At 42.0% G+C, this 115,343-nt stretch carries 115 protein-coding genes and 1 riboswitch (1 of these 116 running past the window's edge); of the genes, 80 read left to right on the forward strand and 35 right to left on the reverse strand.

Annotated elements, in window-relative coordinates; translation table 11 throughout:
- Window positions 1-115 precede the first annotated feature (115 nt).
- Together BAA9072_RS14065 and BAA9072_RS14070 are read left to right on the forward strand one after the other, a co-directional pair.
- Window positions 116-652, forward strand: a complete 537-nt coding sequence (locus tag BAA9072_RS14065; RefSeq protein ID WP_201715320.1) for a GNAT family N-acetyltransferase — start codon at window positions 116-118, stop codon at window positions 650-652.
- 232 nt (window positions 653-884) lie between these two features.
- The gene (locus BAA9072_RS14070; RefSeq protein ID WP_201715321.1) at window positions 885-1,442 is read left to right on the forward strand and encodes a histidine phosphatase family protein; all 558 of its coding nucleotides are present in this window, start codon (window positions 885-887) and stop codon (window positions 1,440-1,442) included.
- A gap of 60 nt (window positions 1,443-1,502) precedes the next feature.
- Here the strand turns inward: BAA9072_RS14070 and BAA9072_RS14075 are convergent, their stop codons facing one another.
- Window positions 1,503-2,804, reverse strand: a complete 1,302-nt coding sequence (locus BAA9072_RS14075; RefSeq protein ID WP_201715322.1) for an NCS2 family permease — start codon at window positions 2,802-2,804, stop codon at window positions 1,503-1,505.
- A gap of 244 nt (window positions 2,805-3,048) precedes the next feature.
- On the opposite strand from BAA9072_RS14075, the gene BAA9072_RS14080 reads away from it, so the two are divergent.
- The 3 genes from BAA9072_RS14080 to cydC all read left to right on the forward strand — a co-directional run bounded on the left by BAA9072_RS14080 (window position 3,049) and on the right by cydC (window position 8,479).
- The gene (locus tag BAA9072_RS14080; protein ID WP_201715323.1) at window positions 3,049-4,692 is read left to right on the forward strand and encodes a M20/M25/M40 family metallo-hydrolase; all 1,644 of its coding nucleotides are present in this window, start codon (window positions 3,049-3,051) and stop codon (window positions 4,690-4,692) included.
- A gap of 337 nt (window positions 4,693-5,029) precedes the next feature.
- Window positions 5,030-6,760 (forward strand): thiol reductant ABC exporter subunit CydD, encoded by a 1,731-nt coding sequence (gene cydD / locus BAA9072_RS14085; protein WP_201715324.1) that lies wholly within the window; start codon window positions 5,030-5,032, stop codon window positions 6,758-6,760.
- Window positions 6,761-8,479: a thiol reductant ABC exporter subunit CydC gene (gene cydC / locus BAA9072_RS14090; protein ID WP_201715325.1), complete on the forward strand. Its 1,719-nt coding sequence runs from the start codon at window positions 6,761-6,763 to the stop codon at window positions 8,477-8,479.
- 47 nt (window positions 8,480-8,526) lie between these two features.
- Here cydC and BAA9072_RS14095 read toward each other — a convergent pair whose 3' ends face one another.
- Window positions 8,527-9,141, reverse strand: a complete 615-nt coding sequence (locus tag BAA9072_RS14095; protein WP_201715326.1) for a nitroreductase family protein — start codon at window positions 9,139-9,141, stop codon at window positions 8,527-8,529.
- 150 nt (window positions 9,142-9,291) lie between these two features.
- On the opposite strand from BAA9072_RS14095, the gene BAA9072_RS14100 reads away from it, so the two are divergent.
- Entirely contained in the window at window positions 9,292-9,600 is a 309-nt protein-coding gene (locus BAA9072_RS14100) for a winged helix-turn-helix transcriptional regulator (protein ID WP_201715327.1), read from the forward strand.
- 34 nt (window positions 9,601-9,634) lie between these two features.
- Here the strand turns inward: BAA9072_RS14100 and BAA9072_RS14105 are convergent, their stop codons facing one another.
- Window positions 9,635-9,775, reverse strand: coding sequence for a hypothetical protein (locus BAA9072_RS14105; RefSeq protein ID WP_201715328.1), 141 nt, complete (start codon window positions 9,773-9,775; stop codon window positions 9,635-9,637).
- A gap of 157 nt (window positions 9,776-9,932) precedes the next feature.
- Between BAA9072_RS14105 and BAA9072_RS14110 the strand changes: the two genes are divergently transcribed.
- The 8 genes from BAA9072_RS14110 (at window position 9,933) to wrbA (ending at window position 19,169) form a co-directional block, all read left to right on the forward strand.
- Window positions 9,933-10,892: a LacI family DNA-binding transcriptional regulator gene (locus BAA9072_RS14110; RefSeq protein WP_201715329.1), complete on the forward strand. Its 960-nt coding sequence runs from the start codon at window positions 9,933-9,935 to the stop codon at window positions 10,890-10,892.
- 208 nt (window positions 10,893-11,100) lie between these two features.
- Window positions 11,101-11,562, forward strand: coding sequence for a large conductance mechanosensitive channel protein MscL (gene mscL, locus BAA9072_RS14115; RefSeq protein WP_201715330.1), 462 nt, complete (start codon window positions 11,101-11,103; stop codon window positions 11,560-11,562).
- Between the two features lie 96 nt (window positions 11,563-11,658).
- Entirely contained in the window at window positions 11,659-12,591 is a 933-nt protein-coding gene (locus tag BAA9072_RS14120; RefSeq protein ID WP_201715331.1) for an ATP-grasp domain-containing protein, read from the forward strand.
- Between the two features lie 227 nt (window positions 12,592-12,818).
- The gene (locus BAA9072_RS14125; RefSeq protein WP_201715332.1) at window positions 12,819-14,000 is read left to right on the forward strand and encodes a sensor histidine kinase; all 1,182 of its coding nucleotides are present in this window, start codon (window positions 12,819-12,821) and stop codon (window positions 13,998-14,000) included.
- Between the two features lie 576 nt (window positions 14,001-14,576).
- Window positions 14,577-16,844, forward strand: a complete 2,268-nt coding sequence (helD, locus tag BAA9072_RS14130) for an RNA polymerase recycling motor HelD (protein WP_201715333.1) — start codon at window positions 14,577-14,579, stop codon at window positions 16,842-16,844.
- A gap of 132 nt (window positions 16,845-16,976) precedes the next feature.
- Window positions 16,977-17,807, forward strand: coding sequence for an aldo/keto reductase (locus BAA9072_RS14135; protein WP_201715334.1), 831 nt, complete (start codon window positions 16,977-16,979; stop codon window positions 17,805-17,807).
- Between the two features lie 262 nt (window positions 17,808-18,069).
- On the forward strand, window positions 18,070-18,477 hold the full coding sequence (locus tag BAA9072_RS14140) for a DoxX family protein (protein ID WP_201715335.1): 408 nt from the start codon (window positions 18,070-18,072) through the stop codon (window positions 18,475-18,477).
- Window positions 18,478-18,554: 77 nt separating this feature from the next.
- Entirely contained in the window at window positions 18,555-19,169 is a 615-nt protein-coding gene (gene wrbA, locus BAA9072_RS14145) for an NAD(P)H:quinone oxidoreductase (RefSeq protein ID WP_201715336.1), read from the forward strand.
- A 148-nt stretch (window positions 19,170-19,317) separates the two neighbouring features.
- On the opposite strand, the gene BAA9072_RS14150 is transcribed toward wrbA, so the two are convergent.
- Complete coding sequence (locus BAA9072_RS14150) at window positions 19,318-20,202, reverse strand: RluA family pseudouridine synthase (RefSeq protein WP_201715337.1); 885 nt, start codon at window positions 20,200-20,202, stop codon at window positions 19,318-19,320.
- Window positions 20,203-20,373: 171 nt separating this feature from the next.
- Between BAA9072_RS14150 and BAA9072_RS14155 the strand changes: the two genes are divergently transcribed.
- Entirely contained in the window at window positions 20,374-20,775 is a 402-nt protein-coding gene (locus tag BAA9072_RS14155) for a DUF5365 family protein (protein WP_230980872.1), read from the forward strand.
- Between the two features lie 179 nt (window positions 20,776-20,954).
- On the opposite strand, the gene BAA9072_RS14160 is transcribed toward BAA9072_RS14155, so the two are convergent.
- Complete coding sequence (locus tag BAA9072_RS14160; protein ID WP_201715338.1) at window positions 20,955-21,428, reverse strand: thioredoxin family protein; 474 nt, start codon at window positions 21,426-21,428, stop codon at window positions 20,955-20,957.
- A 1-nt stretch (window position 21,429) separates the two neighbouring features.
- Window positions 21,430-21,855: a disulfide oxidoreductase gene (locus BAA9072_RS14165; protein ID WP_201715339.1), complete on the reverse strand. Its 426-nt coding sequence runs from the start codon at window positions 21,853-21,855 to the stop codon at window positions 21,430-21,432.
- 168 nt (window positions 21,856-22,023) lie between these two features.
- Between BAA9072_RS14165 and BAA9072_RS14170 the strand changes: the two genes are divergently transcribed.
- The 6 genes from BAA9072_RS14170 (at window position 22,024) to BAA9072_RS14195 (ending at window position 30,122) form a co-directional block, all read left to right on the forward strand.
- Window positions 22,024-23,697 (forward strand): glycoside hydrolase family 13 protein, encoded by a 1,674-nt coding sequence (locus BAA9072_RS14170; RefSeq protein WP_201715340.1) that lies wholly within the window; start codon window positions 22,024-22,026, stop codon window positions 23,695-23,697.
- Between the two features lie 317 nt (window positions 23,698-24,014).
- Window positions 24,015-25,556, forward strand: coding sequence for a bifunctional GNAT family N-acetyltransferase/carbon-nitrogen hydrolase family protein (locus BAA9072_RS14175; RefSeq protein WP_201715341.1), 1,542 nt, complete (start codon window positions 24,015-24,017; stop codon window positions 25,554-25,556).
- A 309-nt stretch (window positions 25,557-25,865) separates the two neighbouring features.
- The gene (locus tag BAA9072_RS14180; RefSeq protein ID WP_201715342.1) at window positions 25,866-27,617 is read left to right on the forward strand and encodes a phospho-sugar mutase; all 1,752 of its coding nucleotides are present in this window, start codon (window positions 25,866-25,868) and stop codon (window positions 27,615-27,617) included.
- A gap of 179 nt (window positions 27,618-27,796) precedes the next feature.
- Window positions 27,797-28,912: a GAF domain-containing sensor histidine kinase gene (locus tag BAA9072_RS14185; protein WP_201715343.1), complete on the forward strand. Its 1,116-nt coding sequence runs from the start codon at window positions 27,797-27,799 to the stop codon at window positions 28,910-28,912.
- Between the two features lie 13 nt (window positions 28,913-28,925).
- Entirely contained in the window at window positions 28,926-29,561 is a 636-nt protein-coding gene (locus BAA9072_RS14190) for a response regulator (RefSeq protein ID WP_201715344.1), read from the forward strand.
- A gap of 21 nt (window positions 29,562-29,582) precedes the next feature.
- Window positions 29,583-30,122 (forward strand): NADPH-dependent FMN reductase, encoded by a 540-nt coding sequence (locus BAA9072_RS14195; RefSeq protein ID WP_201715345.1) that lies wholly within the window; start codon window positions 29,583-29,585, stop codon window positions 30,120-30,122.
- A 233-nt stretch (window positions 30,123-30,355) separates the two neighbouring features.
- Here the strand turns inward: BAA9072_RS14195 and BAA9072_RS14200 are convergent, their stop codons facing one another.
- Window positions 30,356-30,610 carry a YhdB family protein gene (locus tag BAA9072_RS14200; RefSeq protein ID WP_201715346.1) on the reverse strand — a complete coding sequence of 85 codons (255 nt, stop codon included), beginning with the start codon at window positions 30,608-30,610 and terminating at the stop codon, window positions 30,356-30,358.
- Between the two features lie 167 nt (window positions 30,611-30,777).
- On the opposite strand from BAA9072_RS14200, the gene BAA9072_RS14205 reads away from it, so the two are divergent.
- From BAA9072_RS14205 to BAA9072_RS14220, 4 genes are all read left to right on the forward strand, one after another.
- Window positions 30,778-31,077 carry a DUF3889 domain-containing protein gene (locus tag BAA9072_RS14205; protein WP_201715347.1) on the forward strand — a complete coding sequence of 100 codons (300 nt, stop codon included), beginning with the start codon at window positions 30,778-30,780 and terminating at the stop codon, window positions 31,075-31,077.
- A gap of 256 nt (window positions 31,078-31,333) precedes the next feature.
- A complete protein-coding gene (locus tag BAA9072_RS14210; RefSeq protein ID WP_201715348.1) occupies window positions 31,334-32,518 on the forward strand; it encodes an MFS transporter in 1,185 nt (394 codons plus the stop codon).
- Between the two features lie 726 nt (window positions 32,519-33,244).
- Window positions 33,245-34,657: a SpoVR family protein gene (locus BAA9072_RS14215; RefSeq protein WP_201715349.1), complete on the forward strand. Its 1,413-nt coding sequence runs from the start codon at window positions 33,245-33,247 to the stop codon at window positions 34,655-34,657.
- A 126-nt stretch (window positions 34,658-34,783) separates the two neighbouring features.
- Complete coding sequence (locus BAA9072_RS14220) at window positions 34,784-35,128, forward strand: hypothetical protein (RefSeq protein WP_201715350.1); 345 nt, start codon at window positions 34,784-34,786, stop codon at window positions 35,126-35,128.
- A 94-nt stretch (window positions 35,129-35,222) separates the two neighbouring features.
- Here the strand turns inward: BAA9072_RS14220 and BAA9072_RS14225 are convergent, their stop codons facing one another.
- The 4 genes from BAA9072_RS14225 to BAA9072_RS14240 form a co-directional block, all read right to left on the reverse strand.
- Window positions 35,223-35,852 (reverse strand): YczE/YyaS/YitT family protein, encoded by a 630-nt coding sequence (locus BAA9072_RS14225; protein WP_201715351.1) that lies wholly within the window; start codon window positions 35,850-35,852, stop codon window positions 35,223-35,225.
- Window positions 35,853-36,574: 722 nt separating this feature from the next.
- The gene (locus BAA9072_RS14230) at window positions 36,575-37,276 is read right to left on the reverse strand and encodes an ABC transporter ATP-binding protein (RefSeq protein WP_201715352.1); all 702 of its coding nucleotides are present in this window, start codon (window positions 37,274-37,276) and stop codon (window positions 36,575-36,577) included.
- Window positions 37,277-37,288: 12 nt separating this feature from the next.
- Window positions 37,289-38,710, reverse strand: a complete 1,422-nt coding sequence (locus BAA9072_RS14235; protein WP_201715353.1) for an ABC transporter permease — start codon at window positions 38,708-38,710, stop codon at window positions 37,289-37,291.
- Window positions 38,711-39,310: 600 nt separating this feature from the next.
- On the reverse strand, window positions 39,311-40,627 hold the full coding sequence (locus tag BAA9072_RS14240; RefSeq protein WP_408015241.1) for a hemolysin family protein: 1,317 nt from the start codon (window positions 40,625-40,627) through the stop codon (window positions 39,311-39,313).
- A gap of 310 nt (window positions 40,628-40,937) precedes the next feature.
- Between BAA9072_RS14240 and BAA9072_RS14245 the strand changes: the two genes are divergently transcribed.
- From BAA9072_RS14245 to BAA9072_RS14265, 5 genes are all read left to right on the forward strand, one after another.
- Window positions 40,938-41,267, forward strand: a complete 330-nt coding sequence (locus tag BAA9072_RS14245; protein WP_201715355.1) for a hypothetical protein — start codon at window positions 40,938-40,940, stop codon at window positions 41,265-41,267.
- A 278-nt stretch (window positions 41,268-41,545) separates the two neighbouring features.
- Entirely contained in the window at window positions 41,546-41,917 is a 372-nt protein-coding gene (locus BAA9072_RS14250) for an ArsR/SmtB family transcription factor (protein ID WP_201715356.1), read from the forward strand.
- Window positions 41,907-44,018 carry a heavy metal translocating P-type ATPase gene (locus BAA9072_RS14255; RefSeq protein WP_201715357.1) on the forward strand — a complete coding sequence of 704 codons (2,112 nt, stop codon included), beginning with the start codon at window positions 41,907-41,909 and terminating at the stop codon, window positions 44,016-44,018. The genes BAA9072_RS14250 and BAA9072_RS14255 overlap by 11 nt, the downstream gene beginning before the upstream one ends.
- Before the next feature lie 10 nt (window positions 44,019-44,028).
- Window positions 44,029-44,922: a cation diffusion facilitator family transporter gene (locus tag BAA9072_RS14260; protein WP_201715358.1), complete on the forward strand. Its 894-nt coding sequence runs from the start codon at window positions 44,029-44,031 to the stop codon at window positions 44,920-44,922.
- A gap of 112 nt (window positions 44,923-45,034) precedes the next feature.
- A complete protein-coding gene (locus BAA9072_RS14265) occupies window positions 45,035-45,220 on the forward strand; it encodes a Fur-regulated basic protein FbpA (protein ID WP_201715359.1) in 186 nt (61 codons plus the stop codon).
- Between the two features lie 54 nt (window positions 45,221-45,274).
- Here the strand turns inward: BAA9072_RS14265 and BAA9072_RS14270 are convergent, their stop codons facing one another.
- Window positions 45,275-46,177, reverse strand: coding sequence for an aldo/keto reductase (locus BAA9072_RS14270; RefSeq protein WP_201715360.1), 903 nt, complete (start codon window positions 46,175-46,177; stop codon window positions 45,275-45,277).
- A gap of 86 nt (window positions 46,178-46,263) precedes the next feature.
- Between BAA9072_RS14270 and BAA9072_RS14275 the strand changes: the two genes are divergently transcribed.
- The 8 genes from BAA9072_RS14275 (at window position 46,264) to splB (ending at window position 52,471) form a co-directional block, all read left to right on the forward strand.
- Window positions 46,264-47,175: a phosphotransferase enzyme family protein gene (locus BAA9072_RS14275; protein ID WP_201715361.1), complete on the forward strand. Its 912-nt coding sequence runs from the start codon at window positions 46,264-46,266 to the stop codon at window positions 47,173-47,175.
- A gap of 64 nt (window positions 47,176-47,239) precedes the next feature.
- Window positions 47,240-47,350: riboswitch (TPP riboswitch) on the forward strand.
- A gap of 133 nt (window positions 47,351-47,483) precedes the next feature.
- Entirely contained in the window at window positions 47,484-48,473 is a 990-nt protein-coding gene (locus BAA9072_RS14280; protein WP_201715362.1) for an ABC transporter substrate-binding protein, read from the forward strand.
- Window positions 48,474-48,485: 12 nt separating this feature from the next.
- Window positions 48,486-48,776 carry a thiamine-binding protein gene (locus tag BAA9072_RS14285; protein ID WP_201715363.1) on the forward strand — a complete coding sequence of 97 codons (291 nt, stop codon included), beginning with the start codon at window positions 48,486-48,488 and terminating at the stop codon, window positions 48,774-48,776.
- Entirely contained in the window at window positions 48,776-49,537 is a 762-nt protein-coding gene (locus BAA9072_RS14290) for an ABC transporter permease (RefSeq protein WP_201715453.1), read from the forward strand. Before BAA9072_RS14285 ends, BAA9072_RS14290 begins: the two co-directional genes overlap by 1 nt.
- 1 nt (window position 49,538) lies before the next feature.
- Complete coding sequence (locus BAA9072_RS14295) at window positions 49,539-50,276, forward strand: ABC transporter ATP-binding protein (RefSeq protein WP_201715364.1); 738 nt, start codon at window positions 49,539-49,541, stop codon at window positions 50,274-50,276.
- The gene (locus BAA9072_RS14300; RefSeq protein WP_201715365.1) at window positions 50,269-51,048 is read left to right on the forward strand and encodes a TatD family hydrolase; all 780 of its coding nucleotides are present in this window, start codon (window positions 50,269-50,271) and stop codon (window positions 51,046-51,048) included. Before BAA9072_RS14295 ends, BAA9072_RS14300 begins: the two co-directional genes overlap by 8 nt.
- 137 nt (window positions 51,049-51,185) lie before the next feature.
- Entirely contained in the window at window positions 51,186-51,431 is a 246-nt protein-coding gene (locus BAA9072_RS14305) for a transcriptional regulator SplA domain-containing protein (protein ID WP_201715366.1), read from the forward strand.
- An 11-nt stretch (window positions 51,432-51,442) separates the two neighbouring features.
- The gene (gene splB / locus BAA9072_RS14310) at window positions 51,443-52,471 is read left to right on the forward strand and encodes a spore photoproduct lyase (RefSeq protein ID WP_201715367.1); all 1,029 of its coding nucleotides are present in this window, start codon (window positions 51,443-51,445) and stop codon (window positions 52,469-52,471) included.
- Window positions 52,472-52,515: 44 nt separating this feature from the next.
- On the opposite strand, the gene BAA9072_RS14315 is transcribed toward splB, so the two are convergent.
- Window positions 52,516-52,950 carry a low molecular weight phosphatase family protein gene (locus BAA9072_RS14315; protein WP_201715368.1) on the reverse strand — a complete coding sequence of 145 codons (435 nt, stop codon included), beginning with the start codon at window positions 52,948-52,950 and terminating at the stop codon, window positions 52,516-52,518.
- 367 nt (window positions 52,951-53,317) lie between these two features.
- Between BAA9072_RS14315 and BAA9072_RS14320 the strand changes: the two genes are divergently transcribed.
- The 4 genes from BAA9072_RS14320 to BAA9072_RS14335 all read left to right on the forward strand — a co-directional run bounded on the left by BAA9072_RS14320 (window position 53,318) and on the right by BAA9072_RS14335 (window position 58,052).
- Window positions 53,318-54,562, forward strand: coding sequence for a dicarboxylate/amino acid:cation symporter (locus BAA9072_RS14320; RefSeq protein ID WP_201715369.1), 1,245 nt, complete (start codon window positions 53,318-53,320; stop codon window positions 54,560-54,562).
- A gap of 336 nt (window positions 54,563-54,898) precedes the next feature.
- The gene (locus BAA9072_RS14325; protein WP_201715370.1) at window positions 54,899-55,462 is read left to right on the forward strand and encodes an NAD(P)H oxidoreductase; all 564 of its coding nucleotides are present in this window, start codon (window positions 54,899-54,901) and stop codon (window positions 55,460-55,462) included.
- 375 nt (window positions 55,463-55,837) lie between these two features.
- Window positions 55,838-57,307, forward strand: coding sequence for a sodium/proline symporter PutP (gene putP, locus BAA9072_RS14330; protein ID WP_330999294.1), 1,470 nt, complete (start codon window positions 55,838-55,840; stop codon window positions 57,305-57,307).
- A 292-nt stretch (window positions 57,308-57,599) separates the two neighbouring features.
- Window positions 57,600-58,052 carry a helix-turn-helix transcriptional regulator gene (locus BAA9072_RS14335; protein WP_201715371.1) on the forward strand — a complete coding sequence of 151 codons (453 nt, stop codon included), beginning with the start codon at window positions 57,600-57,602 and terminating at the stop codon, window positions 58,050-58,052.
- Window positions 58,053-58,114: 62 nt separating this feature from the next.
- On the opposite strand, the gene BAA9072_RS14340 is transcribed toward BAA9072_RS14335, so the two are convergent.
- Window positions 58,115-58,639 carry a universal stress protein gene (locus tag BAA9072_RS14340; protein ID WP_201715372.1) on the reverse strand — a complete coding sequence of 175 codons (525 nt, stop codon included), beginning with the start codon at window positions 58,637-58,639 and terminating at the stop codon, window positions 58,115-58,117.
- Window positions 58,640-59,004: 365 nt separating this feature from the next.
- Window positions 59,005-59,427, reverse strand: a complete 423-nt coding sequence (locus BAA9072_RS14345; RefSeq protein ID WP_201715373.1) for a hypothetical protein — start codon at window positions 59,425-59,427, stop codon at window positions 59,005-59,007.
- A gap of 73 nt (window positions 59,428-59,500) precedes the next feature.
- Between BAA9072_RS14345 and BAA9072_RS14350 the strand changes: the two genes are divergently transcribed.
- From BAA9072_RS14350 to BAA9072_RS14380, 7 genes are all read left to right on the forward strand, one after another.
- Window positions 59,501-60,772 (forward strand): MFS transporter, encoded by a 1,272-nt coding sequence (locus BAA9072_RS14350; RefSeq protein ID WP_201715374.1) that lies wholly within the window; start codon window positions 59,501-59,503, stop codon window positions 60,770-60,772.
- A gap of 175 nt (window positions 60,773-60,947) precedes the next feature.
- Window positions 60,948-61,481 carry an RNA polymerase sigma factor SigY gene (sigY, locus tag BAA9072_RS14355; RefSeq protein WP_201715375.1) on the forward strand — a complete coding sequence of 178 codons (534 nt, stop codon included), beginning with the start codon at window positions 60,948-60,950 and terminating at the stop codon, window positions 61,479-61,481.
- Complete coding sequence (locus BAA9072_RS14360) at window positions 61,465-61,782, forward strand: YxlC family protein (protein ID WP_201715376.1); 318 nt, start codon at window positions 61,465-61,467, stop codon at window positions 61,780-61,782. Before sigY ends, BAA9072_RS14360 begins: the two co-directional genes overlap by 17 nt.
- A gap of 732 nt (window positions 61,783-62,514) precedes the next feature.
- Window positions 62,515-64,272, forward strand: a complete 1,758-nt coding sequence (locus BAA9072_RS14365) for an ABC transporter ATP-binding protein (RefSeq protein WP_201715377.1) — start codon at window positions 62,515-62,517, stop codon at window positions 64,270-64,272.
- Window positions 64,269-66,287, forward strand: coding sequence for an ABC transporter ATP-binding protein (locus BAA9072_RS14370; protein WP_201715378.1), 2,019 nt, complete (start codon window positions 64,269-64,271; stop codon window positions 66,285-66,287). The genes BAA9072_RS14365 and BAA9072_RS14370 overlap by 4 nt, the downstream gene beginning before the upstream one ends.
- Before the next feature lie 244 nt (window positions 66,288-66,531).
- Complete coding sequence (locus BAA9072_RS14375) at window positions 66,532-66,912, forward strand: hypothetical protein (RefSeq protein WP_230980874.1); 381 nt, start codon at window positions 66,532-66,534, stop codon at window positions 66,910-66,912.
- A complete protein-coding gene (locus tag BAA9072_RS14380) occupies window positions 66,909-67,403 on the forward strand; it encodes a hypothetical protein (RefSeq protein ID WP_230980875.1) in 495 nt (164 codons plus the stop codon). Before BAA9072_RS14375 ends, BAA9072_RS14380 begins: the two co-directional genes overlap by 4 nt.
- 49 nt (window positions 67,404-67,452) lie before the next feature.
- Here BAA9072_RS14380 and BAA9072_RS14385 read toward each other — a convergent pair whose 3' ends face one another.
- Window positions 67,453-68,061, reverse strand: coding sequence for an NAD(P)-dependent oxidoreductase (locus BAA9072_RS14385; RefSeq protein WP_201715379.1), 609 nt, complete (start codon window positions 68,059-68,061; stop codon window positions 67,453-67,455).
- Window positions 68,062-68,264: 203 nt separating this feature from the next.
- On the opposite strand from BAA9072_RS14385, the gene BAA9072_RS14390 reads away from it, so the two are divergent.
- From BAA9072_RS14390 to fumC, 4 genes are all read left to right on the forward strand, one after another.
- Window positions 68,265-69,080, forward strand: coding sequence for an amino acid ABC transporter substrate-binding protein (locus tag BAA9072_RS14390; protein ID WP_201715380.1), 816 nt, complete (start codon window positions 68,265-68,267; stop codon window positions 69,078-69,080).
- Entirely contained in the window at window positions 69,064-69,768 is a 705-nt protein-coding gene (locus BAA9072_RS14395; protein WP_201715381.1) for an amino acid ABC transporter permease, read from the forward strand. The genes BAA9072_RS14390 and BAA9072_RS14395 overlap by 17 nt, the downstream gene beginning before the upstream one ends.
- An 18-nt stretch (window positions 69,769-69,786) precedes the next feature.
- On the forward strand, window positions 69,787-70,521 hold the full coding sequence (locus BAA9072_RS14400) for an amino acid ABC transporter ATP-binding protein (RefSeq protein ID WP_201715382.1): 735 nt from the start codon (window positions 69,787-69,789) through the stop codon (window positions 70,519-70,521).
- 269 nt (window positions 70,522-70,790) lie between these two features.
- A complete protein-coding gene (fumC, locus tag BAA9072_RS14405) occupies window positions 70,791-72,176 on the forward strand; it encodes a class II fumarate hydratase (protein WP_201715383.1) in 1,386 nt (461 codons plus the stop codon).
- Between the two features lie 93 nt (window positions 72,177-72,269).
- Here fumC and BAA9072_RS14410 read toward each other — a convergent pair whose 3' ends face one another.
- Window positions 72,270-72,488, reverse strand: a complete 219-nt coding sequence (locus tag BAA9072_RS14410) for an alpha/beta-type small acid-soluble spore protein (protein WP_201715384.1) — start codon at window positions 72,486-72,488, stop codon at window positions 72,270-72,272.
- A gap of 295 nt (window positions 72,489-72,783) precedes the next feature.
- Between BAA9072_RS14410 and BAA9072_RS14415 the strand changes: the two genes are divergently transcribed.
- A complete protein-coding gene (locus BAA9072_RS14415) occupies window positions 72,784-73,035 on the forward strand; it encodes a hypothetical protein (protein ID WP_201715385.1) in 252 nt (83 codons plus the stop codon).
- 50 nt (window positions 73,036-73,085) lie between these two features.
- Here BAA9072_RS14415 and BAA9072_RS14420 read toward each other — a convergent pair whose 3' ends face one another.
- Entirely contained in the window at window positions 73,086-74,183 is a 1,098-nt protein-coding gene (locus BAA9072_RS14420; RefSeq protein ID WP_201715386.1) for an ABC transporter ATP-binding protein, read from the reverse strand.
- 96 nt (window positions 74,184-74,279) lie between these two features.
- Complete coding sequence (locus tag BAA9072_RS14425) at window positions 74,280-75,197, reverse strand: PucR family transcriptional regulator (protein WP_201715387.1); 918 nt, start codon at window positions 75,195-75,197, stop codon at window positions 74,280-74,282.
- A 148-nt stretch (window positions 75,198-75,345) separates the two neighbouring features.
- Here BAA9072_RS14425 and BAA9072_RS14430 point away from each other — a divergent pair, with 148 nt between their 5' ends.
- The gene (locus BAA9072_RS14430) at window positions 75,346-75,606 is read left to right on the forward strand and encodes a metal-sensitive transcriptional regulator (RefSeq protein WP_201715388.1); all 261 of its coding nucleotides are present in this window, start codon (window positions 75,346-75,348) and stop codon (window positions 75,604-75,606) included.
- A 289-nt stretch (window positions 75,607-75,895) separates the two neighbouring features.
- On the opposite strand, the gene BAA9072_RS14435 is transcribed toward BAA9072_RS14430, so the two are convergent.
- Complete coding sequence (locus BAA9072_RS14435) at window positions 75,896-76,081, reverse strand: hypothetical protein (RefSeq protein WP_201715389.1); 186 nt, start codon at window positions 76,079-76,081, stop codon at window positions 75,896-75,898.
- A gap of 97 nt (window positions 76,082-76,178) precedes the next feature.
- A complete protein-coding gene (locus BAA9072_RS14440; RefSeq protein ID WP_201715390.1) occupies window positions 76,179-76,388 on the reverse strand; it encodes a YheE family protein in 210 nt (69 codons plus the stop codon).
- Between the two features lie 125 nt (window positions 76,389-76,513).
- Here BAA9072_RS14440 and BAA9072_RS14445 point away from each other — a divergent pair, with 125 nt between their 5' ends.
- Entirely contained in the window at window positions 76,514-76,912 is a 399-nt protein-coding gene (locus BAA9072_RS14445) for a ferritin family protein (protein ID WP_201715391.1), read from the forward strand.
- Between the two features lie 42 nt (window positions 76,913-76,954).
- Here BAA9072_RS14445 and BAA9072_RS14450 read toward each other — a convergent pair whose 3' ends face one another.
- From BAA9072_RS14450 to BAA9072_RS14465, 4 genes are read right to left on the reverse strand one after another with little or no spacing between them, the layout of a single operon-like run.
- Window positions 76,955-78,145: a YheC/YheD family endospore coat-associated protein gene (locus BAA9072_RS14450; RefSeq protein WP_201715392.1), complete on the reverse strand. Its 1,191-nt coding sequence runs from the start codon at window positions 78,143-78,145 to the stop codon at window positions 76,955-76,957.
- On the reverse strand, window positions 78,142-79,515 hold the full coding sequence (locus tag BAA9072_RS14455; protein WP_201715393.1) for a YheC/YheD family endospore coat-associated protein: 1,374 nt from the start codon (window positions 79,513-79,515) through the stop codon (window positions 78,142-78,144). Before BAA9072_RS14455 ends, BAA9072_RS14450 begins: the two co-directional genes overlap by 4 nt.
- Window positions 79,515-80,606 carry a YheC/YheD family protein gene (locus BAA9072_RS14460; protein WP_201715394.1) on the reverse strand — a complete coding sequence of 364 codons (1,092 nt, stop codon included), beginning with the start codon at window positions 80,604-80,606 and terminating at the stop codon, window positions 79,515-79,517. Before BAA9072_RS14460 ends, BAA9072_RS14455 begins: the two co-directional genes overlap by 1 nt.
- Before the next feature lie 14 nt (window positions 80,607-80,620).
- Window positions 80,621-81,949, reverse strand: coding sequence for a YheC/YheD family endospore coat-associated protein (locus BAA9072_RS14465; RefSeq protein WP_201715395.1), 1,329 nt, complete (start codon window positions 81,947-81,949; stop codon window positions 80,621-80,623).
- Between the two features lie 131 nt (window positions 81,950-82,080).
- On the opposite strand from BAA9072_RS14465, the gene BAA9072_RS14470 reads away from it, so the two are divergent.
- From BAA9072_RS14470 to BAA9072_RS14495, 6 genes are all read left to right on the forward strand, one after another.
- A complete protein-coding gene (locus BAA9072_RS14470; protein ID WP_201715396.1) occupies window positions 82,081-83,220 on the forward strand; it encodes a DUF445 domain-containing protein in 1,140 nt (379 codons plus the stop codon).
- A gap of 85 nt (window positions 83,221-83,305) precedes the next feature.
- Window positions 83,306-83,659 (forward strand): YlbF family regulator, encoded by a 354-nt coding sequence (locus BAA9072_RS14475; RefSeq protein WP_201715397.1) that lies wholly within the window; start codon window positions 83,306-83,308, stop codon window positions 83,657-83,659.
- Between the two features lie 406 nt (window positions 83,660-84,065).
- A complete protein-coding gene (locus BAA9072_RS14480) occupies window positions 84,066-84,938 on the forward strand; it encodes a Cof-type HAD-IIB family hydrolase (protein WP_330999295.1) in 873 nt (290 codons plus the stop codon).
- A gap of 135 nt (window positions 84,939-85,073) precedes the next feature.
- A complete protein-coding gene (locus BAA9072_RS14485; RefSeq protein ID WP_201715398.1) occupies window positions 85,074-86,570 on the forward strand; it encodes a coproporphyrinogen III oxidase in 1,497 nt (498 codons plus the stop codon).
- 811 nt (window positions 86,571-87,381) lie between these two features.
- Window positions 87,382-88,995 (forward strand): long-chain fatty acid--CoA ligase, encoded by a 1,614-nt coding sequence (locus BAA9072_RS14490; RefSeq protein ID WP_201715399.1) that lies wholly within the window; start codon window positions 87,382-87,384, stop codon window positions 88,993-88,995.
- A gap of 99 nt (window positions 88,996-89,094) precedes the next feature.
- Window positions 89,095-89,889 (forward strand): enoyl-CoA hydratase, encoded by a 795-nt coding sequence (locus BAA9072_RS14495; protein ID WP_201715400.1) that lies wholly within the window; start codon window positions 89,095-89,097, stop codon window positions 89,887-89,889.
- 100 nt (window positions 89,890-89,989) lie between these two features.
- Here the strand turns inward: BAA9072_RS14495 and BAA9072_RS14500 are convergent, their stop codons facing one another.
- Window positions 89,990-90,175, reverse strand: a complete 186-nt coding sequence (locus BAA9072_RS14500; RefSeq protein ID WP_201715401.1) for a YhzD family protein — start codon at window positions 90,173-90,175, stop codon at window positions 89,990-89,992.
- Between the two features lie 183 nt (window positions 90,176-90,358).
- Between BAA9072_RS14500 and BAA9072_RS14505 the strand changes: the two genes are divergently transcribed.
- From BAA9072_RS14505 to BAA9072_RS14535, 7 genes are all read left to right on the forward strand, one after another.
- Window positions 90,359-91,258 carry an ABC transporter ATP-binding protein gene (locus tag BAA9072_RS14505; RefSeq protein ID WP_201715402.1) on the forward strand — a complete coding sequence of 300 codons (900 nt, stop codon included), beginning with the start codon at window positions 90,359-90,361 and terminating at the stop codon, window positions 91,256-91,258.
- On the forward strand, window positions 91,251-92,501 hold the full coding sequence (locus BAA9072_RS14510; RefSeq protein ID WP_201715403.1) for an ABC transporter permease: 1,251 nt from the start codon (window positions 91,251-91,253) through the stop codon (window positions 92,499-92,501). Before BAA9072_RS14505 ends, BAA9072_RS14510 begins: the two co-directional genes overlap by 8 nt.
- A gap of 144 nt (window positions 92,502-92,645) precedes the next feature.
- Window positions 92,646-93,848: a metallophosphoesterase family protein gene (locus tag BAA9072_RS14515; protein WP_201715404.1), complete on the forward strand. Its 1,203-nt coding sequence runs from the start codon at window positions 92,646-92,648 to the stop codon at window positions 93,846-93,848.
- Between the two features lie 18 nt (window positions 93,849-93,866).
- Complete coding sequence (locus BAA9072_RS14520) at window positions 93,867-96,833, forward strand: ATP-binding protein (protein WP_201715405.1); 2,967 nt, start codon at window positions 93,867-93,869, stop codon at window positions 96,831-96,833.
- A gap of 35 nt (window positions 96,834-96,868) precedes the next feature.
- The gene (locus BAA9072_RS14525) at window positions 96,869-98,164 is read left to right on the forward strand and encodes an MFS transporter (RefSeq protein ID WP_269139963.1); all 1,296 of its coding nucleotides are present in this window, start codon (window positions 96,869-96,871) and stop codon (window positions 98,162-98,164) included.
- A gap of 220 nt (window positions 98,165-98,384) precedes the next feature.
- Window positions 98,385-99,326, forward strand: coding sequence for a 3'-5' exoribonuclease YhaM (yhaM, locus tag BAA9072_RS14530; protein WP_201715407.1), 942 nt, complete (start codon window positions 98,385-98,387; stop codon window positions 99,324-99,326).
- Window positions 99,327-99,439: 113 nt separating this feature from the next.
- The gene (locus BAA9072_RS14535) at window positions 99,440-99,619 is read left to right on the forward strand and encodes a sporulation YhaL family protein (RefSeq protein ID WP_034763298.1); all 180 of its coding nucleotides are present in this window, start codon (window positions 99,440-99,442) and stop codon (window positions 99,617-99,619) included.
- 51 nt (window positions 99,620-99,670) lie between these two features.
- Here BAA9072_RS14535 and BAA9072_RS14540 read toward each other — a convergent pair whose 3' ends face one another.
- A complete protein-coding gene (locus BAA9072_RS14540) occupies window positions 99,671-100,603 on the reverse strand; it encodes a peptidylprolyl isomerase (RefSeq protein ID WP_201715408.1) in 933 nt (310 codons plus the stop codon).
- 187 nt (window positions 100,604-100,790) lie between these two features.
- On the opposite strand from BAA9072_RS14540, the gene BAA9072_RS14545 reads away from it, so the two are divergent.
- The 3 genes from BAA9072_RS14545 to BAA9072_RS14555 all read left to right on the forward strand — a co-directional run bounded on the left by BAA9072_RS14545 (window position 100,791) and on the right by BAA9072_RS14555 (window position 101,279).
- A complete protein-coding gene (locus BAA9072_RS14545; protein WP_034763301.1) occupies window positions 100,791-100,877 on the forward strand; it encodes a YjcZ family sporulation protein in 87 nt (28 codons plus the stop codon).
- An 86-nt stretch (window positions 100,878-100,963) separates the two neighbouring features.
- Window positions 100,964-101,047: a YjcZ family sporulation protein gene (locus BAA9072_RS14550; protein WP_032089274.1), complete on the forward strand. Its 84-nt coding sequence runs from the start codon at window positions 100,964-100,966 to the stop codon at window positions 101,045-101,047.
- 136 nt (window positions 101,048-101,183) lie between these two features.
- Complete coding sequence (locus BAA9072_RS14555; RefSeq protein WP_079534381.1) at window positions 101,184-101,279, forward strand: YjcZ family sporulation protein; 96 nt, start codon at window positions 101,184-101,186, stop codon at window positions 101,277-101,279.
- Window positions 101,280-101,659: 380 nt separating this feature from the next.
- On the opposite strand, the gene BAA9072_RS24275 is transcribed toward BAA9072_RS14555, so the two are convergent.
- Entirely contained in the window at window positions 101,660-101,839 is a 180-nt protein-coding gene (locus BAA9072_RS24275; protein WP_034763303.1) for a hypothetical protein, read from the reverse strand.
- Between the two features lie 206 nt (window positions 101,840-102,045).
- Window positions 102,046-102,582, reverse strand: a complete 537-nt coding sequence (locus tag BAA9072_RS14560) for a DUF3267 domain-containing protein (protein ID WP_201715409.1) — start codon at window positions 102,580-102,582, stop codon at window positions 102,046-102,048.
- Window positions 102,583-102,757: 175 nt separating this feature from the next.
- On the opposite strand from BAA9072_RS14560, the gene BAA9072_RS14565 reads away from it, so the two are divergent.
- Window positions 102,758-103,096 carry a DUF1878 family protein gene (locus BAA9072_RS14565; protein ID WP_230980881.1) on the forward strand — a complete coding sequence of 113 codons (339 nt, stop codon included), beginning with the start codon at window positions 102,758-102,760 and terminating at the stop codon, window positions 103,094-103,096.
- A 1-nt stretch (window position 103,097) separates the two neighbouring features.
- On the opposite strand, the gene BAA9072_RS14570 is transcribed toward BAA9072_RS14565, so the two are convergent.
- Both BAA9072_RS14570 and BAA9072_RS14575 read right to left on the reverse strand, forming a co-directional pair.
- Entirely contained in the window at window positions 103,098-103,673 is a 576-nt protein-coding gene (locus BAA9072_RS14570) for an HTH-type transcriptional regulator Hpr (protein WP_201715411.1), read from the reverse strand.
- 366 nt (window positions 103,674-104,039) lie between these two features.
- Window positions 104,040-104,411 carry a YtxH domain-containing protein gene (locus tag BAA9072_RS14575; protein ID WP_179885005.1) on the reverse strand — a complete coding sequence of 124 codons (372 nt, stop codon included), beginning with the start codon at window positions 104,409-104,411 and terminating at the stop codon, window positions 104,040-104,042.
- A gap of 167 nt (window positions 104,412-104,578) precedes the next feature.
- Between BAA9072_RS14575 and BAA9072_RS14580 the strand changes: the two genes are divergently transcribed.
- Window positions 104,579-104,773, forward strand: coding sequence for a hypothetical protein (locus tag BAA9072_RS14580; protein ID WP_201715412.1), 195 nt, complete (start codon window positions 104,579-104,581; stop codon window positions 104,771-104,773).
- 60 nt (window positions 104,774-104,833) lie between these two features.
- Here BAA9072_RS14580 and BAA9072_RS14585 read toward each other — a convergent pair whose 3' ends face one another.
- A complete protein-coding gene (locus tag BAA9072_RS14585; protein ID WP_201715413.1) occupies window positions 104,834-105,370 on the reverse strand; it encodes a tryptophan transporter in 537 nt (178 codons plus the stop codon).
- Window positions 105,371-105,992: 622 nt separating this feature from the next.
- A complete protein-coding gene (locus BAA9072_RS14590; RefSeq protein ID WP_201715414.1) occupies window positions 105,993-106,415 on the reverse strand; it encodes an HIT family protein in 423 nt (140 codons plus the stop codon).
- Between the two features lie 1,225 nt (window positions 106,416-107,640).
- On the opposite strand from BAA9072_RS14590, the gene BAA9072_RS14595 reads away from it, so the two are divergent.
- From BAA9072_RS14595 to BAA9072_RS14610, 4 genes are all read left to right on the forward strand, one after another.
- The gene (locus BAA9072_RS14595) at window positions 107,641-108,384 is read left to right on the forward strand and encodes an ABC transporter ATP-binding protein (RefSeq protein WP_201715415.1); all 744 of its coding nucleotides are present in this window, start codon (window positions 107,641-107,643) and stop codon (window positions 108,382-108,384) included.
- Window positions 108,374-109,603 carry an ABC transporter permease gene (locus BAA9072_RS14600; RefSeq protein ID WP_230980876.1) on the forward strand — a complete coding sequence of 410 codons (1,230 nt, stop codon included), beginning with the start codon at window positions 108,374-108,376 and terminating at the stop codon, window positions 109,601-109,603. The genes BAA9072_RS14595 and BAA9072_RS14600 overlap by 11 nt, the downstream gene beginning before the upstream one ends.
- Window positions 109,604-109,670: 67 nt before the next feature.
- Window positions 109,671-110,375, forward strand: coding sequence for an EcsC family protein (locus BAA9072_RS14605; protein WP_201715416.1), 705 nt, complete (start codon window positions 109,671-109,673; stop codon window positions 110,373-110,375).
- Between the two features lie 136 nt (window positions 110,376-110,511).
- Window positions 110,512-110,919 (forward strand): DoxX family protein, encoded by a 408-nt coding sequence (locus BAA9072_RS14610; RefSeq protein WP_201715417.1) that lies wholly within the window; start codon window positions 110,512-110,514, stop codon window positions 110,917-110,919.
- A 41-nt stretch (window positions 110,920-110,960) separates the two neighbouring features.
- On the opposite strand, the gene BAA9072_RS14615 is transcribed toward BAA9072_RS14610, so the two are convergent.
- A complete protein-coding gene (locus tag BAA9072_RS14615) occupies window positions 110,961-112,118 on the reverse strand; it encodes an amidohydrolase (RefSeq protein WP_201715459.1) in 1,158 nt (385 codons plus the stop codon).
- A gap of 142 nt (window positions 112,119-112,260) precedes the next feature.
- On the opposite strand from BAA9072_RS14615, the gene BAA9072_RS14620 reads away from it, so the two are divergent.
- Window positions 112,261-112,848, forward strand: a complete 588-nt coding sequence (locus BAA9072_RS14620; RefSeq protein WP_201715418.1) for a phosphatase PAP2 family protein — start codon at window positions 112,261-112,263, stop codon at window positions 112,846-112,848.
- A gap of 47 nt (window positions 112,849-112,895) precedes the next feature.
- On the opposite strand, the gene BAA9072_RS14625 is transcribed toward BAA9072_RS14620, so the two are convergent.
- Window positions 112,896-114,293: a hypothetical protein gene (locus tag BAA9072_RS14625; protein ID WP_201715419.1), complete on the reverse strand. Its 1,398-nt coding sequence runs from the start codon at window positions 114,291-114,293 to the stop codon at window positions 112,896-112,898.
- Between the two features lie 241 nt (window positions 114,294-114,534).
- Here BAA9072_RS14625 and liaF point away from each other — a divergent pair, with 241 nt between their 5' ends.
- Window positions 114,535-115,343, forward strand: partial view of a cell wall-active antibiotics response protein LiaF gene (gene liaF, locus BAA9072_RS14630; protein WP_201715420.1) — the 5' portion only. It continues 4 nt past the right edge of the window; 809 of the gene's 813 nt are visible here — the first part of the coding sequence; the start codon lies at window positions 114,535-114,537; the stop codon falls past the right edge of the window.

Consider the following 115,343-nt stretch of genomic DNA (forward strand, 5'->3'; position numbering starts at 1 on the left):
CCTTGATTCCTAGGACCTGGTCCTAGGAATCAAGGTCCGTCCCTCCAAAAAGAAGGATTTTTTCTTGTTAGTGATGAATGTATAGAGGAAGATGTGTGTTTATGGAGGTGTGTGTATGAATGTCAGGAATGGGGATATGAATGTACGTCCGTTGGAGGATAGGGATAAGTACGCGCTCTTAAGGTGGTTATCGAATCCGGAGGTATTGGAATTTTATGAAGGCAGGGACCGTCCCTTCAACCTTCAGATGGTGGAGGAAAAATTCTTCTCAGAAAGGGGTGTCATGAGCTGTCTCGTTGAGTATGAAGGGAATGAAGTCGGTTATCTTCAATATTATCAGCTCGATCATGAAACGATGATCCGTTACGGGTACACGAATGTAGATGAAGTGATTTATGGTACGGATCAATTCATCGGGGAGACGGCGTATTGGAACAAGGGAATCGGTACACAGTTCATTCGTGCTGTGGTGGAGTATTTGCTTCAAAAGGAAGGAGTTCACCGTCTCGTGATGGATCCGATGACGTGGAACAAGAGAGCGATTCGCTGTTATGAGAAATGTGGTTATAGTAAAGCAAGAATTCTGCGGGAGCATGAGCTTCATGAAGGGGAGTATTATGATTCCTGGTTGATGGAGTTCATTCCCGAGTAAGTGGGAGATTCATAGACGAATAACCCAATAGAAGGTACCTTTGCATTCAGGGAGTCAGGAAAACATGAAGCTTCCATTGAGAGATGGAAGAAACTGATGCAACAAGCTCATGAAGATGGTTTTCTGCATTGCCAATATGAGCTGATTTTGATAGGGAAGTTACATATCGCACATTTAGTGGCTGTTCGAAAGGGCGGCTCTTTATAATGTCAACAAAGATAAAGGAGGGTGAATGAATGTGGCATTAACTAAACTGTATCTGGTCAGGCATGCCCACTCGGTTTATACCCCGGAAGAGTTAACGAGGCCCCTGTCTGCAAAAGGGAAACAGGATGCTCTGCAGGTTACTGAACGATTGAAGAATGAAAGAATCGATGTGGTTTGTTCCAGTCCCTACAAAAGAGCGGTGGAGACTGTTGAAGGAATAGCCGGACTTATCAATCAGGAGATTATACTAGTGGAAGAGATGAGAGAACGTACACTATCCGCTGGACCTGTTGAGAACTTTCATGAAGCTATTTCCTCGGTATGGGCTGATCCCGCTTTCTCATTAGAGGGCGGAGAGTCCAATCTTACTGCGCAAAATAGGGGAGTACACGCGATATTTAACATAATGGAAGAATATAATGGGGAAAACGTGGTCATTGGGACCCACGGCAATATCATGGTGCTAATCATGAATTATTTTGATGAAACGTATGATGTTGAGTTCTGGAGAGAGCTTGAAATGCCGGATATATACTGTTTAACATTCGATGGAGTAATTCTGCAGAATGTATCAAGAATATAGACACAGCTTATATAAAAAAGACCGTTCAATGGTGAACGGTCTTTCATGTATCTATATATATCAATGAGGCAGGAATGCCAGCTGATAAAAGAACAGGACGGCAAAGACATATACGAGTGGATGTACCTGTTTCCATTGTCCCTTCACAACTTTAAGTAATGGATAAGAAATGAATCCCAGTGCGATTCCCGTTGCGATGCTGGATGTTAACGGCATGCTCAGGATAATTAGGAATGCAGGGAATGCTTCATCCAACTGGTCCCATTTTATCTGTGAGATACTTCCCATCATCAGGCTTCCAACAATGATCAGTGCAGGGGCCGTGATGGCAGAAATCCCGGACACGGCACTGACGAGGGGTCCGAAGAAAGCTGAAGCGATAAATAGGATCGATACGGTTAAAGTTGTTAATCCCGTTCTCCCCCCGGCAGAAACACCAGCTGAAGATTCGATGTATGCGGATGTCGGGCTTGTACCGAACATCGCACCAATTGTTGTGGCAATGGAGTCGGCGAGAAGTGCCTGACGGGCTTTCGGAAGGGTATTTCCCTTCATAAGACCCGCTTGCTGGGCGACTCCAATCATTGTTCCTGTCGTGTCAAAAATGGTGACAAGCAAGAAAGAGAATACAACCGCATATAATCCATATTGGAAGACATCTGCAAAAGCCGTTACCGGATTTGCCACCATCAGCCCTTCAGGAAGATGGGGGATAGCCACAAATCCTTCTTTAAATGAGAGATCTCCCGTAAAATAGGCAATCAATCCCGTGACGATCATCCCGATGAATAGGGCACCATGAACATTCAGGACCATGAGGATCAGGGTTACAGCCAATCCTGTCAATGCAAGGAGAGCTGAATGGGAATGAAGGTCACCTAACTGCACTAAATTCGTCGGATGAGCCTGGATCAAACCTGTGAGTCGCAATCCAATAAACGCAATGAATAAACCGATTCCTGCTGTTATTCCGTGCTTAAGGTTTTGAGGAATGGCTTCAATCAATTTTTTTCGTAAAGGTGTTAAAGAGAGAAGGATGAAGACAATACCTGCTACAAAAACGGCAGAGAATGCAACGATATACGAAATATCATCATGTGCACCGACCACTGAGTAAGTAAAATAAGCATTCAATCCCATTCCAGGTGCGATGGCAATCGGATAATTTGCGAACAGGGCCATCCATAACGTTCCGGCTACAGCTGATATAATGGTTGCTAAGAATACCTGGTCAAACGGGACACCCGCATCGGATAAAATGATGGGATTCACAATCACAATGTACACCATTGTCAAGAAAGTTGTGACCCCGGCAAGTATTTCCGTCTTTGGATTCGTGCCGTGTTCCTTTAATTTAAACATCGTAAAACCTCCAATAAAAACGAACATTAAAAACACACAACTTATATAATATTCGGTAATAGAATGGATTTCAATAGAAAAGACCGAAAAAATTTTAAGAAAATATCTTGAAACCCCTTCCAAACCCCATCTATTTTCGATAAGATGTTATCAATTATAGAAGAATCAGTTTCTATCATGCCCTTGCACAATACGATTTACCACGCATAGGCTTATATTTCTAAAAGAAAGGGGCGGTACTAACGTGTATTCTCAACTTGAAAATAAGTCAACTTCTGAGCAGATCGAACTCATCACACGATCTTTAGTCGCTCTGAAAAGCTATAACGGAACAACCGGCGAAAGTGAAAAAGCCCGATTTATATATGAGCTGATTTCATCGTTTCCTTATTTTAAGGATCATCCCGCTCAAGTCTGGCTCCAATCAGTCCCGAATGATCCGATCGGGAGGAAAAATGTATTCGCCCTTGTGAAAGGAAACTCTTCTAAAACCGTCTTATTTCATGCTCACTACGATACGGTAGGCACCGATGATTATGGTGCGCTTCAAGATATGGCACATGACCCGGATTTCCTGCAGAAGTTCTTCATGGATTATGAAGGGGAGGAAAAGGTGAAAGAGGATGCCCTTTCCGGGAACTGGTTGTTCGGAAGAGGGGCTTTGGATATGCAAAGCGGAATCGCCGTCCATTTAGCCAATCTTTTGCATCACTCGGGTGAAAAAGCGCCGGATGGACATTTATTATTCCTGTTCAATGGAGACGAAGAAAGTGAGCATGCAGGTATGATTGCGGCTTTAAGTGATCTCTACCGCATGAAAAAAGAAGGCTTGGACTACTTGGCAGCCGTCAATACAGATTTCATTTCCCCTATTTATGACGGGGATTGTAAACGTTATATATACACAGGAGCAGCAGGAAAGCTCCTGCCAAGTTTCTATATATATGGAAGAGAAGCGCATGTTGGAGATGTACTGACATCGATTGACCCGACTGTAATCGCCTCCAGGATCAATCTCGAAGTCAACCAGAATCTCGATTATCTTGAGGAGATTCCAGGTGAGTTCACCCTTCCTCCTTCATGCCTCTATTTTAAAGACGATAAACATACGTATAATGTACAGACCCCTCTTAGCGCTTCTCTTTATTTCAACTATTTTGTTTATGAAAGAACCGCAAGGGAAGTGTTATATGATATGAAAAAAGTGGCTCTGAAGGTGGCAGGTGAAATTGAAGAGAGAAGCAAAAAACAATTTGAGATCTATCGGAACTATCACGGCTTCCCTGAAAGGGAATTTTCATGGGAAGTAGAAGTCCTTACATTAAGGGAGTATATGTTCTGGCTGAAAGAAAGAGGTATAGATCCGGACCCCGTCATGAAAAAAATCTTTCATGATATGGATGGAGAAGACAGACGTACAATTGCTTATGCCATGGTGGAAGCACTCCAGCATCTTGATCCAGACCGGACTCCACGAATCATCCTATTCTTCGCTCCGCCCTTTTTACCGCATAATTTCGTGAACGAAGAAAATGAGTATGGAAAAAAGGTGAGAGAGGTACTGGGGACGTGTCTAACGGAGATATCGAAAGAAACAGGGGAAGAGTTCGTGGTCAAACGTTTTTTCCCTTATCTCGCAGATGGCAGCTTTCTTTCTCTCCACGAAGAAGATGAAGATATCGAGGTCTTTAAGAAGAACCTTCCTTTGATCGACGAGCTGTATCCGGTACCCATCGACATGATCAGAAAGCTGAACATTCCCTCCATTAACATTGGAGTATATGGAAAAGATGGGCATCAATGGACCGAGAGAGTGTATAAACCTTACACGTTCTCAGTACTGCCCGAGGTCATAAGGAGCGTCACGAGGGATTTATTGAAAATATGAGGGCTGGAATAAAGGCACAAGTAGAGAGGTCTTTCGCTATGCGATCCCTCTCTATTTTTATTGATTAACATCTAGCTAGTGTTTTTTGAGAGTATATAAAAAGGCTGGATTTATTTTTGACATCAAGAAAGCCTACTTTCATACTCTTTAAACATCAAAACTCTAAAGTGAAAAGTACGAATATCCTCTTACTAAACATACAAAATGGTATATTTTCTGGAATTGTCACAAAAAGGTCAATCCTAAAGGATGCACGATATGAACAAGTTTACTATAATGTAGATATTAATTTGTGAAATGTTTCACTAACTTTTACCTTTTGGAGTTGAGAGCTGCAATGAAAGTGCTTAATCAATTAGCTAAAGAGCAGAGAGTATCAACCATGACGCTTTACGGAACGTCCCTGTTGATGGGGGGAGTCGTTGTTGGACAGGCTTACTTGCTCGTTAGCATTGTTAATAAAATGTTTGTTGAGAAGCTTTCGTTTCAGGAAATTATCCCGATGCTTGGGGCTTTGCTTCTTACTCTTGCAGGGAGAACTTTCCTTTCCTATATCAATGGACGAACAGGTATCAGGATAGCGTCGAAGGTGAAGGAGGATTTGAGAAAGAGACTCTTAATAAAATGGGCCAAAAACCCGCTTCAAGCATCGATTCAAGGTCAATCAGGCCAAAAGGTCAGTACGATGATGGATGCGGTAGACGGGATGGATGGTTATTACAGTCAGTATATCCCTCAAAGAATCCAAACGACTATTGTTCCATTGATTATTCTGATCGCAATTTTCACCGAGCATATCTATTCAGGTTTGATTATGGTAATAACGGCTCCATTCATTCCGTTATTCATGGCCATCATTGGCGTCATGACCAAGAAGAAGTCTGAGCAGCAGGTGGATAAGCTGACGGCTTTTTCAGGGAGATTCCTCGATACCCTGCAAGGGTTGACTACTTTGAAGCTGCTGGGAAGGGGCACTCAACAAAAACAGGTGATCCGATCCAGTAGTCTAGACTTCCGGAATGCTACCATGGAAGTCTTGAAGACGGCTTTCTTATCTTCATTGATGCTGGAATTCATCTCCATGTTAAGTATCGGTCTGATTGCACTGGAGGTGGGTCTAAGGTTAGTGGTCTTTGAGAGTATCTCATTCTTCACCGCTTTCTTTGTACTTGTCCTGGCACCGGAATTCTATCTTGCGTTAAAAGAGCTTGGGAATGCTTTTCATACTGGGCGTGGAAGCATGGGTTCAGCTAAGAAGGTTATGGATGAGCTGCAGCAAAAGGATCAGCCGGTCAAATGGGGAGAAAATGAAAACTTATTAAATGGAAGTCCTCCCACAATCGAATTGCGTAACCTTGAATTTTCCTACGGTGAAAAAGGATATACCCTTCAAGGGATCACGGCTTCCATTCCTTCAGGGAGTCAAGTGGCAATCGTCGGTCAGAGTGGAGCTGGGAAGACAACGCTCCTACATCTGATAGCCGGCCTTCTTGAACCATCTGAAGGAGAGATCTTCATTAACGGTCTGGCAAGAAGTGAATACAGAGAAAAAGTCTGGTTTGATCAATTGAGTTACATTTCTCAGAACCCATATTTATTCTCAGGTACGATAGCAGAGAATATTGCAGTAGGGGGAAGAGACGGGGTGACCCGTGAAGAAATGGAATTCGCTGCTGAAAAAGCAGGGATTTCTGAAATGATAGCAGAACTTCAGAATGGATATGATACTCCGATTGGGGAAGCCGGGAGAGGCCTTTCTGGTGGAGAAAAACAACGAATTGCTATTGCAAGGGCGTTTCTCAAAGGTCCGTCCCTCATCTTGTTTGATGAACCGACAACAGGACTGGATCTGGGGACTGAGCAGTTCCTTCAGTCTTCAATTGAGGAGTTAGCCAAGACTTCAACTGTCATTACGGTGGCTCATCGTCTTCATACGATACGAAAAGCAGATCATATTTTGTTGTTGGAGAATGGGAGAGTAGCGGGTATAGGTAATCATGAAGAACTCATGAATTCTGCCACTCATTATCGTGATATGGTGACTGTACAACAAGGGGTGAAACATTAGATGAAAGAACTAGGAAATGTCGTAAAGCTGATGATGAAGGAAAAGAAGGACATCGTTTATTCCATTCTTTTGGGCTTTCTGGCCGGGATAACCTCAGTCGGCCTATTTGCTTCGAGTGGTTATTTAATCTCTAAAGCGGCTTTGGAAGTCCCCCTTTATGCCCTTACCGTCATGATTGCCCTCTTGAAGTTGTTTGGATTTATGAAGGCGTTAAGCCGGTATGGGGAACGTTATTTTTCCCATCGGGCTACGTTTACTATTTTGGCGAACCTGAGGGTTTCAATCTATGCAAGAATAGAGCCCCTTGCACCGGGGATATTCGGACGATATCGAAGTGGAGATCTTCTTTCAAGAATTGTAGGAGACGTTGAGAGCTTACAGAATTTTTTTCTTCGTGTCTTGTACCCGCCAATCATCCTGGTAGCGGTATTCTTAAGTACGATTCTGTTTACGATGTTCTATTCTGTTTCTATTGCATTGATTCTTTTGGGGGGGCTTCTGTTGACAGGCTTTATTGTCCCAGCTTATTTCGCTTATAAACAGAAAAAAGTGAAATCTTCCTTACGGGATAGCAGAGGTGATTTATCCACAGAGGTGACGGAATTTCTTTATGGGTTCAGGGACTTGAAAATCTATCAAAGACTGGAGGGGAAAGAGAGAATTCTCAGCGATGCAGCTACAGAATATGTGAAAGAGCAAGAAAAGGAGAGCAGCTATTCTCTCTTTAGTCATTCGGCGAACATTCTGGTTTCCTTACTCATTTCCTGGGGTGTATTAGCTTTAGGGGCTTATTCAGTGGCCACAGGTCAATTGGATGGGGTATACCTTGCGATGCTGGTCATGATTTCACTAACCGTATTTGAAAATGCCTCACCAATGGCAATCCTCCCTACACATTATGAAGATTCCCGAAGAGCGGCAACCAGGCTTTCTTCAATTAATCCAGAAGAGGACATGAGGAGGGACGGACCTTCATTAGGCACGGCTCTTGATGGGAATGTTCCTTCCTTTTGCATGAAGGATGTGAGCTTTTCCTTTGAAGGAGAGGAAAGAAAAACATTAGACAGGGTGAATCTTGAACTGTCTGCAGGATCTAAAACAGCAATTGTAGGACCTTCGGGATCAGGGAAGTCAACATTGCTTCAATTGTTATTAAACTTTTATTCAACGGATCAAGGGTCGATTCTCATCAACGGTGCATCAATTAAAGATATTGGTAAAGAGTCGTTGTGGAAGAGTGCCAATGTGATTCTTCAAGAAAACCATTTCTTCTACGGCACAATAAAAGATAATCTTTTGCTGGTGCGTGACGATCTCACAGATGGAGAAATGGAAGCGGTCTTAGAATCGGTGAAGCTGGAACACTTTGCATTAGAGGATGCAGTGTTAGAAAAAGGAGAGAATCTTTCTGGTGGAGAGAAACAGCGATTAGCGGTTGCAAGGGCACTTTTGAAAGACTCATCCTTATGGATGCTCGATGAACCGACATCTTCTGTTGATGCTTTGATGGAAAAAGAGATCTTTAAGCATCTGTTTACAGCAGCGGATGGTGACACCTTGATTCTGATCAGTCACCGTTTGACTGGTCTTGAGAAAATGGATCAAATTGTCGTTATGGATCAGGGGGAGATTGTAGAAACAGGAAGCTATGATGAGCTAATGAAGAAAAAAGGGTACTTCTATGAAATGAAACAGATAGAAAAGAGCGTTCTCTTCTAACATACCGAAAAAGCCACACCCATATTGGGTGTGGCTTTTTAAGAGACTTATTCGGCCCAATCAATCAAGTTACGGATATCTAAACGATCTGACTTGCGCGCTTTTTGAAGCGGCTTTCCAATCGTAATCAGCATAATTGGGATAAAACGCCCGGAAACATTGAATTCCGATACGAGAGCTGCCGGATTGAAGCCTCCGATAGGGCAGGTATCCCAGCCCTTTGCCTTGGCGGCAAGCATGAACTGCATGGCAGCCAGTGAAGCATTACTAAATGCAGCATCCCTTGGGTATTCGTCTCGGCTGTAAGCTCCGTCGATTTGTTTCTTAAGAACCTCTTTGATTTCTGGTGTCATTTCTCCTTTTTCAATGGCAGGGTCAAAGACAGGATCAATGTTCTTATTGGCTTCCAGGTCACCTAGTATAGCCACAACAGCAGACGCATCATGTACTTGCTGTTGGTGATAAGCAATCGGAAGTAAGCGCTCTTGAACTTCTTTTTGATCAAATACAAGGAATTTCCACTGCTGAAGATTCCAGGCTGATGGAGCTTTACCTGCGGTTTCGAGCAGGCTGACTAATTCCTCACGGGGGATCTCCACCTGAGGGTCGTACACTTTCGTTGATCGGCGTTCGTCAACGATTTGGAAGAAATTATTATCCATGGTAATGCCTCCTTGATGTTTAAAAAAGTGTTATAATATGGTATATTTTTGTATGTTACTTACTTTTTGTAAGTTTGTAAACAATATGAACAATATAACCGACGTTGTATGTTGCGTCAAGGGAAATTGATTTAGGATGTGTGGACGAAAATGGAAATGAAACTATGTCCGAAATACGCCTCTGCCTTTGAATTATTAGGTAAACGTTGGATCGGGATGATCATAAAGGTATTATTTGATGGAACGTGCCGTTTTAAAGAAATAAATGAAAGAATACCAAATATCAGTCAAAAGGTACTGACGGGAAGATTGAAGGAATTGGAGGAGCATGGTATCGTGTCTCGGGTAGTGCTTGGTAAAAAGCCTGTGAGAGTCCTATACAGCTTAACTGAAAAAGGAAAAGAACTGGAAGATGTGATGAATGCGGTTGGGGCATGGGCAGTGAAATGGGTGGAATAAAAAGCCTGCTTCATTAAAAGCAGGCATATATGGACTAGAGGAGTTTATTATTGTAAATGTGCTCAAATGGATCTTCTTGATCATAGGGAGTATAGAAGTGGATGGGCTTTAATGCAGCATAGCTTCCTCCGATAATGATGGTACAGAGAACGGGTAAGTATAAAATGCCGAGCATAATATGGCCTCCTTATCATATTTTTGGGATTGAGATGCCATTTAGGCACCTTGCATGTTTCACTCTAAAGTGTGAAACGCGTTTCAGAGCAAGCATTTTTCCCAAGGGAATTTTCTGAATGAATTCTGGGACATTTTGTTATTTGAGGGGTATATATATGACAAATATTAGAAGTATTGCAAAGCTTGCCGGGGTTTCTGTTTCAACGGTTTCGAGGGTGTTGAATGATCATCCATATGTGAAAGAAGAGAAGCGGAGAAAGGTCCTTGATGCTGTGGAGCAGTTGAATTATATAAAGAACGCGAATGCCGTACATTTATCGAAGGGGAAAACCTATAGTATTGGAGTGATTCTGCCCTATTTGAATCTCCCTTACTTCGGAGAGATTCTTCAAGGCATAGCAGGGGAGGCGTTAAACCATGGGTACCACCTTCAACTATTCCAGACGGACTATGACAGGAGAGCAGAACTTGATGCCTTTCATCGCCTGCAAATGAAGGAAGTGGATGGATTAATCCTGACGTCACGCTCCAATTCTCTGGATGTTCTTGCCCCATTCATCGGCTCAAATGTGGTTTTTTGTGAAAATGTGTACGACCCCGCCCATAAAAAGGTTTTCATCGATCATTATAAGGGGATCAGAAGGGCTGTGGAATACCTAGTTTCAAAAGGTCACTCGCAAATCGGGCTGTGCTTGCACAGAACATTTGGGACGAATAGCGAGGAGAGGATCAGGGGGTTCTACGACAGTTCGGAAGCTGCCGGCCATACAGTACGTGACGAATGGATTTTCAATGACTGCTACGATCTACAAAACGGACGGGATGTGTTGAGCGCCTGGGAGCAAATGGATGAAAAGCCCTCTGCCCTTATCGTCACGAGTGATCAAGTGTCAGCGGGAATGGTGGCTGAGGCAGAGAAAAAATCGATCAGAATTCCTGATGACCTTGCCATTGTCAGCTTTGATAACCATCCCATTTCAGACGCCCTCAATATCACTTCTTTTGAAGTGCCGATACGGAATGTGGGAGTAGAAGCGTTTAAACTATTTCTTGAAAATGAACATCCTGAGCCGGTCATATTGACCACAAAGATGTTTGAACGGGGCAGCGTGTAGGTTTTACTACTCATAGAGGGGAGGCAAGAAAGAATGCAGGCGAACAAGGAAGAAAAAAAGCTGGTTATTTTAATGGCCATCGTCGCATGTATTGTATTGATCGCGATCATAGGGAAATATTTTTTGTAAGGAAATTTATACTTGTCTTCATAACTAGCCATCCTCCCCCATATGCTAAGAGTAATGAAGCGGTAGGTGAACTTTAATCATGTTGTCAGAGTTTAAACAGTTCATTTCAAGGGGGAATGTATTTGATTTAGCGGTTGCCGTCATCATTGGATCAGCATTCGGTCAAATTGTCGAGTCTCTTGTAAAGGACATGATGATGCCCGCAATCGGTAGCTTGTTTGGAGGTATTAACTTTGAAGGACTGCATCTTCAAATAGGGGCAGAGGTGATAGAATTGGGGAAATTCCTGGGGTCGCTGGTTGACTTTCTTCTTATTGCCATGAGCGTTTTTCTGATGATTAAAGTGGTCAACCGCTTAAAAGGCGGAGACCAGACTTATAAGGTGAAACAAACGACTAATCTTGAAGTCCTCCAGGAAATTAGAGATATCTTGAAGGACGATCAAAGGAGTGGTTGGATCGGGAAGTCATCTAAAACCCGTGATCTCTTAACAAAAAGCGGTATGAAAATTCAAATGAGAACGGACCGAAAGACAAAGTGAATGCATGATCATTGCCTAAATCCTACTTTTATAGTAGGATTACTTTGTATTGCAAGACTTTATTTGATAATCCTACAAACAAATGAGGTAATGATCATGAAAAAAATTCATATCATTCATGAAAACAGTGAATGGACCAATCATTTAACTTCCAGGCTTGACGAACTTCAACTGCCTTATGAGGAATGGTTTCTTGATGAGGGGCTCGTCGATTTATCATCAGTACCGCCGGAAGGCATTTTCTATAATCGGATCAGTGCTTCATCCCATACGAGAAACCATCGTTTTGCACCAGAATTAACCGAAAGTGTACTTTCCTGGTTAGAGCGTAACGGCAGAAAAGTTCTAAACGGAAGCCGTGCCCTTCGCCTGGAAGTAAGTAAAGTGAATCAGTATATGGCCTTGAATGCTGCAGGTATCAAAACACCGAAAACCATTGCAGCTGTCGGAAAAAAACAAATAATCGATGCGGCTGAAAAGCTTAATAAACCATCCTTCATCACCAAGCATAATCGTGCTGGAAAAGGTCTGGGAGTTCAATTATTTCAATCTGTGGAAGCATTGAAAAACTATGTGTACAGTGATGAATTCGAAGAGCCATTAGACGGAACCACACTCATACAGGAATACATCGAATCACCGGATGCATCGATTACCCGATGTGAATTCATAGGCGGTGCATTTATGTACGCTGTGAAGGTGGATACATCTAAGGGATTTGAATTATGCCCTGCTGATGTATGCCAAGTGGATGATCTTTTCTGCCCTGTAGGGGAACAGGACGATAAACCCAAATTCCAGATCAGAGAGAACTTTTCCCATGACATCCTTGCATCGTATGAAGCATTTTTACATGGAAATCAAATCGATATTGCCGGAATCGAATTGATTCAAGACAAAGAAGGCACCATTTACACATATGATGTGAACACAAATACGAATTACAATAAGGATGCCGAGGAGAAATCCGGACAATTCGGAATGCTTGAGTTGGCAAAATATCTTGGTGAACAATTAAAAACTGTGTAAGTTGATGACTCTCCTGTACATGTGCAGGAGAGTTCTCTTATGTACATACATGCTTACATATATAATTGTAACGATTTACGGAATAGTGTGGTAAAATTTTTATAAACAAGACAATTTCTGTGAAAGGTCAAAGGGTCAGTATGATTATTTTTAATCAGGATGTCATTAATAATTTCTTTTATATAATTTTAAGTATTTTTTTAATTTTTTTCCTTGTTGAAAAAAAGATGATACACGGTTGGTATACCAGGTTAGCTACTTTAGTTTCTTTAAGTATTGCCATTATTCTTTGCATGCTTTCCCCCATTTACCATAACCCTTACTGTGTACATGATCTGCGAATGATACCATTTGTACTTGGTATCATATATGGGGGACCATATACTGGTCTTGCACTTCTCGCAGTCTTATTGGTATCCAGGATGATGATTTACAGTTGGAGTATGGTGGCGTTCGTGATTTATGTGATGATTTACCTATTAACGATCATCGGGATGAAATGGTTCGATTTCAACCGGTTATCGAGCAGGAAAAAAATCATATTCTCCGTGATTCTATTCACCATTCATTCTATTGTAGCTGCCTTCATTGCGAAGGCTATGACAGTGTTTGTGATTGATGAAAGCTATTTAATTAATTTCATCTTACTCCCTTCATTGGGCATGCTTATCTTGACATACATATGTGAGACATTGCTAAAACAGATTCAAATTAAACAAGCACTTGTGAAAATAGAGAAAATGGAAGTACTTGCTCAGCTGGCCGCCAGCATCTCCCATGAGGTGAAAAACCCTTTGACGGTAATCAAGGGGTTCTTGAGACTTCTCCGTCAGGAAAATCTTCCTGTAGGGAAAAAAGAGCAGTATCTGACCATTGCATCATCTGAATTGAATCGGGCAGAAGATATCATCAATGATTATCTTACCTTTGCCAAACCTGATCCGGATCAAGTGGAGAACATCTCCATTTCCGAACAGCTTAATAAACTGACCGAAATGGTTGAGCCCCTGAGCAATCAACAATCGGTGCTCGTACAAAAAGACATCGAGGACGCGAATATCGTTGGGAACACCCGGAACTTTCAACAGGCATTTCTCAACATCATCAAAAACGCGATTGAATCCATGCCGAAAGGCGGTACTCTCATAATCCTTTCGAAGGTTCAAAAAGGGAGTGTCAGCATCACTATCAGTGATACTGGAGTCGGGATGACGCCACTGCAACGAGCAAGACTCGGTGAACCTTACTTCTCTACGAAGGAAAAAGGAACCGGACTTGGGTTGATGGTATCCTACAGGATCATTGAAGCGATGAAAGGTGTCATTACGGTTGATAGTCGTGTTGGTAAGGGGACGAGTTTTCAGATTGTGTTCCCTGTGGAGTGTATAAAAGATCCTTCATCTTTGTAGATGGAGGTTTTTTGATGGGGAGGGGGATTTATCGACCTGTATTGGGATATATCAATCTTATTTTTAAAATATTCCAAAGGTAAAGAGCGCCTTCAGAGATTTTCACCGGTGTGCTTGTCGCCCCAGGGCAAGCCCCTTCCGCTTTTCGTTTGTCCAGCTCCAGGGGCTTGGGGCTCGAGGTCATAAGCCAAGTAACCCAAAAAGGCAAAGAGCGCCTTTCCGGGTTACTCGTCTTATGCTTGTCGCCCCAGGGCAAGCCCCTTCCGCTTTTCGTTTGTCCAGCTCCAGGGCTTAGAGGCTCGAGGTCATAAGTCAAACATGCCAAAAAGGCAAAAACCCGCCTTTTCGGCATGTTCGTCTTATGCTTGTCGCCTCTGGGCAAAGCCCTTCCGCTTTTCTTCTTGAATTTTCTTAAATTATCTGATAATATAAATTTCTGCTCCCAAACGCCTACATAATTTTTACAGATTTCGATATGTCTAATTAAACGTTTTCCCCACCGAGAGTCGTTACCTTGGTGGAAGTGGCAAGACGTTTTTTCTCCATTGCGGCTAAAACATTTGGAAGGAGAAATGTATGACGAAGGAATCGAACATTCATCCCGATTTTACAAGTGAATCAGAGCGATTAGAGTTTACAAAGCGCTACATTGATGTTGTCATCAGCACATCCCAGACGAGTAAGGAAAAGTATAAGGAAAACATGGAAAAAGCTTTTGGAGATATCGATTGGGGCGAATCCAGTGCTGCTTATATCGATATCTTGACAAACTCAAGTTTTTTTGAAATGTCGAAAGAAGAGTTGGAGTCCCTTACGAAAGCGAAGACGAAACCGTATTTTGCCCGGATTGATTTTCAACATGAGGGCTCGGACAGGGTGGAAAAGCACTATATCGGGAAGACCTCCCTGTATCAGCGGGAGAATCAGGAACAAATCATCGTGGACTGGAGATCTCCCATCGCGAATCTTTATTATGAAGGAAGGATCGGCGATGTATCATACGTGGCGGAAGATGAGATGTATGAAGGGGATTTGTCATTAAAGCGCCAGTATATGATCGAGGATGGTTCTCTTGAAGAAATTCGCGATATTGATTTAACAACCACCGATGAACTGCTTCAGGATTCATTAGCGAAAAGCTCCAGTAACCGGCTGACTGAAATCATTTCAACCATTCAGGAAGAACAGAACAGGATTATCCGTGCCGATTTAAACAAACCCATCATTGTTCAGGGAGCGGCAGGAAGCGGTAAAACTACCATCGCTCTTCACCGGATTTCATACTTTATTTATAACTACAAACAGCATTTTGATCCGAAACAACTGATGATTCTGGCACCGAGTAATTTGTTCATTGACTATATTTCAGAAGCATTGCCGGAACTTGGAGTGGAACGGGTAAGGCAAACCACATTCACAGATTATGTTATGACCTGCTTAGAGAAGCAGCTTACATTAGTGGACGATAACAAGCTCATAAAGTTGATAGAAACACATGATGAGGAGATAGAGATCTCTTCGTGGATATCAGGGTTTAAAGGCTCCAAAGCATTCAGGAGGATACTGGATGATTATTTAGAAGAAATTGAACAACGCTTCTACACATCAAAAGATTTCTATGTAGATAAATATAAGCTTTATACGGCTAAGAAGTTCACCCATCTATTTAAAGAAGAATATACGTATATGCCAATCTATCGCAGGATGGAAAAGCTGAAATCCCTTCTGCAAAGCTATGTCCGGTCGAATAAAAAGCAAATGGTGGAGAAGATAGAGAAGTTTTTTGATGAACGGATCGAAAGGGCTCTCTTTGAGCGTACAAAGGCAGGGAACCGGAAGGAATATGTATCAAAAGCATTGGACAGAAAAAGTGAGCGTATCAAGGAAATCAAGAAAGCGATTCGTGTAAGTGTCAATGGATACATGAAACAGTTTGAAAAGAAGAATCTGAATCAGTACTTCACAGATTTATTCTCGGATCCTGAACGACTTGTTTCTTATTCAAAGGGTGAACTGAGTCGAAAACAAGCGGAACAGCTTTGTCACTATACGTTGAACTATGCAAAGAAAAAGCAATATGAAGTAGAAGATCTGGCAATTCTTTTATATTTACAATCCCATTTGTTTGGAATCGACAAGTATTATAAAGCAAAAAACATCGTCATAGATGAAGCACAGGATTATAGTTATATGCAGCTATATTCATTGAAGAGGGCACTGGAAACCGACATGTTCACCCTTGTCGGGGATCTTGCGCAAGGCATTCATTCTTATCGCGGGCTTCAGTCCTGGGAACCGGTTTATAGAGACATCTTCCCGAGGGCAACGTATACCGAGCTCCAAAAGAGCTATCGTACTACGATTGAAATCATGGAAGAAGCGAATAAACTGCTGAGTCTCTTACCTTATGATTTTCCTAAAGTGAATCCGGTGGTGAGACACGGGGATTCTCCAAGCTTTAATGAGTATGTAGAATTGGATGAACTGGCTTCCCTAATCGAGAAGAAGGTGGATGCAGGACGAGAAGGAGGATTCCAAACCTTCGCAGTGATCGGGAAAAGCATGAAGGACTGTTTAAAAATTAGTGAGATCCTTCAAAAGCGACGTCCCGGGAAAGTGAAATTATTAGAAGAGCAGGAATCGATCCCGAAAGATCAAATCGTCGTCGTTCCATCCTATCTGTCAAAAGGCCTCGAGTTTGATGTGGTCTTCATCGCTGCTGTGGATGAGGCATTCAACCCGAAAAACGAACTCGACATCAAGCTCCAGTACGTGGCCATGACCCGCCCCCTCCATAAGCTTGCGTTTATAGGTAAGGGAAGAGACCAATTTATCGGTCAGTAAATTTTCTATATAAGGTCCGTCCCTCGTTTTTTAATGGGAGGGCCATTTTTTTAAATGCATTTTAGAAAACATAAGATTGGCTTTCTGTTGGTTAAGTTTGTACAATAATAATTAATTCAGGAGGGATGCAATATGTTGAGAAACTTACAGAGCACGAAGACATTACATAATGGAATTGAGATTCCTTATGTTGGTTTAGGAGTTTACCAAATGAAAGATCCGTCTGAAACGGTGCTGGCCGTTCGAACTGCGATCGAGTCAGGGTACCGCTCCATTGATACAGCGGCGATCTACGATAATGAAGAAGACGTGGGTCAAGGTGTAAAAGAAGGTGGAGTAGCGAGAGAAGAGCTTTTCATCACATCAAAAGTGTGGAATGGTGATCAAGGTTACGATACGACTATGAAAGCATTTGAAACCAGTTTGAAAAAGCTTGATATGGACTACCTGGATATGTATTTAATTCATTGGCCTGTAGAAGGGAAATACAATGATACGTGGAAAGCAATGGAGAGACTGCATAGTGAAGGATTGGTAAAAACAATCGGCGTCAGTAACTTCCATCCCCACCATCTTCAAGACTTAATGAAATACAGCAACGAAAAGCCTGTATTAAACCAAATTGAGTTACACCCTCGTTTAAATCAGGAAAAAATAAGAGAATTCTGTGCATCACAACATATCGCTGTAGAAGCGTGGTCACCAATCGCTCAAGGACGTGTATTGAACGAACCTACTTTGAACCACATCGCAGAGAAGCATGAAAAATCTGCAGCACAAGTGATTCTTCGTTGGCATCTTCAGAATGATGTCATCATCATTCCTAAGTCTGTTCATGAACACCGCATCAAGGAAAACGCAGATCTGTTCAACTTCGAGCTATCGATGGAAGAAATGAATCAAATCAATCAACTGAATCTCGACGAGCGCTTTGGTCCAGATCCAGACAACTTTGATTTCTAAATAGTACTTTGATCTCAAGAGGTCCGTTCCTGAACGGGCCTCTTTTTTAGACTCAACACTTTCATTAATTTTATAAAAAGGAATTGACAGGGAAGAGAAGAGTATTATACAATTATCTCGAAATCAAAATAATCACATTCGAGATAACCTGTCTCTCTTTTTTTATTATATATCTCAAGTTAAAGATAATGGATGTAAGAATAATTGAAACTGAAATGTTTGAAGGTAAATCTCGATGGGAAAACATAAAGGAGGAAAATTGATGACAGCATTAGCTGCATTTGGTTTATTGGTTATTCGTTTAGTTGTGGGACTGACATTTGCTGCCCACGGAACTCAGAAATTATTTGGGTGGTTCGGAGGTCACGGGCTCCAGGGAACAGGAGGTTTCTTTGAATCCATTGGAATCAAGCCTGGAAAAACGATGGCGCTCATCGCAGGAATTTCTGAAGTTGCAGGTGGATTATTATTTGCCGCAGGTTTCCTGACGCCATTAGCCGCATTGCTTATCATTGCCACGATGTTAGTAGCAATCGTGAAGGTTCACGGTGCAAATGGTTATTGGGTAACCCAAAATGGTACAGAATATAATGTGATGCTCATTGTTGTTGCACTTGGAGTAGCCCTTGTTGGCGCAGGGACATATTCAATAGATGCCATCCTATTTTAACTGATTTACCTGCAGTTTGAATTTGTGTTTCACCCATTTACTATATAAAAATCATGTTTAAAGGAGAGGTTTCAATTATGTCTAACGTAAAATTGGCAATCATGTACTACAGTTCAACAGGTACAAACTATCAAATGGCAAAATGGGCAGAAGAGGCTGCGAAGGAAGCAGGTGCTGAAGTGAAATTACTTCGTTTTGAAGAAACTGCACCAGAAGGAGCGATTGCCTCCAACCCGGCATGGGAGAAGCATTACAATGAAACGAAAGATATCGTACCAGTAGCAACCCTCGATGACCTTGAGTGGGCAGACGCTTATCTTTTCAACGTCCCAACCCGGTTCGGAAACGTGCCTTCTCAAGTTAAAGCTTTCCTGGATACGACAGGAGGCCTTTGGTTCAATGGCAAACTGGCAAACAAAGTAGTGAGCGCCACCTCATCTGCAAGTAATTCGCACGGTGGACAGGAGCAAACGGTTCTGGCACTTTACACAACCATGATGCACTGGGGTGCCATCATCGCAGCGCCTGGATACACTGATCAATCAAGCTTTACGACTGGTGGGAACCCATATGGAACAAGTGTAACGGTGGATCAGGAAGGCAATATGGTTGAATCTGTAGAACCTGCTGTGAAACACCAAACCCGTCGTACGATCCAAATCGCCGGAGCAGTGAAAAATGGATTGAAATAATGCAAAAAAACCTGGTCACTCGTGAGAAGTGACCAGGTTTTATTTTGTGATTCTTGTTTCTAAGTAAAGTTTTATTCTCATGCGTACAAAATGAGAACAAAAATGCTAGTTTGAATTGAAAGTTGTTCCTCTTTAGACCAGCACTCCATCACAGCCCTACATTATCCACGCACTGAGCTTCACAGTCGATCATCTCACCCGTCAGGGGATGAGGAAAAGATATACGTGCCGCATGCAGTGCCTGTCTATTGAAGATCGGCTTTCCACCATATAATGTGTCGCCAACCAAAGGGTGACCGATGTGACTCATATGCACGCGAATTTGATGGGTTCGGCCAGTATCAAGCTGTACTTCGACCAGTGTATATGAATTTCTAAAATCCATTACTTTGTAATGAGTGACTGCTTCCTGACCGGAAGAGGAAACCCTTCTTCTCGTATTGTGATGTCGATCCCTGCCAATTGCTTCAGCAATGGTGCCTCTTTTCTGTTTCAACCGGCCATGTACCAAGGCGTGATACGTACGCTTGATTTGGCGTTCTGCAAGAAGCCGGTCAAGAATCGCTTTACATAATGGGTGTTTTGCAAAGATCATCGCACCTGATGTATCACGGTCCAAACGGTGTATATGCAAAACGCGGCATCTCTCCCCCTTGGCCTGATGATGGAAAGCGACAAGATTGGCCAGGGTATCCGTTTCTTCAGGTTGATTAGGGTGAGTATCGATCCCTGCCGGTTTGTTGACGACAATCAAATGTTCGTCTTCAAACAACACCTCTAATTCTCCGTAGGTTGGAAGGACATCGTATTCTACGTCCTTAAATAAACGAATCTGTAGAACATCTCCAGTTGAAAGAGTTTCAGTCCAAGGGATCAATTCTCCATTCACCTTGATATCCCCCTCCATTCTCATAGAATGAACCAATTTTTTAGGCGCCTGCCAGTGTTTTCTAAGAATTGTTTCAATCGTTACATTTTTCCATTTATCTGGAATAACTAGGTCGAATCGTTCGCCTTTTTTCCTTGTTTTCATCAAAAAACTCCTTTAGATGACAAAAATCTTATACTTATATGGGTATTTACTCCCACCATAGCTCCTATTCAACCCAATTCATGGGTATAATTACCACGCTGTTGGTTCTACTTCTATGTTATCCTTAATATATCTATTACAGGAAGATTACAACCATTACAAAGGTGGGTTATGATGGTGAAAGTTTTACTAGCATCAACACATGAACAGGAAGATAAAATACAAGAGCTTATACAGTACATGTATTGTACTATTTTCCCTGATTATTTCACAGATGATGAAATTGAACAATTCGATGATATGGAAGTATTACATACGACGACGAGAAACATTGAATATTTCGGGACTCTTAAGGAAGCATTTCAGGTGATTTCAAGCCTGCAAACGTTGATTTCTATCGTTGAAAGCGGCTCAAAGGAAGAAGTATATGAAGAGATGTTCTATCACAATGCCGGGATCCTTCAAAGTTTTGGCATGTTCTTTCCTTTATCGTATGATCAGTTTACTGAAGAATCGGATTGTAGGCATAATCTAAGTATTTACTCGAGAGCGGATAACCAACTGCTTGTGTAAAAAGTGTTACGTCGTTAAAAGTTAGACACTTTAGAAAATTCGTATAAACATGTTTGAAAGATAACTGTAAGGGGAAAGTAGCTTGTAATAAGTTAATCATGAAGATACATTGTATCTTCATCTTGAAATTCCTCCTCATTTGAAAGGGGCTGACTCGTGGAAAAGTCAGCCCCTCTTTTTTATTCTGCTTTCACGTTCTCTTCGAAAAATGATTTGAAATCTTCCTCAGGATGCTCTCCTACGATTCTCGCCACTTCTTTTCCATCTTCGTAATGTACAAGTGTGGGGGTAGCTTCGATTCCATACTGATCCCACCCTTGTTCGAATTCGAGAAGATTATACTGTACCATGTCCACTCCCATATCTTCGGCCAGAGGAGCCAGGGTAGGGGTCGTTCGTTTACAGTGGATACAAGTAGAACTATAGAAGTAAACGGTTGCTTCTTCTTTATTCTTTAATGTTTCTTCCAGCTCTTCTGGAAGAATAACATTCTGGTAGTTCGGGTCATCCAGAAGTTCAACGGTTGCCGGGTCCAGTTTCTCTTTCTTGAATTTATTTCCTTCCGCTTTTTGACTGTTCTGAACGCTTGTGATGATGGCGATGGCTGCGAATAGTCCGACTATCGCCACCAGAAATATGATGATTTTCTTCAATCTATTTGTCCTCCTTTATCGCTTTTAAAACCATTACACTTGAAATGAAGATGATGGTGAAACCCGTGAGCGCAAGAAACGGGATCGTGACAAAACCGAACAGGTTGATGTATTCACCTGTACATGGGACACGGCCGCAGGCTGGAGCGCTTTCTGTTAAGAATGTAACTTTTTGAATAGAGTAGTGATAAATGGAAATGAGAAGGCCGATACCGGAAAAAATGGTAGAATATAATGCCACTTGAAAATCTTTTCGTACATAGGCAACTCCTAATAGAATCACCATCGGATACATTAAAATACGCTGATACCAGCATAATTCGCATGGCTCATATTTCATGATTTCAGAGAAATATAAACTTCCCATCGTTGCAATCAAGGAAGAGGCCCACGCAAGGAATAACAGAGAATCTGCTTTTTTATTCATATAGAATTCCTTTCTACATATATTCTATCAAATTATAGTATGTTATTATTATAAAAGTAAAATGAGAAAACTTTATGAAGAAATATGATATTTTTTTAACGATTTGTGCAAACGGTTGCAAAAACCGCTTGCTTGATTCCAACGGATCTTACAGGAGGAAAGACACATATGACAAAAAAGTGGTGGAAAGAATCGGTCGTCTATCAAATTTACCCTCGCAGCTTCATGGATTCAAACGGTGATGGTATTGGTGACATTCAAGGAATTATTTCTAAATTGGATTATTTAAAGAAACTGGGGATTGATGTGGTCTGGTTATCTCCTGTTTATGAGTCTCCTAATGATGATAATGGGTATGATATAAGCAATTATAAAAAAGTCTTGGATGAATTCGGCACTATGGCTGATTGGGAAGAGATGCTTCAGGAAATGCATAAGCGGGATATGAAGCTTGTCATGGATTTAGTGGTGAATCATTCTTCCGATGAGCATGGATGGTTTGTGGAATCAAGGAAATCAAAGGATAATCCATACCGTGATTATTATATTTGGCGAGAAGGGAAAGACGGAAAAGAGCCGAATAACTGGGAGTCCGTATTTAGCGGTTCTGCCTGGGAGTATGATGACTCAACAGGAGAATATTTCCTTCATATCTTTTCCAAAAAACAGCCCGATCTGAATTGGGAGAATCCTAAACTCCGTGAGGAAATCTATGACATGATGAAATTCTGGTTACATAAAGGAATCGATGGATTCCGGATGGACGTCATCAACTTTATTTCAAAGGTTCCAGGATTGCCTGATGCACCGAATCCAGAGGGGAAATCGTTTGCCTCAGGTCATGAATACTTTATGAATGGTCCACGCATCCATGAATTCCTTCAAGAAATGAACCGGGAAGTCCTCTCACACTATGACATCATGACAGTTGGAGAAATGCCTGGTGTGACACCGGATGAAGCCGTCCTTTATACCGGGGAAGACAGGGATGAACTGAATATGGTATTCCAGTTCGAGCATATGGATGTGGATTCAGGACCAGGAGGAAAATGGGATGTGATTCCATTTGACTTGGTAAAATTGAAAACGATCTTGACGAAGTGGCAAACGGGACTTCATGGAAAGGGCTGGAATAGTCTTTACTGGAACAACCATGATCAGCCGAGGATCGTGTCAAGACTCGGTGACGATGGGGAATATCGCGTGAAGTCGGCGAAAATGCTTGCTACCCTCCTTCACCTCATGCAGGGTACTGCTTACATTTATCAGGGAGAAGAACTCGGGATGACCAATGTCCGTTTCTCTTCCATTGATGAATACATGGATATCGAAACACTGAACATGTATCGTGAGAAGCGGTCACAAGGGAAGGATCACCATGAGATCATGAAGTCCATTTATGTAAAGGGAAGAGACAATGCCAGGACTCCCATGCAGTGGAATAGCAACAACCATGGCGGCTTCACGGTAGGAGAGCCATGGATTAAAAGCAATCCGAACTATAAAGATATCAACGCTGAAGAAGCTTTACAAGATCCCGGGTCTGTCTTTTTCCATTATCAAAAATTGATCTCACTTCGGAAAGAGCATGAAATCATTCCATACGGAACTTTTGAACTTCATTATGCCGATCATCCTTCCGTATATGCGTACACTCGGGCATATGGAAACGAGAGGATTCTGGTCCTTTGTAACGTATCAGGTGATCAGCAGGTCATCGAAAACATTGCTTCTTTTGACACCACAAAGGCTGATGTTTTGATCACAAACGAAGAACAGCATAGTAAAGATGCATTTACGTTAAAGCCATGGGAGGCCACAGCATACTATCTTAAAGGGTAATGTAAGAGGTAGGGACAAAAGGGTTGCAGTCAAAGGGAAACCGAACGAATTCTGTTTTTAAAATTGAATTCGTTCGGCTTTTATTGTTTTTGCACAAGCATATACAATGTTTATAGCTGGTTCTGGCTGTTGAATGGAGTGCAAAACGAAGACTCTTTTTGATTGATCAACTCCGTCTGCACGTCCATTAATTCATATTTCTTCAAATCTTCCACCCCCCTTTGCTAAAATAAAAGAAATGCACTGTCATGAACTTCGTTTAAAAGTGCACTATAAGGGTATATAATTCAGGTATTTGATGAAGGAGTCGATCATAGATGGCAGAAAAACTAGACTTATCACAGTTTGAAAAGAAAATGATCATTCGTCCTATGGAGCATAAGGACATTAAAGATATTATCAACATGCAGTCTGTCTGTTTCCCTGGTATGGATCCATGGAAGGTGGAGCACCTGGAAAGTCATCTGGAAGTATTTCCCGAAGGTCAACTGGTGGCAGAATTAGATGGGGAAATCATCGCATCATGCTCAAGTCTGATCATTAACTTTGACGAGTATGATGATCGCCACACATGGGATGATGTTACGGATAATGGCTACATAACGAATCACAACCCCGATGGCTATAACTTATACGGAATCGAAGTGATGGTGCACCCGGATTACAGACGCATGAAGGTAGGGCATCGTTTGTATGAAGCAAGAAAGGACCTTGCAAGGCAGTGGAATTTAAAAAGTATCATCATAGGGGGACGCATCCCGAATTATCACAAGCACTCTGAAGAAATGTCTCCAAGAGAGTACGTAGATTCAGTAGGGCGTCACAAGATTTATGATCCCGTCCTTTCATTCCAGCTACTGAATGGCTTCACCCTGATGAGAATCAATCCGAACTATTTACCTGACGACAAGCGTTCTCATAAATATGCCACTCTGATGGAATGGAATAATGTCGATTACCGCCCTTCGAGCAAGCGCCACTTCAAAACGAGCTATCCCGTCCGGATTTGTGTCGTTCAATATATGATGAGAAAGATCAGTTCATTTGAAGAGTTTGCGAATCAGGTGGAATATTTCACGGATGTAGCTTCTGATGCGAAATCCGATTTCGTAGTGTTCCCTGAAATCTTCACCACACAGCTTATGTCGTTCTTGAACATTCAGTCACCAAGCCTTGCTGTAAGAAGATTGACAGATTTCACAGAGGATTATATTGAATTATTCACAGATCTCGCTGTTCGGTACAACATCAATATTATTGGGGGATCACACTTCGTCAAGGAAGAAAACGACGAAATTTACAATATTGCCTATCTCTTCCGCCGTGATGGGACGATTGAGAAGCAATACAAAGTTCATATCACACCGAATGAACGAAAATGGTGGGGAATCAGCCCTGGAGACTCTGTACGGGTATTTGATACGGATTGTGGGAAGATCGCGATCCAAATCTGTTATGATATTGAGTTCCCAGAGCTTGCACGCATCGCAACAGATAAAGGGGCTAAGATCATCTTCACCCCTTTCTGTACAGAGGATCGTCAGGGCTATCTGCGTGTCAGATATTGTGCACAGGCCCGTGCTGTGGAGAATCAGATCTATACAGTCATTTCCGGTACTGTCGGAAATCTTCCACAAACGGAAAACATGGACATTCAATACGCTCAGTCCGGCATCTTTGCTCCGTCGGACTTCGAATTTGCCCGGGACGGAATCGTGGGGGAAACCAATCCGAACATTGAAATGGTCATGATCGGTGACGTCGACCTGGAAGTTCTTCGCCGCCAGCGCCAATCAGGGACAGTCCGACAACTGAAAGACCGACGCCATGATGTCTATGGCGTGCACTACAAAAAATAAGGCAAATAAGAAAGGCCCCGCTGATTTGCTCAGTGGGGTTTCTATTTCAGTAAAGAGAATTGCTTTATATAGATGTACTGTTACGACTCAGTAAACTCACCAAAAAAATAGAGAATAGTAGGGACAATACAACCAGAAATTAACGTCACCCACATTTTCAAAAGTACCCAAAAGTGCTAATTCTTTAAAGAAAAGTTATGCTAAAATAAAGTTTAAGCGAATCCTGTCGACAACTGACGGATTGTTTTAGAAGGAATTCTACAATATATGATAGAATTCATTATTATACAGCATTAGGAGGGGATCGTTTTGAGTTGGAAAACATCTTGGGAAAAATGGAGCAGCTACTTACGTCTGGATGAAGAAGTCAATGAACTCTTAGAGTCAATGAAAGACGATGAGAAGACCTTAGAAGACGCATTCTACAAAAATCTTGAATTCGGTACAGGTGGTATGAGGGGAGAAATCGGTCCTGGAACCAATCGAATGAACATCTATACAGTGAGAAAAGCGTCCGAAGGATTAGCACGATACATAGAAGAACAGGGAGAAGAGGCTAAAAATCGCGGAGTTGTAATCGCTTACGACTCCCGATATAAATCACCTGAGTTTGCCATGGAGTCAGCGAAAACCCTCGCCACCCATGGTATCCAAACATATGTTTTCGATGAATTGAAGCCTACACCGGAGCTTTCATTTGCCTTAAGGCAGTTAAAGGCTTTCTCAGGCATAGTGGTAACGGCAAGTCATAATCCACCAGAATATAATGGATACAAAGTATACGGAGAAGATGGGGCACAACTTCCCCCACATGTAGCAGATGAAGTGATCGAGAAAGTAAATGCTGTTGAAAATGAATTAGAAATTCATGTAAAAACAGAAGAAGAACTAAAAGCGGCTGGCCTCATTAAGATGATAGGGGAAGAAATCGATGAAGCTTACCTTGAACAATTGATTTCAATTTCTGAGAAGCCGCAGATCGCCAAGGAAACCGATTTGAAAATCGTGTTTTCACCACTTCATGGTACAGCCTTAAAAATGGCTGAAACAGGTCTGAAAGCCTTAGGATATCAGCATGTTCACATCGTAAAGGAACAGGCAGTCCCGGATCCTGAGTTTACGACAGTAAAGTCTCCAAACCCGGAAGATAAAGCAGCATTTGAATATGCCATCCGTGACGGAAAGACAATGGACGCAGATATCCTGATTGCGACAGATCCCGATGCAGACCGATTAGGCGTAGCCGTAAAAGGAGAATCAGGGGAATACATCCTCCTTACTGGAAACCAGACCGGTGCCATCCTCCTCGATTATATCCTTGCCCGTAAACAGGAAAAGGACATGATTCCCAAAAACGGACGCGTATTCAAAACGATCGTCACTTCCGAATTAGGGCGTAAAGTCGCTGAGCATTATGGTGCTTCAGTCGAGGATGTACTGACAGGCTTTAAATTTATAGGTGAAAAAATCAAGAAGTACGAAGAAACCGGTGAATATTCATTTTTATTCGGATATGAAGAAAGCTATGGTTATCTGATCGGCGACTTCGCCCGGGATAAAGATGCCATTCAAGCGGTATTGATGGCATCAGAAGCGGCTGCTTATTATAAAAGAGAAGGTAAAACGCTATACGATGTCTTAAATGAATTATTCCAGAAACACGGTTTCTACCAGGAAGGGCTGAAGAGTTTAACTCTTAAAGGAAAAGAAGGAGCCGAACAAATTCAGGGTATCCTGAAGGACTTCAGAAATGAACCATTGAAAGAAGTGGGTGGCATACGTGTTGTGTCCTCAGAAGACTACAAAGTAAGTGAAAGAGTGAATTTAGTAACGGGTGAAGAGGCGGCCATACATCTCCCTTCTTCAAATGTATTAAAATATTTCCTTGAAGACGGATCTTGGATTTGTTTACGTCCTTCAGGAACAGAACCGAAAATCAAATTTTATTTCAGCGTGATAGGTGAAACCCAACGTGACAGTGATCAAAAATTAAAGTCCCTCGAGGAAGCTATCATGTCGAAAGTGGAAACGATGATCAGGTCGTCTGTAGGAGAAGCATAACAGGTGCTAAATTCGTACTAAAAAACAAGAGATGTGTTTCATGCATCTCTTGTTTTTTGAATTGAAATGGGAACGTGTGTTTTCAGACAAAGGTCGTAGAACATCTCATTCTTTTTGATAATCCCGGTTTTGTGTAAAATCTATATACTATTAGTGTATGATCGGAAAGGACGATGAACATGAATAAGGAATCCCTTTCAAATATTGAGCTTTTGAAAGAGATAGCCGAATTGTTGAATAATGAAACAGAGATTGCTTGCATGCTTTCTGGTGCATTGAAAAAGCTGATCGGTGGCTCAAGCTTTACCACGGGCTGGATCTTTTTCATTGAAGAGGAAGGAAGTCATGAGCTTGTAGCTTATGAAAATCTGCCTGACTCCCTCTCGGATCGAAAATGTGAGCTGATGAATAAGGGAGGCTGCTGGTGTGTGAATCGCTTCCGAAAAGGGAAACTCACCAAAGCATCCAATATTATTGAATGTCAAAGAATCGAGCAGGCCATCGAAGAGAATAGGGGGGCAACAGATGATATCACATATCATGCAACGGTTCCCCTGCAGTCCGGAAATGAGTCCTTCGGGTTGTTGAATGTGGCAGCTCCGAATAAAACCCACTTTTCTACGGATGAACTCGCGCTTCTTGAATCGGTAGCCTTCCAAATTGGCTCGGCCATTAAACGCATTTTGTTAACGAAAAAGGAACAGGAAGTCGCGTTGATTGGAGAGCGGAACCGGTTGGCAAGAGATCTTCATGATTCGGTAAGCCAATTGTTATTTTCCCTTACATTAACAGCAAGGGGGGGAGCTGAAATGGCGGAGACCGAAGATGTAAAGAATACTTTCAAAACGATTCAAGGTTTGGCACAGGAAGCGTTAACGGAGATGAGGGCCCTCATCTGGCAATTAAGACCCCATGGCCTTGAAAATGGAGTGGTAGACGCTGCAAAAGGATATGCAGAAATGCTTGGATTAACCTTGGAAACGAAAATAGGGGGTGTCATTTCTTTAAGCTCTAAAATAGAAGAAGCGCTGTGGCGAGTCAGTCAGGAAGCATTGAATAATTGTAAAAAGCATTCCGGTGAGGAAAAAATTCTTTATACACTGAAAAGTGAGTTGAAAACCATTTATTTAACGATTGAAGATAGAGGCTACGGATTTCAGTATGACAGGCAGCAATCCCTGCCTTCAGTGGGGATCCAAAGTATGAGAGAACGTGTGAAAAGCATCGGAGGTACATTTTCTATCGACAGCAAGCTTGGAAAAGGGACAGTCATTTCAGTTCAAATACCGTATTAGGAGGTGCCTGGCAATGATTAGAGTTTTAATAGCCGATGATCACCATGTCGTACGAAGGGGATTGGTATTCTTTTTGAAGACCCAAAAGGACCTGGATATCGTCGGAGAAGCAAAAGATGGATTAGAAGCCGTTCGAATGGCTGGAGAGCTAAAACCTGACATCATATTGATGGATCTGATGATGCCGGTAATGGACGGGATCGAGGCGACAAAGGAAATTAAAAAAAATCAACCCGGCATTCAAATTCTGATGCTAACAAGTTTTTCTGATCAGAATCATGTGATACCGGCTATTGAAGCAGGAGCGGCAGGATATCAGTTGAAGGACATTGAACCCGATGAGTTAGTGAATGGCATCCGAAAACTCTTATCAGGGGAAAATTCCCTTCACCCGAAAGCAACCAATCATTTACTGACACGAATCTCAAAACAGGAGCCTCCCCATAGAATTCACGAGCTGACCAGGCGGGAGAAAGATGTTTTAATTGAGCTTACGAAAGGGAAGAGCAATAAAGAGATTGCTTCAAGCCTCTATATAACGGAAAAGACCGTCAAGACCCATATTTCTAACATTTTTTCCAAGCTGGAAGTATCAGATCGTACACAAGCGGCATTATATGCTGTAAAACATCAGTTGACCACAAATTAATATGGAAAGGGATTTTATGCCATGAGTATTGTAATTATTAACGGAAGCCCGAGAAAGCGCGGACGAACTGGAATTGTGTCAAGATTCATTTCTCGGACGTATGACTGTGATCTTATTGACTTAAGTGAAGGCACACTTCCTTTGTATACTGGCGAGCTGGAGCAATCGGAGCTGGCAGCCGTTCAATCACTCAAACAAAAAGTGAAGGAAGCTGACGCCGTCATTCTGGCTTCCCCTGAATATCACAGCGGGATGAGTGGCGCACTCAAAAATGCACTCGATTTCTTAAGCAGTGAGCAATTCGCCCATAAACCTGTGGCACTCCTTGCATGCGCAGGCGGAGGAAAGGGAGGCATCAACTGCTTGAACAACCTTCGCATCGTCGGCCGAGGTGTGTATGCTAATGTGATTCCGAAGCAGCTGGTCCTCGATCCTCATTGTTTTGATTATGAAGGGGACGGACTTTTGGAAGAACCTGCTGTACTAGTCGATGATTTGATGAAGGAACTGAAGGTGTATGTAAAAGCGGCCGAGCTGGTGAAAAGTGAAATTTCTTCTTAAAAACAGGCTGTTTTACGCACAACCTTTGCGAAAATAGCCAAAAATAAAAATCGGCATATTGTGCCGGTTTTTTATTTGGTTTATTTTTAATGTAAGAAAATTTGGTAAGAAGGCACACTCCTTTGTAATGTACACGGTGAATGCGTCAAGTATATCTATACCATCCAAAATAATAGAAGCTGATCCAATAGTGTATACTAATTGGATCAGCCGTAGGTGGAATTCTCTTTTTGCTACATCTCTGCAAAGGTTTCCTCAAGTGGTTGCTCGACACTATAGGTGAAGTTTGCATGTTCAATATATCGTAAAAGCGTATAGAGGTTACGCTCTACAACCGTGTAATCTTTTGAGTAATGATACGCATGTAAGAAATGTTCTATTCTTTTCGAAAGAAGGTCATCTTTCGTTCTCACCATGAGGATCAGCAGGTTATCCCATTCTGATCGATGAGTGTAATACAAGGCCCGATCGTAGTCGACTTTGTTCACTTGGTTTCCCTCCTTTTGAAGGGGTACTTCTATTGTGTGGAGAAAACCTCATTTATTTCTCTGTAAAAGTTGGTTATGTTGCAAATGCTCGTTTTCCTTCTATTGGGTGAATAAAACCGAATTTTTAATTCATCCTATGTAATGAAACGTAAACAGGGGTGATAAAAATGAAGAAAGCTTTCGTAATCTTATCAACTTTATTTTTTCTATTGTCGAGTCAGGCACATGCCGAGCCTGCGGATTATCAAAAGTTTGGTCGTATTGCGACGGCAGTCATCAAGGAGGACTATCCTGGACAGCCTCTAAAGGATTATCAGTATATGGGCCGTCAGAAAATGTCGGAGAACAAAGTCTCTGATGCATTTGAATTTACCGTGCAAGAAAACAATGCAGAGAAAAAAGTTGTCGTTGTCGTTGTGCACAATCTCGATAATGAAAAGGTACTTAATATTTCGGTGAAGGAATAACTTGATCAGATTAAGTCTTCTTTGATAAGAAGGCTTTTTTTTAATGGGGTCTAACGGTATGATAATAATGACAGAAAAAATCTGCACTCATACTTCATGGTGTTGATAAAATAAAGTATTCACTGCAAAAAAAACGCCGATTTGCTAGAATGAATGCATACATCATTCGTTTGTGATTTTGAAAGGGGATTTTTGTTCCGATGTGATGCTCATCTTTTCTAACCTATATAAAAACTAAATAAAGGGAGGAAGAGATATGCATTCCAATGCATTTAAAAATCTGTGGTTTGGTCAAGCACTGGCCAATATGGGGGATGTTTTCTATATCGTAGGGCTGATCTCCCTTGTGTACAATCTAACAGGATCCGCTGTTTACATGACGGCTGTTCCTTTAGTCATTACGTTTTCGAGATTTATCAGCAGTATGGCAGCTCCTCTATTGTTGAATCGTACCCAAATGAGAAGTTTAATCGCATATTCTCAAATGGGAAAGACGTTCTTCCTATGCTTTTTCCTCTTGATGTTGGTACTCAACATCGGGAATGTGTGGTTCTATTTGGTATGTGCCAGTATCATTTCTTTTTTGGATGGGTGGGCACTTCCAGCGAGAAATTCTTATGTGCCATTTCTGGTGAAGCGGGAAGAGCTTATGGGGGCGAATGGGTTTCTCTCTACAGTCGATCAGACGATTCAATTTTCAAGTTGGGCGCTGGGAGGAATTCTTTTAGCACTACTGAGTGAAACGAATCTTTTTATTATTGTAATTCTCTTGTTTCTGGCAAGCACCTTTTTCATGCTGAGGCTGCCGGTTATTCCAAGTACCACGTTGGAAGTCCGCAAGGTTTGGTGGCAGCAGCTTGGCGAGGGCTGGTCGGAAGTGAAAAGGCGTAAAGGGCTTCTTCCTGTTTTTTGGATTTACGGATTGGAGTCGATCTCAGGTACAGTCTGGATCGCAGCTGTACTCTATTTGTATGTTGATTTAAAGCTTCAGCGAGGGGAAGAGTGGTGGGGCTTCATAAACTCCAGCTTTTTTGTCGGACTGGTCCTTGCCTCATATGCAATATTTAAGTTCCATGGATTCTTTTCAAAGCATCGGCACAAGTGGCTTCCGGTCTGTATGATTGTAACTTCAGGTGTTACCTTTGTGTTTGCCTGGAACAAGATGGCCCTCCTTGCACTCGTCTTGTCCTTTGTGTTCGGATTGTTTGATCAGATTAAGAATGTTGTGCTGCAAACGTATTTGCAGGAAAGTGCACCTCCCGAGGAACTCGGGAAGATTTATGCTGCAGAAGGAGCATTAACAACCCTGCTGTTCGGGTTATCCTCGGTGGGAGTCGGATTGCTTCTGGAAGTGTTAAGTATCTCAACGATATTTTCCCTGTCTGCGCTCTTGCTTCTCAGTACCCTCATTCCTGTGCTGTATCTGCAAAAGAATATGTAAGCATAAGTTGATAATGAGGGCTGGGACATTACTTAATCAAGCCAATCCCTATTTATCAGAAGAAAAAGAGCACCTGGAGCGGATATCAATCACTACACGCTTCTCAAAAATAAAAATGTTTACGAAGACAGCCTAAATAATAAAAATCCGAACGACTTCGAATTTTCTAAAAGAATTTCGAATGATCGTTTGGATTTTTCTTTGACTAAAACACTTTTCTCTCAGCATCACCCTCCTTTTTCGTGTTTGGTCTTATGCTTGTCGGGCCAGCCCAAGCCGCCTCCGCTTTTCATTGTCCAGCTCCGGCAGCTAGTCCCTCGAGGTCATAAGTCAAGGTCGCCAAAAAGGCAAAAAGCCGCCTTTTCAGCGACCTCGCCTTATGCTTGTCGGGCCAGCACAAGCCGCCTCCGCTTTTCTTTTTGTCCAGCTCCAGGGGCTTGGGGCTCGAGGTCATAAGTCAAACTAACCAAAAAGGCAAACAGCGCCTTTCCGGTTAGTTCGTCTTATGCTTGTCGCCCCAGTGCGAGCCCCTTCCGCTTTTCATGTCCAGCTCCAGGGCTTAGAGGCTCGAGGTCATAAGTCAAACATGCCAAAAAGGCAAAAACCCGCCTTTTCGGCATGTTCGTCTTATGCTTGTCGCCTCTGGGCAAGCCCTTCCGCTTTTCTTTTCATCAAATCTCTTTTCTCTTCATACATTTAGATAAGAGTATAAAGAGGAGGATGACGATGAATTTAGAGGAGCAGAAGAATTTGCAAAATGCGATAGGGGAAATTACTGAGATTGCAGCCGGGTTTGGTTTAGATTTTTATCCGATGCGTTATGAGATTTGTCCTGCTGAGATTATATATACATTTGGTGCATATGGAATGCCGACCCGGTTTTCACACTGGAGTTTCGGGAAGCAGTTCCATAAGATGAAGCTCCAGTATGATTTGGGGCTTAGTAAGATTTATGAGCTGGTCATCAATTCGGATCCTTGTTATGCATTTTTACTGGATTCCAACGCGCTTATCCAAAATAAACTGATTGTGGCCCACGTATTGGCCCATTGTGATTTCTTTAAAAACAATGTGCGTTTCCAGAATACGAAGCGGGATATGGTAGAAAGTATGGCGGCTACTGCTGAACGGGTGCGCAGCTATGAGGTTGAGCACGGGAAGAAGGAAGTAGAGAATTTCCTCGATGCAGTTCTTGCCGTGGATGAGCACATCGATCCCTCGCTGATGAGGCCGAAGTTGTCGTGGACGATGGACGATGTGGAGTGGGAAGAAGATGAGGTGAGTCATGCATCCCCGTATGATGATCTTTGGTCCTTGGACGAAAAGCCGAAGAGCAGGGAAAAGAAAAAGGTGAAAAAGAAGTTCCCCCCTCAGCCTGAAAAGGATATTCTTCTTTTTATCGAGCAGTACAGCAGGGAACTGTCGGATTGGCAACGGGATATATTAACGATGATGAGAGAAGAGATGCTGTATTTCTGGCCGCAGCTTGAAACGAAGATTATGAATGAGGGATGGGCTTCGTATTGGCATCAGCGGATCATACGGGAAATGGACCTGACGAGCGGGGAGTCGATTGAATTTGCAAAGTTGAACGCAGGAGTAGTTCAACCCTCCCGTACACAGATCAATCCTTATTATTTGGGGCTGAAGATTTTCGAAGACATTGAAGAAAGGTTCGATAATCCTACTGAAGAGATGAAGAAACGGGGAGTGAAGCCGAATTCGGGTCGTGAAAAAATGTTTGAGGTGCGTGAAATTGAATCAGATATTTCCTTCTTACGGAACTATTTAACAAAAGATCTGGTAACGAGAGAAGATATGTACCTGTTCCAAAAGCAGGGGAAGGACTATAAAATTGTCGATAAAGAATGGACCCATGTCCGGGATCAGCTCGTCGGGATGAGGGTCAATGGCGGATTCCCTTATATCACCGTAAATGACGGGGATTATATGAAGAGTGGCGAACTCTATCTCAAGCACTGGTTCGAGGATGTTGAGCTGGATATAAAATATTTAGAAAAGGTTTTACCTTACTTGCATCAGCTTTGGGGGAGACCGGTCCATATCGAAACTCATGTGGAAAACCGTGATATGTTATTTACGTATGACGGAAGAAGCGTACAGCGAAAATATTTTTAACAGCAGGGAGTCGTATTCAGGACAAAAATCCTGGGTCGACTCTTTTTTAAAGAGAAAACAGGTTCTAAAGAGGGTGGACAGGTTTATACATATAAAGAAGGGGCATTTACCTGAGGAGGAGATAGGATGGCAGATGTGGAGGTTTTTATAGGGGATTTGACGGACCGGACGTTTCAATATGAAGGGGGAGACTGGAATCATAATTACCCGAAGCGGATCAGCCCGTTTTTTCCGAAAGGGTATGAACTCTTTTTCTCTCTTTTGGATGGCATTTACTATAAGACATTAGAAGGAAGGCAAACAGACTGGGGTAGTCATACCTGCCTGATGTATCCCGGAGAAATGCTGTCGGTGTTGGAAGAATATTATAAGAGGGAAATGGATAATGACCAGGTGCAGCATATTTTTCAGTTCATAAAAAAATTGGACCCTGAGCGGCAATACGGATTAGTGGCATGCGAAATGTCATAACCTAAAAGGACAAAATGCCTCCGGCAATTTGTCCTTTTCGATTCAGCACCGCAGATTGGCCACCCCCAAGATCATAACTGAGGATAATAGTCTTTTACATACTTATATTACTTCGGTCAGGGAAACGGGTATGGAGTCTTTCAGAAAAAAACAGAAAGGATTTTTGAAAGATCGGGCTTTGGATGAACGTATAGATAAATGTGAAAATGAAGACAGGTCCGGAAAGGAACAAACCGACCAGTAATACCGTGCACTCGCATATGATCCGGACTCTGCTGATCGATAGCCCGGTTAGATCTGAAATGGTAAGCATAAACCCATCCCGGGGGCCGGTGCCGAGATGGGCAGCAGAATATAATCCCCCTCCCATTCCCATTAATAGGATGGCAGATAGGAGAATCAGGGTATCCGCTAACATGCCCGTTTGGGGAGGGAGTAAATCATAAAAAAGGAAAAAATCCACAAGCATGCCGACCATCACACCGTTAAGGATGGTACCAATTTGAATATATTTTCCTTTTAACAGAAGCGTTCCTGCAATGAGAGTGGCTCCTACAATGATATTCCACGTCCCAATGGTTAATCCAAATTTTTCATACATGGCGATGTTTAGCACATCCCAAGGATGAATCCCTAAATATTGCACTTTAATGGACATGCTGATTCCATAGCTGAAAATAAGTAACCCGATTACGAAATAACTTATTTGATAATAGATTTTCATCGGTACTCCTTTTATAGAATGACTGTATTTATCTAACATTATTTTACGATAAAACACTTTATGAAGGAATGGTCCTTTTTTCATCCTGTATCTTTTAATAAATGGGTAGGAGAAAAGAAAGGATTGTTTGGACAAGACAAAATGGGTATTTTTCTGTTTATTACTCTTTCACTAGAGGGTAGGGTTCAATATTACAAGTTGAGGGGGAACGAGTAGAGGGAAAAGGTGAAATATGCTTGGGGAACGCTTTGGGGCTGGCACCGGGATGTGATAAATACGCTCCAATTTTTTACTTCAGGATCACACGTTCGATTCTATTGAACCAATAGATTCCCTCTCTAGATGATACGATCATTGCCAGCACAGGTGCACTTGTGCTTTCATGCTGCCCGTTGCCACACCCCCGAATTGTTGTCTTAGGGGTCAGGATTAATTAAAATGGGGGATATGGTTAAAGCTGGTCTCTGGTTGAATTTCATTAGTATCGTGCTTATCTCTCTCTTGATCTATTTTGTCATGCCTTTTGTGTGAGGAGTAGACCTGAGTGTATTTCCAGACCATTTGAAAGAAAGGGAAATCGGATCAGGCTTCCTGATCCGATTTCTTCTGTTTGAAATACTGTGCCGAATTTCCTCCAACTGATTAGCCCATTACCCCTTTACTTGTTCAAAAGGAGGATGGTGTAGTCCACGATTTCTTCCTGGGAAAATAATGCTAGTCCGCTAAATAAGATGTTCCATCTTCCTCATTTCCCTGAAGGAGAGACTCCCCTTAGAAAGGGATACAACAGTGTCCGATACATTCGCCAGACCTTGATCATGGGTGACAACAATGACACATTTATTTTCTTTATGAGCCAGATTTCTGAACAACTCGACGATGCCAAGAGCAGTATCCTCGTCTAAGTTACCTGTTGGTTCATCTGCCAGAATGAGCTCTGACTGACATGAGAGTGCTCTTGCAATTGAAACCCTTTGTTGTTGTCCTCCACTGAGAGTCAATACTTTTTGACGAGATTGACCCTCGGATATCCCAACCTTTTGGAGCATTTCCAAGGCGAATCTTTTCTTGTTTTGAACATCTGCCTTCGTAATCTCCATAGCGGTTATGACATTTTGTAGTGCTGTCATGTAAGGCAGAAGGTTATAGGATTGGAAGACAATCGAAACATGCTTATTGCGAAATGTAGATAATCCGATTTTTCGAATGTTTTTTCCTTCGAAAAGGATTTGTCCCTCAGTAGGGGTATCCAGTGCACTAGCCAGGGATAGAAAAGTTGTCTTTCCAGATCCCGATGGTCCTACACAAGTATAGAAGGTTCCTCTGTTAAATGCCGCGGTCACATTCTTTAATATATGCTGTAGGTCTGTTGATTCTTGTTTATAACTGTAACTCACATTTTCAAATTGTAATAATGTATCCATTATGGTCCTCCTTTAATCCTGTTTCGTTAAGATTGCTTTAGGGTTTAATCTCAATACTGTCAGAGAAGGAATCAATGTTGAAAACAAAACCACAATCATTCCGATACCGAACAACTTCATCAAGTCTTCACCTGTTGTATGAATGGACAATTCATTCATTGTATCGACATCCTGCACGCTTGGAGATTGAAACGGCATCGGCATACGACGTGAGTTTAAAGAGGCAGGTGTGTCCACAGCTTCTTCAGATTGGGTGATTTCCTGCTGAAGTAATTGTTCACCCAGCTGATTGGCCACCAGGTTTCCTGATAATGTAGAGATCCCCATTGCCAGCACGGCTACGATCAATATCTCGACCAGGAATTGACTCACTAGTTTCCCTTTTTTTTCACCGATGGCAAGTAGAACACCCATTTCATATTTTCTTTCTCTTATTGTCATCATGACAATGAGAACTAATATGATGGCTCCTGCAATTGTCACAAGAAGCACAACATTGTTGGAAAATGAGGCAACATTATCAATCGGTCCCATCATTTGTTGGTACAATTGGTCGTTTGCATCCAATTTGAATTGGTCAAAATCAATGGAAGAGCTTTTTTCTGCGTCTTCAATGAAGGCTTGGATGTCCGCTGGATCCTTCATATAATAAACTGCTCGATCAATCGTATCAGTCGTCCCTTTTAATGTATTCGCAATTGTATATGGGACAAAAAGCTGATTGGATGGATTTAGGAAGGCGAAGTTTTGAGCTCTTTCATCCATTTCTGCAGTGGATTCATAAATACCCACAATCTCAAGTGTGGATTCTATGTTATCTGTATTCGAAATGGTAATGGAGTCTCCAACTTTCAAATCATTTTCTGCAGCAAGATTTTTTTCTACAAGCGTTACTTCTTTATTTAAATCCTCTTCATTCAAATGCCTTCCCTCAACAATGGATGCATCTCCATTTAAAAATGAGCTTGTTGAATCCGAGAATACGATTCCTTCGACGGATACATCACCGGCCATCATTCTGCCACCGCCACCAAAGCCGCCTTGTTCATTACTTTTTGTGGTGTCGTCACTGCCAACAGCAGTAAAGTCTTTTGCGAGAGCAGAAGTGGTTGAATAGTAATTGTAGCCCTTTAAATCATTTGAGCCGGTAAGTCCTTTGGCAGCTTCAAGAGGAACTGGTACTGATTGGAATCGTGGCCTTTCTCCGTCCTGGGTTTGGCTTTGCTGCCGGGCCATCTGTTTTTCCCTGTCCACGCTTAAGGTCACTTCTCCGCCTAATTTCTCACGAGCTAAAATACTTGATTGATCGGCGGCGGTCTGGATTGTTAACCCTGACAGAACTAAAACAGATATGACACTCAGGACAATCAATAACAAAATGCTTTTGCCCGTTCGTGCTTTCACACTCCAAAAGGCGCGTTTAATAAAATTCATTCTCCACTACTCCTATTCCATCCATTTTTTGAACTATAGAAATAGCTTATCCATCAAATGTGGCTAAACTATGAACGAATAATGTCCGATTGATTAAAATGCAAGCGAACAATAAATCATAGAAAGGGAAGTATACAAAAGGCGTTCATAGGGACAGAGGCAATATTGAACAATGTCTTTGCCGGTTAAGTTCAACATAAAAGAGACTGGGACAAAAGGGTTTTAGATAAAGAAAAATCCGAACGAGTGATTTGATAAAAATCTAACTCGTTCGGATTATAAATGTTTGGTGCTAAAGCTTAATCCATGTATTAAGCAGGTTCTAGCTGTTGATTGGAGTACAGACGAAGACTCCCGCGGGAAAGTAGAAAAGCGAAAGGGCTTTGACCAGGGGCGACAAGCATAAGACGAGCCTGCCGGAAAGGCGTTTTTTGCCTTTTTGGTAGGCTCGTCTTATGACCTCGAGCCCCTAAGCCCTGTAGCTGGACAGCTTGGGGAACGAGGCTCGCCTTCCGCCCGAGGAAAGCGAAGTCTTGCACGGAATCGGGCAGAGATGTAACATGTGATCTTATTGTTGTTCTTTAGAATGTATAGATTTAGCTATGTCCCAGCCTCTTCATTTCTTCTGCTATTCATTTTTCTGACTTCCAGATACTGAATATGATGTCCTTCGATATCCTTCACTTTAAAGCAATAACCTTGTTCCTCGATTTTATCTTCAGGCTTAACTTCATATTTTTGGGTGAGGAACCAGCCACCGATTGTGTCTACTTCTTCTTCTTCAATCGAAATTCCAAGAAGATCATTCACATCCTCAATGAGCATGACGGCGTCGAAGATATAATGATCTTCTTTTACCTGCTGTACTTCAGGGATTTCATCAATATCAAATTCATCCCGTATTTCACCGACAATTTCTTCAATGATATCCTCAACAGTAACAAGACCCGCAGTTCCGCCATATTCATCAAGAAGGACTGCCATAGGTGATTGTTCTTTTTGTAACTTAACGAGCAGGGCTTGAATAGGAATGGTTTCAATGACACGGATAACGGGTTTAATGAAAGACTTGATATTTTCATGTTCACTTTTGTGATTTACGAGTGTCGTCAACAGCTCCTTGACATTGACAATCCCCAGAATGTTATCTTTATCTCCATCAACGACTGGATATCGTGTATATCGCTCTTCTTTGATGACAGCTAATACTTCATCAATCGTTGATTCTGCAGACAGGGTCACAATGTTCGTCCGAGGCACCATGATTTCTTTCGCGATCCGTTCGTCAAATTCAAATATTTTATTCACATATTTGAATTCCGATGAGTTTATTTCACCGCTCTTGTAGCTATCGGAAAGAATAATTCTGAGCTCCTCTTCAGAGTGGGCAATTTCGTGCTCCGAAGCAGGCTTTAAACCGAACAGTCCCGTAAACATGCGAGCAGAACTGTTCAGGGTCCAGATGAAAGGATAAGCAATCCGATAGAACCAGATTAATGGCCGGGCAAATAATAATGTGATCTCTTCGGCTTTTTGGATTGCGAATGTCTTCGGCGCCAATTCTCCTACAACCACATGCAAAAAGGTGATGACAGAAAACGCCAGACCGAATGAAATGATGCTTGTGATGGATGGGTTTAAGTCAATATGTTCAAACACCGGGTGAAGCAGGGTCTCAATGGTTGGTTCGCCTAACCACCCGAGTCCAAGGGCGGTGATGGTAATTCCCAGCTGACATGCAGACAGGTATTCGTCTAGGTGAGAGATGACCCTTTTTGCAGCTATTGCAGTTTGATCTCCCTCAGCAACCAATTGATCGATTCTCGAACTCCTTACTTTGACAATGGCAAATTCAGAAGCCACAAAGAAGGCAGTCAGTCCGATGAGAAGAGCAAGAAGTAATAAATTCAATAGAATGTCCAATGAGAAGAAGGCAAAAGAAAGATTTTCTTTCTTTCGTCTTCATTCACCTCCTGTATTAAAGAGTCGATAAATCCTTATAATTGAAGGCAAAAATGTCACTTGAAATCCTTTCCTGTTGAGTATATCCTTTTAAAAGGATCACATTCCTCCGTATGTCTTTTGAAATTGCAATGTAGACAACATTCGGTTATTCTAAAAAGATAATGATTTACTAGTTGACTTTTAATTTCATCATAGAGAAAAAGAATGAACAATACAATTTATTGGACTCGATATCGTATGATAGTTGGAAAGGAGAACGATTATGGCGGACGTGTTTAATCAAGAGTTTGTTGTAGCCCTTATCATTGCCTTTTCGGTGTATGTCATTGTAAGAGGAATAGCTATTTTCTTTGGCAAAGCAGGAAAAGGTTATCTGGAAAACATTCAATCCCAAACAGGTCGTTTATATCTGCAGTTAATCGGCTGCTACTATATATTATCAGGCGTATTGGGTCTGCTTATTCCACGATTAGAATGGAAAACAGAAGACATATATTTTGCAATTGCGATCTTCGCCATCACATCGGTTGTCTTCTGGGTAACCCTTGACCTCTTTATAAAGCGTGAACGTAAAAAACTTCAACAAAATTGATAAATTCGAAAATCACTTTTCGCAAAAATTCTGGCTTTTAGGAGAGTGCTGGTTAATAACTCTCCAGGTTTGTGAAAAAAGCTCATTAAGAAGCTCCGGTCTCCGGGGCTTTTTTATTTATAAAAATGGGAGGGGATCCAACCAGTCCATACCTAATCTGAATAAGATTAGTTTGAAACCTTTAAAAAGAAGTAAACATTCAAAAGAATGTTTGAACATTATTAGACTTTCTTCTATACTATATTCAAAAGGGTATTTGAATGAGGAGGAGTGTCTGGATGAAAGAACCAGATGTATGTGAAGTGGCATGTGTGGAAGGTGAAAAGGTCAGTCGCTTAAAATCAGACGTTTTAACACAAAATACGTCTAAAGTAGCCGAAATCTTTAAAGCACTTTCCGATCAAACCAGAATGAAAATAGCGTATACACTTACAAAGGAAGACGAACTATGTGTATGTGATGTGGCCAATATCGTAGGTTCTTCCACAGCAACCGCATCCCACCATTTACGACTATTAAAAAAGCAGGGGCTGGCTAAATTCAGAAAAAAAGGCAAGCTCGTTTATTATTCCTTAGATGACCATCATGTTAAACAGTTAATTGAAATCGCAGTGACGCATCAAATGGAGGTGGAGGAACGTGACCAATAAACCTGCCCATAAACAAACCTACCGGGTCGAAGGGTTCACGTGTGCAGGTTGTGCAGCCAAGTTCGAAAAAAACGTTCAGCATCTAGATGGTGTGGTGGATGCGAAGGTGAACTTTGGTGCTGCCAAGATTACTGTATACGGGGATACCACAAAGGATTTGGTAGAAAAAGCAGGGGCATTTGAAGGGCTTCGCTTAACAGAAGACGGTATGAGAAAGGTTCAGAAAGAAAAAGAACCATTTTATAGAAGATACAAGCATTTATTACTTTCTGGCTTTCTTATCCTGATTGCCTATTCACTATCCTTGACAGGTATTGAAAATAATCAAATTCTCTCTACCCTTTCATTCGCTGCAGCGATCGTGATTGGCGGGTATCGCTTATTTGAAACGGGATTCAAGAACTTGTTTAAACTTGAGTTCGATATGAGGACGCTGATGACCATCGCGATTATAGGTGCTGCCCTCATAGGTGAATGGGGTGAAGGTGCAATCGTTGTCCTTCTTTTTGCCATCAGTGAAGTATTGGAAGCTTACTCAATGGATAAGGCAAGGGAATCGATCCGTTCCCTCATGGACATCGCCCCCCCACAGGCACTGATTATCCGCAATGGGTCAGAGATGATCGTTGATGCAGAGGATATAGAAATCGGTGACATTATGTTGGTGAAGCCTGGCCAAAAGATTGCCATGGATGGAGATATACTTGAAGGGGCGTCATATATTAATCAGGCAGCGATCACGGGTGAATCGGTTCCTGTGGAGAAAATCCGGGGAGATGCTGTTTTTGCGGGGACGTTAAATAAGGAAGGCTACCTTAAAGTGATAGTGACAAAAAGAATAGAGGACACGACTCTTGCCAAGATCATTCATCTGGTCGAGGAAGCACAGGGAGAAAAAGCCCCTTCCCAGGCATTTGTTGATGTGTTTGCAAAATATTATACACCGATTATCATGATCTTGGCATTCCTTGTCGCCGTTATTCCTCCACTTTTGTCTGGGGGGGATTGGTCGATGTGGGTGTACCAGGGACTGTCGGTCCTTGTCGTCGGCTGTCCTTGTGCATTGGTGATTTCCACTCCTGTAGCGATCGTGACGGCTATCGGAAACGCTGCCAAAAATGGCATTCTTATCAAAGGTGGTGTGTACTTGGAAGAATTGGGTCGACTAAAGGCCATTGCATTTGATAAAACCGGTACTCTTACTAAGGGAGAGCCTGAAGTAACAGATATGATTCGTTTAGGAGATGTGGAAGAGAGTGAACTGTGGATGATGATGTCCACCCTAGAATTTCATTCACAACATCCTCTCGCCCACGCATTTATTAAAAAAGCGGAAGAGCTGAAAATAGATTATAGGCTCTGTGAGGTGTTTGAGTTTCAATCCCATACGGGTAAAGGGATCAGTGGCCGCATCGGCGATAATAGATATTACCTTGGTTCCCAAAGTCTTTTTGTTCAAACACCATCAACTGAATTTGAAAATCTCCAGAATGAAGGGAAAACCGTAATGGTGTTCGGAACTGCTGATACTCCTTTAGCCCTTGTAGCCGTCGCGGATGAGGTAAGGGATGCAAGTAAGGAAGTTATTAATCATCTGCACGAGTTGGGGATAGAGCAATCCGTTATGCTGACCGGGGACCATGAAAAAACGGCAAGATCAATCGGGAACAGAATCGGAGTCAAAGAAATCAAAGCAGGTCTGCTTCCGGAAGAAAAATTGGGGCTTATTAAAACGTATATGAAAACGTACGGAAGAGTCGCGATGGTAGGGGACGGGATAAATGATGCACCTGCCCTTGCAGCTTCGAATGTAGGGATTGCCATGGGTGGTGCAGGAACGGACACGGCATTAGAAACCGCAGACATTGCGTTAATGAATGATGACTTGAGAAAATTACCGTATATCATCCGTCTAAGCCGGAGTACGCTTTCCATCATCAAGCAAAATATTTCTTTTGCCATTGGAATTAAACTACTTGCTTTATTACTTGTCATTCCTGGCTGGCTTACATTGTGGATCGCGATTTTTGCCGATATGGGGGCGACACTGCTTGTAACGTTGAATGGTCTCAGATTAATAAGAATAAAAGATCGAAAGTGAGGGATATCCCATGGGTCACGATCACAGTCATGGCCACAATCAAAATAAAAAAGCATTATTAATCAGTTTTTTATTCATTTTTACCTTTATGATCGTTGAAGTGATTGGTGGAGTAGTGACAAATAGTCTTGCCCTTCTTTCAGATGCAGGGCATATGCTCAGTGATGCAGCGGCACTAGGCCTTAGTCTGGCAGCATTTTATATAGGTGAAAAGGCGTCTGATAAAGGGAAGACATATGGTTACAAACGTTTTGAAATCGTAGCTGCATTTCTGAACGGCATTACCCTGATTCTCGTTTCCCTTTATATCTTCTGGGAAGCCTACCATCGATTTATTGATACACCAAATGTTTCATCAAGTATGATGATCATCGCTGTAATAGGATTAGTTGTGAACATCATCGTAGCCTGGGTTTTAATGAGGGGGGATACGGAGCATAACTTGAATGTTCGCAGTGCCTTCCTTCATGTGCTAGGTGATATGCTTGGGTCAGTAGGAGCCATCATAGCGGGTCTCCTGATCTATTTCTTTGATTGGAATCTGGCTGATCCGATCGCTTCCGTTATCGTAGCAATCCTCATTATCGTCTCGGGATGGAGAGTCACGAAGGATTCCATTCATATCTTAATGGAGGGATCTCCAAGAAATGTAGATACGGAAAAAGTGGGCAAAAGTCTTTCGATCATACCGGGAGTCATTGAAGTCCATGATCTTCATGTGTGGTGCATTACCTCTGAATTTACGGCTCTTAGCTGTCATGTAGTCGTGGAAGATGGTGTGAATCGGGATGCAATCTTATTACAACTTTCCGAATTTCTTGGAGAGGAGTATAACATTCACCACGCAACCATCCAAGTCGAGGGGAAAAGTGTATTAGAAGGCCATCATCACTGTTGTCCATGATTATTTGGAGTGGCTGTACATGGAGCATTTTTTTCGGTGCTGCTGTAAATTAGGTAAAATGATGTTTATTTTCCTCCCTATCTGGGGTATATCCTCAATTGGAGGGATGAAAATGCTACACCAAGAGACGCAACCACAACAGAAAAAAACACCAGAATTAAAAAAGGACTTTTATATTCAACAATTATTGAGGATTGGCGTTTATAAATCTTTCGGAAAACAGCTTTATGAACTGTCGATGAATGAATTACAGGATGTCTACCTTGAATATTATGTTGGAGGAGATATAACTCATTAAAAAAAGACGACCCTTTAGAAAAAGGATCGTCTTTTTTGTTGAGCAAAGGGGATATTATGGAACGTCATGTCCCATAGATGTTTGCAGGATCTCAAACCATTGATCATGATCCAATGTAATGCTAAGTGAATTGATTGCGTTTTGGATTCGTTCTTTTTTACCTGAACCCACGATCGGCATAATGTTTGCCGGATGATTAAGCAGCCATGCATACAGAACTTCGTCAATCCCGTTTGCACCTGTTTCTTCTTGGATTTTCTTTAATGTTCGTTGAAGCCTGACAGCTTTCTCCTCTTCTCCTTTGAAAATCGTCCCGCCTGCCAGTGGTGACCATGCCATTGGTGCCACGCGCTTTTCCTGACAAAGGTTTAAAGTGCCGTCTGCAAAATTCTCCAAGTGGTAAGCAGACAATTCAATTTGGTTTGTGATCAATGGAAAGGATAAATAAGATTGAAGCATATTCCACTGATGATCTTTAAAGTTGGACACGCCGAAATGCCGTACTTTGCCCTCTTCTTTTAATTGAGAGAAGGCTTCAGCCACTTCTTCTCCATTCATGAATGGGTCGGGTCGGTGAATCAATAATAAATCAATGTAATCTGTCTTTAAATGTTGGAGAGAATTCTCAACTGAAGCGAGAATGTGTTTTTTACTAGTGTTGTAATGGTGTGTTTTATGCTGGGGTCGATTGTCAGAAGGCAGGACGATCCCGCATTTCGTTACAATCTCCATCTTTTCCCGCAATGAAGGCTGAAGGGAAAGAGCCTCACCGAATAAGGCCTCACACGTATAAGATCCGTAAATATCTGCATGGTCAAAGGTTGTGATTCCGCTTTCAATATTGTGTTGAATTAAGGATAATGTGTCTTCCTTTGGTTGATCCCAATCTGCAAGTCTCCATAATCCATGAATGATCCTGGAGAATGATAGGTCTTCTGTCATTTGTATTCTTTGCATAGATGTAACCTCTCTTCATATGGTATGGAGATATTCTTTCATAGTCATACTAAATGTATATTACTACGTATTGAAAGGAAATAGAAATGATTGAACCTCTTCGGTATATAGTACGTCATTGGGGGATGAATCCTGAATTCATGGAAACACTTCGTCACCACCCGAATGTTACGAAAGTGAAGGCAGAAGGGAAGAATTTCTACTTGAAAAGAAGAAAGTATTCTTCCGTAGAAAATCAAATGGAGGAGCATTATCTAACCTCTTATTTATTGAGTAACCGCATGAAAGTTGAATGCCCTCTATTAACCAGCTCTCGTCGTCCGTATGTCAAAGAAGGAAACCAGCTCTATTCTTTATATGAAGCGTTGGAAGGAACGCCATTGAAAAATGATTCTATAACTTCCCTGACAAATGCGGGAGCATACCTTTCAACCCTTCACCTCTTCCTTAAAAAATATCGATGTCACAATGAAGTGAAGGGATGGGAGATTGAGAAGCACGTAAGAGAATGGGTGGACAAGCTTGATTCGACAACGATTGGAAAACGGGGGCAAAGGATTTTATCAAGGATGAAGAGGAGCAGGACATCTTTTGAGAGTTTGCCCAGTCAACTTGTCCATAGCGACTACAATCCGGGGAATATTTTGATAAAGGAGGGGGAGGTGAGCGGAATCATTGACTTTGAACGAATACGGACGGCACCACGCATTACAGACATCGGTTACTTCCTTGCAGGTATACTAAAGGTAGTACCAGAGGGAAGAAGAGATCATTCTATCAAATGGATCAAGTCCTTTATGAAAGGATATGAAAGATATGGTCATTTGAGTTTTGAAGAGCAAAGACTGTTGCCGGCAGTGGTCAATCTCTTTCTACTGCAACATGCATTTCTTTTCTTTCACCATGGGTATTCCGAAGCGGCTTCTGCATGCATATTTTTCATAGATGACCTGACCGAGTCTTCTCATTTTCAGCTAATCTTTCAAAATGAAAAGTAAATGCTTGAATAACCACCCGTTCTATGGCAAAGTAGGAATGAAGATAACGTTTAAACTCATAATCTAATAAGTGTAGGGGGACCGGAATGGCCGGTTGAGATTGTATCCTGTAGAATACTGACCCTTTGAACCTGAACTGGCTGATACCAGCGTAGGAAACATTCTCTTAAACGATTCTAATTCATGTTTAACGATGCGTCCTGGGCTTTAGCCTGAGGCGCTTTTTTGTTATACATTCATTTGCTTTAATAAGTGAAGAATATTTGAATAAACGTTGAAACAGCCAAAAGATTTAAGGAGGATACAATATGAAAAAATGGATGTTCATCATCACTTGTTCTGTACTTCTGTTAACGGCCTGCAGCAGTGCAAAAGACAAGGCTCTTGATGAGAAGGAGGAACTTAAAAAGGTCTCCGTCGTACTCGACTGGACACCGAATACCAATCACACAGGATTATATGTAGCGAAAGAAAAAGGCTACTTCAAAAAACAGGGTTTGGATGTAGATATCATATTACCTGGAGAAGCGGGTGCCGATCAACTCGTTGCTTCAGGGAAAGCAGAATTCGGGGTTGGGTATCAGGAAAGTGTTACTCAAGCAAGAGTCCAGGATGTTCCCCTCGTATCGATTGCTGCAGTTATTCAGCATAATACTTCCGGGTTTGCTTCTCCTAAGAGTAAGGGTATTACTAAACCAACGGATTTCGAAGGGAAAAACTACGGCGGGTGGGGATCCCCGGTGGAAAAAGCTGTTATGGATTCGATCATGAAACAAGAGAATGCTGATGTGGATAAAGTGAATTTCATCAATATGGGAGACACCGATTTCTTTACCGCCGTAAAACGTGATGTGGATTTCGCATGGATCTATTATGGGTGGACTGGTATCGAGGCTGAGCTTCGGGGTGAAGAATTAAACATGTTGTATGTAAAGGATTATTCTAATAAACTTGACTATTATACTCCGGTCCTAACAACGAATGAAAAAATGATCGAATCAAATCCTGAAACGGTCAAAGCATTCCTTTCAGCGACTTCAAAAGGGTATCAATATACTATCGACAACCCGAAAGAAGCCGCTGATATCCTCCTAGAGGCAGCTCCGGATCTTGATAAAGAATTAGTCATCAAGAGTCAGGAGTGGTTAGCGCCTAAATATAAGGATGACGCTGACAGATGGGGAGAGCAGAAGCTTGACGTTTGGGAGAACTATGCATCATGGATGTATGATAATGATTTATTAGATAAAAAACTAGAGAGCAAGAAAGCATTTACGAACGAATTTTTACCAAAATAAGAGGTGAACAAAATGGGGAACGCACTTGTAAGCATTCAAATTATTCCGAAGACAAAAAGCGGTGAAGATGTCATTCCGTATGTTGATGAAGCAATCGCGATCATTGAAAAATCCGGGGTCCATTATGAAGTACACCCGTTAGAAACTACGATGGAAGGGAATCTGACCGATTTATTTAAGGTGGTCGAGCAAATGAATGAGCGGATGACTGAAATGGGCAGCACAAATGTCATTTCACAAATTAAAGTATTGTATCAGCCGGATGGGATAGAGATGAACGACTTAACGGAGAAATATAAGTGATGAGAACATGGATTTCTAAAGGATGGAGACCCTTCTTGGTCCTCATCCTTTTATTCATCATTTGGGAAGTCACCACGAGGGTATTCCAAGTTCCTGCATGGCTGATGCCTTCCCCTTCCGATATATGGGCTGAAGGGGTCACTTCATGGCCCCTTTTCTCTCTACACCTTGCTTCAACGACTTATCTGACGATTGCCGGGTTTACGATTGGCTGTTCCATCGGGATCGGGACTGCGGTTGGATTGCATCTCCTGCCAAAGGTAAGGGAAGCGGTCTATCCGCTTATGATCTTGTCCCAGAATATACCCATCATTGTCCTGGCTCCTCTTCTTGTTATTTGGTTTGGGTTTGGACTCTTACCAAAAATCATCGTGATTACCTTAATATGTTTCTTTCCGGTTGCCGTCTCGGCAATGGATGGATTTAGACAGACGAATGCAGAGTATATCCTCTATATGAAAATGTCTGGCGCTACAAAAGGACAGATTTTCAGGAAAGTGGAATGGCCGCATGCACTGCCGTCCATCTTCTCAGGTCTGAAAATTTCAGCTACCTATAGCGTGATGGGAGCGGTCATCTCGGAATGGCTCGGAGCTCAAAAAGGAATCGGAGTCTATATGACACTGGCATCCTCTTCGTTCAGGACCGACCGGGTATTTGTAGCGATTTTCATGATCATGCTCCTCAGCCTGATGTTCTTTGGAGTCATCCTTTTATTGGAGAAAATCATGGTGAAGTGGAATCGAAAGGAGGACAAGTAATATGACGACCTTATCCATTCAAAATATGTCTAAGTCCTTTGATGGTGAATTGATTTTGGATGATCTTACCATTCAAGTGAAAGAAGGTGAGTTTGTTTCAATTCTTGGACCTTCCGGAAGTGGGAAAAGCACCTTATTTCACGTAATCGGTGGACTGTTCACACCCGATTCAGGAGATATTCAGCTGGATGGTCAGTCGATAAATGGTCGGAGAGGTTCCATCAGCTATATGCCTCAAAGTCCGTCTCTCTTTCCGTGGAGGACGGTGATCGAGAATGTAATGCTTGGTCAGGAGTTACATGGTAAAAGGGATAAGGATAGAGCGATGAATATGATTGAACGTGCCGGGTTAAAGGGTTATGAGGACGCTTATCCTGAAGATCTCTCCGGGGGGATGAAACAGCGTGTGGCATTCATTCGTGCCCTGGTCAGCCCTCAATCGTTTCTGTGCCTGGACGAACCTTTTTCGGCCCTGGATGAATTTACCCGATTGGACATGCAGAAGTGGCTTCTTTCCATTTGGGAAGAGGATCTGAGCTCGGTTCTATTTGTCACTCATAATATTGATGAAGCCCTCTTTTTGTCAGACCGGATCATCGTATTATCAACCCGGCCAGCACGCGTGCAAAAGGAGTTCAATGTGCCATTCCCCCGACCGCGTGACAAAGAAATTCTTTTAACCGGAGAATTCTTGAAATGGAAAACGGATATTTTTGAGGAGTTATCTCAATATGTGTAAACCATTCTTGATCGATGCTCATATTCACCTGGATTTATATGAAATGGAAGAACGGGAAAAAATTTTGCAGGAACTCGACCTTTATTCAGTAGAGGCTCTTATATCTGTATCTTTTCACCTGCAATCATCCAAACAAAATCTTGCATTTGCGAATAGAGACAGACGGATTAAGGCAGCAGCCGGTTTTCATCCGGAACAAGAGCTCCCGTCTGTAAGAGAGGTGGATGAACTTCTGGCATATATTCAGCGAAATCATGAAGACCTCGCAGCAATCGGAGAGGTAGGGTTACCCTATTATAAAATGAAAAGTGACCCGTCTATGGTGCTCACTCCTTATATAGAGCTGCTGGAACGTTTTATCATTGAATCCAAGCTGCTGGATAAACCCATCATTCTTCATGGGGTTTATGAACATGCTCCCATCATTTGCGATTTATTGGAGAAACATTCGGTTTCAAAAGCGCATTTTCATTGGTTCAAGGGAGATAAGGAAACAATTGAAAGGATGATTCGTAATGGTTACTACGTTTCCGTTACGCCGGATGTACTGTATGAAGAGGAAATACAGCAGCTTGTCAGAAACTATCCAATTGAGAGGCTGATGGTGGAAACAGACGGTCCTTGGCGGTTTGGAGATGTCTTTCAAGAAAGAATGACTCATCCCGGCATGATGCACCGTTCCATTGAAAAAATCGCAGAAATCAAAGGTATGTCAGAAGCAGCAGTATATAAGCAAATGTTTTGGAATACATCTGAATTTTATGGAATATAGAAAAAGAGGCTTCTCCTGCAACTTGTGCAGGAGAGGCCTCTTTTTGCCAAGAAAATCATTAAACATCTTTTACCATCATAATTCTAACCTTCTTAACAGAAAATGATAACAATGACATGATGAAAAAGGTGAGAAAGATGGAATTGAACGATCACTATATGCCATATCAAGCTGGCGATGTTGTATACGTGATTTACCGAAACCCGCATACTCAAAGTGTGGCTAATGTACAGGAAGCAGCAGTCGTACACAATCCGGAAAATCCGAATGAATTAGCATTATTTCTATATGAAACCTATTACCCGTTAACCCATGAAATAGCCGTTTATCCAACAGAAGCAGAAGCTGAGAATGCCTATTCACAATCATTTGGAGACCTATAGGAGGGAATAGCATGGTGAAACCGTTTGTGCCTCAATTGGTCTACTTTGAACCGGATGCCCTGGATTATCCACTAGGGAAACAATTGAAGGAAAAGTTCGAGAAAATGGATGTGGAAATTCGATATACTACGTCCCATAACCAGGTTCGAAATCTGCCCGGGGATAATCATTTCCAGAAATACCGGATTGCCAAATCGACATTAGTGGTCGGGGTCCGGAAAACGCTGAAGTTTGATACATCCAAGCCCTCGGCTGAATATGCGATCCCATTTGCCACTGGGTGTATGGGACACTGTCATTACTGCTATCTTCAGACTACGATGGGAAGTAAACCCTATATTCGCACCTATGTCAATGTAGATGAAATATTTGAGGCGGCAGATCGGTATATCGAAGAAAGAGCACCTGAATTCACGCGTTTCGAAGCCGCGTGCACTTCAGATATTGTAGGGGTTGATCATCTTACTCATACACTGAAACGGGCGATCGAACATTTTGGTGAATCGGAATTTGGGAAATTGCGTTTTGTCACCAAATTCCATCATGTTGATCATCTTCTGGATGCCAAACATAATGGGAAAACGAGATTCCGTTTTAGTATTAATGCCGACTATGTAATCAAAAATTTTGAACCTGGTACTTCCTCTCTCGATAAGAGACTGGAGGCGGCAGGAAAGGTTGCCAGGGCTGGCTATCCATTGGGATTTATCGTCGCACCTATTTATATACATGAGGGATGGCAGGAAGGGTATAGGCAAATGTTTGAACACTTACAAGCCCATCTTCCTGAGGAAGCAAAAAAGGATTTAACCTTTGAGTTCATCCAGCATCGTTTTACTAAGCCTGCTAAAAGGGTGATCGAGAAGAATTATCCCATGACGAAACTTGAATTGAATGAGGAAGAACGACGATACAAATGGGGGAAATACGGTATCGGGAAGTATATTTATCAAAAGGATGAAGAGCAGGAAATCAAGGATCATCTCTATGCTTATATGGAAAAGCACTTTCCAAAAGCGAAATTAGAGTATTTTACGTAAAAAAAGGGACTGATTACATTTAACTTCACATTGTAATCAGTCCTCTAATGGAATTGTGGAAGTAAGGTTTCTAAGTCTTTTACCCTCATGGCGATCTCGTCACAAATCTCCTGATAATGTACCCATTCTTCAATCAAGGACGAAGAACGCTTTCTTGGATTCGGTAAATTCCAATAGATGACTTTTTCCTCTAATTCAGTAGGAAGTTCAATCTGATCATCATATTCTGTATCTTGGATTGCGACAATCACCGAGGCATTACCAAGTTCCTTCATCTCAATGGGGGAAAGAGGAAATGAACTAATATCAATACATAATTCTTTCATTGCTAAGACGCTGAATTCTGCACGGCTTTCAGTTATCCATCCGGCACTTTTGAAAGACCAATCTGATACATCGAGCTTCGCGGCCCAACCTTCAGCCATCAAGCTGCGCTGCTGACTACTTGAAAGAAAATAGACTGTTTTATTCATCATCATATGTTCCTTTCTATTATCATGCTGTTATTATTACTATTTACCCAATCACGTATACTTTAATCGCAGAATCACAAAAAGAATTTATTGGAAAGTATTTTGTAGTATAAAGGATTCATTGAACTGCCTGTTTTTTGATATCCAGACATTTTAATATAGTAAAATGGATTTAAATCTCCCTTAACCTTCTTTTATTGTAAAAAAAATCAGTATAATGGGTGAAAGAGAATGAAGTTTTGAACGAATAAAGCAGCCGGGGATGGCGAAAGAGAGGATTCGTCCGCTGAAAGTTCAAAAAATTTTGGTTTTATAATAAACGTATAAGGGTATAACCTTTATATTATTTGGATATTTTTAGGGAGGTACATCTATGAAATTTAATTTAACAACGAAGATTATTACAGCCTTAATACTTGGGGCGGTAGTTGGTTTAATTCTGAACATTTTTGCAAAAGATTTATTCAATATATTAGATCCTTATCTATTCACTCCTTTAGGGAAGATTTTTCTCAATCTTATCAGTATGCTTGTCGTGCCGATTGTTTTTCTTTCAATCGTTCTCGGGTCTGCAGGTTTAGGTGATCCGAAGAAGCTGGGGAGAATTGGGTTGAAAACGATCGTCTACTTTTTACTGACAACCTGTATCGCAATTGTAATCGGTTTGACTTTGGCATACATCATTGATCCGGGATTGGTTGAAGGAATCGATACCTCCCAATCAGAAGGCTTTAAAACAGAAGAGGCTCCTCCTGTAGGGGAGACATTAATGAACATCATCCCTAAAAATCCTCTAACGGCCATGACTGAAGGAAATATGCTGCAAATAATCGCATTTGCCATCTTCATCGGATTTGGATTGACGGCATTGGGCGAGAAGACGAAAGGGATATTAAAGCTTGTCGAACAAGGGAACGACCTAATGATGTATTTGGTAACCCTGGTGATGAAATTCGCACCATACGGAACATTTGGATTGATCGCTTCTGCAATCGGAAGTCAGGGATCCAGTGCCCTTAAGGCCATGTGGCTTTATTTTGTTGTCGTATTAGCGGCTTTACTTGTTCATGCGTTTATAACGTATGGTGGAACGATTCTATTCCTTGCAAAGAAAAATCCGATTTGGTTCTTCAAGAACTTCAGCCCGGCCATGAGTGTCGGATTCAGTACATCAAGCAGTAATGCCACCCTCCCGATTTCGATGGATGTTGCACAACAGCGATTGGGTGTTTCTAAACCGGTAAGCTCTTTCGTTCAGCCCTTGGGAGCTACGATCAACATGGATGGTACAGCCATCATGCAAGGTGTGGCGACCGTGTTTATCTCCCAGGTATACAGTGTGGATTTATCGATGGAACAACTCATTACCGTTGTCCTCACCGCTGTTCTTGCAAGTATAGGAACTGCAGGGGTGCCGGGAGTTGGGTTAATCCTTCTAGCTATGGTTTTAAGCAGTGTCAATCTCCCCGTTGAAGGGATTGGCTTGATACTGGGAATAGACCGTTTATTGGATATGGCTCGTACATCCATTAACATCTCAGGGGATGCTGCTTGTGCCCTATTTGTATCTGAGTCAGAAAAAAAACGGACCATTAAGATACAGAGGGGCGAAGCATAACCGATTGCTATCGTCATTCTGAAAGAGAAAGGGAAGATGAAATCAAATCGATTTCATCTTCTTTTTATATAGAAAAGCTGTATTTAAAATCATAATGTTGATTGGGGGATCGGGTAACTCAAAATCCTGCACACCGTTTGACAGAGCCAAGACATACAAGTTGTTCTGAAACAACCATTTTTCCAAAGGGCCGTGTAGAAAGAAGAGAGCCGTACGGGCCCTGTATTTTCTCCCATCCAATTCGACAAATTATAGAAAACGGACTTGGAGAAAAATCCAGTATGTTATCCTGAAGAGTGATAGTCGCACAGTGATCACAATAAGGAGATGTTTTTCTTGAAAGTACTAATGATCGTTGCCCATCCACGAATGAATTCCCTAACGTTTTCCATCACAAAGCATATTCAGAAAGGTCTTCATGATAAAGAATATAAGTCATCCATTCTTGATTTGTATCGAGAGGAATTTAATCCAGTTTTAGATGAAAAAGGAGAAGAAGAGTGGGATAATCCTATGAAAGGCAAGCCATCCCATATTGTTGAGAAGGAAAGAAAGAAGTTAAAGAGATATGACGCGATGATCTTTGTGTTCCCGATTTGGTGGTATGGTTTACCAGCCATCATGAAAGGGTATATTGACCGAGTCTTTACTTACCCGGCGTTTACACAGATCAATCACCAGAAGGTTCTTTGGGTTGGCCTCGCGGGGGAAAGGAAAGAGGAATTTATTTCAAATGGTCATGACAAGGCATTGAGACACCACTTAATACAGGGGATCTCAGAAAAGATGGGTGCCATCGATAAAGAAGTTGAAATCTTTTTTGACACAATGGACAGGGATAAAAAATTTGATTATGAAAAAACTATGAATAAAGCGTATCTGTTGGGTACATTATTTTGATTCAGGTGTGAAAAAAGTACTGTTTTTTTAATAAATTTAAATAATTTTTTGTGAATAAATATAGAGAATTACTAGGTATAAGACTATTATATCGAATATTAACGTATATTTATTCATGTATTTATTCCTGTTAGAAGCAGGTGACTTTAAAATATTCTGGATTATGGTATGATAAATCTTGTGTCTACATCAGCCGGGAAATTTACATTCAAAAAGAAAGTGTATAAAAAATACACTAGAATGCATAAGAAGGAGGGACTCAATATGGGTGAAGAATTAACACTGGGAACCTGGTTATGGTTATTAATTCCAATGCCGACATTGATTATTTTATCGATCATAACTTTTTTTACAGAACAAACAAAGGAGTAGATTATGGATATTAATATTGAAACGTTAACATCGATTATTATTTATTTAATAGGAATGGGTATTATTGGTTACATGGCAGCGAAGTTAACTAGTAATTTATCCGACTATGTTTTAGGAGGTAGGCGATTAACTGCAGGTGTGGCTGCCTTGAGTGCAGGTTCTTCCGACATGAGTGGTTGGTTGATGCTAGGTTTACCAGGTGCCATTTATGCCAGTGGAATGGGGTCGATCTGGTTGGCAATTGGTCTATCGGTAGGTGCTTACTTGAATTGGCAATTTGTTGCAAAACCATTCCGGGTGTATACCGAAGTCGCAAATGATTCGATCACAGTACCGGATTTCTTTGAAAACCGTTTTCACGATTCAAGCAAAATTCTTCGAGTGTTCTCTGCTATCATCATCCTGGTCTTCTTTACGTTCTATACTTCATCAAGTTTAGTTGGTGGAGCAATCTTACTGGAAGAATCATTTAATATGGATTACCGATTAGCTTTATGGGTTGGGGCAGGAGTTATTCTTTCTTATACATTCTTTGGAGGGTTTCTGGCAGCCAGCTGGACAGACTTCATTCAAGGGATCCTTATGTTCCTGGCTTTAATCATCATTCCCGTTGTAGCTATTTCTGAGATTGGTGGTTGGGATGCGACGGTAAGTGCCGTATCAAGCATCGATCCATCCTACTTGAATGTATATACAGGAGCAACATTTGTATCAGTTGTATCGCTTCTGGCATGGGGCTTGGGTTATTTCGGACAGCCTCATATCATTGTTCGATTTATGGGAATTAAATCAACGAAAGAAATTCCCAAAGCACGTTTGATTGGTATGGTATGGATGATTGTCTCCCTATTTGGAGCGATCTTCATCGGATTCTCAGGTATTGCGTATTTCGCAGATTCACCGTTAGAAAATTCTGAAACGGTGTTCATCATGTTCTCACAAGTATTATTCAACCCATGGGTAGCCGGTTTCTTACTAGCAGCCATTCTATCAGCCATCATGAGTACAGTGGATTCTCAGCTCCTTGTTTCATCAAGTGCTTTGGCTCAGGATTTCTATAAAGCGATTTTTAGAAAAGAAGCAAGCCAAAAGGAAGAAGTATTGGTTGGTCGAATTTCTGTAGTGGTTATCGCGATCCTTGCCATTTTCCTTGGGTATGACCGGGATAGCAAGGTGTTGGAATTAGTCAGTTATGCATGGGCAGGTTTCGGTGCTGCCTTTGGACCAGTTGTCATTCTAAGCTTATTCTGGAAGCGGATGACAAGAAATGGTGCGCTTGCAGGTATGATCACGGGTGCCGTAACGGTAATTGTATGGAAGCAGATAACTGGAGGAATATTCGATGTGTATGAACTTCTTCCAGGCTTCATTTTTGCTACCATTGCAATATTCATCTTTAGCCTAGTCGGGAACCCGCCGTCTAAAGAGGTTCAGGCAGAGTTTGATACTGTTAAATTACGTTTGAAAGAATAAAGTCATAACCTGAAAGGACCCAATACTGGTGTATTGGGTCCTTTCTTGCGAGTGGAAACCACGATGGGAAACGGATAAACCACTCCTAAGGTGATGCTTGACTTTTACAACACATCTCCGGGAGCGTCTGAAGGCTCCGTATATATTGATTTGGGAAATGACTTAATTCAGGAACCCATATTCAGATATAGGTCCCGTCTTCATCAAGGTTTAACGGATAATGTTGATATGGATTGAAAAAGGTATGATATAGGTGTAATATTACACCTATAAATGAATAAGGTGTGAAACCATGACAAAAGAAGAGATCATATTAATCATTTCTGATAAATTAAGGCTAGTACGCACAGAAGCGGGATACACACAGGACAAGATGGCTACAGTCATAGGGTTATCGAAAAAAACACTGGTGCAGATTGAAAAAGGAAGAGTGATGGCCAGTTGGACCGCCGCCGTTGCTATTTGTGCGTTGTTTAAGGACAGTGAAACTTTAACGGCAAGTCTGGGAGGGGAACCCCTTGAAGTCATCGAGACCATTGCCCGGGAAGGCATTGATTATCGAAAAGAAAAAACACTGGGTGGCAAGATTTGGTGGAAAGATATGAAAAAGAACGATGAATACATCCTTCAACAAAACCTGTTCAGTAAACATTATCGAATATTGGACGCTGAGGATTACCGGATCTATAGCAGCTTCGATGAGGAAAGCAGTCACAAGCGCTTTGATGAGTTAACAGGGGAGTAGGGTGCATATCAAAAAGGGAGGGACGGACCTTTTACAGGTCCGTCCCTCCCTCCCTTTCTTTGTTATTTTACAACCAGTACGCTTGATTCACAGTGTTGGGTGACTTTTTCGCTTACGCTTCCGAGTACCCATTTTTTCATACCGGATTTTCCACTGCTCCCGACTACAACCAGGTCTGCCTGTATTTCCTTGGCGTATTCACATATACGTTTCGCTTCCGAACCTGACAGGTGAATGAAATTGGCATCCACTCCATGAGGGGAAAGTTTTTCCCTGGCATTCACTAAAAATGGATGGGTGGAAGAAGGTGTCCTGATTTCATGCCTGTCTTCTTCTGTTGTAGGAACTTTGTTGACAGGAGGAGCCGAGGGATTCCCCATATACTGATTATCAAATCCAGGAGATGTATCAGCGAGTGCATGAGTAGGTGTGAAATTATCTCGGGACGCATTCGCTGTCTTCTCCTCTGAAATATGGAGTACAGTTAGTTTGGAGTCTATAGAACTTTTCATTAATTTGGTTACTTCATCTAATGCCTTTTTACTTCCATCTGTTTCGTCATAAGCTAATAGAATATGTCTATACATGTTAATCACCTCTATATTGGGATATCTATTGTTTACCCGTTAAAAGAATAGTTAACCTTTTTCAGTGAATTTTCCAAGATACGATGAAAATTCAACCGATGTGAATTCCGCGTTGTGAGAGTGAAAAATAAGGAGCAGAATAGGGGGAAGACCTATTCTGCTCCTATGTTTTCTATAAAAACTTAAATAATGGCAAGAATAATGTTTGACTGAAACGGTCCTTCTTAAAGCATGCTGATAATCCAGCCAATAACAACAATTGCACCAATGACCATTAAGATTGTACGTACCATGGAAATCACCTCGACTTATTGTTTCGTGAAGAATATTTTGTGTTTCTAACCGGTTAGAGTAAAGATACCCGGTTATGTAATAGTTAAAACATTATCCCTCTGATTGTCCCATGTTCTACCTCCTTGGCTGGAAACGAATTCTAAATCCTGGAGTTCAACAAATCGTGTCCTGATTTGTTGAATGGATAGAGGCGTCGGACTTTGTTCAAGTGAAGAATGGATTTTTTGCCTGCATGCCCTCTTTCCGTTTTCGAAGAACGCTTCCAATACTGATAGGATATTGATATACTCCTCCGATTTAGTCATAGTGATTGCGAGAGAGTAGGTACCTTTAGGTTGCTCCTTTTCTGTCAAATTATGATTGTTTCCCGGTAATTTTTGTATGGTTAATCGATTGTCTGCCTCAACCGTCAAATGCGTTAGTATAAAATAGCCCGGGGAATGGGTTTTTGAACTGTTTGTTGTTATCCGACCGGAGACGGAGGAAAAAACCACCAGTAGACCCTCCTGCCAATGGTTGAAACTCTATATGATAAAGATAGATAGTCATTGATGGGGGAAGGTATTTATGAAAAAAATGATTGAAATCTTCAAGAATCCAATATTTTTAAAATTATTTTTCGCTAATTTCACTTCACATATGGGAAGTGTGATTGGCCTGACAGCGTTTATGTTTTATCTGCTTGATCGCTTTTCTGATCAGCCCATGTATGCTTCCGTTACAGAGATGATGTATTCGCTCCCTACTCTTGTCGTATTTTTCCTTGTAGGGGTGTTCGCGGACAGAATGGATCGTCAAAAAATTGCCTATCACTGTGATACGATCAGTGCTTTTCTCACCCTTTTATTATTCGGGGTTATATTCATCGGGTGGCTTCCACTCATCTTCGCCGTCCTGTTTTTAAGAAGTGGTGTCCAGAAATTCTTCTTTCCGGCAGAACAAGGTATCTTGCAAGGAGTACTCTCAAAGGATGATTATTCGACGGCAGCGGGATTGAATCAAATGGTGATGAGTTTGTTTATGCTACTGGGAAATGCAGTTGCAATCTTTGTCTATTGGACCACTGGAATATATGGTGCCATCGCAGTTGATTTCGCCACCTTTGTGATCTCTGCTATCTTGATCAAAAAGTGTGTCATACCTGAAGAAGTCCGGCTTCCAAATGGGAAGCATTCCTGGAAAGACCTGAACATTCAATCTGTCACAAAAGACTTTACAGCTGGAATGAAGTATATCCTGAATCATAAGCTGCTATTATCATTGATTGGCGGGTTTATCGTATTCGGGATAGTGAACGGTGGATTCGCTGTCATTCCAATCTTTATATTGAAATATAAACTGGCTCCAGGGTCTTACGAAGAATACTCTATTCTATTAGGTGTCGCATTCGGTGCCGGTGTGCTAATCGGAAGTATATTTTCATCTATGCTGACTCAGAAATTCAAGTTTCATGTATTGATTGTGACAGGTCTGGTGATTTCAGGAACGTTTATCATAGCAGCCTCCTTCGCGCCGACCACATGGATCTTCCTGATGATTATTTTCATTGCTGCACTGGGATTGCCACTTGTGAATATTGCAATCGGAGGGTGGATGCCGAGTATCATCGACCCTAAAATGATGGGAAGGGTACAAGGATGGATCAATCCACTCATGATGCTGTCACAATCAATCACACTGGGAGTCATCGCCATAACATTCCCTTCTGTGGTCACCGTAGAGATGCTCTATTGGCTGGTAGGTGGCTGCTTGATCATAGTGGGAATCTTCTACACCATCATCCTTCCAAAATACGTCAAGGAAGAAGAAGAAACGCCAACGGCAGTCTTAAATGGATAATCATTAGCTTCCCTCTATTAAATAGGGCATAACTATTCAATAGAGGGTTTTCATGTTTTAAAAGTTGAAAGAGTAATAATTTGAAAAAAATTAATGATTTTATGAACGAATTTCCCCGTTGTACGTCATATCAATGAACTGAACCTCCTGGAGTGGATAGAAAGGACAGTAAAGGATGGAAGAGAAGAAGTGGATTAAACTTGCGAAAAAAGGGAATCATGAAGCCTTTGCTATTCTTTTTAGAGAACATTATCCTTTTCTGGTGAAATATTTGATCAAAGTGACAATGAATCGGGATCTGGCTGAAGAGCTTGCCCAGGACACTATGGCCAGGTGTGTTGAGAAGATCCACCAATACAACGGAAGAGCCAAGTTTTCCTCTTGGCTGATATCTATCGCCACTAATAGGTATATCGATCTTCAGCGCAAAAGGGAAAGAGAAAAGGATTGGCAAATGGAAGAAATGGGTGTAAGAAAGTTGAAGTGGGAGATGGAGTCAAGAAATGAAGAGTGGAATGATGTGTTAGCCGCATTATCCACATTATCTGAAGATATCAGGCTCCCTATCATTCTGAAACATTACTATGGCTATTCTTATGAAGAAATCGGTCATATGACGGAGGTTCCACCAGGGACGGTTAAATCGAGGGTTCATTACGGAATCACAAGGCTGAGAAAGGAGTTGAAAATAGATGAACAAAGAACATGAACATGATGAACTAAAAGAATTATTGGATGAAGGCTTTCGGTCCATTGATCTAAAAATAGACGAAAGTACCCCTTCTCAACAATGGTTTGAACAATTCACGGCGGACCGGCACGAGCAGCTTAAAGCCAAGTTTAATAGAGATCTAGCCGTCTTTATTCTCCTCGCCTGTTGCATTCTGACTGCGTTTTCTCTAACCTTATTTCAAATGCCTATTCTATTTCTTCTCCTTCAGTGTGCCGTTTTTGTCGGAGCATCAATTTATACAGGGATCACTTACATGAAAAGGGTGAAAAGGATATGACAAAAGAAGAACTCTATATTTTACCTCTTGTCATACCCATTCTTTTGACTCAAAGCATATATTTGTTTATCGATTCTCGGAGAAACGGGCATAATTACTGGTTCTGGGGGATCTGGGGGTTGATACAGTGCCCATTTCCCATCATCTTTTATTTATTGATCGCTAAAAAAGTCTGGAGGAAATTCAAAAGATTAGAGAAATGATGGTTCACTAATGTAATAGAAAATCATATAGTGTATAGAAAATTACTAATTAAAATAATATTGACACAATTCAAGCTCTATAGTATGGTTATTAATGGAATAAAAACAAAAATGAATGGAGGGTTTGTGATGATGAAAGTGTATATTGTTCAAGGAGCACCGGCGGCTTTTCATATCAATTTCATATCATCACATGACCAGTAACTCCTTAACGATTTTATATGAATCAATGAGAGCACAGGTTATGTATATAACCTGTGCTTTTGTATGTCCAAAAACAAGACGGACGTTCATAAGGCACTAAAGATCAGGTTGGCCAAACCAGGGGCCATGCTGAATCTGACCGCCTTTTGACGTTCGTCTGTTTTATTTTAGCAAAAGGTGCATCCAAGGTAAGCCTTGATCACATATATATTCAATTTATTGAGGGGGAAATGATGATGTTAATGGTTCAAATGAAGAAGATGATGTCTGCTGTGGAGACAGAAGGCGGATAGTAAAGAACGTCAACTTGAGGAGGTAGAGTGGAATGTTTAGTATTTTTAAGAAATTATCATGGTTTTTTATTGAAAATTGGAAAAGATATACTGTGGCAATCGTGCTTTTAACGATTGTCGGAATCCTTGATGTGATTCCACCAAAACTTGTAGGGAATGCCATCGATGACATTCACCTTGGTGCAATGACCTGGGATGTGGTGGGGAAGTATCTTTGGATGATTGCAGGGATTGCCCTCATATCGTATGGGATGACGTATGTGTGGATGTATCAACTATTTGGAGGAGCCTTTCTCGTTGAGAGGAAGCTGCGCAGCAGGTTTATGGGACATTTACTAAAGATGACCCCGACATTCTTCGAGAAGAATCGTACAGGAGATTTAATGGCGAGGGCGACGAATGATCTGAAGGCCATCTCAGTTACGGCCGGTTTCGGTGTACTGACCTTGATTGATTCGAGCGTGTTTATGTTAACGATCCTGTTTACGATGGGGTTTCTCATCAGCTGGAAACTGACGATAGCAGCTATTTTACCACTGCCGATCATGGCGATCTTAATGAAGATATACGGTGCAAGGATTCATAAGCGATTCACCGAAGCGCAGGATTCATTCGGGCACTTGAATGATAAAGTACTTGAGTCTATTGCGGGGGTCCGGGTCATTCGGGCATATGTACAGGAAAGAGCAGATGAGAAGCGGTTCTCAGATATGACAGAAGATGTGTACAGTAAAAATATTGGTGTGGCCAAGATCGATTCACTTTTTGAACCGACCATTAAAGTCCTGGTCGGGTTAAGCTACTTAATTGGACTGGGTTACGGCGCATACCTGGTGTTCCATCAGACCATCACGTTGGGAGAACTGGTCTCGTTTAATGTATATCTCGGAATGCTGATCTGGCCGATGTTTGCCATTGGTGAATTAATCAATGTGATGCAGCGGGGAAATGCGTCTCTTGATCGGGTTCAGGAAACCCTCGATTATGTTCAGGACGTACAGGACAGGGAGAATCCTCAATGGATTGATTCGCCTGACCAGATCGGATTTAAGGAAGTGGATTTCAAGTACCCATCCTCACAGGTGCTGAATCTAACCAACATCAATGTGAATATTCACCAAGGAGGTACCCTGGGGATTGTAGGGAAGACCGGAAGCGGTAAGACGACTTTCATCAAGCAACTGCTCCGTGAATATCCAGCGGGAAGTGGGTCACTATCCATCGGAGGAATACCGATTGGTGATTTGTCCATTCAACAAGTAAGGGACTGGATTGGATACGTGCCCCAGGATCATGTTCTTTTCTCGAGAAGTGTCAGAGAAAATATCCTTTTTGGGAGACATGATGCAACAGAGGAAGATCTTGAAAGAGCTATTGAACTGGCTGATTTCAAGAAGGATCTCGAAATGTTGCCCGATGGGTTGACCACTCTCGTAGGCGAAAAGGGTGTAGCCCTTTCTGGTGGGCAGAAGCAGCGGATTTCGATTGCAAGAGCACTCATCAAGAATCCTGAAATCTTGATCCTTGATGACTCATTATCGGCTGTTGATGCAAAAACAGAAGCAAAGATCATAGACAATATTCGAACAGAACGTGATGGAAAAACAACGATTATTACGACTCATCGTCTCTCAGCGGTCCAGCATGCAGATTGGATCATCGTATTTGAAGATGGGAAAGTGGTAGAAGAAGGAGTCCATGAGAGGCTCCTTGAAAATGGTGGCTGGTATAAAGAACAATTCGACCGCCAACAAGTTGAAGATTCCTCACTTGAGGAGGTGGGGGCGTGAAAGTCGGAAGAAAACTAACCGAATATGCCCTAATATATAAAAAAATCATTATAGCTGCCCTCCTGATGCTCAGTGTGTCAGTAGCTGCAGAGCTTGCAGGACCGTTCATTGCCAAAAAAATGATCGATGACCATATTCTCGGGATCGAATCTACTTGGTATGAAACAGTGGAGGGGAAAGAAGCGGTACCCTTTGAAGGGAAGTGGTATAAGCGTGATCAATACTTCAATGAAGGAGAGAAAAAAGGAGAAGACATCCGCATCCTTCAGGTTGGGAGAGCGTTTTATTTCGTTCCCGGACCCGTTTCCTTTGATGGGGAACGATCTGTCTCATCCGGGGAAATGACCATCAAAAAAGGGGATGAGTCGGCAACCTATCCCGCTGAAAAGTTAACAGGGGAGGAGCTTCTGCGATTTTATAATCCGGAAATTCCAAGGATCATTCGATTGATTGCCATTTATTTCGGCTTGCTTGTCGTCGCGGCCTTTTTCCAATACGGCCAGCGCTTCTATCTTCAGAAGGCAGCAAACCGGGTCATTCAAAAGATGCGTAATGACGTGTTTCAACACATTCAGAAGCTGCCTATCCGCTACTTTGATAATCTGCCTGCGGGAAAGGTCGTCGCCAGGATCACAAACGACACGGAAGCAATCCGGGATCTGTATGTAACCGTACTATCGACATTCTTCTCCAGTACGATTTATATTATCGGTATTTATATTGCACTCTTTATACTTGATGCAAAATTAGCGGCCATCTGTTTGATCCTTATACCGATCCTGGTTGTTTGGACGTTCCTGTATAGGATTTATGCGTCAAAATACAATCACATCATCAGATCGAAAGTGAGTGATATCAATGCCATGATCAATGAATCCATTCAGGGCATGAATATCATTCAGGCTTTCAGCAGAGAGAAGAAAACGAACGCAGAGTTTGAGGACTTAAACGAAACACACTTCAAGTATCAAAATAAACTATTAAGCTTAAATTCAATGACTTCACATAACCTTGTGGGTGTATTAAGAAATATCACCTTTGTTGCATTCATATGGTATTTTGGAGGAGCATCAATCGGAGTGGGATCGGTGGTTACGCTTGGCGTCCTTTATGCCTTTGTCGATTACATCAATCGTTTGTTCCAACCGGTGACAGGGATCGTGAACCAGCTTGCCAACCTTGAACAGGCACTTGTAGCGGGAGAACGGGTTTTCCGACTGCTAGAAGAGGACGGGACACAGGTGGAAGATGAGAAAATGAACAGGTATGAAGGAAATGTCAGCTTTGAGCATGTATTCTTTGGATATAAGGAAAATGAGTATGTGTTAAAAGATATTACGTTTACGGCAAACAAAGGGGAAACCGTTGCCTTGGTGGGACACACAGGTTCAGGAAAAAGTTCGATCATGAATCTGCTATTCCGATTTTACGATAGCAATGAAGGGAAAATCCGAATTGACGGGAAAGACATTGTCGACATTCCTTATCAGACGATTCGTGAGCATATGGGGATTGTCTTACAGGATCCTTACTTGTTCACGGGAACCATTGCCTCAAACGTCAGTCTTGATGACCCAAGGATCTCGGGGGAACAGGTGGAGGCGGCACTCAACGCCGTAGGAGCAGAGAAAGTGTTCAAAAATCTGGAGAATGGGTATGATGAACCGGTGATAGAGAAAGGAAGCACCCTTTCATCCGGTCAACGTCAACTGATTTCCTTTGCACGGGCACTTGCCTTCAATCCAGCAATTCTGATCCTTGATGAAGCGACGTCGAGCATTGATACAGAAACCGAAGCCATTATTCAGGAAGCGATGGAAGTCCTGAAAAAAGGCAGAACGACCTTTATCATCGCTCATCGGTTATCTACAATCAAGGATGCCGATCAAATTCTTGTATTAGACCGAGGGGAAATTGTGGAACGGGGTAATCATGAAGAATTGATGAAGAAATTGGGACGATATTATCAAATGTATCAGATCCAGCAAGGGTCAAAAGATGATTTGGCAGGATAGAAGAGGGAGAGCATCTGACGAGGGTAGTCGGATGCTTTTTCTTTTTGTACGATTTATGTTGGTTTTGAAAATAAAAGGAAAAGTTGAAAATATCCTGCGGATCTGAGGGTGACCATAAGAGTGAAAATACAATTTCCTGTTAAGAAAACAGGACTTTCGTGGGATTTTGTCGTTTTAAATCGAATTTCTTCCCATATCAATGTATAATTTAATTGATAAAAAAGTTTCATAAAGGGAGGATCCTATGATGGGGTGGGTAATCGCCATTTTATTTGGGACAGCAGTTGTGCTGCTCATTTTATCGTTTATTAAAACGACACAAACCAACTCAAAGGTAGAGCAACAGATAGAGCATGTATCAATTTCTGTGTTGAATGAAGTGCATGAACTGGAGAAGCAGCTACGGAATATTCAATTGGACGCAGAAATAACAGCTCAGCAGGCAGGGGCTGCGCCAGCTGCATCCGAGGAGCGCGATCTGCTGCGTGAGATGCTTGATTTGTATAAAAGAGGCTATTCCATTGAAAGCATAGCAGGAAAAACAAAGCTCAAGCCTAATGAAGTAGAGCTTATGCTTGCGCCGTTTATGGCTCAGAAGAACGAAAGGGGCTTAGTGGCACAATGACAGTGACATCGAATTCATTGCGGAGCTTTGCTGCAGGGATCTTCATTGCCACCTCTCTGATTGGGGCGGTGTATCTTTTTGGCCCTTCTGAAGCAAAGAGTACCGGGAAAGAAGAACCGGCAAAAGTTGAAAAGGTGTCTGAGGACGAGATGGTGAAGAAGCTGACCTCAAAAGGCTATGTCATACATACGGAAGATCAGTGGAACAAGCAGCTTAGTGCTATGAACGAAAAGCAGGATGAGAAAGCAACGGACAAAAAAGAAGAAAACACCGACGGCAAGGTGATTTACAAAACGATGCTCACCGTTTCATCAGGGATGACAAGCATCGACGTCGGGAATGCCCTGGAGAAAGCCAATATCATCAATAGTGGTTTGGACTTTTACAAAGAAGTTGAAAAACGGGGGCTGGAGAATGATTTACGCCCTGGTACTTTTGAAGTCGAAAGTGGCATGAGCACCGACGAAATCATTTCTACCATTTTTAAATAATATGAAAACGGGACTATTATCTGTCCCGTTTTTCTTTTTGTTAACATATTCAATAACAGATTCCCACCCGGCATCTGTTATAGGAGTCATCTGACAATTGTTGAAATATGAAATCCCCTGTGTCATATGTGGAGATGCTTTTTCCACCTTCGGGAAGAACGTCTCTCTCAGTTCTATAATTCCCAAGTCTCTCTCCATCTGGCAAATAGGTAGGACATACGACGGTCCAATCCATTCCTGATGCCTGCAGCATTAAAAAGGCTCGTAAATGGTCTTCAGCAGCTGTCGTGCTCCTTCGTTTCGATTCATTAGACTGGAAGCGGTAGAGTCTTGAATCTTTCCTGGCCTGGAGGATGCCCGCCGTCCCACATGTGATGATTCGTTTCACACCATGACTTCTCATCGCTTTTAACAGGATTGGCATACTTCTTGAGAGGACGTCATTTTTATCTGTATTTAGGCAGCTGATCACAGCGTCAGTGCCCTGGACGGTTTTCATCACATCTTCTTCGTTCATCACATCCCCGACAATCTCCGTACCGGAGGCGGCTTGGCCATTTCCTCTCCGCACCAACCGGTTGACTTCCATTTCTGACATAGTTCGCTGAAATACGACGGAGCCGACTCGACCAGTGCTTCCAAATAAAGCAATTTTCATCTTCATAACCTCCGTTTCTTTATAAAAAATAGTGTATCTTATAATCGGAAATTTTTACATGAATGTGTGTTCAAGGATACATACTAAAAGGTGTGAAGAAAAACATCTCGATATGAAACTTTATTGTTGACTTATTTCCGGTATCGTTTTATGATGACATTCGTAACAGATTTAAATCCGATAAGAATAGTGGGGGTTTTACGATGAAGAAGTGGAAATTATCCATCATAATGTTAATCACCTTATCCATGGTATTAGCTGCATGTGGTCAATCTAAAGATAAAGAAGAATCAAATGGTGATTCGAAAAAGACATCCCTTTACGATCAGGTAAAGGAAGATGGGGAATTACTAGTAGGGACGGAAGGTACATATCCTCCTTTCACATTTCATGATGAATCGGGTAAACTGACCGGATTTGACGTGGAAATCGCCCGTGAAGTAGCCAAACGTCTTGGTGTTGAGGCAAAATTCCAGGAAACTCAATGGGATGCTATGTTTGAAGGGTTGAATTCCAAGCGTTTTGATATGATTGCAAACCAGGTGGGGATTCGTGAAGACCGCCAGAAGAAATATGACTTCTCTAAACCATATATCGAATCAAGTGCCGTAGTGGTTGTATCAAAAGACAACAAGGATGTTAATTCATTTGAAGATATTAAAGGACTGACTTCAGCTCAATCCCTGACAAGTAACTACCGTGATATTGCTGAAAAGAACGGTGCGAAAATCCAAGGGGTGGAAGGTCTTGCCCAGTCCGTTCAACTTCTGGAACAGGGCAGAGTGGACGTGACAGTGAACGATAAGATTTCAATCCTTGACTACTTAAAGAAACAGCCGAACGCAAACATCAAAATTGCGGCTGAAGCTGAAGATGCTGGTCAAAGTGGCCTGATGTTCCGTAAAGGGAATGACAAATTGGTTGAAGAAGTAAATAAAGCGCTGGAGGAAATGATGGAAGACGGTACGTACAAAGAGATCTCTGATAAGTGGTTCGGAGAAGATGTATCTCCTAAGTAGTATTTACCAGGATCCTCAAGCAATGATTGATATTCTACAAAGCTCCCTGCTTCCGATGATAAAGGGAGCTTTGTATTATTCTATCCCTCTAGCGCTTATATCATTTGTTTTGGGAATGATCCTGGCTGTTTTGACGGCACTCGCAAGATTATCAAGTATCAGTGTATTAAGAGGAATCGCAAGAGTGTACGTGTCCGCCATCCGTGGTACGCCATTGTTAGTGCAATTATTCATTATATTTTACGGGATGCCTTCAACAGGTATAGAATGGCTCAAGTTTGACCCGTTCCCCGCTGCTGTCATCGCCTTTTCATTAAATAAAGGTGCTTACTCATCAGAAATCGTCCGAGCAGCGATCCAATCGATTCCGAAAGGACAATGGGAAGCAGGATATTCGATCGGAATGACCTATTCACAGGCATTAAAAAGGATCATCCTGCCACAAGCGACGAGAGTATCGATTCCACCATTATCAAACTCATTCATTAGTCTGGTGAAGGATACGTCACTTGCTTCATTGATCCTTGTAACGGAAATGTTCAGAAAAGCCCAGGAGATTGCTGCGACTAACTATGAATTCCTGCTCATGTACATGGAAGCAGCCCTGCTTTACTGGATCATCTGCTTTATTTTATCCATCATACAAGGGCGCATCGAGAATCGGCTGGACCGTTATATTGCCAAGTAATTTTAAAGGAGATTGAATATGATTTCCATCAAAGGATTAACGAAACGATTTGATCAGCTAGAAGTATTAAAGGGAATGAATGTAGAGGTCGATAAAGGACAGGTCATCGTCCTGATCGGTCCCTCAGGCTCTGGGAAGACGACCTTCCTGCGGTGTTTAAATGCCCTTGAAATCCCGAATGACGGGACCGTATCCATAGAAGGGTCGGCAATTAACTTTAACAAAAAAGTATCAAAGCAGGAGCTCCTTCAGCTAAGAAGAAAAACGGGGATGGTATTTCAAAATTATAATCTCTTTCCCCATATGACAGCACTTGAAAACGTAATGGAAGGTCCTACTGTGGTGCAAAAACGCAACAAGTCGAAAACAAGGGAGGAAGCCATCCGATTACTTGAAAAAGTAGGCCTTGGTGATAAGGTGGATTACTATCCATTCCAGCTGTCAGGAGGACAGCAACAGAGGGTTGGAATTGCAAGAGCCCTGGCAATAGAACCCCAAGTGATGCTCTTCGATGAGCCAACCTCTGCCCTTGATCCTGAATTGGTGGGGGAAGTCCTGAAGGTAATGAAAGACCTTGCTGAAGAAGGTATGACGATGGTTGTCGTGACCCACGAAATGAGATTTGCGAAAGAGGCGGCTGATAAAGTCATCTTTATGGATGGCGGTTATATTGTTGAAGAAGGCTCACCTCAGGAAGTGTTTGAAAATCCTAAAAATGAACGTACGAAGCAATTTTTAAATTTAATTCAATAGCGTTACCAAAAAGATGGATGAGGATGATACTCATTCATCTTTTTTTGTATTCTTTAAGGCTGGTTGATGATACTAATTATTGGAGCTCACAATTTAACACAGGCTTAGGTGAAGGAGCCATTAAATCAACCCAAAAACCAACATTCCCCAAAATACTCATTTTGTACGAATAATCCGGGAAGTTCCTAATAAACTTTTCAGAAAAAGGTTAGATAGAACGAATTAGTGGAAATATGGTAGTAGTTAGATTATTACAGGGAGGAATGAGAATGGAATATCGTATTGAACGGGACACAATCGGAGAAATGAAGGTACAAAAAGACAAATATTGGGGAGCCCAGACTCAACGGAGTAAGGAAAACTTCCAGATTGGAACAGAGAAAATGCCCCTGGAGGTTACTTATGCCTTTGCACAGCTGAAAAAAGCGGCAGCAGTCGTCAATCATTCACTTGGGAAACTTTCGAAAGAGAAGACAGAGGCGATTGGGAAGGCCTGTGAGGAAATACTGGAAGGGACATGGGATGCCCATTTCCCCCTGGTTGTCTGGCAAACGGGAAGCGGAACCCAATCCAATATGAACGTAAATGAAGTAGTTTCTTATCGTGCAAATGAAATTCTGGCTGATACAGGCTCCAAAGAAAAAATCCATCCGAATGATGATGTGAATATGTCTCAAAGTTCCAATGATACATTCCCTACAGCCATGCATATAGCGGCCTATCAGGAAATCGAATCAAAACTGTTTCCTGTGCTGCAGGATTTCATTGCCACACTGAAAGAAAAAGAGGTTCAATTCCAGGATATTATTAAAATCGGCCGTACACATCTCCAGGATGCTACCCCATTAACACTTGGACAGGAAATCAGTGGTTGGCGCTCCATGATGGAAAAATCATATAGTATGATGAGAGAAAGTGTACAGCGTTTAGTTAACTTGGCTATCGGGGGAACTGCTGTAGGGACAGGAATCAATGCAGACCCCACATTTGGTGATAAGGTGGCAAAACAACTAGAATTTCAGACGGGTATCAAGTTTGTTTCATCAGATAATAAATTTCACGCCCTGACATCCCATGATGAAATCGTGTATGTACACGGCGCCGTTAAGGCTTTGGCGGCAGATACCATGAAAATTGCGAATGATGTAAGATGGCTTTCGAGCGGGCCAAGAAGTGGCATTGGAGAAATGACGATACCTGCGAATGAACCGGGCAGTTCAATCATGCCAGGTAAAGTGAATCCGACACAAAGCGAGGCATTGACGATGGTCGCAACACAAGTCTTCGGAAACGATGCAGCCATTGGTTTTGCCGCCAGTCAAGGGAATTTTGAACTTAATGTATTTAAACCGGTCATCATTTATAACATGCTTCAATCAGTGCGCCTCCTTACTGATGGCATAAAATCTTTTAACGATAAATGTGTGAGAGGATTAGAGGCTAATAAAGAGGTAATTGAAGACTTCGTACAACGATCACTCATGCTTGTAACAGCATTAAATCCGCACATTGGATATGAAAAATCAGCCGAGATTGCCAAAAAAGCACACCAAAAAGGATCAACATTAAAAGAAGCAGCCATTGAATCAGGTTATCTTACAGAAGAACAATATGATAAATGGATCGATCCGGCAAGCATGGTCAAAAATAAGTGATCGGAAGAATTGACTCAAAAAAGTGTTTTTCTGATAAACAAAAAGCCCCCGGTCAAAGACCGGAGGCTTGATCCATTCATATGAAATTGCTAATTATTTTTGGTACCCGCCGCCGATTTGTTGTTCAGCCATTTGAACGAGGCGTTTAGTGATTTCTCCACCTACAGAACCGTTAGCACGAGCTGTTGCATCTGCTCCTAATTGTACGCCAAATTCAGAAGCGATTTCGTACTTCATTTGGTCGATTGCTTGTTGAGCTCCTGGAGCTACTAGTTGGTTAGATGAATTGCTGCGAGATTGTTGCTGTTGCATAATCTGTCATCTCCTTAAAATGTATAAGATTTTTTTGGTTGGGTTAGCTGGAATTGCACCAGCCCGTTATTCCATGAACGGCCATCTTAGTATGGTGTAACCCATCGAGTGGGGTGGGAGAAGGCTTGTTTCTGCCTTGTTACTAGGTATTATGGTTTGTTTGAGGTATTATATTCAGTGTGGAGACAGGGAATTTATTCCTGTTAAATCCCTTTAAGTTTTCTACATAAATCAACGTGAATGTAAAAAGGATAACACTATACAATGAATTAGATTGAAAGTATGGTGACACAGCATGAAAGCTTGCGCATTATGTAACGGGATCGTTGAATATAGGGGACTTTGCAAGAAGTGCGGAGACTCTACAACCGATCAGGGAAGATATTATGATTATTACGATGAGTACAGTGCTTATATGGATATACAGCACGTACAATTAGCAGACGGGATTCCGAACAGCAGTTGCTCTGATACATGTCTTCATCTCTTTACATGCATCCGGTGTGGGGAAGAAGAGGGGAAAAGCATAGATTTGACGGAATTTTAATAAAAATGGCGCACCCGATTGAAAGGGTGCGCCATTTTAGTATCAACTTCTTATCGGATCCTTGACTCAGACTCTGAATCAAAGAAATGAGCTTTATTCATATCAAACGCCAACTCAATTGTTTGACCGGCAACGATATCTGTACGGGAGTCAACGCGGGCTACAAACTCTTGACCCTCAAATTGAGAGTAAAGCATGGTTTCAGCACCCGTTAATTCAGATACTTCTATCTTCGCAGTGATTTTCGCACCTTGTGCAGTATCTAAGAAAAGAGGTTCATCATGAATATCTTCAGGGCGTACACCCAGAATAATGCTCTTTCCTACATGACCATGTTCCCGAAGTACTTTCATTTTTCCTTCCGGTACAGAAATCTTCGTATTTCCAATGGAGAATTGCCCATCGTCGAGGGTTCCGTGAAAGAAGTTCATAGCAGGCGATCCAATGAATCCTCCTACGAAGACATTTTCAGGCTTATCGTAAACTTCTTTAGGAGAACCAACTTGTTGAATTACTCCATCTTTCATGACAACGATGCGTGTTGCCATTGTCATGGCTTCTGTCTGGTCATGTGTGACGTAAATCGTCGTGGTTTGTAAACGTTGATGAAGCTTGGCAATTTCTGCACGCATCTGTACGCGAAGCTTTGCATCAAGATTCGATAAAGGCTCATCCATCAAGAACACTTTCGCATCACGGACAATGGCACGACCCAGGGCCACACGCTGACGTTGACCACCTGATAATGCTTTTGGTTTACGATCAAGAAGTGCTTCAAGACCCAGGATCTTAGCCGCTTCCTGCACACGGCGATCAATTTCCTGCTTATCGAACTTGCGTAATTTAAGACCAAAGGCCATATTATCATATACGCTCATGTGTGGGTAAAGGGCATAGTTCTGGAAAACCATTGCGATGTCACGGTCTTTTGGAGCCACATCGTTTACACGCTTGCCATCGATAGAGAAATCTCCCTTAGAGATTTCTTCAAGTCCCGCAATCATACGAAGAGTCGTTGATTTCCCGCAACCAGAAGGACCTACGAATACGATAAATTCTTTATCTTGAATGTGAAGATTAAAGTCATTTACCGCCGTTACCTTACTATCATAAATTTTGTGGATATGGTCTAATTTTAATTCAGCCACTTATTTTCTCCTCCTTGAAATGCAATCGTTTTCATCTATAGATATATTGTAAAGAAAGCGGATTCAAAACGATATGGTCAACCTGCACAAAGTTGCCTAAACATTATTGGGCAGGTTGTCAGATTGGTAGCTTAAACAGGCAAAATAGGCAAGGATCCCTCCTTGAAAGCTTTTAATATCTATATTTGTCTTTTCGATAAACTTGTCGATCCGGTACTGGACGCTATTCCGATGCATAAATAATTTCTTGGCAGTCTGACTGATATTGGATTGATTTTCGAGGAAAGCCCTAATGGTGTGAATCAGGTCGGGGTCTTCATTAAAGACGTCGACGACCTTTTTAAAAATATGTTCCTCCCATTCCTGTGGAAGATGATGGAGGACGAATGCCGGCAGGACCGTCACAGCCGTTTGGACCAACGCCTGCTTGTTAATGGTTTTAGAGAAAGAAAACAGTGCCCGCTCATATTCAAAGAAAGCAGGGAAGCGAGAATTAACTGCATGAAACTGCCCCATATAAAAAGAAGGGCTTACGAAAAAGTCCGATTCAATGACATGGGATATTGACAGTAATTGCTCCTCGTCCATTGCCCATTCATTTTTCTCTTCTATGAGCAATCCCGTACGATCAGCTTGAAAAACAAGGATCGTCCCATGTGGCAACAAATGTTGAAACGCCTCTCGCAATTGGATTTGATTCTGAACTTCCTTCATACTGAATTGAATGATACGGTACTCTCCGTCAGTTATAGAAGGGAGTGGCCCATTTTCAATTAAATAGTTATACCACTCTACTGAAGCCTGAGATTCATTCCCTATTCCCGAGTGTAGGGGAATCTCAGTAAATAAGCATTGTAACAAATCCAATTCGGAGGGTGAAATCTGGGATTTATCGATCCCTATATATTCCTCTTCTTGTTTGTTAGTAAACCAAACCTTTGTGGTTTCAGGGCCGGTTGGATAATGGTGTTGGATAATGGCACCAGGATATTTTTTACGTAAAGGTGTAAACATATGATCCCTCTTTGTTCATTATTATAGTGAAAAAGGTTATAATGACATTGTACTGAAATAGTAGAAGTATTCAAAGAATATATAATTGCAATAGTACACTAAATTTAATACCATGGTAGAACGAATAAATTCTTATGGGGTGTCCTGAATGGAATATACTAAAGAAGTTACAAATCGAATGAAACGCCTAGAAGGTCAAGTTCGCGGTGTATTGAAAATGATGGAGGATGACAAACACTGTAAGGACGTAGTGACTCAGTTATCCGCCGTTCGTACTGCCGTTGACCGTACAATTGGACTCATAGTGGCTAAAAATCTGGAAGCGTGCATACGCGAATCAGAAGAAGAGGGTATAAAAGCAGAGGATGCGATTCAAGAAGCCGTCAATATGCTAGTCAAAAGCCGATAATCAAAAGCTGCCTGTCAGGGGAAATTCTGATAGGCAGCTTTTTTTTTCAGCTACGGCGGCTAGTCCCTCGAGGTCATAAGTCAAATCAACCAAAAAGGCAAAGAACGCCTTTCCGGTTGATTCGTCTTATGCTTGTCGGGCCTGATCTACCCGCCTCCGCTATTCTAGTGTCCAGCTCCGGGGCTTAGAGGCTCGAGGTCATAAGGAAGGCATGCCAAAAAGGCAAAGAGCGCCTTTCCGGCATGCCTTCCTTATGCTTGTCGCCTCTGGGCAAAGCCCCTCCGCTTTTCTATTTCGGTGGTTCTTCGTGGTCTGTGATTTCGATGGCTTGTTCGATGTTGGTGGTGTCTTCCCTCATGTGGACGGAACCTCCGGACATGCCTTCGTTGATAAAGCGGTCGACGTCCAGAAATGCTTTTTCTTTTCCTTCGTAATTTGTATCTGGAAGGAATTGATTTTTATTCTCTTTTTTCATGCTTATCAGCCTCCTTACTTTAGTTTTAGAAAGGAGGCTGAACTTATGCATGGAGCAGGATTAAATTCTTTTGGGCCGGAGAATTATGTAGGGTACATCACTCATAAACATGGAAGAGCATCAGTTCGTGGAGCTGCTTCTTAAGGTCCTCCTCCTTTTCTGCAGGAGGAAAGGTCCCGTTCCATTCGATTCTCCCGTCCTTATGGTACGTTCCAGTATATTTCGTACCGCGGAAGTAAAAGGAAAACGTCCAGCCGGGCAGTTGTTTATTTTCGAACATGCTCTTATATTGAAAATGTTGGATCATCGTCATCACCTCCATTCATATTGTAAACGTTTTAACTCCGACTGTGTAGGACTCGCCCGGAAATGTATCATAAATAGGTAGCTCCTCTAATAGAATTTACTGAAGAGACAGGGGAGGGACGAAGAATGAATTCGTTTATTCGTGATTTGCAAAAAGCGATAAGTGATGAATGGACAGGTTATTATTTTTATAAAGAGCTAAAAGTGCGAACCAATAATCCGCTATACGTGGAGTTTATCGAACATGCCCAAAAGGATGAAAAAGAGCATTATGAAATGTTTCAATATCTTCATTATTTATTAACGGGAGAGTATTATGAGCATAAGAAAGAAAAGGTGGGGTTCACCACCTTTAAAGAAGGGATTCTTCTTGCACTGAAGGATGAACTGGAGGCGGGAGAGTTTTACCGGGATATGCTCCTTGATATTCCCAATCAACAAGCTTATAAGCCCCTTTTTATTGCCATGACGGATGAACAAGAACATGCAACCAGATTTTCAACCATTTATAATTCCTTACGATAAATGATGAAGAATAAGGTTGAACCTTGTGTCATTCACGAAGATTCAACCTTCACTGTTTTCTGCACTTAGAGTAAGGAACGTACGGACAAGTTGCTGTCTCCGTTTGGCTTCAATGTCTATTTCATCAAAACTCATGGGTTTTGAATTGATTTCGAACAATACGAAACCTCCTTGTTCCCTTGGAGCCAGGTCGATGGAGAACTCCCCAACATAGCCAAAGGATTTGGACAGCTCTTCCCCACAGGTTTGAACGATCCTCGAAATTTCTTTTTTTGTTTTCGTATCAGCTACTTCCTTTAATGAAATGATTTTACCGCCAGTTGGGACATGTGTAGTGACTTCCTGACGTTGTGACATACGGACACCTATACCGATTAATCGAAAATCTTCACCTGTGTGAAGGACCAATATGCGAAAGTCATAGCGGTGGTCGTGCAATGTTTTACAAGGGACTGCTTCCTGCAGGATCCACTGATGGTCTGTGAACCATTCCCTGTACGTTTGATGAAGGCGGGAGATTGATACGAACCTCTCCATTTTCTTGATGCTTTTACATAGAATCCCACCATTTGGATCGATTTCAATCAGTCTGATTCCTTTCCCTTGTGAAGCAAGAGAGTGTTTCACATACACTTTCTGGTGAGTGGTCAGGAATCGCGTAAAGGAAGCTTCATCTGTAACTAGTTCGGTCTGAGGCAAATATATTTTGAGGCCTTCATTTTTGGATAACAACTCGTAGATTTCCCATTTGTTAAAAAAGTGTGGATTGAAAAAAGGGATTTTATGCTTCTTTATAAATTGAAGTAGCCTTTCGTATGACTGGTTCTGCTCAGCGTGCCGTGACGGGACCCGATTGTAAATGACGTTTGGAACTGGGAATAGGCATTTTACCCATTTGTTTAAAACATGGTTATACATGATCCCCCCAATGGAATCCCCAATAACATCCTGGGGGGAAAAGACGAAACAGATTCCTCCCGCCTGTTCCACGTCTAGTTGAATCGATCGGAATAATTCAAAGTTCCCCCTGTATTTACTTCTGCCTTCTTTACTTGAGACAATACCGATTAAGGGGATCGCTGGACGATTCTCCCGGGTTGAAACCGTAAATGTATAACACTGATTGGAATCTTTAGAGGAGAGAAGAAAAGAGTTCTTTGCAAATCCGAATGTCTTAATGGATTCCTCCTCATGGAAAAAGGTCTTCTTAAGCCTGTCGTAAAGGATGTTCATGGGATCATTTCCTCGGGATGCTGCAAGCTATGCTGAGTGAGGAAGATGCCAAATGACAAGGCGAGCTTTCTTGTTAATAAATCAAAACTCTTTAAGTCAGGGTGTGAGAATATTGATCTGCCGGGCTTTGAGTTAGCTTCAAACATCCATATACGATGGTTGTTATCTATACCGAAATCGAATCCAATCTCCCCGATATAGCCTTCAAGATTCTCCTCGATTGCATGGGATAGCATCAAAGCTGCGTCCGTTAATGCATGCGCAATGGTATGTCTTTCACCTTCATCGGGAAAAAGTTCGGAGAGGACTTTTACTTCCCCACCATTATTTGCATGTGTCGTCACACTTCCTGATCCGGCGACCTTACCGGCCATTGCACTGACTTGCCAGTTTCCTTCTTCATCCTTATTCGTATGGATACGGAAGTCGATGGGCCGATTATTCTCTTTCAGTAAAGAAATACCCTGCTGGACGATAAAGGAGTCCAGGTTCCGGTTTTTGAACACTGTATTGGATAGCTGTTCCAGTGATTTGAATTTAAGTAAACGATTCTTCTGATCATGATCCCTGAAACGGCAATAATATTCTTCGGACGACCGGTTGTACGTAATTTTGTGGATCCCGTTTCCGAGACTTCCATTTTTCGGCTTCAGGTAAATATGATGATGAGCGGTAAGCATTTGTTCCATTTCATCAAAGGATTGGAATGGCCGTGTCTCAGGAAGGAAGTGCTGAACCGTCTGATCATTTTCCAATCTTTCAAATAGATCAAGTTTATTAAAAAATCCTGGATTATACCAGGGAATGCCGTATTCTCTCTCTAATCTTTCCTTCAGGATTTGATAGGTTTTCCTCTTCTCACTTCGCCGGTTTGGAAGTCTGTCATATATCACGTTCGGAAAGGGGATTTCTTCGATTTCCCATCCTTCCCCAAAATGAAAAGATCCTTTTATTAGTCCATTTTCCCAATCAATATGACCTTCTCCAAATACAAATGGAATGACACCCAAGGAAGATTGAACCGATAAGAGTTTCTTAAAGAAGTGGGTACGTTGACCGATCGGATTTAATCGGAAACTTGTGAATCCTGCCGTGAAAATTCCAATCAGTACTCCTACGTATAAACATTCATCCTTCCAAAAGAGGGAGAGGGACTCCACTTTAGAAGGAAGGTGAAGCTTTCTCGCTAAACCAGTGCTGATCCCCATTACATTACGACCATTCGGGTGGCGCTGACAAGTGGAAGATTCCCTTCTGGTTCCAAGAATCACTGTTTGCGGGAGGATGTCTTGGCAGAGCCTGAACCCGGACGGCAGGTAAAGAATGCTTTTTTTTTCTTGAAATTGTTCGACTTTATACGTATGAAGCACTAGAAATCACCTCGCTTTAAGGATGAAAGAGATTGTGAGGATAAAAATTCGCAATAATCCAATGGTGCTTTGTACAATGATGAAAGCTTTTCTGGCTGCAATGCATCCACTATTTTATGTCCAGGTTTAGAGTTCATATCCAGAATCCATGTGGAATGATCCTTCCCGATAATCAGATCGACCCCAATTTCAAATAGAGTTGAAAAATGTTCCTCAAGAAGCAACGGTAATTCCTCCAAGATACTTGTAAGTTCTTCTTCAATAAAATCCCACGAAATCAATTCATGGGTATTTTTCCAATCACTGTAGGAAAGGTAGGAAGCACCGCGGCTGATATTCGTCAGGATCCCATTCTCTTCACCTACACGGACCGCCCGCTGAAATTCCCTCCATTGTCCGGCATGATCTTTACTCAGAAGAATGCGCAGATCAAAAGGTGCATTTCCTTTTGTCTGATTGAGCAGTCTTTTTTGACAAATGAACGTGTGCTGCTTGAGAATATGCTCACCCCATTTAAGGAAGTTTTCTTCACTTTGAAAGGATTGCTCAACGATTCCTTGTTTCTTGGTTGTGCGAACCAGGATTTCATTTGGGCGGACCACGAGATGGTAAACGGCAAATCCATGTGCCCCATCGACGGGTTTGATTATAATATCTGTATGTTTGACCAGAAGATTTAATAAATGATTTACATCGGATACTAAGAATGTTTCTGGGAAATAGGGGGAGAGGGAGGTTTGCTTGAGTTTTTCGTACAAATGCCATTTGTTTGGTAATCCGTATCCTAGAAATCGGAATTGCTTCTGATTTTTCAACCATTGAACCACGGCTTTTGCTTGCCGAGACTTCATATCATATTGATAAAATGTTCTGTCATAGATATATTCCGGGATTTCAAAGGCATCTTTCTCCCATTTCCCCGTCACTCTGTCGAAATGAAGTCCTTCCACGGTTTCATTTAAAGGAGATATCTCCTGTGGAGAAAACAGGTAAAGGTCAATTGGATAGGAAAGGGATCGTTTTGCGATTTCGAGAAAGTATTCGTTCGTCACTTGTGGTGTAAGGGTCATGATGCCAAGTGAGAGATTCATCGTGGTATTCCTCCTTATTTAATCCATTTGGCAAAACTAAATTCATAAAGTGCTTTAACCGACGGACGAATTCGGTCGTTCTCTAAGTAGGTTCGTTTAGATGGTTTGGAATTGATTTCGATCAGCCACGGTTTTCCCCTTTCATCTACACCGACATCGATGCCAAGCTCTGCGAATTGCCCTTCAAGGCTATCGGCAAGGAGATAAGAAGAATTTATACATAATTCCTTCATCTCTTTCATTATGGCAGCGCTCTTCTGAGGAGAAAATAATGTTTGCAAGACTAGTAGAGGCTTTTCAATCCGCCCTCCCTGATCGACATTAGCGACGAATTGTTCACGGGCAGCAATCCGTGCCACCGATGAAATCAACTCCCATTCACCGTCTCGATTCTGATGACAGAGAAAGCGAAAGTCTAATGGCTTTTCTTCGACTGTAAGAAAAGGGATTGTTTCCTGAACTAAATAAGCAGGACTGTTGCACCAGGTCCTAATCTGTTTATAAAGAGCCGGGTAGGTAGGGAAGGTGAGAAGGTTCTCGGTCGAAAATGAATTTTGCTGCATGTGAAATCCATCATCCCTTTTTTTGATACGCATGATGTAGCGTCCTTTACTTCCATTAATCCCCTTGATGAAAACATCCTGATAGAAGGTAAGCATCTTCTCCAATGAACTGAATCCCTGTACGGTTTCAGGCAGGTGTTGAGAGATGGAGGGGCTGTCTTTTAAAGCATTGTAGACCTGATCTTTGGACAAAAACCCGGAATTGAACAGATGAATGTCCTGGTCCATTGAGCGAATAAGCGCCTTATGGAAGGAAGGAGTCCGCTCTATTTTTCTTGAATGACACCGATTGTATATCACATTGGGAGAAGGGAGTGAAGCTTGTTCCCAATCCTCCCCGTTATAATAAACACCTTCCTCTTCACTCCCGAGGAAAGAGGAAAGGGGAAGCAGGTAGAAAAATCCACCTTTTCGTTGAAACCATTCCTGACACTCTGTAAAATATTCATTTAAAGAGTGTGTACTGATGGTGTGCAACGGGAATTGATTGATTAAGAGCGCCACCACAGGTCCCATATGAATGAAGGCATTCCGTGTATCAATGGAGATCCATATATTCTCAAGGGTTGGAATGGATGCGAATAATGAATCGGAGGTATCCAACATAATCTGTAAAGAATCGGCTTTTGTTTCCATGCATATTACATCGAGAAGAGAGCTTCCGCATTTCAAAGTCATATACCGTTGAAAAGGGTAGCGGTCCATCAATTTTTTTGGAATATAAAAATGATGGTGGTCATTCGCATTTTTGTGCGAGATAAATGAACATTTTAACTTCATCTGGCATTCCCCGTTTGCATAACCCGCAAGATTGATTTTATAATGATTTATTGGGCTAATGTTGATATAGCATTCTATGTAAACATGGGCAAAATGTTCAAACGAGAGAAGTAGAAAAGGAAGGTGCACTCATGCTAGATGCTTTCATCCTAGTATTATTCATGGTTATCGTTGGTGCCCTCATCGGGGGAGTCACCAATTCATTAGCTATAAAAATGTTATTCAGGCCTTATCGGGCGTACTATATCGGAAAATTCAAAGTCCCATTCACACCTGGACTGATCCCGAAGCGTCGTGGGGAATTGGCGGAGCAACTCGGGAAGATGGTGGTGGAACACTTAATCACCCCGGAAAGCCTTCAGAAAAAAGTGATGAATGAGGACTTTCAAAAAGATGTGACCCTTTGGCTCTCCGAAGAACTAGAGCCGGTGTTCACATCGGATAAATCGGCGAACGAATGGCTCGATATCCTTCAAATCCCCGTTTCTTCAGCTCGTCTCAATGAATGGCTGGAGGACTGGATTGAAGTAAAGATAAAGGATACAAAGATGTCTTATACTTCAAAAAGACTCGAAGAAGCACTTCCTGAAAGGTGGCAGGAAAAGGTTTCAGAGAGTATTCCGAAGCTGGTCGATTTTATCGCTGACCGTGCTGAATCCTATTTCACAAGCCCGGAAGGAAAGATGAAAGTGAAAATCATGATCGACGATTTCTTGAAAGAACGAGGCATGCTTGGAAACATGCTTGGTATGTTCCTCGGTAACACGTCGGTTGCGGATAAAGTGCAGCCTGAAATCGTGAAGTTCATCAAGCATGAAGGAACACAGGAGATCCTCTTTAATCTGCTGACAAAAGAGTGGGCGAAGCTGAAACAAATGAAACTGGAGGAGTTCATCGACAGATTGCCGGAAAGGGATCTGATCCAGACGGTGGAAACCTCACTTGTCAAACTCGTCAACATTGATGGACATCTCTCCAAGCCGCTCAGCCACTGGCTCGAGCCCCACAAGCAAACCTTCTTAAACATCCAGCTCCCAAGATGGGTGGATAGAGGGACGGACCTATTATCCAAGAAGATCCCAAACTTGATGGAGAAGATGCACCTGCAGCATATCGTTCAGGAGCAGGTTGAATCCTTTTCTGTTGGAAGATTGGAAGAACTTGTACTTGGCATTTCACGAAGAGAGTTCAAGATGATCACGTATCTCGGGGCATTGCTCGGGGGAGTGATCGGAATCGTTCAGGGAATGATCGCGCTATTGATATCCTGATTTACGCTGTTTAAGGGTCCTTCCTAGAATTCCGCACTATTGTTTGTTATAGTGAGGGAGAGTGAAATTATAGGAGGTACGTATTTTGGCTATTAACTTATACGATCAAGCGAACGAATTAGAAAGTGCAATGCGTCAGAGTGATGAATTTTTACAATTGAAAAAAATGTATGATGAAGTAAACAATGACGAATCTGCTAACAAGATGTTTGAAAACTTCAGAAACATCCAAATGACGCTTCAGCAAAAACAAATGAGCGGAGAAGAAATTTCTCAGGAAGAAGTGGAGCAGGCTCAAAAGACAGCCCAACTTGTTCAACAACATGAGAAAATCGCTAAGCTTATGGAAGCTGAGCAACGCATGAGCATGGTCATCAATGACTTAAACAAAGTCATCATGAAACCGCTTGAAGAACTTTACGGTTCTATGCAAAAATAATTAGTGTGAGTAGGGACCGACTTCCTGATGGGGAGTCGGTTTTTTTGTTGTGCAACTGGCAAGTTATTTTCCATTTATTTCAAAAAGGCGCAATTAAGGGCGAAAATGACGCAATTAAAGAAAAAATGACGCAATTATGTTGGAAATGACGCAATCAAGCCCGAAAACGACGCAATCATCGTTCCGCGCGAAAGGCATATACATTCTCCAAAGTCCCATTATAAGAAATATCGTAAAGGAATTTTCACTTAACCCCAGTTTCAACCCCTTTTTCTAAGCTGTCCAACGATCCATCTCTCTTTTTGTCACGAATAGTCATTATTTCCGATCCCGGGCCTTGTCATATTTGTCTATCTTCCTTCATAAAAGTAAAGAAAGGGAGTAGACAACATATAGGGGGACACCAATGATGATCTATAGAATGCTGGCATTAAATATTGATGGCACCATCGTGAATGAAAACGGAAAAATTGCAAAGGAAACGAAGGAAGCAATTGAGTACGTTCAAGATAAAGGGGTTCCAGTCACATTGGTTACAAGCCGGAGCTTTGCTTCAGCTAAAAGAGTAGCCAAAGCCCTGAAGCTTGATAGCCCGATTGTTACTCATAGCGGTGCCTATATTGCAGGCGAGCTTGAAAAACCGATGTATGTGAAAAAAATGGCAGAGGACATTACCTATGAAATCTCACAATTTCTTGAAGGTTTCTCTTGCCAGGTACACTTGTCCCATGAGAAGAGATCTATCGTGGGTAAAACCAATACACAGGCAAAGGAGTTGGCAAAGGTCTCGTGGCAAAGAGAATCGAAATTACTTTACAGTAAGCAGTTTGTGGAGCGGGTAAGTGATCATCTTTTGGAGAATCCAATGTCTGTACCGAAGATTTCGGTGGTGATGGAGCATAGGGAAGATGTTTGGGACGTGGTTGCTTCTTTAAAAGGGATGTATGAAGAAGTGGACGCTATTCCGACTTCTGACTATAAACTGGATATCGTACCGAAGGGTGTTTCAAAACTGCGTGGTCTGATGTATCTGTCTGAACGCCTTGGAGTGAAAAAGGATCAAATCGTGATGGTCGGGTCGGGTATAGATGACATCGATTCCATGGAATGCTGTGGCCTCGGGGTTGCCATGGGAGATGCTCCTAAGCAAGTGCAGAAAGCGGCGAACTGGATCACCAGGAGTCAGATTGAAAAAGGAATCCCGTACTTTGTAAATGAGTTATTCCGAAAACAACATCCGATCCCTTTCCTGAAGAAAATGAATATCATTAAATCATAAGAGAGAACACCCCGTATTTCCATAAGAAGTGCGGGGTGTTCTTTTTATTGGAGCAGGGGTTCGTACCATTGACCATTCCCACCCCTTTCTGTACACTTATAAAAGCTTATTAGTTTTGTGAAAGGTGATTACAACGTGAATGTTTTGATAAAAGGAATCGAGGATGAGCGTTTTGAACGCCCCCTGCGATTGATAGCCAATTTATTCTTTGAAGAGACTCAGGTTCATTTTGGTTCATGTGACAATGCTGACCTTCAAGTCCATATAGAACTTTCAACAGCTGAAAATATAGAGGCGGCAGCCGTATTAACGGAATCCTCAAAAGAGCAATCGTACAGTGCCCATTATGAACATGACTGGACTCCGTATGAAAATGAGAAAGAGCGCTTCAAACAGTTGAAAACCGCCGTTTCCCATGTGTATTTAAATGTTCTTCAGGATTTGACGGGGATCAGGCAGAAGTGGGGGATCTTAACGGGTATCCGGCCAACGAAGCTCTTACATAAGCAGACTCAGCTCGGAGTTCCAAAAGAAGAGATCCATGCAACATTGAAAAAAGAATACCTTATTACAGATGAAAAAATTGATCTGATGCAACATATCGTAGATCGTCAGCTGTCTGTCGTACCGGATCTCTACGATCTGCAGCATGAAGTGAGCATTTATATTGGCATCCCGTTCTGCCCGACCAAATGTGCTTACTGTACTTTCCCTGCATACGCGATATTGGGTAAACAAGGTCGTGTCGATTCGTTCCTTGCCGGGCTTCACTACGAAATCCAGGAAATGGGACGCTGGATGAAGGAAAAAAATATTAAAATAACAACCATCTATTACGGTGGCGGCACCCCTACCTCCATCACCGCAGAAGAAATGGATGCTCTGTATGAAGAGATGTACCGCTCCTTCCCTGCTGTCGATAAAGTAAGGGAAGTGACAGTCGAGGCAGGAAGACCGGATACAATTTCCGAGGATAAGCTAGAGGTGCTGAACAAATGGAATATCGACCGGATTTCCATCAATCCGCAATCGTATACCCAGGAAACGTTAAAAGCGATCGGCCGCCATCATACAGTCGAGGAGACGATTGATAAGTTTCATTTATCCCGTGAAATGGGAATGAACAACATCAATATGGACCTGATTATCGGTCTTCCTGGTGAAGAGCTTCCAGAGCTTCAGCATTCACTGGACGAAACCGGGAAGCTTATGCCGGAATCGTTGACGGTTCACACCTTGTCCTTTAAGAGGGCTTCTGAAATGACGAAGAATAAAGACAAGTACAAAGTGGCTGACCGCCTTGAGATTGAGAAGATGATGAATTTGGCAGAAGAGTGGACGAAGGGACATGGCTATGAGCCTTACTATTTATACCGTCAGAAAAACATTCTCGGCAACCTGGAGAATGTAGGCTACGCCCTTCCCGGTCAGGATAGCATCTATAACATCATGATCATGGAGGAAGTTCAAACCATCATAGGCATCGGCTGCGGGGCGGCAAGTAAATTCATCGATCCCAGGAGCGGAAAGATCACCCATTTTGCCAACCCGAAAGAACCCAATGCCTATAACCTTGGATTCAAAGAGTATACTGACAAGAAAATTAAGATTCTCAATGAGTTATTTTCATAAAAAGAAACACGCCTCTTCATGTGAGTGGCGTGTTTTTTTATCATGCTCTTTTTGTAAAGCTTGTTGCTACACAAAGTAGAGAGTGGTGGTTGATTTCCGCTGCAGGTGCTCGCTTTCCGCGGGGCTGGCAGTGAGGCTCCTCACTTACGACTGCGGGGTCTCACCTGTCCAGCTACGGCGGCTAGCCCTCGAGGTCATAAGATATAGTCCAAGAAGGCAAAGAGCGCCTTCCTGGCCAAATTCATCTTATGCTTGTCGGGTCTGTGCAAGCCGCCTCCGCTTTTCGTACTTTCCAGCGTTTTCTGCAGGAGTCGAGCACCTTCCGTTCCAATCAACTTTCTGGGTATGGAGGAGTAACCAACTAGCATACACGTAGAGAAAACATGTTTTTGCATCTTGTGCAGTGGCTAATTGTAGCTAATAGTAAGATCCAAATTTTAAGCTCTGTCACGCTATCTCTTCAAGATGGTGAGGGGGACGGCGTAGACTCCTGCGGAAATACGGGCGTGCCGAGGCCCCGGAAGCGAAGCTGAGGAGGCTTGGCCGTTCGTCCGCCGGAAAGCGAAGCCGTACCCATCGCCATCTATCGCAATCACACATAAACAAAGCCTTGGCAGTTCCTATGTAAGAAAACAACAATCTTTGCGAAAAGAACTTTTTATTATTATGACTTCAGTTTCCTAGTTCATTACAGGAATATTTCAACCCATGCATAAAGGATATATCATCATGAAAGGAGAATTAGTAAGATAGACATAGGTAATCAGGCGACTTTTGGAAACGCTTACCATATTGAGGGGAGAGATCGAATATGATGCAAACACCTCTGCTTTTGACACAAATGATAGAACGAGCTGAAAAGTATTTTCCTAAGAAAGAAATTGTTTCCCGAACAGAATCCGGCATCTACCGCTTCACATACAAACAGTGGGGTGAAAGGACACGGAGGCTAGCAAGCTCCCTTTCGAAACTCGGAGTTGAAGAAGGAGATAAAGTAGGGACACTTGCCTGGAATCACCATCGTCATCTGGAAGCATACTTTGCGATACCGTGTAGTGGTGCTGTCCTACATACGATTAATATCCGCTTATCACCCCAACATATCGTTTACATTATCAATCATGCCAAGGATCAAGTATTGCTCATCGATCCGGATATCGTTCCGCTCATTGAAAAGATCAAAGACCAGATTTCCACGGTTAAAGCATTTATTGTGATGACCGATGGGGATTTGCCTGAAACGACACTTGAACCGGTGTATCACTATGAAAGATTACTTGAAGAAGGAGATCCTTCCTACCCGTTCCGCACGGATATAGATGAAAATGCTCCTGCCGGAATGTGTTACACATCGGCAACGACCGGTAATCCTAAGGGGGTCATCTATTCCCATCGCGGCATCGTGTTACATGCTATGGCATTGGGACTGGCTGATACAACAGGTGTCAGCGAAAGAGACGTAGCCCTGCCGGTTGTTCCGATGTTCCATGTGAACGCTTGGGGACTTCCATTTGCGTCAGTATGGTTCGGTACAAAGCAGGTTCTGCCCGGACCATATTTTACCCCTGAACTGCTTGCAAAGCTCATGGAGGATGAGAAGGTGACCATTTCTGCCGGTGTACCAACGATATGGCTTGGATTACTCAACGAATTGGAGAAAAATGATTATGATCTCTCAAGCCTTCGATCTATTTTATGTGGAGGATCAGCAGCCCCTAAAGGGATGATCCGCTCATTTGAAGAGAAGTTCGGCATCCCATTCATGCATGCATATGGAATGACCGAGACCAGTCCGCTGGCTGTGATTGCTGCATCTAAAAGCTATCATGACGATCTTTCTGCAGAAGAGAAGCTTGAGTTGAAAGCAAAGCAGGGGATCCTCGTCCCTGGATTGGATATGAAAATTGTTGGGAAGGACGGGGAGGTGGCTTGGGATGGTATTGAAATGGGGGAGCTTGCCTTAAGAGGTCCCTGGATTGCGTCCGAGTATTATGAGGATAAAAGGACACTGGATGCGTTCCGTGATGGCTGGCTGTATACGGGCGATGTTGCCACCATTGATGAAGAGGGCTATATTAAGATCGTAGACCGCACGAAGGACCTGATAAAATCCGGTGGGGAATGGATTTCTTCTGTGGATATCGAAAATGCACTCATGGCCCATGAACATATCTTTGAAGCCGCTGTGGTGGCAGTGCCGCATGAGGAATGGCAGGAGCGCCCTATCGCCTGTGTCGTATTAAAAGAATCGGGGATAGATCAGGTGACCAAAGAGGAAATCATGGATTTTCTAAAGCCTCAGTTTGTTAAATGGTGGCTGCCCGATGAGATCCTGTTTCTTGAGGAGATCCCGAAAACATCAGTTGGGAAATTTTTAAAGAGAGCACTTCGGGACCAGGTTCAGGATAAGATGAAGCAAATGTAAATCAAACGGGAGAGTGACTCCATGTCGATCTCCCTTTAGAATTTTTGTACTTTTCTAAATAATTATTCTGCGCTATGCTATGAAAGGGGAGGGATTTTTTTGACAGTGTCTAATCAATATGAAACAGTAAAATTACATAAAAACGGAAAAGTGGCGAGGTTGCAGCTAAATAGGCCACAATCCCTGAACGCATTGGATGCCAGACTCATGAAAGATCTGCTGGCGGCTTTAATGGATGTGAAGAACGATCCGTCGATTTCTTTATTGATCCTGACAGGGGAAGGAAAGGGGTTTTCCTCCGGGGGAGATATTAAGTCCATGCTTTCTTTAAGCGGCGAGGAGCAGTTCTCAGAGATCATGGATACGATCAGTGAACTGGTGATGACCTTATACTCCATGCCTAAAGTGGTCCTCGCAGGCATCCATGGGGCGGCTGCTGGCCTAGGATTGAGTCTCGCCCTTGCCTCGGATTATATTCTCTGTGAGGAAGACAGCAAACTTGCCATGAATTTTATCGGAATCGCTTTGATTCCGGACGGGGGAAGCCATTTCCTTCTGCAAGAGCGCCTGGGAGCTCATAAAGCGAAACGGTTGATCTGGAATGGGAAAGTATTTGAGGGACAAGAAGCACTAATGAAAGGACTCGTCGATGAAGCGATTCCTTCAGGGAAATTGGAAGAAGGTATAGAGCGATATACGAAACAGGTATTAAGTGCCCCAACGAAAGCTATGTTAAAAACGAAAGAAGTGTATGTAGCTCTGAATAAAGAAAGATTGCAGCATGCACTGGATCTTGAGAAGGAAGGTCAGTGGCTCATGCGCCAAACATCCGATCACAAGGAAGGAATTCGTGCATTCGTGGAAAAAAGAATACCTGAATTCAAAGGAGAATAATTAATGCACCAAGAACCAGCCTTGTGGGTTGGTTCTTGGTTTGTAAATACACAATAAATAATGTATTACAGGCATAAACCTGTAATGCAAAAAAGGGATTTTACACATGAAACAATAATAATTTCCCAAGTGGGGAGGTACAGCGGTGCGTGTGATCGGTATAGCCTTTATCCTCAAGCATTGTTTCTCCCAATTTCTTAGCATCTCTATCAGATGAAGCTTCGAATGATTCATCCAGGATTTTTTTGCCATCCTTTTCAAATACCGTCAGTTTATAAACTTTCATCGTTATTACCCCTTTGTATTGAAATAATGTACTATATTATTTTTTCATATTATCATTTTTTTGGGAAGTCTAAATAGTTTGATAACGAAAAAGGGTGGAAAATGAAACCTTTTATGGATAAAATCGTAGAGTACTAGAGAAAAGGATAACTCACCATTGGGAAACAGGAGGGAAAAGCTAAAGATGAGTTTAAAAATACAACAGGTAACCAAAAGATTTGGGGATTTCACAGCGGTAGATGAGCTATCACTTGAAATCCCCCCGAGTGAGATGTTTGGATTCCTCGGAGCAAACGGAGCCGGAAAAACAACAACCTTTCGAATGGTATTGGGATTGTTGGATGCAACAGAAGGCACGATCACGTGGAACGGGAAGGGAATAGATTATTCCACCAGTCCGGAAATCGGATATCTTCCAGAAGAAAGAGGGCTTTATCCGAAAATGAAGGTGAGTGACCAAATCGTCTATTTGGCACGCCTTCGGGGAATGAAGAAAAGCGAGATCCTGAAAGAGTTAAATTATTGGTTAAAAAGGTTCAATGTCCCTCAATATCTCAATAAAAAAGTCGAGGAGCTCTCCAAAGGAAATCAGCAAAAAATTCAATTCATCGCTTCGGTTATTCATAAACCGAAATTATTAATCCTGGATGAACCTTTCAGTGGTCTTGACCCTGTGAATGTTGAGCTGTTGAAGAATGCAGTCCGGGAGATCAAGAAGAACGGAACGACCATCGTGTTCTCGAGTCATCGGATGGAACATGTGGAGGAACTATGTGAAAGCTTGTGCATCATGCATAAGGGTCGTCCAGTGGTGCATGGTGGCCTGAAGGAAATCAAGCGTTCCTTTGGGAAGAAGAATGTTGTGATTCATGCAGACTTTGACCTCACCTATTTGAAGGACCTCCAAGGGGTGACAAAGCTTGTGGAAACCACTGAAGGAGTCATGATCCAGGTGGAATCCGAGGATGCTGCCCAAGTGGTGTTTCATCATGTCGTCCAAAAAGGGTTTCTTCGAAAATTCGAATTAGAGGAACCGTCCTTGAATGATATCTTTATAGAAAAGGTGGGTACCTCTTATGAATAATTTCTTCTTGATCCTGGGTCATTCCTACATGTCAAAGCTTAAGGCCAAGTCCTTTATCATATCCACTGTCATTATTGCGGCAGCACTTGTATTACTGGCTAATTTCGACAGTGTCATTTCAAGTTTCACTGATGATAAAGAGAGCAGGATAGCGGTCCAGGATGAAACGGGGACGATATATGACCCTCTCGTCCAGCAGTTGGAGACCATGAACAGTGAAATTCAATTAGAACCTTCCTCTCAATCAACGGAGGAGGTGGAGAAAAAGATAGAGTCAGAAGAGCTTAAAGGTTTACTGGTAGTAAGTGAAGACGGGGACGGACTGCCGAAAGCATTGTACAAATCAAATTCTTTATCTGAGTCCGCCGTTACAGGAGAATTACAAGTTGCACTTCAAAACGTGAAATCATCATTGGCAGCAAGTAAATTGGATCTTTCCGGTGAGGAGCTTGCTTTATTGAGCGCCCCTGTTGAGTTCGAAAAAGAAGCCCTCGTGGAAGGTGCAAAGTCTGAAGAAGAATTGAGCCAGGCCCGTGGCATTGTATATGTCCTATTGTTCTTTATTTACTTCTCTGTCATAGCCTATGCCAATATGACGGCTATGGAGGTCGCCACTGAGAAAAGCTCCAGAGTCATGGAGATCCTTATTTCAAGTGTGTCACCGGTGAAACAAATGTTTGCCAAAATCATTGGGATTGGTCTCGTAGGCTTGACTCAGCTGGCCGTTATCCTGGGTGTAGGTTACTTTACCCTTATCCGTAAGAAGGATGAATTGGTGGGAGGATTCTTTGAAGGGTTTGGGTTTGAATCCCTATCAATCAGTGTGATCATATACGCAGTCATTTTCTTTTTGCTGGGTTATTTCCTGTATGCAACCCTTGCGGCCTTATTGGGCTCACTTGTGAGTAGAATCGAAGATGTTCAGCAAATGATCATGCCGATGACCTTCCTGATCATGATCGGATTCTTCATATCCATGTTTGGTCTTGGAAGTCCGGAATCGGGCTTTGTTACGGTTACATCTTACATTCCTTTCTTTACACCGATGGTCATGTTCCTTCGGGTCGGGATGCTGAACCTGCCGGTATATGAACCAATCATTGGGATCGTAATCCTACTTGTAACCATCGTTCTGTTAGGAGTATTCGGCGCCAGGGTCTACCGCGGGGGAGTCCTTCTATATGGAAAGTCCAATTCGTATAAAGATATTAAGAAAGCGATCGATTTAACATCAAAGAAATAAGAGAAAAGCTGTCTCTTTTATTAAAGGGACAGCTTTTTTCAATGAATCGGCAAAATTGTGAATACATACTGAAATCTTCCCCGGTTTTAGGATATAATGGTTGAATATAAGAACGTATATTCGTAATGATGAGGAGGGGATTTCATGGAGACCATACGGTTTTTTCATGTAGCAGACTTACATTTGGACAGTCCGTTTAAAGGACTGAAGCATTTGCCCAAAGAAATGTTTGAACGAATTCATAATAGTACCTTTGCTTCTTTTGAAAAAGTGGTAAAAGAAGCAATTGAAAGGCGAATCGACTTTATGATCCTCAGTGGAGATTTGTTTGATGAAGAAGATCGAAGCATCAGGGCTCAGGCAAAATTAGTGAAACAATTTCAAACCTTGCATACATACGATATTCCTGTATATATCGTTCACGGGAATCATGATCATCTGGGCAGCCGTCGGTTGGAAATTGATATGCCGGATAATATACATATTTTTCATGAGAAAACCGAAGTAAAACATCTTACTACTAAGAATGGTGCGCTTGTTGATATAGTTGGATTCAGCTATGGGACAAGGCATATCCGGGAACGGAGGGTGGGGGAGTATCCCAAGGGAACGGCGGATCGTTATACGATCGGGATCCTGCATGGAAGTGAAGGAAGCATTCATTCTTCACATGAAACATACGCCCCTTTTACGGTAGATGAATTATTGGTGAAGAATTACCATTATTGGGCATTGGGGCATATTCACCAACGCCGGATTTTACACGAAGAGCCCTTTATCGTCTATCCAGGGAACATCCAGGGGAGACATCGAAAAGAAACCGGTGCTAAGGGATGCTATGAAGTCGTTCTTGGTGGGCATCATACAGAGCTGTCGTTTATCCCTACTCACGACTTGATATGGGAAACATGCAAAGTATCCCTAAAAGGTACTGGGCGGTTTGGTGAGGTGTTTCAGCGTATACAACAGGCGATGGAATCCATTTGTGGTGATAGTTTAATTGAAATCCTCCTCACCGATGAAGATTCCTTGACCAAAGACATTAACATCAAAATCGATAATGGTGATCTTTTGGAAGCGCTGCAGTCGGATATTGGGGGTCATGGGGAAATGAAATGGGTTCACTCCATACGCCGGTCTACGGGCAAATCAGGTTTTAGGGAACAGGATCCATTTAAACAGGAAGTGATTGCGACCCTTGAAAACATGGATGAAGAAGATTGGAATGAAGCACTTGCTGAGTTGTATGAACATACGTCTATTTATCGATTTTTGGAACCGTTAGAGGAAGATGAGAAGAAATCACTTAAATATGAAACAAGACACTTGCTAGAGAATAAAGGCTGAAAATGGAGGTGATAGAAATTGAATCTGATTGAACTTCATATATACGGATACGGAAAAATAGAAAACAAGCAATATACGATTAGCGATCTACAATTATTCTATGGAGAAAATGAAGCAGGTAAATCGACGATCATGTCATTCATTCACAGCATTCTCTTTGGTTTTCCAACGAAGCAGCAGTCATTATTGAGATATGAACCGAAATCGTCGACAGTGTATGGAGGGAAAATCTCTTGTCATATCGATGGTCAGGGGATTGTAAGCATCGAGCGCATCAAAGGAAAGGCTACAGGTGACGTAACCGTCCAATTTGAAGACGGTAGAATGGAGGGGGAAGAAACCCTTCAACATATTTTGGGGCAAATGGACCGGACCACATACCAAAACATCTTTTCATTCAACCTCGAAGGTCTTCAAAACATCCAGCGGCTCAAAAAAGAAGAGCTGAATCGGTATCTTTTCGCGGCAGGCTCAACAGGGACGGACCTCCTTTTGCAGATGGAGCAGGGCTGGCAAAAAGAAAGGGAGCAGCTATTTAAGAAATCAGGTAGAAAGCCAAAGATCAACGAGTTGATCTCCCAACTAAAGGCTCTTGAAAATCAGGTAAGGGAAGGAAAAGAAAAAAATGATCAGTATCTGCCTCTCATAACCAGACTCCGAGCATTGGAGTCAGACATTAGAACAATGGAGAGAGAAAAGGAAATCCTCTTTGTTAAGAGAGAAAACCTGGTATCCGCTGATGAAAATTGGGATACCCTCGTCCAATTCAAAGAAGTGGAAAAACGTATTTCTCAGCTTAAAGATATCGACTTCCCTGTAAAGGGCTTAGATAGGCTGAGCGAGCTGAAAATGGATGAAAGACAAACGGCTGCCTACCTTGAAACCCTAAGCACCAAACAGCTGAATCTTCAAAAGAAGTTGGAATCAAAAGAGTTGGATCTCTCACTCAGAGGAGAGATTCCATTTATGGAAAAAATATTATCCCAGCAAACATTCTACCTTAGATGGAAAGAAGAGAGCGTGGAAAGAAGCAGAGAGCTGAATATCGTGCAACGTAAAATGAATGACACGATAAGGGAATTAGGACTCCAGATTGAGATGGGAAAAATCCCGACATTGAATACAAGCCTGCTGATGTATGAAAACATTCAACAAGCAATGGAACGACAGTCAAAATTCCTCCACGAAAAGGAAAGCTTACAAATGCAACAAAAAGAGGAAGAGGAAGAACTGCAATCAATTGTAAGGAAATGTGAATCTTTAGAAAACCGTTTGATGGAAGAGGATGAATATCAAGAATTACAGCGAAAGGTCAAAGCTCATTCTGCCTTACATTCATCAAGAGAACAAATAAAGTGGATGAACCTGCAAGTGAAAGAAGCAGAAGAAAACTATATTAGAAAAAAATCCTCTTTTTCTTTCCAGCTGTTTAGTAGCATCGGAGCACTCCTGATTTCATTGGGGTTCGGTGCATGGGGAATTTTTTCGGGCAATGGGATCGTGACTGGGATGAGCGTATTATTTCTCATTGCAATTGGAGGAACAGGCATTCAATCGCGGAGGAACCTCAAGAAAGAATTCCTCACCCTCCAAAAACTCAAGGCACGAACAAAGGAGTTTCAACCTGAGGAAACGGAGAATATAGAGACGGCAGAACAAACTCTCAAGGAACAAATGGAATACCGGAATGAATGGAAGCAGCGCATCCTCTCGTTAGAAGAGCAGGAAGGGAAAATACAAAAACTGCGTGAGAAAAACAAAGAACTGAAGAAAGCAATCGCCAAAGGAGAGGAAAATTTAGCTCTTCTGAAACGACAATTATGCTTGCCTGCCGATTTCCATTGGAAATGGCTACGTGATGCATTTGGCAAAATGAAAGAATTAGTCTCTTCCTATGAAGCGTATACACATTTATCCGAAGAAACGGCTTATGCAGCCGACAAATGGAATGAATACACGGAAGAGTGCCAGAAATGGTTTGTCCATCACTCCATCTCATTTACGACGATGGACGAAGCTTTTATTCACTTGAAAAGAATCCTACAGGATTTAGAGAAACGTCAGCTTCTAATCGAAAATATTACTGCTGAGTTAGAGGCTTTGGCCATGGACGTCGAAAAGCGTTCTATAGAAGTTAGAAAAATTAGTGATGATATTCATGCCTTTATTCGGTCAGCAGGTTGCACCGAGGAAATAGAATTCCGTGAGAAAGCTCTCCTGGTTAAGGAAAGAAACGAGCTCTTGTCCCAATATAAGGGGATGAAAACGAGGGTGACTCAAAAAACTCTCGACACGTTCCTGGAGTTGGAATCACATGAAGAAAACAAAAAAGAGTTGGTCAGTGTCTCAAAAGCGATTGATGGGCTTTTGATCAGGCTGTCCGCTCATCAAAAAGAACTCGCCTCCTTATCGTATGAAATAAAAACGTTAGAGGAAGGAAAGAGCTATTCTGCCATCCTTCAGGAATTCCAAAGCAAAAAAGCAGAGTTACAGGAGCTTGCATTTGAGTGGTCTAAATTCACATTGGCGGGAGTCTCTTTAAGGAAAACAATGGAACTATACCAGAAAACCAAAATGCCTAAAGTCATTCAGCTTGCAGAAGAAAATTTCAGAGAAATGACGGAAGGACATTATCATCGTATTTTCTTATTGGATAATGAGATGATCAAGGTTGAGAGAAACGATGGGACCGTCTTTCATGCAGTTGAACTCAGTCAAGGAACGAAAGAGCAGCTCTTCATTTCGATCCGCTTTGCCCTCATTCAATCAATCGGTGAAAAGTATACCTTACCTGTTTTGATTGATGATGGAGTTGTCAATTTTGACCTGTCCAGAACACAAGCATTTCTTAAACTCTTAAGAAAAGTGGCAAGGGACCATCAGGTATTATTCTTTACCTGCCACCCCCATATCAAAAGTTCGTTTACAGATGATGAGATGATTGTGTTGCAGAGCATAGAAAAGGAATCGTTACGGACTCCCTGATTTATGACAATTCCCATTAGCAATAAGCTCCTGAATTGGTTACAATATACAAGGAGTTTTTATCACCTTGGCAGTATGTAGAGCTGCAGGAAAGAATTGAGTGCCAGAAAGAAGGAACACATCATATGACAAAATCAAAAGGGTGGAAACGGAATCGTGGTCCACTGACGTTACTTAGCTTTAACCTATTCATTGTCATGGTTGGAATCGGACTGGTCATCCCGATCCTTCCATTCTATGTCGAAAAATTCAATGCCAATGCTCAAACGCTTGGAGCATTAGTAGCCGTATTTGCATTTATGCAGTTTTTATTTGCGCCGATATGGGGGCGGTTGTCCGATCGGATCGGGAGGAAGCCATTAATCACCATCGGGCTGATCGGCTTTGCCATCGCTGAATTTATCTTTGCTTTCGCTACAGGACTATGGATGTTGTTTCTGTCGAGGATCCTGGCAGGGGTCTTTGGATCGGCACTAATGCCTACGGCAATGGCCTATGTATCAGATGTAACAGATGAAGATAACCGCGGTCAGGGGATGGGAATCCTTGGAGCGGCCATGGGTCTCGGAATCGTTATCGGCCCCGGTATCGGGGGGTGGCTGGCTGAAATTGATCTTTCCTATCCGTTCATCTTCGCCGGGATTGCGGCTGCGATTGCTGCCATCGTATCGGTCATCATCTTACCGGAATCATATCCGAAGGAAAAAAGGACATTTGATCCGGATGAAAAACGGGAAAATCGCTTTATCGTTATGAAAAATGCCGTGACGAGTCCGGTTGGCTTCCTATTGATCCTCGTGTTCATCATGAGCTTCGGACTTGCCAACTTTCAATCGATCTTCAGCTACTATGCTCTGGAGCGTTACGGATATGGTCCCCAGGAAGTCGGAATTATTATCCTGATCATTGGAATCATCGGCACACTCGTCCAGGGAGTCGGAGTGGGAAGGGCCACGAAACGATTCGGGGAAGAAAAAGTTGTAACAGGTTCACTTCTTATTAGTGCACTGGGGTTTATCATCATGAACTTTGCTACGAATTTCACCGGTGTGTTGTTGACGACGGCGGTTTTCTTTATCGGGAACTCTATGCTTCGTCCATCGCTGAACTCCTTGATATCGAAGTTGGCGGGTGAAAGACAGGGGACGGTGATGGGACTGAATAACTCTTTTCTCAGTCTGGGAAACGTAGCTGGGCCTCTCCTTGCCGGGACATTGTTTGAATGGGATATTCACATCCCCTATTACTTTGGGGCATTTATCATGCTTGTCGGTCTAGCAGCGACTAAAGTCTGGATCAGCAGAAAACATAAAAAAACAATAGTGAACTAAAATGGAGCCGTCTCTTGTAAGAGGCGGTTTTGTATGGAGAGGGGTGAGGGACGGACCTGTGAAGTTTTTCGCAAGTTGGAACAATCAAGCGTAATTCGGACACAAGTCCGCCTGAAAGGTGCTCAATAACATCTAAATGGGCCGCTAACCTTTCCACACATGTTCTTATTCAAAATATGATATACTTAAACTACTACTATAGTTGGACGGAGGAGAAGAGATGTCTGGAATTACACATTTTAATGTCGGTGAGACTATCGACTTGCCGCTATTAATCAAGCAAATGACGAAAGGTACGACAAATACAGGAAAGCCGTTTTTAACGCTGATTCTCCAAGATAAGAGCGGGGACATGGAAGCGAAGCTTTGGGATGCTTCTGAGCAGGATGAGAAGGCTTACCAGCCTGAAACGATTGTAAGAGTCGTGGGTGACATACATAGTTATCGTGGGAAGAATCAGCTTAAGATCAAACAGATCCGACCGGCTTCCCCGGCGGATGGCTATGCCATTTCAGACTTCCTTGAAACGGCGCCTGTGAGCATAGATGAAATGACGAGTAAGATTACACAATATATCTTTGAAATGAGAAATCCGAACATTCAACGCATCACGAGACACCTCATTAAGAAGTATCAGAAGCCTTTCCTGGAATATCCGGCAGCTACGAAGAACCATCATGAATTTGTATCTGGTCTCGCGTACCATGTTGTTTCGATGCTGGATCTTTCGAAGGCCATTGCCGGATTGTATCCTTCCTTGGATTCAGATCTTCTCTATGCAGGGGTGATCCTTCATGATTTAGGGAAAGTCATCGAGCTGTCTGGCCCGACCTCGACAACGTACACGATCGAAGGCAATTTGATCGGACACATCTCCATTATGGTCAATGAAATCGGAAAAGCAGCGGATGAACTTGGAATTGAAGGTGAAGAGGTCATGATTCTTCAACATCTTGTGCTGAGTCATCACGGAAAAGCCGAGTGGGGAAGTCCGAAGCCGCCGCTCATCCGGGAAGCGGAAATCCTTCATTATATCGATAACGTGGATGCGAAGATGAATATGCTGGATCGTGCACTTGAACGGGTGAAGCCGGGAGAGTACACGGAAAGAGTGTTCGCCTTGGATAATCGTTCCTTCTACAAGCCAACGTTTCATAAATAATAATTGGACCCGGTCTATGGATCGGGTTCTTTTTCAATTATCCAGTCATGTTTTTGTCAGGTTCCTCATATAGTGTAAATAAAAGAGGACAAACCTATAAGGAGATGAAGCAAATGACACTGCCTATATGGATGTACTTGGTTGTAGCAGGGATTTTCGGGAGTGCCTTTATGACAATAAAATCGGCGAAGGAAGAAAAGACATTGGAAGATGAGTGGATTGAAAAAGAAGGAGAAGTCTATATTCATCGCATGGAAGAGGAAAAGGAGAAAAAACGTCAACTAACGTCTTGATCAAAAATAAAAAAGGACTGACAGCTTACTATAGCCGTCAGTCCTTTTTTATTATTCCTCTTCTTGCGTTGCCGGTGTTTCTCCGCCTTCAGGTGCTGCAGGCGGGTTCAATACTTGGTCGAATGATTTTTTCAGGTCTTTATCTTTAATATTCAGATCAGCTTTTTCAATTTCAGCTTTCATCGCTTCCTGGATTTTTTGAGGATCCACTTTTGAAAGCTTCAATTCTTTTTCGATTTCTTTTTTCATTTCGTCATAGGATTTTTTTTCTTTTTTGTCTGTCACTTCGATGATATGATAACCATATTCTGTCTTGATTGGTTCGCTTACTTTGCCTTTTTCAAGAGTGTCCAGTGCTTTGGAGAACTCAGGGACAAAGTTTTGACGACCAGCGTAGTCTACCCAACCTAAGCTTCCGCCGTTTTCTGCAGAACCTGGATCTGTGGAGTATTCCTTGGCAAGATCTTCGAATTTTGCACCATCAGCCAACTTTTGTTTGACTTCTTTGGCGGTTTTTTCATCTTCTACAAGGATATGACGTACCTGAATATCAGGCTTCCATTTCTCGTAATATTCTTTGACTTCTTTATCCGTTACTTTCACATCGGAAATGGCGGCTTTTTCTTGAAGTAATTGAAGCTTTAAGTATTGTTTGAACGACTTTTCGTCCAGATTATATTGTTGTAAGAACATATCGAATTGAGGTCCTAATTGATCTTTCGCTTCATTCAGTTTTTTATCAACTTCCTCTTTTGACACATCATACTTTTCTTCAAGGACTTTTGTGTAAACCAATTCTTGAAGGGCTTGTTCCATTTGTGGAGTGAATTTTTGTTTCATTGATTTGTAAAGTTCATCTTTTGTTACGTCTCCGGCTTTGGTTGTTGCAACAACGTTACTGTTTCCTTCAGCATCGTCACCGCTGCAACCTGCAAGTCCAACAACTCCTGCAGCCAATGATACTGAAATGATCCATTTTTTCATGGTGACCAACTCCTACAATATATTCGTTTGATGGCTTGTCAAATTTCTACAAAACATACTATAACATACTTTTTCCATGAAAAAAAATATTTTCCAAACTAATCTTCAGAAAAATGGGCATTTTACACACCCAATTCCTAGGTTCCTTCATATGATAAGAGCGAAGAGAGAAAAGGAGGTAATAAATATGAGCTGTGGATACAATTCCGGATTCGCGTTAATCGTAGTGCTGTTCATCTTATTAATCATCGTTGGTGCCGCATATATTTACTAAAAAAAATAAATTTATGACATTAGCCTAAAACAAATGGCAGCTAACTTGAATAAGATAAATTAGCGCTTCAAAGGAGGTGGGAAGTTATGGGTAATGCATACGGCGGAGGTTTCGCGTTAATCGTAGTACTGTTCATCCTATTAATCATTGTAGGTGCAGCATGGCTATAATTTTAGCCTCAGGGTTTGGTTTTACCGGATAAAGACTGTAAGAGGGGGCATTACCTAAAGAAAGGCTGGCCCCTTTTTGCTTCATGCTTCATATTCATATGTTAATGCTTTTCATACATGAAAGGAGGAAGCGCATATGTCAGGTGCTTGCGGCGGGTACGGCGGAGGTTTCGCGTTAATCGTAGTTTTATTCATTTTGTTAATCATCATTGGTGCAGCATACGTTTGCTAATTTGAATAGATAAAAAGCAGATTCGGATTTTTTTCCGGATCTGTTTTTTTTTGCAATGAGGCGAGGAAGGTATCATTGTCTTGGTGAAGATGAAACATGTATTTTCAGGATGAAGTAGAGGTCTAAAATATCAGGTGACTATTGCGGAGGCTATCCCCTCGAGGTCATAACTGAAAAATCCCCAAAGGCAAAAAACGCCTTCAGGGATTTTCCAGTTATGCTTGTCGGGGCTGAACGAGCCGCCTCCGCTTTTCAAGTTGTCGAGCTCCGGCGGCTAGAGGCTCGAGGTCATAAGGAAACCTACCCAAAAGGCAAAAAGCGCCTTTCAGGTAGGTTTCCTTATGCTTGTCGCCTCTGAACGAGCCGCCTCCGCTTTTCTTCTATGTAAATAATATTTCTATATAAGAAGAGACCAGTAGTATGGTGATTAGGATATTGATGGTTCTAAACACCTTAGGTTGGCGTTCTTCAGGTATTTCTTTTTGTAAACATAATGCGTTTGTCATTTTATTTATGTAAAATAAGATGAAGACTGCAAATACTAAAAACATGGAGATCATCCAAACCCCTCCCCGTTATCTCCTATAGACTATACATTACCAAATTATTTCCCTAATTGGTAGCCAGAGTGTTGCCCAGTTCATGTAAATAAAGTTTTTTCGCATAAATCAGGACTCGTTGGTATGAAGAACTGGTGAAATCTCTTGGAAAATGAGAAGGATGATTTCTTCCATCGAGTGTATGCTTCAATGGCCATCCATCATCCTTACTGATAAATCAATATTTCATATCCGTCTTCGTTTTCTTCAATCAATGCATTCCTTGGTGAGTCCATCAACTGTTTTGCATAAATAAAGTCAATTGCACAGATGCCGGAATGAAATGCAAGCAGCATCGTAAAGTAATGCGAGTAATGCGGGAAATGAAAGCACCCATATAACAAAATACTGTTTAACACAAAGAATGGAGCCACCAGGGCTACCAAATATCGGTATTTTGAGATTGGCTGATCCACGCGTAACGAGAGAATCGGCAATAAATACAATTTTCGGTTACATCTACATTTTATTTTATTCACGAATGGCAAAATTGGAACAATGTGAAAAAATTTATGCAGTGGATAGATACTGATCAGTCCGACAAAGAACCCAAGGAAATGTTTATCGTAAAAAGCACTCGGAAATAGTAGGTTGATTGGTACGTATATTAATGAGAATACCATCATCATGATGATGGAAGAAAGTAAAAAGACTCGGTAAAATCCAAATTGTTTTTCCAGGTTGATTGTTTTCCAGCAATGCATAAAAAAATCGCCTCCATTAGACGAATAGTGGTTAATTAAGTGCTTTCCATACTTTATTACGATTGCCGGAAAAAATCAATACTTTTTAGAGGATTTTTTCTTAATTATTGAGGGAGGTTTTGGAGGACAGGTATGTTATAGTTTTGTACAATAAGAATATGAGAAATATGCGGTGGTGATAAATTTGGATGATTTAATGAAACGAATAGAGAAACTTGAATATCATCAGAGGTTAATGGCTGAAATGATGCCTGAGAACGGTTACCCTTTTCATCGGTTGATTATCCGTAACGGATTGTCAGAGAGGGAAGTGGAGGAGTTCTTTTATACTTGTGATAGATTGAGCATGAAGCTTGAAAAACAAAAAGCGGAAGGATTCGTGTACAATACTCCGCTTTTTAAAGAATTTGAAGATGAGCTTCATGCAAAGCTGAAGGTGCATGAAATCGTGGAAAGCTGCATAGTTCAAAACATTTATCCAGCTTTGATGAAACAACTACAGAAGAGTTTGTAGATTAAGCAAGTTCTTCCTCATCTTCAAATAGTTCATCGAGTTTACCATTATCATCAGAAAAATCATTTTCAATATTGTGAAATGATTTTTCGAATATCTCCATAAAGTCATTTCCATAAATGTTTCGCACGACGGTCATCATTTCAATCATTTCAGGGAACTTCCCATACAGTTCCCTTAAAGGAGACACACCCTGGAAGATGGAGTGACTTTCAGGCTTATAGTTCTTCATTAGATCCAGAAGGATTCTCTCACCCTTGTCCGTCAGTTGTATATAGGTATTCCGCTTATCATTCTCCCGTTTAGAAAACTCAAGGAGTTCCCGTTCCTCTAATTTCTTCGAGAAGTTAAATGCTGTTGAAACATGCATAACACCAAATTTGGCCACGTCCGAAATGGAAGCACCCTTTAAATGATACGCAATCCAGAGAATATGATGTTCATTGATGTTTAGGTCGTATGGCTTGATCCATTGCTGCCAGTCCTTTTCTATGGCCTTCCACAAAGCTTTACTAAGCTGAGCCATTCTTTGACTGAAGAGCATAGCCTCTTTTAAAGTAAATTCTCTTTCTGTCATCTCATTCACCCACTTTGCTAGAAAATCTTTTTTAATATAAGCTGTTCTTGAAATAGTTGCGTTGTAAGCAGTTCCAAAGGATTCACTAAAACAACGATTATCAAAAAAGAAAGCGCTTATATTTTATTATGCCAATAAAGTAATAATTAATAAAGCCTAAATTGACAAAATTTTTCGAAGTATATAATTTTTGGTTGTGGTATCTACTGCAAAACAAAATAAGAAGTGGGATTGAATCCTTTAATGACGGGATTTTAGAGGATAATCACTATATTGAAAAAAAAGGTGGAATAAATAATATTTTTATAAAAATATTCCCCATTAGCCCTTAGTTGTAAATTAAGACAATGGCTAATGGGGATTTGATTATTGATTGGTTGTATTGGCTGAGTTTATCGATTTTTCCAGCTCTTCTATCGTTCGCTGGATGGATTGGATTTCTTCCTGGAGGCGCTGATTATTCGGTTCCGTGGAAGCCTGCCATTGCTTGAAGGAAGCTTGAAGATCCTTGGAAAGTTGAAGGACGGTCTCCTTTCCTTCCTGGGACAGGGTACCGATGGATTCTTTCAATTCACCGATGTGACCTTTCATTTCCTCGATGACTCCTGTCCAATCATCTTTCTTGTCTTTGATTTGTGCCCGGATTTCTTTACCGGATGAAGGGGATGTAAGCAGAGACGCGACTCCACCGACCACTCCACCGATTAAAAGTCCGTAGGCAAGAGATTTTTTATTCACTATGTTATCACCTCGTTCTCCTATTTCTATAATACTATATTTCTACATTCAGTATGTATTCTCCTTTTCCCTTTTAGCACAGAATGAAACAAGACGGCTCATATCTTTCTCCCTGAATGCATAAAAATAAAGGTAAGAGGCGGTGGAGAGGGGGAGGTTCTAATAGAATGGACGGAATAATCTTTGGTTTCTTTGCTCTCAGTGGTGTTTTCTTCCTAAGTATGGTATATAACTTTATTAGTATTCAAAGACCCGGAATGTATCCTCCTAAGAATATATTGAAAAAGCGTGCGACCATATTGGGGGCAGGTGGATTGATCACGTTTCTCATAGGAATACTGTTCTGGTTTGCAGTCAGTTAATAAAAAAATCCCTCGATCTTGTGACGGTGGCACAAAATCGAGGGATTTTCTATTATTTGTTTAGGATAGCTGTTGTGTTGTGACAGCTTCTCGAATAGTTGAACGTTTTAAGATGCCGTTAATAATCGGATACACGACAAACATGGCTCCGGCGTTCACAAGTGTTGCCGGAAGTACGACAGCTGCAAATAGAGCGAAGAATGCTCCAGGCAGACCTACGATCACATAAGCAGAAAGCAGAAATATACTTCCTGAAACGAGTGTACCGAAAGCGGTTAATACAGAAGCACCTGCGAGTGAACGAGTGATTTTCTTTGTAGCAAGGAATAAGCCGTAAAAAACGAATGCCGTAAGCGGTTTATCGATCAGGTTTGGTATGAATCCACCAGGGAACTGTGTGGTTAATCCTGAAATAACTCCAGTTAACAAACCTAAAAGCAGTACGTTTTTCTTCGCTGGGAACAGGATGATGCCTAAGAACATCATGGTCAGCATCATATCCGGTTTCATTCCAAGGAAAATTCCCGGGATCACCGTGTGCAGGACAGCCCCGATCCCTACTAATAATGATAGGGATACAAGTGTTTTTGTATTCATTTCTCATCTCTCCTCAACTAAACTATACTTGGTCTTTTTCTTCTCCTAATGTGCACTGTTGCCATTAGCGAAAAGATAGGTACATTATAACATATCAAAAATTGGTGTCAAAGATTTATTTTTCTGAAAAGGCTCTTTTCGGATAGATTGCTGTTTCTGAACAATTTGTTGCTTAAGCTCTATCAACCGGTGCTGGGTGGATGATAAGGGGGACTGCTTTGCTTCAGCTAAAACGAACGGGGTATCGACGCCAGATCCCATCCGGCTTATACGCAGTGCCCCTCGCCATTTACAGAACTCACTAGGGACAAGAGGTGATGGAAAGCGCAGGACGTTAATCACTTAACATTTAGAAAGAAGCTAGTGTTAAAAAGCAAGGTATTTATATATGTCTATTTCAGACACATACGCTTAGAAAGTTGATTGGAACGGCAGGTGCTCGACTCCTGCGGGAATAGCGGGAAAGTTGAGACCCCGGAGGGCAAAGCCCGAGGAGGCTCAACTCACGCCCCGCGGAAAGCGAGCACCATTCGTTCCAATCAACTAGCATTCACTAATTAAAAAGCAACAAAGTTAGCGAAAACAGCCTCTGAAAAAGAACAAAATCGTTGGGCTTTGCCATTTAGGCAAGATGCTGTGCGATGGATTCGGCAATCCCTTTTAAATCCTCTTGACTGTAATCGTCATTGTGAGTTTTCCATACCGCTCCGAAACCATCTCCATTGCCGTAGCGCGGTATGAAGTGCATATGGAAATGGAAGACGGATTGTCCCGCTTCTTCACCTGTATTGCTTAAAAGATTCATTCCTATTGGACTAAATTCAGCTTTGATGCTGTTTGCAATCTTCGGTGCTACCGAGAATAAATGACTTGCCAAATCAGGTGTAAGCTCGTAGACATTTTCTTTATGTATTTTAGGAATAAGGAGTGTATGACCTTTTGTCACTTGGCTGATGTCAAGAAAAGCAAGGACATGGTCATCTTCGTAGACTTTCATTGCAGGGATTTCTCCATCGATGATTTTACAAAAAATACAGTCACTCATGTTCATTTCCACCTTTCAGTAATAGTGTATGTATTTTATCATTAATGCAAAAATAAATGAAGAAGAGACAGGAACGATTTTCCTGCCTCTCTTCGTAGAAGGGGTAATACTTTAAAGGTTTAAATGTCAGACTTCGTTCTCTTTGATAAACACCTCATTCGCTAGTAGCTTCTAAAAGTGATACCATTCTGGGTTAGAATGAACATTGTTCAATGCGACCATCCCCTTATCTTTTCGCTATTTAAGCAATTAAGACAATAGAAACTTTATAAGCCGTCTTGGACAAACACCTCATTTGCTATAAGGATGATATGTGTAAATCGCTGGATACATGAATGACTCTGTGCAAACTGACCATCCCCTTATCTCGATTGCTAAGGTAAGCTAATAAAGTAGGTTTAGTCAAAATGTGCTTTAACAAACACCTCATTTTTCAAATTTTTGAATAAATGAATAGGGTGAGTGTGTCATTCACTATAGAAGACGACGAATCCTTCAAGTCGCAAACAATAGTGAAATCGGTTAGCTGGTCTTTAACAACCATCCCCTTTTTCTTATTGCTGGCCCCTTCTGATAATATGTTGTGCATTCTTGGGGGAGGTTATGAATACTAAAATATGGAAGGTGAGTTTTTCAACCGGTTGTCGTGAAAATTTCCACCTGAGAAGGAGTGAGTGCTGGTTGATTTCCGCTGCAGGTGCTCGCTTTCCGCGGGGCGTGAGTTGAGCCTCCTCGGGCTTTTGCCCTGCGGGGTCTCAACTTTCCCGCTATTCCCGTCGGAGTCGAGCACCTTCCGCTCCAATCAACTTTCAAAGAACCGTTTATGACTTTTACTATTCACATTCAATACCATCATTTTATAAAGGGTGAAGAGGGCGATAATCATACCAATGAAAAATGGCATATTTTATCAATGCTTTAAGCTCTGTCATTAAAGACTTATACAGAGGGTGAGGGGAACTGCGTAGACTCCTACGGAAAACGGGCGTGCCGAGACCCCGGAAGCGGTTTTGTGCTGAGGAGGCTCGGCCGAACGTCCGTGGAAAGCGGAGCAGTTCCCCTCACCCTCCAGTATGTACTCATTGACAGAGCATTGACGAACTGTTGATTGTTATTAACAACGATCCCCTTTTAAGGAAAAGATCCTTATTCAAAACATGCCTTTACTTTAAAGTTTTGATAAAATAGAAATAATACATAATGAAGAGAAAGGACGTTGCTGCTCGTGTCATTATTAGAAATTAAACACCTTGTCGGTGGCTATACCAGAAAGCCTGTCTTAAAGGATATTTCCTTTTCCATACAATCCAATGAAATCGTAGGTTTAATCGGATTGAACGGCGCAGGAAAAAGTACCACCATCAAACATATTATCGGCCTTATGGAGGCGAAGCAAGGCGGGGTATCAATCAATGGACATACTTTGAAAAGCGATGCTGAACAGTATCGTAAGCAATTTTCATACATACCCGAAACACCGATTTTATATGATGAATTAACCCTGGAGGAGCATCTGAAGCTTACAGCTATGGCTTACGGTTTATCTGAATCCGAATATAAGGGGAGAATCGATAAGTTATTGAAGGCGTTTCGCATGGAAAAGAAGATGAGCTGGTTCCCTGCCCATTTTTCAAAAGGAATGAAACAAAAGGTGATGATCATGTGTGCTTTTCTGATCCAGCCGAGTCTTTATATCATTGATGAGCCGTTTGTTGGTTTGGATCCATTGGGAATTCAGTCTTTACTGGATTGGATGCAGGAGATGAAACAAAACGGGGCAGGCATCCTGATGTCGACCCACATACTGGCTACTGCCGAAAGATATTGCGATTCGTTCATCATCCTTCATGAGGGGAAAATCCGTGCAAAAGGTACGCTTCATGAGCTTCGCAGTGAATTCTCCATGCCTGGTGCTACATTAGATGATATTTATATCCAGCTGACAAAGGAAGAATCTCATGATGAATAATGTGGAAGGCATATGGAAGAAACGGATCGTAGAGTATAATCAGGAGCTTCAAAAGTATTTGAAATATATGTTCAACGATCATTTGTTATTCGTCCTGATTTTTGCGCTGGGTGGTGCAGCATTTACGTATAATCAGTGGGTGAAAACACTCCAGCCAACGTTCCCTGCTCCACTGATTATGGCTGTAATTCTGGGTCTCTTATTGGCGTGGAGTCCCGTATATACCTTCCTGCGTGAAGCGGATGCTGTTTTTCTTTTACCTTTGGAGGAACGGCTATCAAGTTATTTCACGAAATGTATCTGGATGAGTTTCATGTTTCAATCCTACATTCAACTGCTCGTCCTGGCGGCACTTATGCCTATGTATGTAGCTGTATCCGGGAGCAGTTTCAGCAGCTTCTTTCCGTTGCTCGCTTTTGTACTGGCCATTAAAGTATGGAATCTCTATGTGCGTTGGTTCATGCTTAGATTTCAGGAAAAGGAAGCCCATTGGACCGACAGTCTGGTCCGGTTTCTGTTGAGCGCAGCACTCGTTTTTCTTGTTTTATCAGGAGCTGCCTTATGGATGCCTCTCGCTGTGGCAGTCTTGATGCTCGGATATGCCCTTTATTTTTATCAATCTACAAAAGGTAAGAACCTGAAATGGGATTTATTAATCAATCTGGAAGAACAGCGAATGCTGATCTTTTATCGCATCGCCAATATGTTCACGGACGTACCAAAGCTTAAAGGGAAGGTGCATCGGAGAAAATGGCTTGATGGGCTAGTGAAGGCGCCTTTCTCACAAGCGTCCACGTATCGCTATTTATATCTTCGCTCCCTTGTGAGAACAAGTGAATACTCGGGTCTCTATATACGGTTGACACTGATCGGAGTATTGTTGATCTATTCAAATCCATCATTCATCTTCAGTATTCTGACGGCCATAGTGTTTTTATACTTGACAGCCTTTCAATTGATTCCATTGTTTAAGCGTTTTGATTATAAGATTTGGGTGCTCATTTATCCTGTATCAGGGGAATTGAAAAAATCATCCTTCCAAAAAATCATAAATCAGTCGATGATGATCCAGGCGGTTGTCTTTTCCCTTCCACTCTTTCTAAGGGGAGCATGGTTCGAGGGGCTGATCACGCTGCTTGCCGGTCTAACCTTTTCTATTTTCTTCAGTCAGTTCTACTTAGTGCAGAGGATGAAGAAAATGGAGGAAACACTATTTTAATGAAACGACCCGAGTGAGATGAACGTATACTGAGTGAAGGCTAATTAAAAAGGATGGTGGGTCTAAAGTGAACCATGAAAGAGAAGAGCTGGAGGAATGGAAACGAAAGTATACAAGGAAATCGTCCATTTTTCAGAGGGTTTCCAAGCAGGCTCAAACGAAAGTGAACCAATGGATTCCTGAAAAAGCCCATAAAATCGTCACGGAAAGTATCAGGAAAATGGTGGAGGTCACTCTGAAGGGAAGCGAATGGGTGCCCCTACAGGCAATGCCATGTACGTCTGGACTAGAAGACCGGGAAGTGCTGATGAAGGAACGCATGGAATTTTACCGGAAAGCTGCGACTATTGAAGGGGCAGGTACCGGTGCCGGGGGGATCTTCCTGGGGCTTGCGGATTTCCCATTGCTCCTCTCCATTAAGATGAAGCTTTTAAGCGAATGCTCTCTGATTCATGGGTATGATCCAAAACAATATGAGGAACGTCTATTTCTTTTGTATGTATTTCAACTAGCATTTTCCAGCGATTCTCATAAGAAGGATGTCCTTCGAATTATTGAAAACTGGGCAGAGGAAAAAGAAAAGTTGAAAGAACTCGACTGGAAGACATTTCAACAGGAGTACAGAGATTACATTGATTTTGTGAAGCTGTTGCAGCTCATCCCCGGAGTCGGCGCGGTTGTGGGGGCTTATGCCAATTATCAGCTACTGGATCAACTTGGTGAAGTGGCAAAATTTGCTTATCGGATTCGTTACTTTAATGATTTAGAATAACGGTAACAGGGGTCGATCAACATGGTCGACCCTCTTTTTGGCGGAGTCATAAGTCAAGACTCATCTTTTTATTTCCATTACGACTTCCTGTATAGTGATAATGGCAAGTATATTGTGATTGTGAGGTGTTTAACAGATGAATAAACGGAATAAGGGATTGAAAATAGCAGGACTCATTCTATTCTCATTTTTCTTCTTTTTAGCAGGTGTGTTTCATTTTATCGAAGCTCAAGGATTTGCGGAAATGGTTCCTCCATTTATTCCTTTAAAAGAAGAGCTCGTTTATATTACTGGAATCGTTGAATTTATACTGTCGGTACTACTACTCATTCCAAAGACTCGTGAAAAAACCGGAATCATCACGGCCATTTACTTAGTTCTTGTATTTCCAGCGAATATCTACGCTGCCATTAAAGGGATTCCGGCCCCGGGCCAGGAAGAAGCCAATCAACTGCTGCTTTGGATCAGGCTATTATTCCAGCCACTTTTGATCTGGTGGGTATTGGTGGTGAGTAAAATTGAAAAGAATCATCGGTTTTATTAGAAAAAGATCGGTTGCGAATTTCGCATCCGATCCTTTTTGGGTTATTTAGGAACCGTTTCTGAAACAGAATGTTTTTCTTGATAATGAATGGTGGCACTTGCCAGTGATTGGGCGGCTATGAGTAGAGCTCTTTCGTTAAGATCAAATTTAGGATGGTGGTGAGGGAATGCGGTTTCCACATTGTCGGGTTTTGCTCCTGTAAAGAAGAAGGTGCCCTTTACATGTTCTAAATAAAATGCGAAATCTTCACCGCCCATTTGCATTTCGATTTCTGCCACCTCATGGACTTCATCCACATCCTCTGCACATTGGATGAAAAGCTCTGTCTCCTCATGGTGATTAACAACAGCCGGGTAACCCCGGTCATACACATATTCATAATCGCAGCGGCCGGAAATGCAAGCCCCTTTCAAAACCTGTTCGATTTCCACTTCAATAAAGTCCCTGACTTCGGGATTGAAAGTCCGTACCGTACCGATCAATTTGACTGAATCGGCAATGACATTAAAGGCGTTATCGGCCATAAAGGAGCCGATGGTCACGACGGCAGGATCAATTGGATTCACTCTTCTACTGACTATTTGCTGAAGCTCTGAAACAACTTGAGCTCCGATCACGATGGAATCCTTCGTTTTATGAGGTTGTGCCCCGTGACCTCCGGATCCTTTAATCACGATTTCAAACCGGTCCGCTGCAGCCATGATTGGACCGGTTCGGTAGAGGACCTTTCCAAGCGGTTCAGTGGCCCATAAGTGGGTACCGAAAATCACATCCACTCCTTCGAGGCACCCCGCCTCAATCATGGATTTTGCTCCACCAGGTGCATATTCTTCTGCGTGCTGATGAATGAGAACTACTGTTCCTGATAGAGTGTCACGCATTTCATGGAGTGTTTTCCCCAGTACCAGAAGGGTGGCAGTATGTCCGTCGTGGCCACACGCATGCATGACACCGGATACGGTAGAACGATATTCCACCTTCTTTTCGTCCTGGATGGGAAGGGCGTCAAAGTCTGCACGAAGAGCTACGGTCTTACCAGGGAGAGCACCTTCGATCTTCGCAACGACACCATTACCGCCGACTTGTTCTTGAACGGGGACCCCGATGTTCTTATAGTATTCCGCAATATATTTTGCTGTATTTTTTTCTTGAAAGGATAATTCCGGATGTTGATGAAGAAATCTTCTGATCTTAACCATTTCTATCCATCCATCTTCTAATTTTTGATATAATTCATTCAACAAGTTCACAACCTCCTAATGTTTGGTGAATATTACGAATATTATAACACTAAATTTGCTGGGGAAGTGGGTAATTGCGGTGAATTCAAGGAGGATTTCGATGAATAAGATCTTATACACGACAGCTATCATTTCTTTCATGCTTTTTATGACCATTGCACATTTCGTCTATCATGGACTGGAGATTTTCGGGGAGGAATATCTCCTAAAGAACTTGAACAGCCTTCACTTTATGGAAATATTTTCAGTGATAGGGACCGAAATAGTAATCGGGGTTGCTTCAATTATCTTGATTCTCTTTCTGTGGTGGGTTAAGAAGGACTATGAAGGAATCATTACCGTTGTAGTTCTGGTAGCTGGAAGTAATATACTGAATAAAGCCGTCAAAGGTTTAATGGAACGTGAAAGGCCTCCATTTCCCCATGGGGAAGAAGGGTTCAGTTTTCCAAGCGGCCATGCCATGGTGGGACTTGTCTTTTTACTAGTCGCGGCTTACTTCATCAGTAAAGAGGTTTCTTCTATTGGAAAAAGAATAACGGTCTTCACTTTGGCCGTCATCCTTTCCTTGTTAACCGGATTCAGCAGGGTAGTGGAACAGGCCCACTATCCATCTGATATTGCTGCCGGTTTCCTTCTGGGGTATTCCTTTTTCGTACTATGTATATTCCTTTATGAGAAACGATCTTGAAAATAGGAGGGACGGACCTCGGGCTCCTGAGGTCCGTCCCCCTATCTTTATATTAAAAACATCGCTACGATGGTAGTTGCCATTAATCCAATGAAAACGGGAAGCAGATTTCGTCTGGCGAGTTCAAATGGGTCGACTCCGCAGATGGCAGCTGCGGGAATAAGGGCCCATGGTACGAGGGTCCCGCCACCGACCCAGATTGCTGCGACCTGACCAAGGGCCGTGAGGGTGGCGATACCGGATCCTATACTCTCAGCGAATAGATTGGCTACGGAACCGGCAAGGGAAATACCTGAGAAGCCTGATCCATCAAGTCCCGTGATGGCACCTACCGTCGTAAGGGTAATTGCACCTACAGCCTTGGAAAGTGGAACGGCGGCAGCAAGGGATGCACCCAGGTCATTGACGATTCCATGGGATGTTGATGGGAGGAAATCACCAATAATGGTTTGAAAACCTGAGTCTCCTAAATAGAAGAAAGCAGCAATCGGAATTACGGGACCGAACACTTTGAAACCGAACTGGAATCCGTCAATCATGAAACTCGTCGTTTTCTCTAATCCTTTCCCTTTATAGGCAGCCAATGAAATCAACAGAAGGATAATGATGGAGGTTCCCCCGATAAGTGCGGTTGCATCCCCTCCTTGTAGATCAAACAGAACCATTGCCGTAATATCTGCGGCGAAAAGAATCGGAATAAGGATCGCAATGGCTTTTTTCCATCCTGTTGATAAGAGATCAGGTGAAGTATCCTGGTCTTGACCGATGGTGGAAAGGGAGCTTGAATCAACTGTGAGAACCCCTCTTTTCATATCACGCTTAAGGAAAATGAATGCAGTAACGGTAGTGACGACTCCCATGACAATAATGAGGGGGATGCTAGCTGAAATAACTTCAGAAACAGGAATACCGGCAGCATCTGCGGTCAATTTTGGAGCAGCCTGGATGACAAAGTCACCTGAAAGAGCGATTCCGTGTCCGAATAAGTTCATAGCCATGGCAATGCCAAGTGCTGGTAATCCAACCCGCAAGGCGACAGGTACTAACACAGCTCCCAAAAGAGCCACAGCCGGGGATGGCCAGAAGAACCAAGATATGAACATCATCACCAAACCTATCGTCCAATACGCAAGGGCAGGGGTGCGGATGAACTTAGTGAATGGCCGGATCATCACATCATTTATTCCCGTTGACGTCAGTCCTTTACTCATGGCTACGATGATGGAAATGACGAGTATCGTAGAAAGTAATTCGGTAATGGCAAAGATAAAGCTATTAAAGATACTGCTGATCGATCCACTTAACGACCCGGTTGCCACTACTGCAATACTGAAAATTCCCAGAATGCATACAATCGTTGTGTCTTTACGAAAAATCATAAATAGGATGATCAACCCTATGAATACTAAATAAATCCAATGAAGAGCTGTTAAATCAATCCCCATTAGAAAAACCTCCTCTGCGGTCGTTCCACAAATCTTAGGCATTTGCCCTGATCTGTACTATAGATTATGAAAATGCAGATAAGGTGTGAACAGGATAGAAATAATTTATCAGTCTCTGGACCGATGCCGAATCATTCCGATGCTCCTTAAACGAGTATGAAAATCAATCTATAATGGAAGAAATGACAGGAATAGCTAATGTGAACAGCGAATCTAATAGTGATGTGAAGGTGGTATTCGTATGAGATACAAAGGAAGAAAGCAATGGTTTTTCTCGTTTTTGTTGATGGTGATAGGGTTGCTGTTATTACTACTGAATATAGGTGTCATTTCCTTGGAAATAACGCAGATATTTGTCAATATTATTCCTATTTTGTTATTACTACTGGGTTTTAAGTGGTCAGTAGACAGCTATTTGAAAAAAAGCTTCGGGAAATTACTGTTCGGCTTATTCAGTCTGGTGCTTGGGTCGCTGATTATCCTGGATGAATATGAAATGGTGGATTTCGATTATGGGGATTGGTGGAAACTTTGGCCGATCTTCATAATTACTATTGCCATCCATCGGGTTGTAATGAATAAGCCGATCAAAGTGAGTATAAGGAGTGATGATCCGTTTGATAATTCTCCTGAACAAAGCTCGGAACCCCAGCCGTTTGGAGAGAAAACCCTTCAGAAGAAGCATAAAATCAACAGGGGATTTATTGTCGGAGATATCCGCTTTTCCGAACCAAACTGGCCTCTGGAAAATATGAAACTATACAACGCAATAGGAGATTACTATTTCGATTTCAGTAAAGCCTTCATTCCTGAAGGGGAAACACCTATTGACATCAAAGGATGGATTGGGGATGTAAAGATGATTATTCCGGAGAATGTGCCGGTGGAAATCACCTTGAAGGTGCAGGTGGGTGATGTGAAATTATTTGATCAGAAGTCTGCGGATATTCGTTCTGAATTGTATTACAGATCCCCCGAATACGAGGAGGCAAGTAAGAAAATAAAGGTCTTTATCGATGTGAAAATCGGTTCGATCCGGATTACACGGAT

This window comes from Rossellomorea arthrocnemi (genome assembly GCF_904424705.1).
Lineage (GTDB): Bacteria > Bacillota > Bacilli > Bacillales > Bacillaceae_B > Rossellomorea > Rossellomorea arthrocnemi.

What these genes read in the sequence shown, in the direction of transcription:
- BAA9072_RS14065 (WP_201715320.1), top strand. Translation starts at nt 116, where the DNA reads ATGAATGTCAGGAATGGGGATATGAATGTACGTCCGTTGGAGGATAGG.
- BAA9072_RS14070 (WP_201715321.1), top strand. Translation starts at nt 885, where the DNA reads ATGAATGTGGCATTAACTAAACTGTATCTGGTCAGGCATGCCCACTCG.
- BAA9072_RS14075 (WP_201715322.1), bottom strand. Translation starts at nt 2,804, where the DNA reads ATGTTTAAATTAAAGGAACACGGCACGAATCCAAAGACGGAAATACTT.
- cydD (WP_201715324.1), top strand. Translation starts at nt 5,030, where the DNA reads ATGAAAGTGCTTAATCAATTAGCTAAAGAGCAGAGAGTATCAACCATG.
- cydC (WP_201715325.1), top strand. Translation starts at nt 6,761, where the DNA reads ATGAAAGAACTAGGAAATGTCGTAAAGCTGATGATGAAGGAAAAGAAG.
- BAA9072_RS14095 (WP_201715326.1), bottom strand. Translation starts at nt 9,141, where the DNA reads ATGGATAATAATTTCTTCCAAATCGTTGACGAACGCCGATCAACGAAA.
- BAA9072_RS14100 (WP_201715327.1), top strand. Translation starts at nt 9,292, where the DNA reads ATGGAAATGAAACTATGTCCGAAATACGCCTCTGCCTTTGAATTATTA.
- BAA9072_RS14105 (WP_201715328.1), bottom strand. Translation starts at nt 9,775, where the DNA reads ATGCTCGGCATTTTATACTTACCCGTTCTCTGTACCATCATTATCGGA.
- BAA9072_RS14110 (WP_201715329.1), top strand. Translation starts at nt 9,933, where the DNA reads ATGACAAATATTAGAAGTATTGCAAAGCTTGCCGGGGTTTCTGTTTCA.
- mscL (WP_201715330.1), top strand. Translation starts at nt 11,101, where the DNA reads ATGTTGTCAGAGTTTAAACAGTTCATTTCAAGGGGGAATGTATTTGAT.
- BAA9072_RS14120 (WP_201715331.1), top strand. Translation starts at nt 11,659, where the DNA reads ATGAAAAAAATTCATATCATTCATGAAAACAGTGAATGGACCAATCAT.
- BAA9072_RS14125 (WP_201715332.1), top strand. Translation starts at nt 12,819, where the DNA reads ATGATACACGGTTGGTATACCAGGTTAGCTACTTTAGTTTCTTTAAGT.
- helD (WP_201715333.1), top strand. Translation starts at nt 14,577, where the DNA reads ATGACGAAGGAATCGAACATTCATCCCGATTTTACAAGTGAATCAGAG.
- BAA9072_RS14135 (WP_201715334.1), top strand. Translation starts at nt 16,977, where the DNA reads ATGTTGAGAAACTTACAGAGCACGAAGACATTACATAATGGAATTGAG.
- BAA9072_RS14140 (WP_201715335.1), top strand. Translation starts at nt 18,070, where the DNA reads ATGACAGCATTAGCTGCATTTGGTTTATTGGTTATTCGTTTAGTTGTG.
- wrbA (WP_201715336.1), top strand. Translation starts at nt 18,555, where the DNA reads ATGTCTAACGTAAAATTGGCAATCATGTACTACAGTTCAACAGGTACA.
- BAA9072_RS14150 (WP_201715337.1), bottom strand. Translation starts at nt 20,202, where the DNA reads ATGAAAACAAGGAAAAAAGGCGAACGATTCGACCTAGTTATTCCAGAT.
- BAA9072_RS14155 (WP_230980872.1), top strand. Translation starts at nt 20,374, where the DNA reads ATGATGGTGAAAGTTTTACTAGCATCAACACATGAACAGGAAGATAAA.
- BAA9072_RS14165 (WP_201715339.1), bottom strand. Translation starts at nt 21,855, where the DNA reads ATGAATAAAAAAGCAGATTCTCTGTTATTCCTTGCGTGGGCCTCTTCC.
- BAA9072_RS14170 (WP_201715340.1), top strand. Translation starts at nt 22,024, where the DNA reads ATGACAAAAAAGTGGTGGAAAGAATCGGTCGTCTATCAAATTTACCCT.
- BAA9072_RS14175 (WP_201715341.1), top strand. Translation starts at nt 24,015, where the DNA reads ATGGCAGAAAAACTAGACTTATCACAGTTTGAAAAGAAAATGATCATT.
- BAA9072_RS14185 (WP_201715343.1), top strand. Translation starts at nt 27,797, where the DNA reads ATGAATAAGGAATCCCTTTCAAATATTGAGCTTTTGAAAGAGATAGCC.
- BAA9072_RS14190 (WP_201715344.1), top strand. Translation starts at nt 28,926, where the DNA reads ATGATTAGAGTTTTAATAGCCGATGATCACCATGTCGTACGAAGGGGA.
- BAA9072_RS14195 (WP_201715345.1), top strand. Translation starts at nt 29,583, where the DNA reads ATGAGTATTGTAATTATTAACGGAAGCCCGAGAAAGCGCGGACGAACT.
- BAA9072_RS14205 (WP_201715347.1), top strand. Translation starts at nt 30,778, where the DNA reads ATGAAGAAAGCTTTCGTAATCTTATCAACTTTATTTTTTCTATTGTCG.
- BAA9072_RS14210 (WP_201715348.1), top strand. Translation starts at nt 31,334, where the DNA reads ATGCATTCCAATGCATTTAAAAATCTGTGGTTTGGTCAAGCACTGGCC.
- BAA9072_RS14215 (WP_201715349.1), top strand. Translation starts at nt 33,245, where the DNA reads ATGAATTTAGAGGAGCAGAAGAATTTGCAAAATGCGATAGGGGAAATT.
- BAA9072_RS14220 (WP_201715350.1), top strand. Translation starts at nt 34,784, where the DNA reads ATGGCAGATGTGGAGGTTTTTATAGGGGATTTGACGGACCGGACGTTT.
- BAA9072_RS14225 (WP_201715351.1), bottom strand. Translation starts at nt 35,852, where the DNA reads ATGAAAATCTATTATCAAATAAGTTATTTCGTAATCGGGTTACTTATT.
- BAA9072_RS14230 (WP_201715352.1), bottom strand. Translation starts at nt 37,276, where the DNA reads ATGGATACATTATTACAATTTGAAAATGTGAGTTACAGTTATAAACAA.
- BAA9072_RS14235 (WP_201715353.1), bottom strand. Translation starts at nt 38,710, where the DNA reads ATGAATTTTATTAAACGCGCCTTTTGGAGTGTGAAAGCACGAACGGGC.
- BAA9072_RS14245 (WP_201715355.1), top strand. Translation starts at nt 40,938, where the DNA reads ATGGCGGACGTGTTTAATCAAGAGTTTGTTGTAGCCCTTATCATTGCC.
- BAA9072_RS14250 (WP_201715356.1), top strand. Translation starts at nt 41,546, where the DNA reads ATGAAAGAACCAGATGTATGTGAAGTGGCATGTGTGGAAGGTGAAAAG.
- BAA9072_RS14260 (WP_201715358.1), top strand. Translation starts at nt 44,029, where the DNA reads ATGGGTCACGATCACAGTCATGGCCACAATCAAAATAAAAAAGCATTA.
- BAA9072_RS14265 (WP_201715359.1), top strand. Translation starts at nt 45,035, where the DNA reads ATGCTACACCAAGAGACGCAACCACAACAGAAAAAAACACCAGAATTA.
- BAA9072_RS14270 (WP_201715360.1), bottom strand. Translation starts at nt 46,177, where the DNA reads ATGCAAAGAATACAAATGACAGAAGACCTATCATTCTCCAGGATCATT.
- BAA9072_RS14275 (WP_201715361.1), top strand. Translation starts at nt 46,264, where the DNA reads ATGATTGAACCTCTTCGGTATATAGTACGTCATTGGGGGATGAATCCT.
- BAA9072_RS14280 (WP_201715362.1), top strand. Translation starts at nt 47,484, where the DNA reads ATGAAAAAATGGATGTTCATCATCACTTGTTCTGTACTTCTGTTAACG.
- BAA9072_RS14285 (WP_201715363.1), top strand. Translation starts at nt 48,486, where the DNA reads ATGGGGAACGCACTTGTAAGCATTCAAATTATTCCGAAGACAAAAAGC.
- BAA9072_RS14290 (WP_201715453.1), top strand. Translation starts at nt 48,776, where the DNA reads ATGAGAACATGGATTTCTAAAGGATGGAGACCCTTCTTGGTCCTCATC.
- BAA9072_RS14295 (WP_201715364.1), top strand. Translation starts at nt 49,539, where the DNA reads ATGACGACCTTATCCATTCAAAATATGTCTAAGTCCTTTGATGGTGAA.
- BAA9072_RS14300 (WP_201715365.1), top strand. Translation starts at nt 50,269, where the DNA reads ATGTGTAAACCATTCTTGATCGATGCTCATATTCACCTGGATTTATAT.
- BAA9072_RS14305 (WP_201715366.1), top strand. Translation starts at nt 51,186, where the DNA reads ATGGAATTGAACGATCACTATATGCCATATCAAGCTGGCGATGTTGTA.
- splB (WP_201715367.1), top strand. Translation starts at nt 51,443, where the DNA reads ATGGTGAAACCGTTTGTGCCTCAATTGGTCTACTTTGAACCGGATGCC.
- BAA9072_RS14315 (WP_201715368.1), bottom strand. Translation starts at nt 52,950, where the DNA reads ATGATGATGAATAAAACAGTCTATTTTCTTTCAAGTAGTCAGCAGCGC.
- BAA9072_RS14320 (WP_201715369.1), top strand. Translation starts at nt 53,318, where the DNA reads ATGAAATTTAATTTAACAACGAAGATTATTACAGCCTTAATACTTGGG.
- putP (WP_330999294.1), top strand. Translation starts at nt 55,838, where the DNA reads ATGGATATTAATATTGAAACGTTAACATCGATTATTATTTATTTAATA.
- BAA9072_RS14335 (WP_201715371.1), top strand. Translation starts at nt 57,600, where the DNA reads ATGACAAAAGAAGAGATCATATTAATCATTTCTGATAAATTAAGGCTA.
- BAA9072_RS14340 (WP_201715372.1), bottom strand. Translation starts at nt 58,639, where the DNA reads ATGTATAGACATATTCTATTAGCTTATGACGAAACAGATGGAAGTAAA.
- BAA9072_RS14350 (WP_201715374.1), top strand. Translation starts at nt 59,501, where the DNA reads ATGAAAAAAATGATTGAAATCTTCAAGAATCCAATATTTTTAAAATTA.
- sigY (WP_201715375.1), top strand. Translation starts at nt 60,948, where the DNA reads ATGGAAGAGAAGAAGTGGATTAAACTTGCGAAAAAAGGGAATCATGAA.
- BAA9072_RS14360 (WP_201715376.1), top strand. Translation starts at nt 61,465, where the DNA reads ATGAACAAAGAACATGAACATGATGAACTAAAAGAATTATTGGATGAA.
- BAA9072_RS14365 (WP_201715377.1), top strand. Translation starts at nt 62,515, where the DNA reads ATGTTTAGTATTTTTAAGAAATTATCATGGTTTTTTATTGAAAATTGG.
- BAA9072_RS14375 (WP_230980874.1), top strand. Translation starts at nt 66,532, where the DNA reads ATGATGGGGTGGGTAATCGCCATTTTATTTGGGACAGCAGTTGTGCTG.
- BAA9072_RS14380 (WP_230980875.1), top strand. Translation starts at nt 66,909, where the DNA reads ATGACAGTGACATCGAATTCATTGCGGAGCTTTGCTGCAGGGATCTTC.
- BAA9072_RS14385 (WP_201715379.1), bottom strand. Translation starts at nt 68,061, where the DNA reads ATGAAAATTGCTTTATTTGGAAGCACTGGTCGAGTCGGCTCCGTCGTA.
- BAA9072_RS14390 (WP_201715380.1), top strand. Translation starts at nt 68,265, where the DNA reads ATGAAGAAGTGGAAATTATCCATCATAATGTTAATCACCTTATCCATG.
- BAA9072_RS14395 (WP_201715381.1), top strand. Translation starts at nt 69,064, where the DNA reads ATGTATCTCCTAAGTAGTATTTACCAGGATCCTCAAGCAATGATTGAT.
- BAA9072_RS14400 (WP_201715382.1), top strand. Translation starts at nt 69,787, where the DNA reads ATGATTTCCATCAAAGGATTAACGAAACGATTTGATCAGCTAGAAGTA.
- fumC (WP_201715383.1), top strand. Translation starts at nt 70,791, where the DNA reads ATGGAATATCGTATTGAACGGGACACAATCGGAGAAATGAAGGTACAA.
- BAA9072_RS14410 (WP_201715384.1), bottom strand. Translation starts at nt 72,488, where the DNA reads ATGCAACAGCAACAATCTCGCAGCAATTCATCTAACCAACTAGTAGCT.
- BAA9072_RS14415 (WP_201715385.1), top strand. Translation starts at nt 72,784, where the DNA reads ATGAAAGCTTGCGCATTATGTAACGGGATCGTTGAATATAGGGGACTT.
- BAA9072_RS14425 (WP_201715387.1), bottom strand. Translation starts at nt 75,197, where the DNA reads ATGTTTACACCTTTACGTAAAAAATATCCTGGTGCCATTATCCAACAC.
- BAA9072_RS14430 (WP_201715388.1), top strand. Translation starts at nt 75,346, where the DNA reads ATGGAATATACTAAAGAAGTTACAAATCGAATGAAACGCCTAGAAGGT.
- BAA9072_RS14435 (WP_201715389.1), bottom strand. Translation starts at nt 76,081, where the DNA reads ATGAAAAAAGAGAATAAAAATCAATTCCTTCCAGATACAAATTACGAA.
- BAA9072_RS14440 (WP_201715390.1), bottom strand. Translation starts at nt 76,388, where the DNA reads ATGATCCAACATTTTCAATATAAGAGCATGTTCGAAAATAAACAACTG.
- BAA9072_RS14445 (WP_201715391.1), top strand. Translation starts at nt 76,514, where the DNA reads ATGAATTCGTTTATTCGTGATTTGCAAAAAGCGATAAGTGATGAATGG.
- BAA9072_RS14450 (WP_201715392.1), bottom strand. Translation starts at nt 78,145, where the DNA reads ATGAACATCCTTTACGACAGGCTTAAGAAGACCTTTTTCCATGAGGAG.
- BAA9072_RS14460 (WP_201715394.1), bottom strand. Translation starts at nt 80,606, where the DNA reads ATGAATCTCTCACTTGGCATCATGACCCTTACACCACAAGTGACGAAC.
- BAA9072_RS14465 (WP_201715395.1), bottom strand. Translation starts at nt 81,949, where the DNA reads ATGAAGTTAAAATGTTCATTTATCTCGCACAAAAATGCGAATGACCAC.
- BAA9072_RS14470 (WP_201715396.1), top strand. Translation starts at nt 82,081, where the DNA reads ATGCTAGATGCTTTCATCCTAGTATTATTCATGGTTATCGTTGGTGCC.
- BAA9072_RS14480 (WP_330999295.1), top strand. Translation starts at nt 84,066, where the DNA reads ATGATGATCTATAGAATGCTGGCATTAAATATTGATGGCACCATCGTG.
- BAA9072_RS14490 (WP_201715399.1), top strand. Translation starts at nt 87,382, where the DNA reads ATGATGCAAACACCTCTGCTTTTGACACAAATGATAGAACGAGCTGAA.
- BAA9072_RS14500 (WP_201715401.1), bottom strand. Translation starts at nt 90,175, where the DNA reads ATGAAAGTTTATAAACTGACGGTATTTGAAAAGGATGGCAAAAAAATC.
- BAA9072_RS14505 (WP_201715402.1), top strand. Translation starts at nt 90,359, where the DNA reads ATGAGTTTAAAAATACAACAGGTAACCAAAAGATTTGGGGATTTCACA.
- BAA9072_RS14510 (WP_201715403.1), top strand. Translation starts at nt 91,251, where the DNA reads ATGAATAATTTCTTCTTGATCCTGGGTCATTCCTACATGTCAAAGCTT.
- BAA9072_RS14515 (WP_201715404.1), top strand. Translation starts at nt 92,646, where the DNA reads ATGGAGACCATACGGTTTTTTCATGTAGCAGACTTACATTTGGACAGT.
- yhaM (WP_201715407.1), top strand. Translation starts at nt 98,385, where the DNA reads ATGTCTGGAATTACACATTTTAATGTCGGTGAGACTATCGACTTGCCG.
- BAA9072_RS14535 (WP_034763298.1), top strand. Translation starts at nt 99,440, where the DNA reads ATGACACTGCCTATATGGATGTACTTGGTTGTAGCAGGGATTTTCGGG.
- BAA9072_RS14540 (WP_201715408.1), bottom strand. Translation starts at nt 100,603, where the DNA reads ATGAAAAAATGGATCATTTCAGTATCATTGGCTGCAGGAGTTGTTGGA.
- BAA9072_RS14545 (WP_034763301.1), top strand. Translation starts at nt 100,791, where the DNA reads ATGAGCTGTGGATACAATTCCGGATTCGCGTTAATCGTAGTGCTGTTC.
- BAA9072_RS14550 (WP_032089274.1), top strand. Translation starts at nt 100,964, where the DNA reads ATGGGTAATGCATACGGCGGAGGTTTCGCGTTAATCGTAGTACTGTTC.
- BAA9072_RS14555 (WP_079534381.1), top strand. Translation starts at nt 101,184, where the DNA reads ATGTCAGGTGCTTGCGGCGGGTACGGCGGAGGTTTCGCGTTAATCGTA.
- BAA9072_RS24275 (WP_034763303.1), bottom strand. Translation starts at nt 101,839, where the DNA reads ATGATCTCCATGTTTTTAGTATTTGCAGTCTTCATCTTATTTTACATA.
- BAA9072_RS14560 (WP_201715409.1), bottom strand. Translation starts at nt 102,582, where the DNA reads ATGCATTGCTGGAAAACAATCAACCTGGAAAAACAATTTGGATTTTAC.
- BAA9072_RS14570 (WP_201715411.1), bottom strand. Translation starts at nt 103,673, where the DNA reads ATGACAGAAAGAGAATTTACTTTAAAAGAGGCTATGCTCTTCAGTCAA.
- BAA9072_RS14580 (WP_201715412.1), top strand. Translation starts at nt 104,579, where the DNA reads ATGGACGGAATAATCTTTGGTTTCTTTGCTCTCAGTGGTGTTTTCTTC.
- BAA9072_RS14585 (WP_201715413.1), bottom strand. Translation starts at nt 105,370, where the DNA reads ATGAATACAAAAACACTTGTATCCCTATCATTATTAGTAGGGATCGGG.
- BAA9072_RS14590 (WP_201715414.1), bottom strand. Translation starts at nt 106,415, where the DNA reads ATGAGTGACTGTATTTTTTGTAAAATCATCGATGGAGAAATCCCTGCA.
- BAA9072_RS14600 (WP_230980876.1), top strand. Translation starts at nt 108,374, where the DNA reads ATGATGAATAATGTGGAAGGCATATGGAAGAAACGGATCGTAGAGTAT.
- BAA9072_RS14610 (WP_201715417.1), top strand. Translation starts at nt 110,512, where the DNA reads ATGAATAAACGGAATAAGGGATTGAAAATAGCAGGACTCATTCTATTC.
- BAA9072_RS14615 (WP_201715459.1), bottom strand. Translation starts at nt 112,118, where the DNA reads ATGGTTAAGATCAGAAGATTTCTTCATCAACATCCGGAATTATCCTTT.
- BAA9072_RS14620 (WP_201715418.1), top strand. Translation starts at nt 112,261, where the DNA reads ATGAATAAGATCTTATACACGACAGCTATCATTTCTTTCATGCTTTTT.
- BAA9072_RS14625 (WP_201715419.1), bottom strand. Translation starts at nt 114,293, where the DNA reads ATGGGGATTGATTTAACAGCTCTTCATTGGATTTATTTAGTATTCATA.